The sequence below is a fragment of the Pseudidiomarina taiwanensis genome (assembly GCF_003987435.1).
In the GTDB taxonomy this organism is placed as follows: domain Bacteria; phylum Pseudomonadota; class Gammaproteobacteria; order Enterobacterales; family Alteromonadaceae; genus Pseudidiomarina; species Pseudidiomarina taiwanensis.
This window is the reverse complement of the sequence record NZ_PIQG01000002.1, coordinates 346029-461371: the sequence shown is the minus strand read 5'-3', so window position 1 is coordinate 461371 and position 115343 is coordinate 346029. Positions and strand designations below refer to the sequence as shown.

Here is a 115343-nt window from a genome sequence, read left to right as displayed (position 1 = left end):
TCAAAAATATGTATCCGCTTCATTCTATTTGCTTCCGACAAGAGCGTGGGAGTTGCTTATTGGAGGGTTAGTTTACCATTATGGACCCAAACTAAAATTAGCAGGGAAACATCGAGTATGGCTTGAATATATGGGAATTGCGCTAATTCTCGTAAGTATTGTGTTTTTTACTGGTGATATGGCTTGGCCCGGTTATTTGGCGGCGGTTCCAGTTATTGGCTGTTCGATGGTATTGATTGCAAACAAAGAACAATCGATTTTTACTGGTAGTTATGTTGCTCAATGGTTAGGGAAAACATCGTATTCGATATATTTGTGGCACTGGCCGCTCGCTGTGTTGTTGTATATTTCTGGTACTTCGAGGAATCCGATTCTTGTATCTATTGCTATCGGAATGTCGATTCTGCTGGGATGGTTATCATGGCGATTTATTGAGTCCCCGTCTCGAGTTGCGTTAACTAAGATTCACAGAATACCTCAACTAGGGGCAACGTCTGCGTTAGTCCTTGGTCTGATACTCGTTCCTAGTTATTGGATATACAATTCTGACGGCGTGGGTACTTCAGGGAGGTATCCGGCAAACATAGACCAAATGTTTGCAGAAGCAAACAACGTAAACCCCATGCGGTCTGAATGTTCGAATTTGGAACGGCTTTTAGGTGACCCATGTAAATACGGTGGTGAAAATCTCGGCGCTATAGTAATAGGTGATAGCCATGCTATGGCAGTTGTTCGTGCGATAGAGGCAGCCTTACCGTCACAAGAACAGCATGTTCTGGATTTAACCCTAAGCAGTTGCCCGACAATTGCAAATGTTAAAAGTCTAAAACGTGGTCCTGAGTGTGGCCAATTTGTTGAAAGTGTAATCAATGCCCTTAGTGAAGTTCCGAGGAATGTTCCTATTTTAATAGTCAACCGGATTAGCGGATATATTGAAGGGCCTAACGAACCTGATAGAGCTGCTGAAATCCCTACTCCTGATCGCTACCTCAATGACCCTTTTGATTCACGAGATGAAACCTTTTACGCTGAGATGAAAGACGGGATCGTTAAAACTGCATGTCGAATGAGTGCAACTCATTCTGTATATTTAATGAGACCAATTCCAGAGCTAAAAGAAAACGTGCCTTCAACCATGGGATGGTCATCGGTATTTGGTGCGACTAAAAGACTTGCACTGCCGATAGAGGAATATCGAGAGAGGCACCGCGTAGCCATTGAGGCACAGAACCAAGCTGCAAGTCAATGTGGCGTTCATATATTGGATCCACTACCATTGCTTTGTGATGAAGAGTTTTGCTACGGCGACTTTAATGGACGACCTGTATACTACGATGATGATCACCTCAGTTTGTTTGGAGCAGAGCGACTAGAGCCTTTATGGCAAAAAATGTTTGATAAACGCTAGTTATGGCCTTCGAGCAGCTGATGCTGAAAAATAACTTTTTGTTAAGATCAGAACAATATAAATTTTATTTGAGAAAGTGAAATTTTTGAGTTTAGATACCGCTCTATCAATCTATAACTTAACAAAACCCAAAGAAAGACCATGTAATATTTCGTTATATATAGATTTTTTTGAAATGTATGTGAACTACCGTTCTAGTCCTAGCCGATTTTCATTAGGGGCGTTTCCGAGTTTGGTTCCGCCCCTCTCGACATCTTAAAGAATATTGTGTCGTTCTACGATCCGATCAAAATACTCTAAAACCTGCTTGGCGTAGGCGCGCTTTTGGACATAATCGCCGGCGAAGAAGTTCTTCTTAAAGCCGTACGCGACCATATCTTTTAGGCGTTTTAGCGGCACGTCGACTGCGCTAAGTGCGAGCTCATATTCACGCGTGACCGTGGTGCGCGAAACCAAACGATTGTCGGTACAAATCACCGTTGCCAAGCGGTTGGCATACATATGCTTGAAGTTATGATTCGCGACCGAACCAATCGCTGGGTTAGTTTGTAAGTTGCTGGTAATACAAACTTCAATGGCAATTCGGCGGTCAGCGATAAATGACGCTAATTTTTGCGCATATTCCGCTTTGTTGTCGATTGCTGGGTCTTGAATCATCTCAGGCGAGAACAGCGAATAGCCATGCCCAAGACGATCGGCGTAGCATTTGGTCAGTGCCTCGAAAATGCTCTCGGCACCGTAGGCTTCCCCTGCATGCACAGTTTTTAGTAAAAAGTTTTGATGGGCATACTCATAGACTTCTTTAAAATCGTGCGCTGGATAGCCCATCTCTTGTCCGGCAATGTCGAGGCCAACAATCGGTAAACCCTCTTCATCGCGCAAGCGGATACTTGCTCGAATCATTTCCATCGCCGCGATTTTAATCACCTGCTTGGGTTCATGGTCGCGTAAGGTCTGGAATAGCTCGGTGTAGTAGGGCGAGAAGCCTTTCGCGCCAAACATCCGCATGGCGCAGTTGATGAGGCCATATTCAAACGGTGGTTTGTCTCCGGCAACGACTTCAGGGGTTTGGTTGTATTCGCGTTTGGCCCGCGCAAGACCATTATTAGCGGCATGCATCACGGTATCAAAATCAATCCCACGCGCCAGATCCATCATCAGTTGTGGGGCAAACCGAACCTCGATGTAGTTCACACCTTCGGCGAGATTATCGAGGGCCAACTCATAAGCGGCTTGCTCGAGGTTTTCCATATCGCGTAATACTGCGCAGGTGTATTGGAACCCATTTAGGTAGTCACCGAGATTAGCGTAAGACTCTTTAAAAACCAGCTCATATAAGCCTTCAACCGAGTAGGATGGCAGTTCAATCTGACTGCGTTTGGCCATATCGATAAGACCTGCAGGACGGAGACTGCCGTCTAAGTGAAGATGCAGGTCAGCTTTCGGCATCGCTTTAAGAAACTCGGCAGAATAACGGGTCTGGCTCATAAGGGCTCCATTGCATAGTGAATTTGGCGGATCATAGCAAAATTTAATCGAAAATGCCGCTTTGCAATCAGCCCGAAAACTCAGTATAAAAAAGTTCTGATGTATCACTTATGGAACCACAGCCAATCATGGCCTCGCTGTATTTTACCTACTCGGCAATGAATGCCGGCAAAAGCACTTCGCTGCTGCAAGTTGCCCACAATTATGAAGAACGTGGTCAGCACGTTTTATTACTCACGCCAGCTATTGATGACCGTGCGGGCAGTGGAAAAATCGCCTCGCGATTGGGGATAGACCGGGACGCATTGGCGTTTTCAAAAAGCACCGATCTGGCGGCGTTGATCGCGGCGCGACTGCAGCAAACTGAAATTGATTGCGTGTTAATCGATGAAGCGCAATTTTTGAGCCCTAAGCAAGTGTGGCAATTAACTGATGTGGTCGACAATCTTGGCGTGCCGGTGATGTGTTATGGCATCCGCTCTGATGCCTTTGGAGAGGCCTTCCCTGGTAGTGCGGTATTGCTCGCCGTAGCCGATAAAGTGCAAGAAATGAAAACCATTTGTTATTGTGGCCGCAAAGCGACCATGAACTTACGCATCGATGCCGAAGGGAATGCGGTAAAGGCCGGTGACCAAATCGCAATCGGGGGCAATGACCGCTACATTTCCTGTTGTCGGAAGCATTGGAAAGAAAAGCTCGGGCGTTAAGGGCGAAAATTCGCTATAATCAAGGCCATCCATTCTCTTCATGTAAGCTGTTTGCTGAGGTGTTATGACCCAATCTACTCTCACTCTTCCAATTCCTGACGACTGGCATTTGCACCTTCGTGATGGTGATTTGCTCAATGACACGGTTCCCGCGACGGCTGCGGTGTTCGAACGTGCCGTGATTATGCCGAACCTAGTGCCACCTGTCGTTGATGTTGAGCTGGCGCGAGCGTATCGAGAGCGGATCATGGCTGCACTGCCTGAGGGGATGACCTTTCAGCCTCTTATGGCACTCTATCTAACCCAGCAAACTTCAGTTGAAATGGTCCAGCAAGCCGCAGCTGCTGATTTTGTGATCGGCTTTAAGCTGTATCCATCCGGCGCAACCACTAACTCAGCTTCGGGTGTAACCGATATCGAAGCCTTGGATCCTATCTTTGCTGAAATGGCTCGTTTGCAAGTGCCGCTGCTGGTTCATGGTGAAGTCACCCATGCCGAGGTCGATATTTTCGACCGTGAGAAAGTGTTTATCGATACCAAATTACGGCCACTGTTGAACCGGCACCCGGACTTAAAACTGGTGCTCGAGCACATTACCACTAAAGATGCGGTGGAGTTTGTGCTATCGCAAGGCGCCAATGTTGGTGCGACCATCACCCCGCAACATTTGCTGATGAACCGCAACGATATGCTCGTAGGGGGGATTCGCCCGCATAACTACTGCTTGCCGGTGTTAAAACGGCGAGAACATCAAAATGCGCTGCGAGCTGCCGCTACTTCCGGGAATCCTAAGTTTTTCTTAGGGACTGACTCGGCGCCACATGCGCAGTCGGCTAAAGAAAGCGCCTGTGGCTGTGCTGGCTGTTATTCTGCGCCCGCTGCACTGCCGCTGTATGCAGAGGTCTTTGAGCAAGAAAATGCCCTTGATAAATTGGCCGACTTTGCTTCTGGCTTTGGTGCTGATTTCTACGGCTATCCACGCTCAGATAAAAACTTGACCTTGATCAAGGAGCCTTGGCAAGTAGCTGATACAGTGATGACAGCAGTGGGCTCAATGGTGCCGTACTATGCAGGGCAAACCCTTGCTTGGCGGGTGAAGTGATCGTTTTGCAATAAATAAGCTACAAATGATTGAGCATTTTAACAGTGAAAAAAGTCTTGTTAGAGCATAGCGTGACGGGGCTTTTCGGGGCATACTGACCACTTTAGTAGAACTGAAAATAATAACGATAAATTGCCGCTGAGGATTGTTTTTGTTTAATTTTTTTCGTGCGCAACAAAAGCAATAGCATCGACTCGCAATCGCTTTGACGACCACGAGTGTGACGCTTGTTGTAACCACTGGCTCTGATGCCTAACCAGAGTTGCGAATCTCCGACACTCAAGTGGTTGAAAATGAGCAGTTTGCGAGCGTCACTAAACAATTGTTTAACACTTATCAGCGCTTTGTCAAAAGCGCGAGTGAAGTCATCGTCGTCCTAGGCGCTGATCTGTATCAAAGCGTAGCGGTCGACCGATAGCGATGGCTTAACCGCAGCTCGCCTCGATGCGCAACCCCTAGCGGGCACCCCTGTAGTAGCCGGTTTGCACGACATCAATGCCCCCTTGCTGCTGGATCAAACGGGCGCAGGCAATCGCACGGGAACCTTTGATTGGATTGTGAATCTACAAGAGGTCGGCTTGCCGTGGTTAGGTTTTTCCTGGACTGAAGAATGTTCGCCAGTGCTGAACCCAGAATTGAACCCCTGTGCACCATTGCAATTTGGGGTGTATCGCGGCAACGATCGAATCATCTATCAACGCGAATTAGGTTGGTAATAAATAGGTAAAAGCGTGCTAGAATAGCGCCCTTGAGGCTTGCTCGAAGTCGCACGGATTGCTACAGTGAAGCAATCCATTCGAGATGACAACATATACAAATTAGCACGCTAATACAGCACGAAATATAAAGTAGGGATCGGCCAATCCATGTTTAAGAAGCTTCGGGGTATTTTCTCTAGCGATTTATCAATCGATCTAGGGACAGCAAACACACTTATCTACGTAAAAGATCGTGGTATTGTTTTGAACGAGCCATCGGTTGTCGCGATTCGTCAAGAACGTGCCGGTGGCCCTAAGAGCGTTGCCGCAGTTGGTCATGCAGCGAAGCAAATGCTTGGGCGGACACCTGGCAATATTCGGGCGATTCGACCTATGAAAGATGGCGTTATCGCCGACTTTGATGTCACCGAAAAGATGCTCCAACACTTCATCAAGCAAGTACACGATAGCCACTACTTCTTGCCAAGCCCGCGAGTTTTGGTCTGTGTGCCTTGTGGTTCAACTCAGGTTGAACGGCGTGCCATTAAAGAATCAGCGATGGGTGCTGGCGCCCGCGAAGCCTACTTGATTGACGAGCCAATGGCGGCTGCTATCGGGGCGGGTCTGCCGGTTTCAGAAGCAACCGGTTCAATGGTGGTTGATATCGGTGGTGGTACCACTGAAGTTGCCATCATCTCATTGAATGGAGTGGTTTACTCGTCTTCGGTGCGTATCGGTGGGGATAAGTTCGATGAAGCCATCGTCAATTATATCCGCCGCAACTTTGGCTCGCTGATTGGTGAAGCTACAGCTGAGCGAATCAAACACGAAATTGGTTCAGCCTTCCCAGGCGACGAAGTCCGTGAAATTGAAGTTCGCGGGCGTAACCTTGCGGAAGGGGTGCCACGCTCGTTCACCCTGAACAGCAACGAAATCCTCGAAGCATTACAAGAGCCACTGCAAGGCATCGTGAGTGCGGTAATGGTCGCACTCGAGCAGTCGCCACCAGAGCTGGCCTCGGATATCTCTGAGCGCGGCATGGTCTTGACAGGCGGTGGCGCCCTGTTGCGCGACTTAGATCGCTTACTAACCGAAGAAACCGGCATTCCTGTGATTATTGCGGATGACCCACTGACCTGTGTGGCCCGCGGCGGTGGTAAAGCGCTTGAAATGATCGACATGCATGGCGGTGACTTATTTAGTCACGATTAGGCCCCAGCATGCGGTCGTTATTTGAGCGAGGCTTATCCCTACGAACCCGCTTGTTGGTCGCCCTAGGAATCGCCTCCACCCTGATGTTTCTTGACCACCGGCTGAATACCATGCAGCCGGTGCGTTCGTTTTTGAACACAGTGGTTGCACCGGTGCAGTATCTAGCTGTATTGCCCGAGCAAATCATGGAACGACTGGTCTATCTCTCCCAGACGCGATCAGCATTGCGGGAAGAAAATGTTGCCCTGCAAGAGCAATTAACCGAGCTGCAAATGGCGGTGCAACGGTTAAACTTTTTAGAAAACGAAAATGCGCGGCTCCGAGAGTTACTCGGTTCTGAAGTACGCAAGACCAGTCGCCGCATGGTGGCTGAAGTGGTCGCTGTTGCCACCGATCCGTTTTCCCATCAAGTGGTCATTAACAAAGGCTCAAGTAACGGCGTGTACGTCGGTCAACCCGTTTTAGATAATCGCGGGATAGTTGGCCAGATACTCGATGTCGGTCGCACTACGGCGCGCATCTTACTGATATCAGATCAGAGTCATGCCTTGTCGTTACGCTCAGAGAGCAGCGATATTCGGGTGATCGCTCAGGGTATCGGTAATTTGAATCAACTCGAGTTGAAATTTATTCCGCACAGTACCGAATTGCAAGAAGGGGATGTGCTGCTGAGCTCAGGCTTAGGGGGTGTTTATCCCGAAGGTTATCCGGTCGCCGAAATCATTAGCATTGATCGGGATGAACGGCTGCACTATGCGCAGGTTAATGCGCGACCGTTCGCACAACTCGATCGCGTTCGCTCGCTGTTATTGCTGTGGCCAGAGAATGCCACCGAAAAGCCGATTTATGATCATGCTGCCGATGCTGCGCAAGGAGCTGAATCATGATGGTTAAAGCCGGCCTTATCCCCTTGCTCATCAGCTATGTGATTGCTCTGGTTTTCACTGTTATGCCGATGCCTGCCTTATTAGAACCATGGCGCCCGGATTGGGTCAGCTTAGTGCTTATCTATTGGCTGATGGCAATCCCGCATCGGGTTGGCGTGGGCACAGTATTAATCGTCGGTTTGTTAACCGATATTCTGTTGGGGTCAACCTTCGGTGTGTATGCCTCGGCTTTGCTGTTAATCAGTTATCCAGTGCTGCGCCATTATCAGCGTATTCGCCACTATGCTCTAGTACAACAGGCGCTCGTGGTGGCTATTTTAATCTTTTTCAAGCGCGTCATCGTGTATGAAATAGAGCATGTATTGAACGATGCTGTGTTTAGCGTGCCATACTTATATCCGGTCGTGTCCTCTGCTTTGATTTGGCCATGGGTATTTTTGGCGCTGCGACGTTACCGTCGCCATAATCATATTCACTAACGAGGAGCGCTTTGATGAAGTATGTGCTCGCCTCAGCGTCACCGCGTCGACAGCAGTTGCTGCAACAATTGTTAGCGGATTTTACGGTCGTCGCGCCGCAGGTGCCCGAGCAACAGCAGCCCGCTGAGACAGCCACAGCTTATGTCGAGCGCTTGGCCGTCGCAAAGGCGCGGGCAGGGCAACAGCTCGTTGGCGCTGATCACGAGACCTTAGTGATTGGCTCAGATACGGTGGTTGTCAGTGCCGGTCAGGTCTTGGAAAAGCCGCGGGATAAAGCCGATTATCAGGCCATGATGAGCGCTTTATCAGGGCAAGTACACCAGGTTTTAACGGCAGTTGCGGTAGCCCGAGGTGAACAGTGCGAGGCCACTGTGGTGCGTACCGATGTCCATTTTAAAACTCTTAGCGCAACTGCGATTGAAAGCTATTGGGCCACCGGTGAGCCGCACGATAAAGCGGGGGGCTATGGTATTCAGGGCGCCGCTGGGAAATTTGTGCGCTACCTTGCGGGCAGCTATTTTGCGGTGGTTGGATTGCCGTTATTTGAAACCCAAGAATTAATCGAGCGGATGCAAGGAGCATCAGCATGAGTGCAGAAATTTTAATGAACGTAACCCCCACTGAAATGCGGGTTGCGCTAATTGAAAATGGCATTTTGCAAGAAGTGCATATCGAACGGCAGGCTAAACGTGGCTTGGTCGGCAATATTTATGTGGGGAAAGTTTCGCGGGTATTGCCGGGGATGCAAGCTGCATTTGTCGATATCGGTCTTGATAAAGCCGCGTTTTTGCATGCCTCGGATATCGTCACTCACATTGAACAAGTGGAAGAGATCGACACCAAGCCGATTCGTAAAGAACCGGATATTGCGAAGTTGGTTCGTGCGGGACAACATATTTTAGTACAGGTCATTAAAGACCCGCTTGGCACCAAAGGCGCGCGGCTGACCACAGATATCACCATTCCTTCACGCTATATGGTGCTCATGCCGCAATCTCCGCATGTAGGGATTTCGCAGCGGATCGAAGATGAAGCTGAGCGCGAGCGCTTGAAGCGGGCTGCTCAGCCTTATTGTGATGAACAAGGCGGGTTTATTGTCCGTACCGCTGCCGAAGGCGCCAGTGATGAAGAGATCAGTCGTGATGCGGCTTTCCTGCGGCGGCTTTGGGATACCATTCAAAAGCGCCGCAAGGGCATGCGCAAAACTGGCTTAGTCTATGAAGACCTGAATCTTTCCTGTCGCATTTTGCGTGATTTTGTCGGTGAGCCAATTGAACGGATCCGGGTTGATTCACGCCTGACCTTCGAGGTGTTACAGGAATTCGTGCAAGAGTTCGTGCCCGAACTTGAAGAGGCACTGGAATACTACACCGGCGATCGGCCGATTTTTGATTTGTTTGATGTTGAAAACGAGATTCAGCGGGCGCTTGAGCGCAAGGTCGAGCTGAAATCAGGTGGTTCGATTATCATCGACCAAACCGAAGCCATGACCACCATCGATATCAATACCGGTGGGTTTGTCGGTCATCGCAATCTTGAAGAAACGATTTTCAATACCAACATCGAGGCGACGCAAGCGATTGCCCGGCAACTGAGGTTGCGTAACTTAGGCGGGATCATCATTATCGACTTTATCGATATGCAAAATCCCGACCATCGTAAGCGTGTGCTGCACAGCCTCGAGCAGGCCCTCGCGAAAGACCGCGCCAAGACCTCGATTAATGGTTTTACCACCCTTGGGCTGGTCGAAATGACCCGTAAGCGCACCCGCGAATCCCTCGAACATGTCCTCAGCTCCGAGTGTCCGGTGTGTAGTGGTCGCGGCAGTATGAAAACGGTTGAAACCGTATGCTACGAAATCATGCGCGAAATCGTTCGAGTCAATCGCGCTTATGCCGCTGACCACTTTTTAGTGTATGCCTCGGCGAGCGTTGCCGAGAGCCTCTTGAATGAAGAGTCTCATGCTCTTGCTGAGCTTGAGGTGTTTATTGGTAAGCAGGTGAAAGTACAAACGGAACCGCTGTACCATCAAGAGCAATTTGATGTGGTGATGATGTAGATGTTACGGCGCTCGGCACGTTGGCTTTATCACAGTTTAGTTTATGCTGTCGCCATAAGCTTGGTGCTGTTTGCCTTATTGGTAACTGTTTTGCGTTACCTGCTGCCGCAACTGCCTGATGTCACCAAGCAAGTCGAGCAAATGCTCGCTAATCGCTATCAAGTCACCGCGACCATTGGTCAACTTAGCGCTGATTGGAACAGCACCGGTCCGCAATTGATTTTGCATCAAGTGAGCTTGAACCCGCAGGCGGCGCAAAGCTCGGTGTTTAGTGTCCCTGAAGCACGCGTACATTTTAACTTTTGGCAATCAGTGCGCCAGTTATCCCTGCAATTTGAGCAAGTGATATTCGCCGGTGCTCGCTTTGAATACGATTTACGCGATAAAGCCCTGCAAACCGATGTCAGTTTAATCGACCTGATTCCGCGCTTCTTCTTAAACCAACTTGATCAAGTTGTGATATCGGACAGTGTTGTTGAAGTGACCAATTTGCTTGGACAACAACGGCAAATTCAAGTGGACCGCTTGAGTTGGATTAACGAAGGCACCAAGCACCAAGGTATTGGCCAGTTGCGGATTGCCGATGTCACCGATAGTGCCTTAGAAATCCGCATTGATATTCGTGGTAACGATCCACAACAGCTCAATGGCCAAGTCTATATCGATGCCGAAAGTCTCGTGGTGACGCCTTGGTTGCAACGCCAGTTTCAAGAAACGGAATTTGTTGCGGCTGAGTTTGATTTCACCCTTTGGTTAAATTTTACCGATTCGAGTTTCAATGATGGTGTATTGCAGTTAGGCCGCAACCGTTTATTGTGGCAATCTGCCGCGCAAACCCATCAACTTTCCCTTGATCAAGGGCAGTTTAAATTGCGCCCGATTGGAGAGGGTTGGCTTGTCAATAACGCACCATTGACGGTAGATATTGATGGCACGCCGGTGGTGTTACCCAGCTTTAGTCTTGCTCAACAGGCCGGAGACTACCACTTCAGTATCGCTGAGCTTGAACTTCAACCTTGGCTACCACTATTGAGCATTGCCGGGGAGCAAGGCGCGCAATGGGCCGAAAACTTGCGTGCGCAGCAGGTTCAAGGGCAGCTCCAGGCGCGCTTGCACAAGCCGCTCGGCGAGCCATTGCAATGGTGGCTGCAAGCACAGCGGTTGGCCTGGCGAGAAGCCGCGCGAGTCCCAGCGCTGAGGGCGATTGATGCGACCCTGGCGGGGCAAGGCGATGGCTTTGGTTGGCGTCTGCAAGGTCGTGACGTGGCACTCAGTGGCGAGTTCCTAAATGCCTCTCAGCCGTGGCAACTGAGCCAGCTCGATGTCAGCGGACAGGTTAAGCTAAACCCAACTTGGCAGGTGCAGATCGATCCGAGCAGCAAGCTACAACTCGGTGGGTTGCCGCTGGAATTAGCGGGTGCTATTCGCCCTACCGAGACAGATGTTGAGTTAGCCCTGCGGGTCACCTCGGGTCCCCTTGCCGAACCCGTTAGTGTGCTAAGGGCCCATCTGCCTGAGGTGATGGGCGCAAATCTTTATGATTATCTCAATACTTCGATCATTGCTGCCGAAGTTGCCGATGTCGCCATGATCTGGCGCGGTTCACTGAACGACTTCCCCTACCTGCAAAATAATGGGGTGTTTCATGCGCGCACCCGCCTGCGCGAACTCGAATTTAAATTCCAGCCAGATTGGTGGCCGCTGACTCAAGCCTCAACTCTGGTCGACTTTCATAATGAGCGGATGCATATCCGTGCGGAAAACGCGCAGCTTGGTGGGGTTAATTTGGTCCAAGTGGACACCTTAATTCCTAACTTAGTGGCCAGCGAACCCTTTTTGGATATTCGCGCTGATATTAGCGGTCCTGCCGAGCAGTTACAGCCCATTTTTGCGAATAGTCCGTTGCAGGCAAGCGTCGGCAAGAGTCTCACCGAACTGCAACTTAAAGGTCCAATCACCGGTGACCTCCATCTGGTGATTCCACTGAATCAAGGCGAAGTGGTCGCCAGCGGTGGGGTCGACTTGGACGGCAATACGCTTTATATCCAGAGTTTGCAGCAGAGCTTTTCGCATCTAAACGGCCGCCTCGCCTATCGTAATGACCAAATCAGTGCCGAACAGTTGCAACTGCGCTGGCAACAGCAACCGACTCGAGTCGACTTATTTGGTGAAGCGGAAGCGAATAGTTATCGGGTCAACGCTCAGTTCTTTGGTGATTGGTTTTTAAATGAACCGCAATTACTACAGGGTAACTTTAATTGGCAAGCGCAATTCGATCTGGTTCTCCCCGATGACGGCGGTTACTCATTTAATTGGCGCCAAGATTCAAATCTTGAGCAACTCGCGCTAGCGTTACCCAAGCCGCTAGCGAAGCCTGCTGGAGAAGCACGTCCATGGCAGTTACTGGTCTCCGGTGGTCCTGATAGTATCCTGATCAACAGCCAGTTAGGCACTGACAGCTTACTCGAGTTGCAGCTTGATGGTAGCGGGCAAACCCTGCAACAAGGGTATGCGCGCATCGGTGATAGCGGTATGGCGGTGCCCAGTCTGAGTGCGAATCGCGAAGCCAAGTTTCTGCTCGAATTCAATCAACAGGCTCTGCATCTGGATGCCTGGCTTAATGCCTTTGAGCAGGTCGACAGTGTCTGGCAAAGTCGTGCCCAAGCCGATACGGATTTAAGTTTTCTACAACCGGATTTAGTTTTGGTGAATAGTGCGGAGTTATGGCTCGGTGATTTCCGCTTCCGCGAAGCGACGCTGTACAGCTGGCCACAGCAGCAACAGCAAGCTGACTCTTGGCGATTGCGCTTAGCCGCTAAAGAGGCTCGACTTGAGGGTGAGTATCAGCTCGCAACCAGCGACACCCCTGCACAATTGAATCTCAATGCGGACTTTATTGAGCTCCGTAGCGTCGTCGCTGAGGTCGCTGAGGTTATCGAAGAAGACAGCACAATCGTGGCAGATCCGCCGACGCGTATCGACTTTAGCCGTTGGCCGCAGGTTAACTTAAATTGTGCGCGCTGCACCTACGAGGATTACAACCTCGGCGCCGTCGAGTTAAGTTGGCAACCGACTAGCTCTGGTTATTCCTTACCTAAGATTATAATGGCGCACAGCGGCCACCGCATGGCGGCTGAACTTGAATGGAATCGGCAGGGCAATCAACTGACCGAAGTGCGTGGTGAATTCAGCAGTACGGATGTGGGACGCTTTTTAGAAAGCTACGCCATTACCAGTATGGTGCAGGACTCATCTGCAGAACTGCAGTTTGATCTGAGCTGGCAAGGGCAACCGCAAGACTATAATCATCCGACGGTGAATGGTGAAGTTCAGTGGCGCCTCGCGCAAGGCTACCTGAATGAAATCAGCGATGGTGGTGCGCGCTTATTTAGCCTCCTTAGCCTGGATGGGATTTTCCGCAAGCTGCGCTTTGATTTTCGTGATGTGTTTGCCAACGGCTTATTCTTTGACGCCTTTAGCGGGACCTTCGTACTCGATAATGGCGTGGTGCGTACCGATAATACCTTTATGGATGGTGCCGCTGGCGACATGGAAGTGGTCGGGATGGCCAATTTAGTCAGCCAAGAAATTGATTACCGTCTTTATTTTGCCCCGAAAGTGACCTCTAGCTTACCGGTTATTCTGGCGTGGATGGTGAATCCGCCATCGGGGTTAGCCGCCTTACTGATTGATCAGGTGCTACAAGATGCGCAGGTGATCAGTCGTATTGAATATCGAATTACCGGCACGATGGATGAGCCGATTGTCGAAGAAATCGCACGTGATAGCCGCGAGGTTGAACTGCCCGCACTGGAGGTGAAAGATGGCGAACCAAACCGTGCAAGTGACGGCCCTGCAACTAACCAGCAGCCCTGATCCTGCTGCGAATTTAGCTGAGTTACGCGAACTTTTTGCGAGCTTGCCAGAGGCACGGCCGCAACTGGTGGTGTTACCCGAGGCCTGCCTATGTTTTGGCGCCGGTGATAAACAAACCCGAGCACTTGCTGAATTACCTGGCCAAGGCCCCATGCAAGAGGGCTTGGCGCAACTGGCGAGAGACTTTGGAATATGGCTGGTAGGTGGCACCATTCCATTGATTGAACAGCCGCAGCAGCCACGCTTTCGGGCGGCTTGTTTGGTATTTAATCCGCACGGGGAGCAAGTCGGTCGCTACGACAAAATTCATTTATTTGATGTCGATGTGGCGGATAACACCCGCACCTATCGAGAATCCGAATGGACTGAGCCGGGTACTGAGTTGACGGTTATTGACACTGAATTTGGCCGGCTTGGACTCGCGGTATGTTATGATATTCGCTTTCCCGAATTGTTCACCGCATTGCGCCAACGTGGGGCTGAATTAATTGCCTTGCCGGCGGCCTTTACCCAAGTGACGGGAGCCGCGCATTGGCATGTATTGACGCGTGCGCGCGCGATTGAACAACAAGCCATTATGGTCGCTGCCGCGCAGGCTGGGGTATACGCGAATGGTCGCGAAACCTATGGCCATGCCATGGTGATCGATGGTTGGGGACGGATCGTAACAGAAACCACAGACCATACACCGCAATGGATTAGCGCTCCAGTTAAGGTGGCCGAATTAAGCGAATATCGCCAACAAATTCCACTTGCCGCGCATCGCGCTCAAGCAAAGAAGGTTTATGAATGAAGCAACAGCAGCTCGAAGCTAAATTACTCCATGCCCATGAATTAGATCAGCAGAGCTTAACGAAAGCCCTCGCCCAGCTCTACACTGGACCAATTGACTTTGCCGATATTTATATCCAGCGCAGCGTCAACGAGTCATGGGTGCTCGAAGATGGGATTGTTAAAGATGGCAGCTTTCACATTGAGGCAGGGCTGGGTGTGCGTGCAGTGCACGAAGATAAAACCGGGTTCGCCTACGCCGATGAACTTTCACTGGCCGCTCTTGATCACGCTACTCAGGCAGCCCGTGGCATCGCCATGCATGGACAAAGTAAGCGGGTCGCAGCGCTTATCCCGACAAAGGCACAGCTGCGCTATGCCGATGTAAATCCACTGCATAGTCTCAATGAAGCCGCTAAAATCAGTCTTTTACAAGAAATTGATGCCTATGCACGCAGTCTTGACCCGCGCGTGGTTGAAGTGATTGCGAGTATTAGTGGCAGCTATGATGAGATGTTTGTGGCTGCCACCGATGGCACTTATGTGGGGGATATACGCCCGCTGGTACGGCTCAATTGCACCGTGTTGGTTGAGCAAAATGGTAAGCGTGAGCGCGGCAGCGCCGGGGGCGGGGCTCGCGTCGACTACCATTACTTCAGCGCCCTTGAAGGCGAGCACAAGCGTTGGCAAAACTATGCACAAGAAGCGGTGCGGCTGGCACTTTTGAATCTCGAGGCGAAACCTGCACCCGCAGGTACTTTGCCGGTCGTGCTCGGCTCAGGTTGGCCTGGGGTGTTGTTACACGAAGCGGTCGGGCATGGTCTTGAGGGTGATTTTAACCGCAAAGGCGCGTCTGCTTATGCTGGGAAAATGGGGCAGCAAGTCGCCTCTTCACTTTGTACCATAGTCGATGATGGCACCTTAACCGACCGTCGTGGTTCGCTGAGCATTGATGATGAGGGCACCACTGCGGGCTATAACGTCTTAATCGAACAAGGTCGCTTGGTTGGCTACATGCAAGATAAGCTCAATGCTCGCTTGATGGGGGTTGCGCCAACCGGGAATGGGCGGCGTGAATCTTATGCGCATTTACCTATGCCTCGCATGACCAATACCTATATGTTGGCGGGCGAGAGTAGTCCCGAAGAAATCATTAGCAGCGTCAAGCGCGGGGTGTACGCACCGCATTTTGCCGGTGGTCAGGTGGATATCACCTCAGGCAAATTCGTCTTTTCAGCGGCCGAAGCCTATTTGATTGAAGAGGGTAAATTAACCGCTCCCCTGAAGGGAGCGACGCTAATTGGCAATGGCCCTGAGGCGATGGCGCAAGTGTCGATGGTGGGCAATGACTTAGCCCTAGATAGCGGCGTTGGCGTGTGTGGTAAGGATGGTCAAAGCGTACCCGTTGGGGTTGGTCAGCCAACTCTCAAGGTTGATGCTCTAACCATCGGCGGCACCGCTTAATCTGACTGCGCCACCTCGCGCAGGTACTTGAACAGCTCACGGGCTGCTTGTGGTGGCTTGTTTTGTTGCTGCTGTTTCTGTGCTTGGCGATAGAGTTGGCGTAGTTTTTGCCGATCAGCTAAGGGGTAGTCAGCTAGAAAAGCTTGAATGGCTTCATCGCCATCACTCAAAATCGCATCGCGGGTTTTTTCGAGTTGATGGAAAAAAGCATTTTGCGTGTCATGTTGCTTCTCAAGCTCGGCAACGGCGGCTTCAATCTCAGCCGTATCGAGTTGGCGCATGATTTTGCCGATAAATTGCAGTTGGCGCCGGTAGCCTTCGCGCTTATTGCGAATTTTTTGGGCCAACAGAATGGCATCAGCCAAACTGTCATCAAGCGGAATTTTTGCGAGTTTGCCCGCACTGAGGTTGACCAGCTTTTCACCCAGTGCTTGTAAAGCAGCTGCTTCACGTTTGAGTTGTGACTTACTGACGAAGTCGTCATCGTCATAATGCTCAGTATCGTTGAATGGCTGATTCATAGGGGCAATCTCTAAAGTCATAAATAAGAGTGATAGTTTAACAGCATCGCGGCAAGAATTAATCAGGAAATGAAAATGGATCATGGTATGAATCAACAAGCGAACGCGCAGATCCCAACTCGGGCCGAACTCAACGCTGATATGGAGCAGGTCGAAGCGGCCGTGCGTGAGGCGTTAAGCTATGCCAAGCAGCTCGGTGCCAGTGCGGCAGAATGTGCGATCAGTCGCAGTCGTGGAATTAATGTGGGCACCCGCATGGGTGAAGTTGAAACGGTTGAATTCAACCAAGATGGCGCCTTGGGGATCACCCTCTATCGGGGCCAACAAAAAGGCTCGGCGTCGACGACAGATCTAAGCCCGAGTGCGATCCGCGCCAGCGTTGAGAAGGCCAATGATATTGCCCGCTACACTACCGCTGACCCGTTTGCAGGGTTAGCCGATGCCGCAGCGATGGCAACTGAGGTGCTCGATTTAGATTTGTGTCACCCCGCTGATCAGAGCGCTGAATTTGCCCTCAGCCAAGCGCTCGCCTGTGAGCGCCATGGCTTAGCCCAAGATCCGCGCATTGTGAATTCAGATGGCGCGGGCTATAGCAGCCACGTTGGCTTTCGCGTATACGGTAATAGCCATGGTTTTATCGGTGGCTATTTGCAGTCACGGCATAGTTTAAGTTGCTCATTGATCGGTCAGACTGAGCAAGGCATGGAGCGTGATTATAGTTACAGTTTGGCGCGCAATTTAGCCGACTTGTGGAGTCCAGAGCGGGTTGCTGAGGAAGCGGTCGCAGCAACTGTGGCGCGACTCGATAGTCGTAAAATTGGTACCGCAAGTGTGCCTGTCATCTTTCGCAGTGACATCGCTCACAGCCTGCTCGGCCATTTAGTCGGTGCCATCAGTGGCGCGAATCTCTATCGCCGTGCGAGTTTTTTACTGGATAAATTGGGTGAACAAATTCTGCCAAGTTGGCTAACGATTCACGAAGATCCGCTGGTAAAAGGCGCTCTTGCCAGTAGCCCATTTGATCAAGAAGGCGTTGCCACGCGGGCGCGTGACATTATCAAGGATGGAGTTTTGCAAACCTATCTACTCACCAGTTATGCTGCCCGCAAAATGCAAATGCAGGCAACCGGTCATGCCGGTGGCATCCACAATTGGTATGTGAGCGATCAAGGTCAAGATTTAGCTGCACTCTGCCGGCAAATGGGCACAGGGTTACTGGTCACTGAGTTAATGGGGCAGGGCGTGAATCTGGTCAACGGCGATTACTCGCGCGGCGTAGCAGGCTTTTGGGTAGAAAATGGTGAGATTCAGTATCCTGTCGCTGAAATTACCATAGCGGGTAACCTTGCCGATATGCTCGGAAATATTGTGGCGATAGGCGATGACCGTGACCCGCGTTATGGCATACAGTGCGGCTCGATATTAATCGAATCGATGAAAGTAGCCGGAAACTAAGCCGGCATTCAGCGCAAAGTAAGCGGCTTAGCCTAACAGCAAAGTCGCCGTGCCAAGGAAGGCAAAAATCCCGATTACATCAGTGACTGTAGTCAGGATCACGCCACCGGCAAGAGCCGGGTCGATATCGAATTTCTTCAAAATAAGCGGTACCGTAACCCCAGCAAGACCGGCAGCAAGTAGGTTGGCCATCATTGCAAAGGCGATAATCCCGCCAATCAGTAAGTCTTGTTTCCAAACCGCGACGACGGTGGCAATGAGCACCGCCCATATCACTCCGTTTAAGGCACCAATCGCAAGCTCTTTACCAATCAACCAGCGTTGGTTACTGCTCCCAATATGACCTAAGGCCATCCCGCGAATAACCAAGGTCAGAGTTTGCGAACCGGCAATACCCCCCATACTCGGTACAATGGTGTTGAGGATGGCAAGAATCGCCATTTGCGCAAGGATATCCTCGAATAGTGACGACACCGCTGCGGCTAATATTGCGGTGATTAAGTTCACGCCAAGCCAAATCGAGCGGCGTCGGGTACTTTTGAGCACCGGTGCAAAGGTATCTTCATCATCATCAAGACCGGCCATGCTGAGCATGCTGTGCTGTGCATCTTCACGGATGATATCGACCACGTCATCGATGGTGATTCGACCGAGCAAACGGTCGTTTTCGTCAACCACGGGTGCTGAAATCCAGTCTTGTCGTTCGAATAGTTTGGCGACTTCGGTCTCGTCCATGTCGACCGCGATGCCGTGTACATCAGCATCCATCACATCTTCAACCAAACGCGATGGATCAACGGTGAGGAGGCGGCTAATACCAATTTCCCCGATGAGTTTATCCTGACGGTCGACCACATAGAGTTTGTCAGTCGCTTCTGGCAGCTCACCTTTTAAGCGCAAATAACGCAATACCACATCAATACTGACGTCAGCGCGCAAGGTGATGGTATCGGTGTTCATAATACCGCCAGCAGTATCCTCCTCGTACGATAGCGCTTGCTCGGCCCGTTGCCTGTCCTGCTCATCCATCGATTTAAGCACTTCTTGATAGATGGGTTCAGGTAGACCACGGAGAACGTAAGCAAGGTCATCGGTATCCATGCCCTCGGTCGCAGCCGCCAGTTTTTCTGGGGCCATTTGCCGGACAATGGATTTTTGAACTTCTTCGGAGAGCTCTTCGAGGATATCCCCATGCTCGTCAGCATCAACGAGCTGCCAGATAATGGCCCGCGCCTTAGGTGGTGAGGATTCCAGCAGCAGGGCGATATCCCAAGCAGGGAGGTTATGCAATTGACGTCGGGCAAGCACATACATGCCACGCGAAAGGGCTTCGGTGACCTCTTGTAAGCGCTGTTCAGCGAGTTCTTTTTCGGCGACGTCAAGCATGCTAAAACTCCTAAAGATTAGAAGAGTTTATCTTATTTTACTGCGAACGTCAGCTACTGCTCTTCGGCAAACCGATCGGCGATAAGTGCAGTAATCGCCTGCACCGCCTGTTCGGCCTCTGGGCCCTCAGCGCTTACCGTGATAGTTCGGCCTTGGCCACTGGCTAACAGGAGCAGACACATGACACTGGCCGCATTAACGGTTTGTTCACCTTGAGTGATTTCGACTTTAGCATCAAATTCTTGAGTTAATTTTGCCAATTTAGTCGCAGCGCGAGCGTGTAACCCCAGCTTATTGCGGATCACGACGTCTGCGCTCACCTTCATTTGCGACTGACCTCACGGTGCTTCACCGTCACCTTAAATTGTTGTCCACTGAAACGCTGGCCGAGCTGCTCAGCGATATAGACGCTGCGGTGTTGACCACCGGTGCAACCAATGCCAATGGTGAGATAACTCCGATTAGCGCGTTGAAAGTGGGGCAACCAGGTTTCGAAGAAAGTTTCGATTTGGTGAATAAATTTAGTCACCATAGGTTGCTGCGCGAAGAAATGTTGCACCTCAGGGTCAGTGCCGCGCAGTGGTTTTAATTCGGGCACCCAATGTGGATTCGGCAGAATACGAGCATCAAAGGCATAATCTAAATCTGATGGTAAGCCATATTTGAAGCCAAAGGACTCAAATACCACAATCAATCGAGTGGCGGCTTTACCGAGGACGCGTTCGCTTACGCGTTCACTTAATTCATGCACGCTCAAGCCGTCAGTGTTAATACGCCAAGTGGCACGCTCAGCCAGCGGCTCCAGCAGCCGGGTTTCCATTTGCAGGGCTTCCGCCAGCGGCAACTCGGTTTTTGAGAGCGGGTGTAAGCGCCGCGTTTCCCCAAACCGCCGCAGTAAGATCTCATCGCTCGAATCTAAGTAGAGAATTTCTGGCTTGATCTTCTGAGGCAGAAAATCCAGAGCATCAGTGAGTTGACTGCCATCTTCTAGCAAGTTGCGGACGTCGACGCTCACAGCAACTCTATCGTAGTTCTCAACCACCGCATGGACCAGGGTGGGGAGTAGGGTGATCGGAAGATTATCGACACAATAGAAACCAAGATCTTCGAGCACTCGCGAAGCAATGGTTTTGCCTGATCCAGAACGCCCGGTAACGATAATTAGTTGCATGACGCCCTCAATCTGAACCTTCGATAAACATTTGATATAACTCTAGATCAGTTTCAGCATTTCGCATAGCACGCAAACACTTTTTATCGTGTAAGCGATGTGCAATGGCGGCTAAAGTTTGTAAATGTTGTTCGTGTTGGTCTTCTGGTACCAGCAGTGCAAAAATAATATCAACGGGCTGATTATCAATTGCGTCGAAGTCGATAGGGGTGTCGAGGGTGAGCAATACCGCGGCCGGTTTGCTCGAGGTTGCGAGCCGACCGTGGGGGATAGCAATACCCATCCCGATGCCGGTGCTGCCGAGCTGCTCACGCTGCAAGATGCTCTGGAAGACATCAAAATCAGAAACCCCGTGCAGGCGAGGCGCAGCGAGCTGACCGATGAGTTCTAATACTTTCTTTTTGCTTGAGCCCGCAACTGCATGGCGCGTGCAGTCGGGGCTCAACAGGAGCGTAAAGTCCATATCTTCCTATATCAAATAAGGGCAGCGTTTAGTGACGCTGGGTTTTTTCTTTATGCTTGATCACCTGTCGATCAAGCTTGTCAATTAAGCTATCGATTGCAGCATACATATCTTGATGTTCTGAATCTGCAAAAATCTCTCCACCGTGAACATGCACAGTCGCTTCCGCTTTTTGGGTCAGCTTCTCAACATTCAAAATCACATGCACATTGGTGATATGGTCAAAATGACGTTCAAGTTTGGCGAATTTTTCGTCGACATAGTTGCGCAATGCTTCGGTAATTTCTACGTGATGACCGGTTAGATTGATTTGCATAACAGCTTCCTTCTTGTGTTCCCTATGTTAACTCAGACGTTTACGTTGACTCGAAGGCGGAATATTGAGTGCCTCACGATATTTCGCAATCGTCCGTCTTGCTACTTGGATACCTTGGGCCGCCATGAGTTCAGTCAATTTGCTGTCACTGAGGGGCTTTTTCGGGTTTTCTGCCGCAACAAGTTGTTTCAACATTGCTTTAATGGCAATGGCTGATGCTTCTCCTCCATCATCGGTATTAAGCTGACTTGAGAAGAAGTACTTCAATTCAAACATACCCCGCGGTGAAAGCATATATTTTTGTGACGTCACTCGCGAAATAGTTGACTCATGCATATCGACCGCCGCGGCAATGTCAGCCAAGACCATGGGCTTCATCGCTTGCTCGCCGAATTCAAAGAAACCTTGCTGACGTTGGACAATGGCACTGGCGACTTTAAGTAGGGTGTCATGCCGCGCCTCAAGACTGCGGATAAACCATTTTGCCTCTTGCGTTTGTTGACGGATATAATTGAGGTCTTCGCCGCTGGCGCTCAGCGATGCATAGAGGGCATTCACTTGTAGTTTTGGCATGTTCTGGGTGTTCAACTCAACGCCCCAGCGCTGGCCCTTCTTGCGGACCAGCACGTCCGGTTCAATGTAATCCTCGGCGTTGGGGCTGAACTTTTGCCCTGGGTGCGGATGTTGTTGCTGAATCAGCTCAAGCACTGCGGCTAACTGTCCCTCGGACAATTTATATTTGCGCATTAAGCTGCGGTAATCGCGCTGTCCCAGTAATTGAATATCAGCTTGCACGATGGCCATTGCTAGGCTCTTAAAAGGCGTCTCATCCGGCACTTGGGTAAGCTGCAAATGTAAGCACTCACTAACGCTGCGGCATCCTACACCAATGGGGTCGAAGTGTTGAATGCGCTTTAACACAACCGCCACATCGGCCGCCTCAACTTGCTCTTGTAAACGCTCATCGAGGCTCGCATAAATATCTTCGAGTGAGGTTTGCAAGTAGCCATTATCATCAATGCTATCGATAATCGCGTGCGCAATATAGCGATCCACAGGACTAAAGTGGGAGAGTTCTAACTGCCACAACAAATAGTCTTGTAAACTCTCATGGGCGGCTCCTTCGGTTGGTTCAAAGTCATCGCTAACAGTCCGGCTCGAAGGCGTCGAACTCGCTGAATAATCGTCCTGTTCGAGCTCGCTTGGTTGCTGTTCTGTTTCGCCATCAGCATGGTCATCAACGATTTCGAGCAAAGGGTTTTGCTCGAGTGCCGTGTGGATTTCTTGGGTCAGTTCGGTGGTGGAGAGTTGCAGCAGCTTAATGGCTTGCTGCAACTGTGGGGTCATGGTCAGCTGCTGATTAAACTTGAGCTGCAGTCCTTGTTTCATAATTTGAACTGGTCACCGAGGTAAACATCTTTGACATGCTGGTTATTCAAAATGCTCTCGGCGTCTCCACTTGCGATCAGCTCGCCATGGCTAACAATATAGGCATGCTCGCATACGGACAGGGTTTCTCGCACGTTATGATCAGTAATAAGCACGCCGATGCCACGCTTAGCGAGGTGTTCAATAATTTTCTTGATATCAATCACTGATATCGGGTCAACCCCGGCAAAAGGCTCGTCAAGCAGAATGAATTTTGGCTCGGCTGCCAGTGCCCGAGCAATTTCTACCCGCCGCCGTTCGCCGCCTGAGAGGCTCATGCCTATGCTGTTGGCGATATGACTGATATGGAATTCTTCGAGTAGCGCATCGAGTGCTTCTTCACGCCCTGCTTCATCGAGATCTTTGCGGGTTTCGAGAATAGCGAGAATGTTGTCGCGGACCGATAGCTTACGGAAAATAGATGATTCTTGGGGTAAATAGCCAATCCCACGGCGCGCGCGCTCATGCATCGGCAAGAGTGAGATATCATTGTCGTCAATCAGAATTCGGCCTTTATCATTATTGACGAGACCAACGATCATATAAAAAGTAGTGGTTTTACCCGCGCCATTCGGGCCGAGTAGACCAATGATTTGGCCGGTTTTGACCGTCAAACTGACATCTTTGACAACTGTTCTCTTTTTATAAGCTTTCGCTAGGTGTTCAGCGCTCAGTTGGGTCATCTTGGTTCTTTTTCTTTGGCATGAAAATGGTGGTGACGCGGTCATCTTCAGAACCGTCACGGTTTGCGGTCAATTGCTGGGTTGCGAAATTATAAATAATCTCATTCCCGCGGATCACACTGTTATTTTGGTTGACTTCAACATCGCCCGACAGAGTCAACAATTGCGCTGCTTGATCATAGCGAATGATATTGGCCCGGGCCGTGATCGGTGAGCCGTCATCAAGCTGCTGAGAATAAGTCGCAGGCGATCCAGTAGCAACAAAGACATCTGTCTCTGTGGCGCTATCACGGCTCACTTCCATCCGCTCAGCAAGGATTTCTAAGGTGCCTTGGGTAATCCGCACATCGTTGACAAAAATCGCCATCTTATTGGCAATATCAAACGACTCATTTTGTGCCTGAATCGCGATCGGTTGAGCAAAATCAGCGCGCCCCTGAGCAATCGCCATGGGACTAAGCCAGCTCAGAGCCAGACTAGTCAGAACTAGGTTCAAAGGTGTAAACAGTTTCAACATGCTCAATTAATTCCACGATTTGCGTTTGTAAGTTAGCGGTCATGCCTTCACCGCGCATGGTAAATTGTTTTCCAAAAATAGTCACCGGCTGCTCGGTTTCCATTTGCTCGGTTAAGGTATCGATGATCAAATAGCTGGTCTCGACGCGGTCCAAAAAATCTTCTGAGTTAAGGCTGCGAATTTCGATATCACGCTCCAGCACCAAACTCTTGTCACTATAGAACGAGCCTTGTTCTGCCATCACCTGCCAGGTCGCATCGCCTGCTTTGGTGTGGACGATATACGTCGGTTGGCTTAACTCGGTCAGTCCAATCGGGCTGTAATGGGTCATTTTCTCGGCACTGATGCGATGCACCAGTTCACCCTCTGCATTATAGACCCGCATTAATAATCCTTCCGCACGAAAGTCAGGTTTCACCTCGCGAAATTGATTGTCTTCTGGAGCTTGCTCAGATTCAGCAAAGGGCCGCCAAAACAGCAAGATGCCGATCACCAAGAGTAAGCCGATAAAGCCCCAGACATTGCGGTTCATAGGCTAACCCCACCTTCTTGTTTGGCTTTACCCTGACTCAATAAAATCAAATCACTGAGCTCTCGCACCACCCCATAGCCGCCCCGCGTTTGCGTAACATATGCACTCTTGGCCCGCACCTGTGGGTGCGCATCAGCAGGGGCACACGCCAAACCTGCCGCTTTCAACATAGCAAGATCGGGGATATCGTCACCGACACAAGCAATAGCCGCATCTTCGAGTTGATATTTCTGCTGTAACTCAGCGTAGCCGATGTGCTTGTGCTCTTGCCCTTGAATAATATCGGTCACCCCAAGCGCCTGCATGCGGTCGTTGACAATCCGCGAGTTACGCCCGGTAATCACCGCCACTTGAACGCCTGCACCTAACAATGCTTTGACCCCAAAGCCATCGCGGGTGTGAAAGGTTTTCAATTCTTCGCCTTGGTTACCAAGATAGATACGACCATCCGAAAACACCCCGTCGACATCGCAAATAAGCAGCTTGATCTGCGTTGCCGCCTGCCAGACTGAATCGTCGACCGCTTGATACCAATTTTCGAATTGTTGCCGAGCCGGTGCGTGGTTCATCTTAAAGCACTCCTGCACGCAGCAAATCGTGCATGTTTAACGCACCAATCGGCTGTTGCGCTGCATCGACCACAATTAAACCGTTAATTTTTTTATCTTCCATAATTTTCAGAGCTTGAGCGGCTAATACATCTGCAGTAATGGTCACTGGGTTGGCTGTCATCACCGTTGCAATGGTGGTCGCATGGACATCAAGACGTTGGTCGAGAATTCGGCGCAGGTCGCCATCAGTAAAGACGCCAAGCAATTGCTGCTGGTTATTGACAACCGCGGTCATGCCGAGCCCTTTTTGCGACATTTCCAGCAGGGCTTCACTTAAACTGGCCTCAGCTTGGACCACTGGGACGCGGTCGTCACGATGCATGACATCATGAATATGAAGTAACAGACGTCGACCGAGACTACCGCCCGGGTGCGACATAGCGAAGTCATCGGCGGTAAAGCCACGCGCATGTAACAGCGCGACGGCTAAAGCATCCCCCATAACTAAGGTCGCAGTGGTCGAGGAAGTCGGCGCCAAACCGAGCGGGCAGGCTTCTTGTTCAACTGCGATGCACAGATGCACATCGGCTAATTGTGCCAGTTGTGACTCGGGTTTGCCGGTCATGCTGATTAATTTCACCCCACGGCGCTTAATTAATGGCGCAATACTGAGAACTTCATCGGTCTCGCCTGAGTTAGAAATGGCGATAACAATATCGGCGTCAGTGATCATCCCAAGGTCACCATGGCTGGCTTCGCCCGGGTGCACAAAAAATGCAGGAGTTCCGGTGGAGGCAAGGGTAGCGGCGATCTTACCGCCGATATGGCCCGATTTACCCATGCCGATCACGATAACCCGACCATGACAACCAAGTAATAGCTCACAAGCCGCACTGAATTGGGCGTCAATAAACCGCTCGAGTCGCCCAACCGCATTGGCCTCAATCGCAATGACTTCAAGCCCCCACTGCTTAAATTGGGCGGCTCGATTCGCTGTGGAATCACGCGTATCTGACATGTTCTGCCTCTATCACCATCATTCTTTGCTCATCATACCCGATCGTTTTTCGATTTGCAGACGTAAAATGCAGTCAAGGCAACGTTTTGTCACAATTTTTGCATGCAGCCACTAGGGTTCAAGGCGGCCCTGAGGTACAATAGCGCGCAAGCAAACGAAGGAGAAGAGTCGGCGATGATTGCAGAGCCGTTGGTTGAAATTGAAAATGTTCATTTTGCACATGGGTTCGGGGCGCACCAAGTCTACGAAGGCTTATCTCTGCAAATTCCAAAAGGCAAAATCACTGCGATCATGGGGCCGAGCGGGATCGGTAAAACCACGCTGTTGCGCCTGATCGGAGGGCAATTAAAGCCTCAGCAGGGAACCATCAAGTTTACTGGACAAAACATTCCGACCCTGTCCCGCAGTGAGCTGTATCGAGTTCGCAAGCAAATGAGCATGCTGTTTCAATCAGGTGCGCTATTCACCGATATGAGTGTTTACGATAACGTCGCTTTCCCGCTGCGTGAGCACAGTCAGTTAACTGAAGAACTGATCGAAACCATCGTGTTACTCAAGCTCGAAGCAGTTGGTCTGCGCGGTGCTCGGCATATGATGCCAGCTGAGTTGTCCGGTGGAATGATGCGGCGTGCTGCGCTGGCGCGTGCCATTGCGCTAGACCCCGAGCTGATTATGTATGACGAGCCGTTCGCCGGACAGGATCCTATCTCGATGGGCGTGATCGTTAAGTTGATCAAAGCACTAAATGAGTCACTGGGTTTAACCAGCATGATCGTGACCCATGATGTGGAAGAGGTTCTGTCGATTGCAGACTATGCTTATATCATCGCTGAGCGCAAGGTGGTGGCACAAGGCACACCTGCGGAATTACAGCACTCTGATGAACCGCTGGTGCAACAGTTCTTAAATGGTCAAGCGGATGGCCCGGTGCCGTTCCATTTTAAGGGCAAGAGCTTAGCGCAAGATTTATTTGGGGAAACCGATGCTTAATGCCATCGCTAAATTAGGAAAGGCGACCCTCGATACCATCGCTGGAGCAGGTGCGGCGTTACTGATGCTAGGTAAAGCCTTGATCGGGGTGCCGCAATTAAGAAAGTCTTGGCCGCTATTATTGCAGCAGATATACGCCGTGGGTGTACTCTCCTTGGTGATTATCGTGGTCAGCGGACTCTTTATTGGGATGGTTTTGGGACTACAGGGCTATACCATTTTGGTTGACTTCGGGGCAGAGCAAAGTCTGGGTCCGATGGTTGCATTATCGCTGCTGCGAGAGCTTGGACCTGTGGTCACCGCGCTGTTGTTTGCGGGGCGAGCAGGTTCTGCACTGACGGCAGAAATTGGTTTGATGAAAGCGACTGAGCAGCTTTCTAGTCTAGAAATGATGGCGGTTGATCCGCTCCGCCGCGTGGTTGCGCCACGCTTTTGGGCGGGCTTTTATAGCATGCCAATCTTGGCTGTAATTTTCTCAGCCGTGGGTATTTACGGCGGTTATATTGTCGGCGTGCAATGGCTGGGTGTCGATGACGGAGCATTCTGGTCAGTGATGCAGGCCAATGTTGACCTGTATGACGATATTTTAAACGGTATCATCAAGAGCGTGGTATTTGCTTTTGTGGTGACTTGGATTGCCCTTTATAAGGGCTATAGTTGCGTGCCAACCTCAGTAGGAATCAGCAGAGCGACCACCTCAACTGTGGTGACCGCCTCACTGGCTGTGTTGGGATTAGATTTTGTATTAACTGCATTGATGTTCGGTTAAGGGCGTAGGGGATAAGATGGAATCAAGAAATATACAATTAGCGGTCGGAGTATTTGTTATTTTGGGGATTCTCGCGCTGTCATTTTTAGGCTTGCGGGCAGCCAATAGTAATGCAGCAACACAAGGCGAGACCTATAAACTCTATGCCAAATTCGACAACATTGGCGGTTTAAAAGAACGCTCACCAGTAAAGGTTGGTGGGGTTGTGGTCGGTCGCGTCTCAGCGATTAGCCTGACTGGAGATTATTATGAGCCTTTGGTCGAAATGACGATTAGTGCGCAATATGCCGAATTTTCAGAGACGACCTCAGTATCGATTCTCACCTCAGGTTTGTTAGGCGAGCAATACATTGGCCTTAACCCAGGCTTTATCGATGATACCGTGGTGATGCTGGAAGATGGCGACTATATCTATGACACCAAGTCGGCCTTGGTCTTAGAAGATTTAATCGGTCAATTCCTGTTTAGCCAAGGTAGCGACTAAACGAGATTAAGGAGTACTCAAAGTGAAAGCATTACAGGTTAAGCTGACTGGGTTTATTACCCTCACCCTAGTTGCGTTACTTGGTTTAGCGAATGTCAGTCATGCGCAGACCATTCGCAATGACAACCCGTACCTGTTATTGGAGCAGGTTGCTGATCGTACCTTCTCAAGAGTTGCTGACGAGCGCGATCAAATTAACCAAGATTTAGATTATTTTCGCGTCATTATTCGCGAAGAAATGATGCCTTATGTGGACTCAACCTATGCTGCTAAACGCGTACTCGGACGTGCGTTAAAAGATACCACAGAAGAGCAGCGCCAAGAGTTTTATGCGGTGTTTCGTGAGTATTTAGTGGCAACTTATGGGCGCGCTTTTACCCAGTATGATGAAAGCATCCATAGAGTTGAATTTGATAACGCCAATCGCTTCGATCCTGAGAGTCGCGCGGTTACGGTGAACACTCGGGTGATTGAAGAAGGTCGGCCACCGATTCGGATGGATTTTAAAATGCGTTTCGATAAGACCGACGAGCTTTGGAAGGCCTATGATTTAGTGGTTGAGGGCGTCAGTTTGTTGAATAGCAAACAGAGTGAAATCGCATCGGTTATTCGCTCACGAGGTATCGACGGTACCATCGAATTGCTGCGCGAAAAAGCCCAAGAGCCGATTAAGCCATTGGCTGAGGGTGAAAAGGTAAGCTAATGCCAAGTAGCTGGAAGCGTGTTAATAGTTCGCAAATTGCCTTTACGGGTGAACTCAATCGCGATACCGTTCCCACTCTCTGGCAAGACTGCCAGCATTGGCTTGAGGGTGAGGGCGATTTAGCGATTGAACTTGCGCAAGTGCAGCTGGTCGATAGTGCTGGGGTGGCAATGTTGCTGCAACTGCAGCGGCGCCTGCAACAGCACCAACGACAATTGATTTTGCTTAACCCAAACGCCCAACTCCGCGCAATTGTGGAGCTCAGTGGGGTAAGCGATCTCGTTCAGTTTGAGCAAACTAAAACGGAGCAGAATAGCGAATCATGATTACTGCAGAGCAAATTCAAAGCCGACTTGAAGCGGAGCTTGAGCTTGATGAATTGAAAATAAAGTTAGACGGCAATCATGCCAGCATTCTCGCAGTTGGCGAAGTCTTTGCAGATTTAAGTCGAGTTAAAAAACAACAAGTCATTTATGCTCCGCTGCGCGATCTGATTAGCTCGGGCGAGCTGCATGCAGTGTCTATGCGCACCTACACGCCGACCGAATGGCAGCGTGAAAAGAAACTAGCGCTGTTAAGCTAAGCGAGTCCTCCCATGCAAAAACTGTTGATCCAAGGTGGCCAACCGCTGCACGGCGAAGTCACTATTTCTGGCGCAAAAAATGCCGCCTTACCTATTTTAATGGCCTCGTTACTTGCCAGTGACGCGGTCGAAGTAAGTAACGTGCCCGCCCTACAAGATGTCAAAACCACCTTTAAATTGTTGGGCGAACTTGGGGTCACCAGCGAACAATTAGGCCCAAATGAATATCGTATTTCACCACAAGGCCTGAATCAGCATATTGCCAGCTACGAGCTGGTGAAGACCATGCGTGCCTCAATTCTAGTGCTTGGCCCGCTGCTCGCGCGTTACGGCAAAGCGCAAGTCAGTCTCCCAGGTGGGTGCGCAATCGGTGCCCGCCCGGTCAATTTGCATATCGAAGGTTTACGCCAAATGGGCGCTGAAATTATGGTCGAACAAGGCTACATCAAGGCGCAGGTTGATGGGCGCTTGCATGGCGCCAATATTTTACTCGATACCGTTAGTGTGACAGGGACTGAAAACCTGATGATGGCGGCAACGCTCGCCAGCGGTGTGACGGTCATCGAGAATGCTGCCCGTGAACCGGAAGTTGTCGATTTAGCCCGCTTTTTAAATACCCTTGGCGCTGATATTCGCGGTGCGGGCAGTGACCGTATTGAGATTCATGGTGTTGAGGCGTTACATGGCGGTCGTTATAGCGTGCAGCCTGATCGTATCGAAACCGGCACCTTCCTTGTGGCAGCGGTTGCCACAGGCGGAGATGTCACCTGTCGTAACACCGATCCTGAAATGCTCGAGGCAGTATTGAAAAAACTTGCTGACGCTGGTGCACAAATTACCAAGGGTAAGGATTGGATCCGCATTCAAGCGCAAGGTCGGCCGCAACCTGTGACCATAGTCACTGCGCCGCATCCAGCTTTCCCCACTGATATGCAAGCGCAATTTTGTGCGCTCAATGCCATCGCTGATGGTGCCGGATGGGTGCGCGAGACGATTTTCGAAAACCGTTTTATGCACGTTCCTGAGTTGCAGCGCATGGGGGCTAAAATCGAATTAGAGGGTAATACGGCGATCTGTAAAGGCGTCGAAGAACTCACTGGAGCCCAAGTGATGTGTACTGATTTACGGGCCTCTGCTTCGTTGGTTATTGCCGGTTTGGTGGCGAATGGCACCACCACCATTGAGCGCATTTATCATATCGACCGTGGCTACGAGACCATCGAGAAGAAGTTAGCCGCACTTGGGGCCAATATTACCCGCGTCAGTTAACGGCTGTTCAGTTTAGCAATGGTCACAGGGCGGGTGAGCATTTCGTAATCACCTGCTCCAGTGGCACGGAAAAAGCTCACTTCGATCACAGTCCCTGGTTTACTGCGAGCGACCAGCTCTAAACCCGAAGCGACCGAAGTGACCGGCACCCCATCCATTTCAATAATGTAGTCGCCTTGGCGCAGTCCTGCTTGCTCTGCAGGGCTGTTTGGGTCGACTCCATTAACATAAATTCCGGCCTGCTGATAAGACTGTGACGCCTCGTTTGGTCCAACTTGAATCCCAAAGTAGCCGCGCACGACTTCGCCTTCTTGAATCAGGGTATCCATCACCCATTTGGCAATGCTGTAGGGGACAGCGAAGTAAATACCGCTGATACCTTGACCTGAGTTATCGCGATAGCGCGCATTGTTGATGCCAACCAGATAGCCATTGCTATTCACCAAGGCACCACCCGAAGCACCCTCGTTAATGACGGCATCCATTTGAATCAAATCGGCATGCGAGTTGTTTAGCACCCCCATGCGTCCGCCCGCAGCGCTGACGATCCCTTGGGTAATGGTCTGGCCCAGATTCAGAGGGTTACCAATCGCGAGCACGACATCACCCGCCCGAACTTTCATAGTTTGCTGTTGTGGAATCACCGGCAGGTTATCCGCTTCAATCCGAATCACCGCCAGATCGGTCACCGCATCGCCGCCAATCACATAGCCACTGTATTGGCGCCCATCTTGCAATGCGACTTGAATTTGATCGTTATTGGCGACCACGTGGTAGGCCGTAAGAATGTGGCCCTTATTATCCATGATCACGCCCGAGCCAAGTCGCGCTACCAGACTTGGACCCTCGTAATAACTACGCCCAGGCACTTGTTCGAGGCTGTAAATATTGACGACGGCTGGCGCAGCACGATTGACCGCTTTGGCGAACGACAGGGGAGCCTGCTCAAAACTCTGTTCTACTTGGTAATCTTGCCAGAGTGGTGTGGCCCATAGCACCAGCAGTGCTGCTCCTAAGCCGACAAGGCTAGAGCGAACAATAAGCCAAACCCATTTACTCATGGCAAACCTCTGGTGTATTTGAAAAATTGACTGTTAGCATAGCATTTTTTCAAAAAAAAGAGGGCAGCATTTTTGCTGCCCTCGAAAGCAGCTAAGGAATGAGGATTCGTTAGCGTGCACTGCGTAAAACCAGATACAGTGAAGAGTTGCCGCGGCGAATGTTAAGCGCAAGTACGCTCCCCGCGTTGTCGACCGCTGCTCGCAGGTCGCTGATGTTATTCACGCGCACTCGATTCACGGCCAAAATGATGTCATCTTGACGAAGACCGTAACGAGCGGCGATTGAACCCTCTTCGATTTCAGTGATTTGCACACCGCCTTGCTCTGCAACCGCCAGCGTCACGCTCTCGAGGGCGGGATGAATACTTTCAGCGGTCACTGAGGTTTCTTCGGCTGCAAGGGTGGCGGTAAAGGTTTTAGTTTTACCATCGCGAATCACGGTGATATCCACTTCACGCCCTGCACCAATGGTGGCCACTTTGGCGAACAAGTCAGCAAATACGCGAACCTTCTCGCCATTGACGGCGATGATTACGTCACCTGACTCCAGTCCAGCGCGCGCTGCTGCGCCATCTTCAATCACTTCTGAGACGAAGGCTCCGTAGTTGGCATCAATGCCTAAGGCCTCGGCAACTTCTGGGGTTAAATCGTTACCACGCACACCTAAGATACCGCGCCGTACTTCACCAAACTCAATAATTTGATCGACTAAGTCGCGCATCATGTCTGATGGAATGGCAAAGCCAATCCCAATGTTGCCGCCATTTGGGCCAAGAATTGCGGTGTTTATGCCGACTAGTTCGCCATCGAGGGTGACCAAGGCACCGCCTGAGTTACCGCTATTAATCGCAGCATCGGTTTGAATGAAGTTTTCAACTTCTTCAATACCTAAGCCACTGCGACCTAATGCACTGACAATCCCAGAGGTGACGGTTTGACCCAGGCCAAATGGGTTGCCGATGGCAACCACAAAGTCACCGACGCGCAAATCTGATGATTTACCGATTTCGATAGCAGTGAGGTCTTCACCGTTTTCGATTTTAATCAGCGCAATATCTGAGCGCTCATCGTTGCCGACCACAGTCGCATCGAAGCGCCGCCCATCTTTTAGGGTTACCACGATTTCAGTGGCATCATCAATCACATGATGGTTGGTCACCACGTAGCCTTTCTCAGCATCGATGATGACACCCGAGCCTAAGCCTTCGAACGGACGTTCTTGAACTTGCTCCCGCGGACCATTTGGACCAAAGAAAAAGCGGAACATATCGGGTACGCGCTGGCGAATTTCGCGCGAACCTTTGACCGAAATATTGACCACTGCTGGGGTGACTTCCTCCAGCATCGGGGCAAGGGTTGGGGTTTCGTCAGAGCTACTGAAAAAAGGAATATTGGCACTGACGGGCTGCATTACAAACGCGCCAACAAGCGCGCATACGGCAAGAAATTTAGCGTTCATTAAAACCTACTCCTTATCAGGACTTGTTACTTAGCAAGAGACTGATAAGAAGTAGATAAGTTCGCCAGCAAGTTGTTTCAAGATGTAACGTAAAAAAGTGGCAAAGAATTATGAATCTGAGGGGCTAAACAGGCCTGATTTTTTATCACTGTAATCACGTGGAGGGTTCTGTTCGGTCTTGCCTTCGTCACGCTTGCGGTCATCTTGCAGACGACTTGCCATCCGTAACTGGCGCATGGTGTCTTCGGCAAAGAAGGGCAAGCTCGGTTGACTTTGTTCTTGCTGCAACAGCTCAGAACTGTGTTTTAGGTAAGACTTCAATTTTTCTTGGGTCTCTTCCAGTTGCTCAACTAAGGCTTGAGCCGTCGCAAAATGCTCGGCGACTTCTTGCTGGTAAGCTTGCAGCTGCTGCTTGCTTTGATTGACCTCTTCGCTGAGCCGGGCTTCCTCAGAATGCTCATTACGCCAGTAAAGGGCGACAAAAAATCCAATCACTGCACCAACAATGACCAACAAAATTCCGACGATCCAACTCATAATTACTCCTTGCAACAGTATGCAACGTGATAAACTGTTGCCTATAAGCATAATCTAGAATCAAGGTGAAGTGGTAGTCACAATGCAAAAGTTCACTCCTTTGCAAAAATATCAGCATGACCTCGAACACAAAGGGTTCAGTGCCGATGCCGCCCAACAGCGTGCAGTTGAAGCCTTGCAGCGCTTGTATGATGAGCTCATTACCTACAATCAGCAGCAACAGCGCGGTGCGTTTTCTCAGCTCATCCACAAAGCCCTTGGCAAGCGTGCTCAGCCGCCTCAAGGGATTTACTTTTGGGGTGGGGTCGGTCGCGGTAAAACTTATTTAGTCGACACCTTTTATGAAGCCTTACCATTTGAGCGCAAATTACGGGTTCACTTTCATCGCTTTATGCACCGCATTCATGCCGAATTGAAACTGCTCAAAGGCCGCAGCGATCCGTTGCCATTGATTGCTGAGAAACTTGCCACGGAAACTCAAATCCTCTGTTTTGACGAGTTTTTTGTGCAGGATATTACCGATGCCATGTTACTCGGGACCCTGCTGCAAGAGTTGTTTAAGCGTGGGGTGGTGTTGGTTGCAACCTCAAATATTATCCCCGATGAGCTCTATCGGAATGGCTTGCAGCGACAGCGTTTTCTGCCCGCGATTGCATTGCTGAATAAACATTGTGAGGTGATCAATGTCGACAGCGGTGTCGATTATCGCTTGCGCACCCTAACCCGGGCGGAAATTTATCATGCTCCGGCTGACGCCGAGGCAGATGCTAACCTCGAGCGCTACTTCGCCGAGCTGGCGCCGGACCATAAAAGTCGCAATAAAAAAGGCCAGATCAAAATTAATGGTCGCCATATCCCCGTCCGACTCGAAGCCGATGACGTGGTGCTGTTTGATTTTGCGGCCATTTGTGGTGGTCCGCGTTCGCAAACCGACTATATTGAAATTGCGCGACTGTATCACGCTGTCCTGATCAGCGCGGTACCGCAAATGGGGCTCCACAATGATGATGCCGCACGTCGATTTATTGCCTTGGTCGATGAGTTTTATGAGCGCCGGGTTAAGCTGATCATGTCGGCCGAGGTCCCGCTGGAGCAGTTATATAGTGAGGGTAAATTGAATTTTGAATTTAAGCGCTGCATCAGTCGCTTACAAGAAATGCAGAGCCACGATTACTTAGCTAAGGCGCATAAAGCCTAATGAATTACTCCGAGATCGCAACCGCACTTGGTGGCCTCGGCCTGTTGCTATTGGGCATGAGTTTGCTCACTGATGGCTTAAAAGCAGCTGCGGGGAATCATTTGCGCGGTTTTCTTGAGCGCTCAACCCAAACGCGTGCGAAAGCTGCGGCCTCGGGGTTTCTGATGACCGCGCTGGTACAATCTTCTGGTGCGGTGGTGGTGGCCTTACTTGGCTTTACCAATGCCGGCATGTTGCGACTTAAGCAAGCCGCCTGGGTTGTCTTTGGGAGTAACGTTGGAACGACCGTCACGGCTTGGATTGTGGCGCTTGTCGGGCTGCAATTCAAAGTCACCGCGCTGGCCTTGCCGATGATCGGGGTCGGTATGCTACTGCGCCTGACCAATGGCGATCGCAAATGGTCGAATATTGGTCTTGCGATGGCCGGTTTTGGGGTTTTATTTGTTGGTCTCGACTTGTTGCAAAGCGGTTTTGCTGATGCGGTAGCCTGGTTACCGCTGGATCAATTTCAGGCGCAAAGCTTTGCCGCAATTGGCTATGCGCTACTGAGCGGGTTCTTGCTGACCGCTTTATTGCAATCTTCATCCGCATCCTTGGCGATTATTTTATCGGCTGCTGTGAGCGGAATTTTCTCGCCCTATGTGGGTGCAGCGCTCGTCATCGGTGCCAACTTGGGGAGCACCATGATGGCAGTGCTTGCCAGTATTGGCGCCACCCCAAATGCGAAACGTTTGGCTGCAATTCATGTGATGATGAATGTGGTCACTGCGCTGGTGGCATTGGCGTTACTGCAACCACTGTGGTGGTTTACCACTTGGTTGGTCAGCGACCCCAGTAGTGTCAACCTAGCCACTGATCTCGCGGTTTTTCACAGCTTATTTAATATTCTCGGGCTTGCTTTAATGCGGGTTGGCGACCAGCGTCTGCTCACTCTAATCGAGCGCTGGATCAGCTTGCCACCATTTCGCAGCGGTAAGGCACGCTATCTTGATAGCACGGTACTCGAAGTTCCAGCCATGGGGGTAGCGGCGCTGGTAAACGAACAGCAGCGAGTATTTCGTCAGCATATCTTGCGCTTGCGAACCTTGCTGCACGATGAAATCGATGCCGAAAGTCGCCGTGATCAAGTTGCCACCGGCGAATTATTACAGGTGATTACCGACTTTTCGGAAAAGTTAAGTCAAACCAAATTACAAGGCGAGCAAGCCGAAGACTTTGTTGAGTTGAGTAGCTCGCGCCACTTTTTGTTCGACTTACGCCGTGTGCTTGAGCAATTAGAGCAGTCCCAGCACGCGCGCTTACAACAGTCACTGAGCGACCCCTTAAAACAGCTTTTAATTAAAGCCTTACATGATATCGACGCTCCGTTAGGTGCTGAGCTTGAGGCCGTCGTCATGCAGATCCAACAGCAACGTCACGCCGACCATCAGGCGCTATTAGTGCGTATTAACCGTGGTGAGATTCCAGCAATCGAAGGCACCGAAGCACTGCAATTGCTGACTTTATGGGGGCAAGTACTCGAGTTAATGCTGGGCATCCAAAAAGTACTCTTCCCAACGCTACCGCAGGCGGATAAATAACCAGCAATACAGTTGATCAATGACAACCTTTCCCCTATAATCCGCGCAGCCCACGTTACAGGTACAACTAATCAAACTTATTTGATTGTTGTGGTTCGCGGGGAAGCCCGGAACTACTGTCGTGAACCTTTAAGAAAGAGAAAGTCTCAATGAGTACATTTGTTGCAAAACCAGAAACGGTCCAACGTGACTGGTATGTTATTGACGCTGAAGGGAAAACTTTAGGTCGTTTGGCAACGGAAGTTGCCCGTCGTTTGCGTGGCAAACATAAGCCAGAGTACACCCCACACGTCGACACTGGTGACTTCATTGTCATCATCAACGCTGAGAAAGTCGCTGTGACTGGCCGTAAGGCAAGTGACAAGATGTACTATTCTCACTCTGGGTACCCAGGTGGTATCAAGGAAATCAACTTCGAGAAGTTGATCGCCAAGAAACCAGAAATGGTCATTCAGAAAGCGGTGAAAGGTATGTTGCCTCGTGGTCCACTTGGTCGTGCCATGTTCCGTAAACTGAAAGTGTACGCGGGTGCCGAGCACAAACACACTGCTCAGCAACCTAAACAACTTGAAATTTAAGACGGAGCATTAAAACAATGGCAGAAAATCAATACTACGGTACTGGTCGTCGCAAAAGCTCAACTGCACGCGTTTTCTTGCGTCCAGGTAGCGGCAACATCAGCATCAATAACCGCAGCTTAGATGAGTATTTCGGTCGCGAAACTGCACGTATGGTTGTGCGTCAGCCACTCGAACTTGTCGAAATGCTAGAGAAATTTGACCTGTACATCACTGTTAAAGGTGGTGGTTCAAGCGGTCAAGCTGGCGCAGTTCGTCACGGTATCACTCGTGCGTTAATGCAGTATGACGAAACCCTTCGTGGTGACCTTCGTCGCGCTGGTTACGTTACTCGTGATGCCCGTCAAGTCGAGCGTAAGAAAGTCGGCTTGCACAAAGCACGTAAGCGTCCACAATTCTCGAAGCGTTAAGCTTACCGACAGTCATCGACTGTTTACGAAAAAAACCCGGCCTTGTGCCGGGTTTTTTGTCTTTATCCTTGTAAAAATCGGGCCATTTCTTTATCATCTGAGAGCATTTTTTTGCCGTTCGTGGGGCATTCTCTCCACGAACCTTGCAGCAGCTAATTACTGACTTCACAGCAATGTTCTGTGAAGCGTCCAAACTGGAGAGTAAGTGGATGAGCAATGCGCCTGTAGATAAAGGCCGTCGTCGTTTTCTGACTGTCGCAACTTCGGTTGTGGGAGCAGCGGGCGCGGTCGGAGTTGCCGTTCCTTTCATTACGTCGTGGAACCCGAGTGAAAAAGCCAAAAACGCAGGGGCCCCGGTGGAAGTGAACATTGGGAAAATGGAACCAGGTCAACTGGTTCGCCAAGAGTGGCGGGGCCAACCGGTATGGGTTGTGCGACGCACGCCAGAAATGCTAGCGACCCTTGAGGGACTGGCAGATCAGTTGCGTGACCCGCATTCAGAAGAGCCGCAACAGCCGGCCTATGCGACCAACTTAGGTCGAGCGATCAAAGACGAATACTTTGTCGCGGTTGGAATTTGTACCCACCTTGGCTGTTCACCACAGTATTTAGAAACTGATTTCGGTGAGCAAGTCGAAGGCATTGCAGCGGGCTTCTTCTGTCCGTGCCACGGCTCCAAGTTTGATATCGCTGGGCGTGTATTCTCAGGGGTACCGGCGCCATATAACCTAGTCGTGCCTCCGCACTACTATGTGAACGACACGACCATTTTGATTGGTGAAGACGGGGAGCAAGCATAATGAATAAACTCATTGCTTGGTTTGACGAGCGCATCCCATTAACCAAAACGTGGAACATTCACTTAGCGCAATACCCAGCGCCAAAGAATCTTAACTTTTGGTACTTGTTCGGTGTGCTTGCGACCTTAGTACTGGTGAACCAAATTGTTACCGGTATCTGGTTGACCATGAACTACGTTCCTTCAGCTGAAGGCGCTTTTGCCTCAGTTGAATACATCATGCGTGATATCGAGGGCGGTTGGATTCTGCGTTATATGCACTCAACCGGTGCCTCAGCGTTTTTCGTGGTGGTCTACTTACACATGTTCCGCGGTATGCTTTATGGCTCATATCAGAAGCCACGGGAGCTACTGTGGGTATTCGGTATGCTGATCTTCCTGGTATTGATGGCCGAAGCGTTCATGGGCTATTTGCTGCCTTGGGGGCAAATGTCGTACTGGGGTGCGCAGGTTATTATTTCCTTGTTCGGCGCAATTCCGTATATCGGTGATGACCTTACCCTATGGATCCGCGGTGACTATGTTATTTCAGGGGCAACCTTGAACCGTTTCTTTGCCTTGCACGTGATTGCCTTACCATTAGTCTTGGTGATCTTGGTGTTCCTCCACATCATTGCTTTGCATGAAGTGGGCTCGAATAACCCAGAAGGTATTCCAACCAAGAAACCAAAAGGTTCAGTGCCTGAAGAAGAGAAGCCGAAGTTCAAATTCCACGAGCGCTTCACTAAGAAGTACGACATCGTCGACTCAGTGCCGTTCTTCCCGTACTTTATCGTTAAAGATTTAGTCGGTATCGGTATCTTCTTGTTCTTGTTCTGCTATGTGATTTTCTTCGCTCCAGCAATGGGCGGCTTGTTCCTTGAGCCACCAAACTTTGAGCCGGCAAACGCCTTGAAAACACCTGAACACATTGCTCCAGTTTGGTACTTCACGCCGTTCTACGCGATTTTGCGTGCGGTACCTGATAAGTTGATGGGGGTTATCCTGATGTTCGGTGCAATCGCTTTCTTGTTCGCATTGCCATGGATTGACCGCGGTAAAGTTCGTTCGATTCGTTATCGTTCGACCTTCCACAAAATCAACTTAACCGTGTTTGCAATCAGCTTTATTGTGCTGGGCTATTTGGGCTTAAAACCGGCAACTGAGGTCTACACCTTCTTTGCTCGAGTGTTTACGTTCTTGTACTTCGCATTCTTCGTGTTCCTCTGGTTCTACAGTAAGAATGAGAATACAAAACCTGTGCCAGAGAGGATTACCAAGTGATGAAAACTATTCTAAAAACCTGCCTTATCGCAGCGACATCACTTTGGTCGGCCGCTATTTTAGCGGCTGGCCCAACCGTTCCGCTGGACAAGGCCAATATTGATTTACACGACAAAGCGTCGCTGCAACGTGGTGCGCAATTGTTCATGAACTACTGCTTGGGTTGTCACTCAATGCAGTATCAGCGCTACAACCGCACGTTCCGTGATCTTGAGATTCCAGAAGATCTGGGCATGGAAAACTTGCAGTTTACCGGCGAAAAAGTAGGTGATTTGATCACCAACGCGATGCCGGCGAAGCAATCAGGCGAATGGTTTGGTGTGAATCCACCGGATCTTACCTTGGTATCGCGGGTGCGCGGTGCGGATTGGATTTACACCTATATGCGCAGCTTCTATGCTGACCCAGCTCGTCCATTCGGCGTTAACAACACGGTTTTCCCGAACGTTGGTATGCCGCACGTTTTGGAAGAGTTGCAAGGGGTTCCGCGCAAAACTTACGAGCAGCGTATGATTGATGGTGAGATGAAGGATGTTTATGTTGGTCTTAAAGCTGACGGCTCCGGCATGCTTACCGCTGAGGAATATGACCAAGCCATCTTGGACTTGACCAACTTCTTGGTTTACACCGGTGAACCTATGATGTTGGAACAGCGTCGTCTTGGCTGGTATGTATTCGGTTTCTTGTTAGTCTTCACAATTTTAGCTTACTTGCTCAAACGTGAATTCTTCCGAGACCTTAAATAAGTAAATGGAGAAGTGAATGTCGGTTGCGGCCAATAAACGTTCAGTAATGACGCTCTATGCAGGTAAAAATGACTTGCAGAGCCATCAGGTGCGTATCGTCCTCGCAGAAAAAGGGGTTGGCGTGGAAATCAACTTTGTTGAGCCCGGTCAGTTCCCAGAGGATTTGTTACAGTTAAACCCTTATCCTGATGCCTTGCCTACCTTGGTTGACCGTGAGTTGGTGTTATATAGCGCCCACATCATCATGGAATACCTTGATGAGCGTTTCCCGCATCCGCCATTGATGCCGGTTTATCCGGTATCGCGTGGTACCAGCCGCCTAATGATGTATCGCATCGAGCGGGATTGGTATTCACTCGCTGAAACTATTATCAATGGTGGCAAAAAGGCGGATGCAGCGCGGCAAGAATTGCGTGAGAGCATTTTGTCATTAGCGCCACTATTCGATGATACGCCGTTCTTCATGAGTGAAGAATTTAGTCTTATCGATTGCTACCTTGCGCCATTGTTGTGGCGTTTACCGCTCTACGGCATCGAGCTTGATGGCAGCGGTGCGAAAGCAGTTAAGAACTATATGGTGCGCGTATTCGAGCGAGAATCGTTCCAACAGTCGCTCACCGAAGTTGAGCGCGAGATCGGTAAATGAGCGAGCTAAAGCTGACCCCAAAGCGCCCGTACTTGTTACGGGCGCTTTACCAATGGATGCTAGATAATCAGTTGACACCGCACTTGGTCGTGAATACTGAAGTAGCGGGCTGTGAAGTTCCGGAGCAGTTCATTCAAGATGGTCAGATCATCCTCAATATTGCTCCAGCTGCTGCGGCGAGTTTACAACTAAATGATGATGCGATTCATTTTAGTGCTCGGTTTGCCGGCCAGTCGCAGCGGGTTTGGGTACCTATGGCTGCTGCAGTTGCCCTCTATGCGCGTGAAAATGGCGCTGGCACTATCTTTGAAGACGAAGACTTTAGTGCGTGGACCTCAACACCTAGCCCTGAACCGAGGGACGAGCCGCAAGCCAAGCCTAAAGCGAGTCACCTGAAACGGATCAAGTGATCGAGGTGCGCTTAACGCACCTCAAAGGCGTCAATAACGCGCGTGACACCATTTACATTACGCGCAATTTCGACCGCAGTCTCAGCATCATCTGCACTGATAAGACCGAGCAGAAATACTTCGCCATTCTCAGTGACGACCTTGATCCGACTGCCTTCAACATTTTCGCTGGCCAATAACTGAGTTTTCACTTTACTGGTAATCCAACTGTCTTTGCTGATTTGGCCAAGCCCAATGACTTCGCCGACGCGGATTTCATTGTGCACCCGAACGACGCCGTCGACTTGCCGAATTTGCTCAGCCGCATAACTGCGCAAGCGCTCATGCTCAACTTGTCCCATTAACAGCACAGTGCGATTAAAGCTAACGACTTGGATCCGTGCTGCTTTTAGGCGCGTATCATCGTTCAAGGTAGCGACCGCTTTGATTTCGATGGCTTGGTCATCGACTTGAGCACCCACTGTACGCGAGTCATTAGCAGAGGCGATGCCTGCCGCGGTTGCACCAACCAGCACCGTTGCACAGCCTGATAAACTAAGTGTGAGGGTTGCTACGAGTGGCACTAAAAATCGCTTTTTCATTCATCTCCCTCCTGCGGAAAAATAGCTGTCTCAACTAAGCTGCAGAGCATATTCACGCTTTGCAGTAGATGCTCACTTACGCGCGCTAGATTAGTTGATGGGATGCGAATTTCGACATCATCCGGACCAAGAAAACCGGCTACGTCCTGATCATGGTCGCCTGTTACGGCAATAATCAACATATCACGCGCCAGCGCCGCCTCCATCGCACGGGTTAGCCGCGGTGATTGTTCACTGGCACTCAACACTAACAGCACATCGCCACTTTGCCCAATGGCACTGATTTGCTGAGCAAATATCGAGTGATGGTCGGTTGCACCAAAATCTGCATGCAACGCCGAAACAGGAAACGGCGGTCGTTCGAAATTCAAACCAGTCAGCATCATGTGGGTAAATTGGCGCGCTGTGGCATGGGCCGTGGCTTCACCGCAACAATAAACGCGCTGATTTTGTAGCAACGACTGGACCAATAACTCGGCTGCGCGCACTAAAGGCTCCTGCAACAGATCCGCTGCCGCGATCTGGGTTTGAATGCCTTCGGTAAATAAACGTTTTATTGCATCATGCATGACTATCCTCAAAACGCATCAATAAGCCATTGCGGCCGAATTCGGTTAGCGACTAATGCAATCACATCAAAGCGCATTGCGGTAGTCGCCTCATCGAGTTGTTGCTGTAACAAGAAAAACTGTGCGGCGCGACGAATACGTTGACATTGCTGTGGCCTGATTTGTTCCAGGACATCAGCAAAATCATCGTCACTTCGGTATTTCACCTCAACGAAGATCAAGCCTTCGTCATCGCGCATGATTAAATCAATTTCGCCCACATCACATTTAAAATTGCGAGCAACTAAATCCAATCCCTGTTCAAGTAAAAAGTCTAGCGCAGTTTGTTCAGCCGCGGAACCCGTCGCTACTCGTGACATTAGCGCAGTGGAACCACGCGCTGCCCAGCATAGCGTGCCCAACTTAAGGTGCGTTGAATGCGGCCGTTGCGTATCTGTAAAGCGCCAGTTAGACCGTTTAATCGGAGTCCCGGAGTACGATCGAGCCAATATTGCTGTAGCGCAATATAAATACTGTCATGACCAAAGGCTGCCAAACGCGTCAGGTCATAATCCCACTGGGGTCGCAGCTGCAGCAATTGCTGCAGTGCTTTGCTTTGCGGATGATTGGGGAGTAACCAAGGGGCATCGCTAAAGTGCACTTGGTCGAGATCATTCTCGCTCAGTTCACTGCGTAAGATATGACTGGTTGAATTTGCGTAGACCGGAATGGGCTGACGAAAGGGTGAAATCGTCACGTCGATAAAGGGCTTTAATAACCTCGTTTGTTCAATCCCCCCAACTAAGTAAATCGCCTCAATATCATCACGGCTTCGTGCTTCCGCTTCGACGATGATTTTCCCGGCCGCAATTTTTATCTGCCAAATTCGGGCGTCACTTGCGCTCACTGCCAGTTGGTCTTGTACCGCAGTTTTCATCTCGTCGGCATCTTGATAACGGCCGAAGAAAACTCGTCCCGCACCGTCAGTGGCAGCCATCAGGCTTTGCTCAAAGACCTGTTCTAGTTGTTGCCCGCGAGCCGTATTTGGAGCCAGCACTAAGACCGAGCGATAACCACGTTGAGCAAATAGTTGCGCGGCTTGGCGTATTTCTGTCTCGCTATCCAGTGCATAGCTGACCGTTGCACCGGCATGGGTCGCGCCGAGGCCGTTGTTAGGCGTGTTCAACATCACCCAATTGACCTGCTCCGGCAACAGCGCCATCGGCACCTTGTCGATATGAGCTTTAAGGAGCGGTCCTACGAGCGTATCCGCCTGAGTTTGCTGGAGCCGTTCCGGTAACGCGTTAAAATCAAAGGTGGCGGTATCGACAAACTCAACATCGATATCAGGACGTTTTGCGAGCGCCAGCACCATACCATCGCGGACTGCTTGTCCTTGTGCCGCAAATGCACCCGTTAAGGGTAACAAGGCCAGGACTCGTTGCACCGGTGCGGGTGCTGCAAGAACGTCGGCAGCGATTTCTGTGGCGGGATGCTCGGGATAGTTTTTCTGCCACTGAGCTAATCCTTGAGCCGCGGTTAATTTCGCACTCACCACATCATCAAGGATACGCCGAAGTGCTAGCCAGCCAGTCCCGACCAAGTCATCACTGCGCAGTGACGGCGACACAGTATCAGCTGTTAATAAGGTCCAGGTATCGAAGCGCAGCGGTTGCTCTTGGGCTATAAATTCAAGTTGCAATTGCAGGGCGAGGGGCCAATCTTCTTGTGCCACTGCGAGCACTTGTTGCAACTGCCGATAGGTCAGAGAGAGACTTGTTTGGTTCGCTACCCGTGGGTAAATTGGCGCCAACTCGTCGAGCTGGGCTTGTGCCGCCTGCCAATTTTTTTGCTCAACGGCAAATGCCGCATGTAATAGACCACGCTTAAAGCTTTGTTGTTGGTCTAACTGAGTCGTTGGAAAATAACGATCAAGCTGCGCCAACACCGCAGCAGCCTGTTGCCATGCGCCGTCAAATTGCAGTTGCTGGGCTGCGTTTAACAGTGCTGAGACTTGTGCGGTGCCGCTTTGTTGTTCAGCAAGCGCGAGCCAACTGGCCGCATTGCGTTGGGTTTGTTCCGTTGGGGTGGTGACTTGGCGCTCCACCTCGGGACTCATGCTCTTATTTGCGGCGCCGTCGCGGTTAGCGGAAGTTTGTGCACAACCGTTGAGCAGGCTCATGCAAAAAGCCATCGCCAACAAGCGCACAAACAAGTATTTTGCGCCAAAATTTGGCACACTATGCCGAACGGCCTGCCGAGTATGCTGCCGAGTGAGCCGATGCGAGCTTGGGCTGAGTCGCTGAAGCAGAGTATGTTGCAAGAGACACGTCACCAACGATTGCAATGAATACGCCATACTATAAACGCAGCATCGCTGAGACACAATGTAACAAGGTGACTTTACGAGGCTTTAACATGCATGAAAATCCTTCCGCAGTAGGATGTCTATACATTGTGCCAACCCCCATTGGGAACTTGGCCGATATGAGCGAGCGTGCTCTGCAAGTGCTCGCAGAGGTTGATCTGATCGCGGCCGAAGATACCCGTCATAGCGGACAATTACTGCAGCATTTTGCGCTCCATAAACCCATGTTTGCCTTACATGAGCATAATGAGCGACAGCGCGCTGCGACCTTAATTAGCAAGCTACAAGAAGGGCAGTCGATTGCCCTAGTAAGTGATGCGGGCACGCCACTGATTAGCGATCCGGGTTATGTGATTGTGCAAGCGTGTCGCGAAGCTGGGATTCGAGTGGTGCCGCTACCGGGCGCCTGCGCCTTGATTACGGCGTTATCTGCTGCGGGCTTACCAACGGATCGCTTTTGCTTTGAAGGCTTTTTGCCTGCTAAACCGCAGCAACGGCGCAATGCTTTGAACGCGCTTAAAGTCGAGCCACGGACTCTAGTCTTTTATGAATCGCCGCACCGAATCGTGGCGACGCTGGCCGACCTTGGTCAATGTTTCGGGGCTGAGCGACACGTGGTGTTGGCACGTGAATTAACCAAACAATACGAAACTTTTTTGGTGGGCAGTGTTGCTGAGGTTGCGGCAAAACTTGCTGCGGACCCGAATCAGCAGCGTGGTGAAATGGTGATCGTGGTGGCGGGTGCGCAAGCGCAAACGAATGCGGAGCAAGAGTTAAACCAAGCGCTACAAACGGTCCAGCTGTTGCGGGCAGAACTGCCATTGAAAAAAGCTTGCGCCTTAGCTGCTGAAATTCATGGTTTACGGAAAAACCAACTATATCAGCTAGCACTTGAGCAATAACCAGCGTAGAATGCCCGCCGGAAGCTAGCCAGACAATCGCTGCTTATCGCAAGATAAGGGGAGGAAAGTCCGGGCTCCAAAGGGCAGGGTGCCAGGTAACACCTGGGCGACGAAAGTCGACGACTAGTGCAACAGAGAGCATACCGCCGATGGCCTGTTTAGACAGGATCAGGTAAGGGTGAAAGGGTGCGGTAAGAGCGCACCGCGCAACTGGTAACAGTTTGTGGCACGGTAAACTCCACTCGGAGCAAGGTCAAATAGGGGTTCATTGGCGCGGCCCGCGTTGAACCCGGGTAGACTGCTTGACCGTTAGGGTGACTTAACGGCTAGACGAATGATTGTCCACGACAGAACCCGGCTTATCGGCTAGCTTCCCTTTTCTTCACCGCGCAAAAACTCAAGCAGGTCACTCAGTGGCATCGGCCGAGCGTACAAAAATCCTTGCTGATAATGACAGCCTTTGGCAGCCAGATAATCAGCTTGAGCGGCGGTTTCGAGCCCTTCGGCGATAACCGTTAAACCAAGCGAACGAGCGATATCTAAAAAGCCATTGACCAAAGCCGTCTGAGTATCATCAATAGAAACATTGGTAAGGAAGCTGCGGTCGATTTTAATGATATCAACTGGATACTTACGCAGATAGGGTAAGCTTGAGTAGCCGGTACCAAAATCATCTATCGCAATTTTTATCCCGTTTTTACGGAGCATTTCGAGATGTTGTACTTGCCGCTTATTACGATCCATTAGCATGGATTCAGTGATTTCAATAATGCGGGCGTGATGTGGCATATGCGCATTATCAAGCTTAGCGAGCCAGTTTGCCGCAACATCCCGATCAACAAATTCACGGACAGAGCGGTTTATCGCAATATTCAATTCGAACCCAGCTTGCTGCAAAATTGCCCAGTCACGGAGGACTTGTTCGAACACAAACTGACCGATTTCGACGATTGCGCCAGTTTGTTCCGCAATACTGATAAATTCGCGCGCGGTAACCCATTTCCGCTCAGGATGGTACCAACGAATTAACGCCTCACAATGGCTAAATTGCTGGCTCTCAGTATCTAACACCGGTTGGTAATGCACAGAGAACTGGCCATTCTTCAATCCTTCTAGCATTTCATGATGCAGAATAATGTGTTGTTCAGAGTATTTGCGCATTATTTCATCGAACACACTTACGGTGAGTGAGCCACGTCGTTTGGCCTGATAAAGAGCAATTTCGGCCTCCCGCAACAACACTTGCTCATCTTTTTATTGCCGGTAAAGGGTGATCCCAACTGTTGCAGTAATATTAACTTGGCTCTTACCTCGCAGAACAATGGTATTGAGGAGGCTACTGATAATTACGATTCCTACCAACCATTGATAAAGGAAAGGTTGGGGACTGCTGAGCCAAGCATGATCACGCGGATACGAGGCCAGTTGCCAGGACTCTGTTGGCGCGCCAATTGAAGTCACTAATGCGTCGGCTTGAAAAACCTCGGCAGCGCCTCTAATCAAGAATTCATCTGAACTGCGGCGGAACGCGAAATGATAATTCGGATCTTGATTAAAGTCGATGCCGGCAAACAGCGAGTCTGGGTCGATAACGAGCGACACCACGCCCCAGTCGCTGCCATCCTCGTTGAAAATTGGCATCCGCGCAATAATGCCTTGTCCACCTTGGACTAAGTCAACCGGACCTGTCACGACAATAGTGCCACTGTTAAGTGCGGCTTGCACTGAACTGAATTGGCTCGGGACCGTTCGATAGTCAAGCCCAAGCGCATCGATATTGCCATGCTCGGGATAGACATAAGCGATTTTTAAATCCGGTGCGATAGCAATGTGGGTAATGTCGAGATCAGAAACCAGAAACTCGCCATCATCCGCGTCAAGCGTTGCGGGTCGAGCTGGTTTTTGAATCCTATTTCGGCGCGCAATGCTTTGAGGACCAGAATATTGGCTTGGATACGTCGCTCGAGTCGCGCCCGTACCAGTGATAGTTGCTCAGAGGCGAGTTGTTTGGCTTCAGCCAACGTTTGCTGGCGTTGATAGTCAATACTGGTCGCTAATCCAAATAAGCATATCCCAGCGATACTCAAGATGATCAGGAACTGCTTGACGAAACGCCGAGGCGATTGAACCTGTTACGGCTGCTGACGCAGATTGAGTAGAGGTGTTGGCACACAAAGCTCCAAGCTAATGGTTTACGTATGACTATGCAAATAGTCCTATCAATATCGGTATTAAAGGCAAGGTCAAGAGCCGTTAACTGCCGCAAACACTGCTTTTTTACTTGACAGTGGGAAAGATCGCCACCTAGACTGTCACATTGTGGGGATTTGTGGGTAATAGTGGATCAATAACTATGTTTCGTGGTGCAGCAGCATTAAATCTAGATGACAAAGGTCGTCTTGCGATACCAACTAAGTATCGTAAGAGCCTGCTGTTGGACTGTGAAGGCCAAATGGTTTGTACCATTGACATCAAGCAACCGTGTTTATTGCTGTATCCGTTGCCTGAGTGGCAAATCATCGAACAAAAGCTAACCACTCTTTCCAGTATGAACCCCGTAGAGCGTCGCCTACAACGCTTACTTCTTGGTCACGCCGAAGACTGCCAGATGGATAAGGCAGGACGCATTTTAATTGCGTCTACGCTCCGTCAACACGCCGATCTTGATAAAAAAATCATGTTAGTCGGGCAGTTGAACAAGTTTGAGCTATGGTCTGAGGCCACTTGGCAGCACCAAGTGACTGCGGATATGGAAGCAGAACAACAGGGCGACATTGCACTTAGTGAACGATTACAAGACTTCTCATTATAATGACAAAAGCGCCACAACATGTCTCGGTGCTACTGCATGAGTCAATCGATGCGTTAGCGATAAAGCCGGACGGAATTTATCTCGATGCTACCTTTGGTAGAGGGGGGCATTCGCGCGCAATTTTATCCCAATTAAATAACAACGGCCGCCTCATCGCCCTCGATCGTGACCCCACCGCGATCGCTGCAGCCACTGAGTTTGCCGACGATTCACGCTTTCAAATCATCCACACCCCTTTCTCAGCACTTGCTCAAGTGTTGACTGATCTCCACTTACACCAGCAATTGGACGGTATTCTATTTGATCTCGGCGTCTCATCCCCACAACTTGATGATGCTGAACGCGGCTTTAGCTTTATGCGCGAAGGCCCGCTTGATATGCGTATGGACACGACACAAGGTGAGACCGCCGCTGATTTTGTCAATCACGCCGATGCGGAACACATCGCGCAAGTGCTGCGCGATTACGGTGAGGAGCGCTTCGCTTGGCGGATTGCTCAAGCGATTGTTGCGCAACGTCAGCAGCAGCCTTATCAAACCACCCGCGAGCTTGCTGAGACCATTGCCGCAGCGGTGCCGTTTAAAGATAAACATAAGCATCCTGCCACGCGTAGTTTTCAGGCGATTCGGATGTATGTGAACCGCGAATTAGATGAGATCACGCAAGCACTCAAAGCGGCCTTAACCGGTTTGAAAGTCGGTGGACGCTTAGTGGTGATCAGTTTTCACAGTCTCGAAGATCGGCTGGTGAAACGCTTTATCCGTGCCGCGAGCACGCCAGCAAAACTGCCGGCTGGTATACCGCTGCGTGATGATCAGATTCAATCGAATTTGAGCTTGCGTAAGATCGGCAAAGCACAAAAGCCCAGTAGCACCGAAATTAAGGCCAACCCCCGCGCCCGGAGTTCGGTGTTGCGGGTGGCAGAGAGGTTAGCTTATGAAAGCTAGTCGCGTGCCAAGCCTAGTGACCGTCATCTGGACCGACATGCGTCGGCATTTGTTGTTGGTGGTCTTATTTACCACACTGATTTTATCGGCGCTCAGCATCATTTATGTCTCTCATAGCCATCGTTTATTGATTGCAGAGCGCGATCGCTTATTGTCGGAGCGTGACCAACTCGATATTGAGTGGCGCCACCTGCAAATTGAACAAACCGCCCTCACGGAACATAGTCGGGTTGAACGAATCGCCGAGCAACGCCTTGATATGGTGCGGCCGGAAGGTGAACAGGAGGTCTTGGTGCCATGGCATTAAAACGTCCTGCAAGTTCAGTGAAACGCGTGAAAAAGTCTGCGCCGCATTTAGGCCAAGGGCGTTTTTACTTTGCCTTGAGTGTGCTGCTGTTAGTGTTGGGGTCGCTGACAGTGCGGGTAGCCTATATTCAGGTGATTGAACCAGAACGACTGATTTATGAGGGCGATCGGCGCTCATTGCGTGCCGCAGCAACAGATGTTCAACGTGGCACTATTACCGACCGTTACGGTCGTGAGCTGGCTGTGAGTGTGCCGGTACAAACGGTGTGGGCGGATCCCAAACGCGTCCACGAGGGTAATGGCCTCGCTGATGCAGAGCGTTGGTTGGCACTGGCAGAAGTGTTCCGCACCGACGTCGATGCTCTCATTAACAAGGTCAAAGACCCTGAGCGCCGCTTTGTTTACATAGAACGCAAAGTGACGCCTGCGGTCGCCGAGTTTGTCCGTCAGCTTGATATTCCCGGCGTCTATTTAAAACAAGAGTCGCGGCGGTTTTATCCCGTCGGCGAAATTGCCGCGCATGTGGTCGGTTTTACCGATATTGATGGGCGCGGTATCGAAGGGCTTGAAGCTCTTTATGATCAGGTTCTCACCGGAGTCCCCGGTGAACGAGTTTATCGCAAGGATGCGCAAGGACGGGTTGTTGAAGTTTTGCATGAAGAAGAAGCACAACAACCACAGCAACTGACCCTGAGTATCGACCAGCGGTTACAATCCCTTGCTTATGCCGAAGTCAAAAAAGCCGTGCGCTATCATCAGGCGACTTCTGGCTCAGCAGTGATTGTTGACATTGAAACTGGCGAAATTTTGGCGATGGTCAACAGCCCGTCCTACAACCCTAATAATCGTGCCGACTTACAGCCGCACAAATTACGTAACCGCGCCATCACCGATGCTTATGAACCAGGTTCAACCATGAAGCCGCTGGCAGTACTTGCTGGGTTAGAGGCGGGCCTCATCAAACCGGATGATGCGATTGATACCAGTCCGGGCTGGATGCGGCTCGGTGGACGGCGGGTTAGCGACCCGAAAAATCGCGGTGAATTAAGCATCAGCGAAATCCTTGAGCACTCGAGCAATATGGGCTCGGCCAAAATTGCGTTGGCGGTGGGTATCGACAAATTGATGGATGTTTATTCCGCGGTTGGTTTCGGTAACGACACCGAGGCGAATATTTTAGGTGAAAGTTTTGGCATGTTGTCAAATCGCCGCCGTTGGTCGGACTTTGAAATCGCCACCATGAGTTTTGGTTATGGCTTATCAGTAACCACGCTGCAATTGGCGCAAGCTTACGCCATTATCGGTGCTGGTGGGGTGAAGCGGCCGTTAACCATTCAGCGGCGCGAGGGTATTCCAGCGGGTGAGCGCGTGTTCAAACAGGAAAATGCGGAAGCCTTGCTGGCCATGTTAGAGAACGTGGTGCGCGTCGGTAGCGCCGATAAGGCTCGGGTCAAAGGTTATCGCGTGGCGGGTAAAACCGGTACTTCACGCAAAGCGGTCGCCGGTGGATACGGCGATGAATATGTCACCTTGTTTGCCGGTGTTGCGCCGGTCAGTAACCCGAAAATTGCGGTGGTGGTGACGATCAACGAGCCGAGCGGCGATGAATATTATGGTGGCGATGTATCAGCCCCCGTGTTTGCAGAAATTGTTGGAGATGCACTGCGCATTATGAATGTTGCGCCAGATAACTTTGAGGATACCCAGCTTCGCGTTGCGGGCTTTGGAGGTCCAAGTGATTAGTTTGCAACAGTTACTCGGTTACTACCCATTGCCGCTGCCACCGCTTGATGTCAGTGGCTTAAAACTTGATAGCCGCCAAGTGGCTGGTGGCGATTGCTTCGTTGCGGTGCCCGGTTATCAGGTCGATGGGCGCGACTTTATTGAGCAAGCTCTAGTGCAAGGTGCCAGTGTGGTATTGGCTGAGTCCGATTGCGTTGGGATTGAAGCACGTGGGAACGGCTATGTGATTGAAGTCCCGGACTTGAAGAACCAGCTCTCTGCAATCGCTGGTCGCTTCTATCAACACCCATCGCAGCAACTTAAAGTGATTGGAGTAACGGGGACCAATGGTAAAACCTCGGTAACCTACATTCTTGCTCAGCTGTTGAATCAGCTGGGTGAGCAAGCGGCTGTGATCGGAACCACCGGCAGTGGCTTTCCAGGTCGCTTGAGTGCTGAGACCCACACCACTCCTGATCCACTTGCGGTCCAACAACGTCTAGCCAGCTTAAAAGCCGAGGGCGCAACCGTAGTGGCGATGGAAGTCTCGTCCCATGCCCTCGTACAACGGCGTGTTGAGGCGGTGACCTTCGCTGCTGCAGTGGCCACCAATATCAGCCGTGATCACCTTGACTATCACGGTACTATGGTCAATTACACCGGCGCAAAACGGCGCTTGTTTACCGAATTAGATAGTGCTCAAAGCGTGGTCAACTGCGATGATTCAGCGTTAGCCGCGTGGTTGCCAGATCGCTCGGATAGCTGGCGCTATAGCCTGCGGGCGCAAACTGCGCAGCACAGTGTGTGGGCCGAAGAGGTGCAGTACAGCGCCCAGCAAACTCAATTTACCTTGTGTATTCGTATTGCTGCAGATCAAGTTGAACGGCATTCGGTGTGCTCGCCTTTGCTTGGCAGCTTTAACGTGTATAACGTGTTGGCAGCGGTGACCGCACTCTTAAGCCTAGCTTATCCAAGTGCAGATATTGTTGCTGCTATTCGCCAGCTTGAGCCGATCCCAGGACGAATGGAAGCCTTTAGCGCCGCAGGAAAACCAGTAGTGATTGTGGATTATGCGCACACCCCAGATGCCCTCCAACAAGTGTTGACGGCGACGCGGAAACACTGCAAAGGCCAGCTATGGGTCGTATTTGGTTGCGGCGGCGACCGTGATCGCGGGAAACGTCCACAAATGGGACGTGTCGCAGCCGAATTAGCGGATCGCGTGATCGTAACTGACGATAACCCACGCACCGAAGAACCCGCACATATTGTCAATGACATCCTCACTGGGATGCCAAATCGACGCCATGTTGACGTTCAATTTGGCCGGCGCGAAGCGCTGCAAAAGGCCCTGCAACAAGCTGCCAGTGACGATGTGATTATCTTGGCGGGTAAAGGCCACGAGAATTATCAAGTCATCGGTCAACAGCGCTTGCCTTATGATGAGCGCGCCGAAGTGCAAGCCTTGCTCAACAATCAGACTCTGGAGGTCGACTTATGATTAAAGTCAGCCTCAGTTGGATTGCAGCACAAGTCGAAGGGCAACTTCTTGGCGCCGACCAAAGTATCGAGGTGGTCTCCACCGATACCCGAAACTTACCGCCTGCGAGTCTATTTGTCGCGCTAAAAGGTGACCGCTACGATGCCCATGCATTTCTTGCTGATGCAATTGCCTCAGGTGCCGCTGCATTGATGGTGCAACAGTCGCTTAGCGCAGAGCAAGCCGGTGCGATCTCGCAAATTGTAGTGGCAGATACCCGCTATGCGCTCGGCCAGCTCGCCCATGCGGTGCGTAAAGAAGTGAACCCAACCGTGATTGCGATTACCGGCAGTAGCGGCAAAACCACGGTCAAAGAGATGCTGGCCAAGATTCTCAATAGCCAAGGGCAAGTCCTCGCTACCGCTGGTAATTTCAATAATGATATCGGCGTACCGTTAACGCTATTACGACTTACTCAAGCCGATCGCTATGCTGTGGTTGAGCTGGGCGCGAACCACTTGGGCGAAATTGCTTATACCACCCGCTTAACCGAGCCTGATGTGGCCATTATTAATAACGTCGCACCGGCTCATGTAGAAGGATTTGGCTCGATTCATGGCGTGTTTCGTGCCAAAAGCGAAATTTTTAGAGCGCTCGCTGCCGATGGCCTCGCGCTCACTCCACAAAACTCTGAATTTGCCGAGTGCTGGCAGCAACAGCTCAACAGCCGCAACCATCTCAGCTTTGGGCAACTGCAAAATGGCTATGCACAGGCAGATTGTTATGCTGATGACATCACCATTGATAGCCGCGGCTGTGCCGAGTTTACCCTACATTTGGCCGCTCGGTTTGCAGCTGAGCCGACCCGCGTGAAGTTGAATTTGCCGGGTTTACATAACGTTGACAATGCCGTGGTGGCACTGACCGCGGCGGTTGCGGTAGGCTGTCCGCTGCAACAGGCAGTCACGGCCTTGGCGCAACTCGAACCGGTTGCTGGACGCCTAAATGTGGTCCAAGTAAGTGAGCACTTACAACTCATCGATGACACCTATAACGCGAATGTTGGCTCGGTCAAAGCTGCACTCGATATGCTTGGCGCATATCCCGGTTATACCATCATGGCCCTAGGTGATATGGGTGAGCTTGGCGCGCAAGCGCGTCAGTACCATGAAGAAATTGGTGCGTACGCGATCAAAGTTGGCATTAATAATTTATTTACCCTTGGCGTGTTGAGCCAGAGCGCAAGTGAAGTTTTTAATGGTCGTGGAGGCCGCCACTTCTCTGATTTTGAGGGCCTAATCGGAGCCATTATCGCAACGGTTCAGCAAGCCCCAGCTCCGGTTACAATTTTAGCGAAAGGATCGCGTAGCGCCCACATGGAACGAGTGATTCAAGCACTCGAGGTGCGCCAAGCAGAACTGCAACCCCGAATTGATTCAGAAGGACAACACGCATGTTAGTGTGGTTAGCAGAATACCTGACGCAATACGCGAGCATTTTTAACGTTTTCTCGTACTTAACCATGCGCGCTATTTTGAGCGTGCTGACCGCTTTATTAATCTCGCTCTGGCTCGGACCTTGGCTGATCCGGTATTTACAGCGCCTGCAAATTGGTCAAGCGGTGCGCGATGATGGCCCACAATCACACCTAAGCAAAGCCGGTACCCCAACCATGGGAGGCTTACTGATTATCGCCTCAATTGTGGTCGCGACTTTACTCTGGGCTGACCTCGCCAACCGCTATGTGCAAGTGTTGTTGGTAATCGTCTTGGGCTTTGGCTTAGTTGGCTTTGTTGATGACTATCGCAAAGTGGTGCAGAAAAACTCGCGCGGCTTACCCGCTAAGTGGAAGTATTTTTGGCAATCCGCGATTGCAGCAACCGCCGCCACGTACCTTTATTTTAGCGCCACAGTAGGTGCTGAAACCCAACTGCTGGTGCCGTTTTTCAAAGAGGTGATGCCGCAGCTTGGGCTGCTTTATATTGTGCTGGCCTATTTTGTCGTGGTCGGTACCAGCAATGCGGTGAATTTAACCGATGGCCTTGATGGGCTAGCGATTGTGCCAACCATTATGGTGGCGGGAGCGCTCGGGGTATTTGCGTACGCTGCGGGGAACGTCAATTTCGCCGAATACCTGAATATTCCACATCTGCCTTTAGCCGGTGAGTTGATCATTGTCTGTACCGCGATTTGCGGTGCGGGGTTAGGTTTCCTTTGGTTCAATACCTACCCAGCCTTGGTATTTATGGGCGACGTCGGTTCGCTCGCCCTTGGAGCTGCGTTGGGCATGATTGCGGTGCTGGTGCGCCAGGAATTTGTGCTGTTCATTATGGGCGGCGTGTTTGTGATGGAGACCGTCTCGGTGATGTTGCAAGTCGGTTCTTACAAGCTGCGCGGTAAACGCGTGTTCCGAATGGCTCCGATTCATCATCATTACGAATTAAAAGGTTGGCCAGAGCCACGCGTTATCGTGCGCTTTTGGATTTTATCATTAGTGTTTGTGCTGATTGGTTTGGCGACCTTGAAGCTGCGTTAAACAAGACACCATAAATAAGCCTCGATAGAAGGTAAAAAGAGAGTATGACAACGCGGGTCAATTTAACAGACTACACAGATATAGGGGTGATCGGGCTCGGTCAAACCGGTCTGTCTGTTGCGCGCTATCTACTCCGTGAAGGTTTTGCCCCGTTTCTATTCGATAGTCGCAGTGAAGCTGCGGTCGGAGAACGAGTGCAGCAGCTTGAGGCTGAGTTCGGTCAATCACTCAGCGCTTATTTTGGCGATTTCCAAGTTGAACAGGTGCTCGGCCTTGATGCCTTGATTGTTAGCCCCGGCATTGATTTGCGTCATCCGGTTCTGCAAATGGCAATCGATGCCGACATTCCACTATTGGGTGATATCGACTTATTTGCTGCACAAGTGCAGCAACCCATTGTGGGGATAACCGGGTCGAACGGGAAATCCACCGTAACCGAATTAACCGCTGCAATTGTGCAAGCGGCCGGGCAGCGCGTCGCTGTTGGAGGCAATATTGGTACCCCAGTATTGGATTTGCTGACGACTACAGCTGCTGTTGATGTTTATGTGTTAGAGCTTTCGAGTTTTCAGCTCGAGTTGATGGCGCACACTGAGCTTAAAGCCGCAACCATTTTGAACTTTAGCGATGATCACTTAGACCGCTACGCCAGTCGGCAAGATTACGAAAAGGCGAAGCAGCGCATCTACACCCATGCCCACACTGCGATTTGGAATCGCGATCAATATAGCACCAAGCCAGTTCAAGCCGTTGCCGCGGAGCGTACCTTTTCGGCGCACCCAAGTGAGCCAGAGGCGCCCCATATTTATGGTTTAACGGCAACCCAGCCGGTTCACATCGAACGCGCGCAGCAGCCTTTGTTGGCGAGCACCGAATTACAGCTTTCCGGGGTTCATAACCTATTGAATATTCAAGCCGCTTGTGGCTTAGCAGAAGCGCTTTGCATCGACATCACTGCGGCACCTGTGCTGCAGGTTATTCGTGAGTTCAGCGGACTGCCACATCGTTGTCAGCTGGTCGGAGAATTTGACGGGGTACGTTGGATCAATGATTCAAAAGCGACCAATATTGGCGCCGCTGAGGCCGCAATTACGGGCTTACGCCCGGTCGTTAGTGGCAAGCTCATCTTAATTGCGGGCGGTGAGGGTAAAGAAGCGAATTTCAGCGTGTTTAAAGAAGCACTGAAGGCGGTAGATGAGCTCATTACCATAGGTCGAGACGGTCAACGCATCGCCAGTGTGTATCCGCACTCGGAGACTCATCAAAGCGCCAAAGACCTTCAGCAAGCGGTCGCGTTAGCGGCGCAAGTGGCCACGCCAGGTAGCCTCGTTTTACTCGCGCCAGCGTGTGCGAGCTTTGATATGTTTGCCAATTACCAAGAGCGCGGTGAGCGTTTTATTCAAGCTGTGGAGGCGTATTATGGCGCGGCCTGAACAGCAACTTGAACTGGGTATCCAAGGTTCACTCGAACCGACTCTGTGGCAACGTCTGCATAATTGGTGGCAAGCCGGTGAAGCACAGCTTTATGACCGGGTGATTTTGTGGTTGATGCTGGCATTGGTGGCGCTCGGTTTTGTCATGGTAACCAGTTCATCTTTCCCCGTCGCTGAGCGCTTAACGGATAACCCGTTTCACTTTGCTCTCCGCCACGGCATGTATTTATTACTTGGCTTCGCCTGCCTCGCAGTGATTCTGCAAATCCCGGTACAGTGGTGGTTTAAAACCTCAGCCCTGTTGTTGCTCGGTGGGATGCTGATGCTCACCGTGGTGCTAGTCATCGGTCATGAGGTCAATGGCGCCAAACGTTGGATTCGAGTCGGCCCATTAACCCTGCAAACCGCAGAGCTGGCGAAATTATTTTTCGTCACCTACATGGCTAGCTATCTGACTCGGCGGATGGACCAAGTGCAAGAAAACTTACGCGGCTTTATCAAGCCCTTGTTGGTGTTGATGGTGTTTGCGGGTCTGCTGTTATTACAACCTGATTTTGGCTCCTTGATGGTGATGGCATCGATCGCAGTGGGCATGTTATTCCTGGCGGGAGCGCGCTTATGGCAGTTTTTCGCGATTGTGATTGGGATGGCGTTATTGATTACCCTGCTGATCATTGTCGAGCCGTATCGGATGCGCCGGGTCACCTCGTTCCTTGATCCATGGGAAGACCCCTTTGGTAGCGGCTATCAGCTGACCCAATCACTGATGGCCTTTGGCCGCGGGGATTGGTTTGGCCAGGGGCTTGGCAACAGTATTCAAAAACTCCAATACCTGCCTGAAGCGCATACCGACTTTATTATGGCCGTGGTGGGTGAAGAACTCGGGTTTATCGGCATTAGTTTGGTGCTGTTGCTGGTCTTTGGCTTGGTGTTCCGCGCCATGCAATTGGGCCGCAAAGCGCTCCGGCAAGGATTCCAGTTTGGTGGCTTTATGGCCTATGGCATTGGTATTTGGTTTGCTTTTCAAGCCATGGTCAATATTGGCGGTGCGGCCGGTATGCTGCCGACTAAAGGCCTTACCTTGCCACTTATCTCGTACGGCGGGACCAGCTTATTGGTGAGTTTTGTAGCAGTCGGAGTGTTATTGCGCCTCGATTATGAAGTGCGCTTAAGCCAACTCAAGGTCACTCCTCGGATGGGAGGGCGCGGATGAGAACGGTTCTAATCGCTGCCGCCGGCACCGGTGGCCATGTCTTTCCCGCGCTTGCTGTGGCCGAGCAATTGCGTGACTTTGGCTGGCGCGTTATTTGGCTCGGTACCGATGAAGGGCGTCTGGAAAGTCGTGTGGTTCCAGCCGCTGGCTTTGAGCTCCAGACCATTACCATGCAAGGCTTACGCGGCAAAGGTTTGGCCCGTAAGGTGAGCTTACCTTGGACCTTATGGCAAGCGACTCGGGCAGCGAAAAAGATTCTGCAAGCCCAGCAAGTCCAATTGGTGTTGAGTTTCGGGGGGTATGTCTGTGCTCCTGCAGGATTAGCTGCACGCTGGCTCGGGGTGCCTTTGCTCGTGCATGAACAAAATGCGATTGCTGGGCTGACCAATCGTTTGTTAGCGCGTCTTGCCACTCACACTATGGTGGGCTTTGCCGCGGCACGCCAACAGCTGCCTCAGGCTGAAGTCACCGGTAACCCGTTGCGCCGCGAATGGCAGCAAGCTGCAACAAACACAAATTCAGGGACAAGCAAAAGTCTACGTATTTTAGTGGTGGGCGGTAGCCTCGGTGCACAAGCGCTAAACCAGCACGTGCCAGCGGTACTCGCACAATTGGCTGAGCGGCTTAAACAGCCTTTGGCGGTCACTCATCAATGTGGCCGCGAGCGCGCAGCCGAAGTACGCGACCGCTACCAAGCACTTGCGCTAGAGCAGGTGCAGGTCACCGAATTTATTGATGATATGCATAGCGCCTATAGCGCTGCCGATATCGTGATTTGTCGCGCTGGCGCATTGACCGTTGCGGAACTTGCCATGCTTGGTAAAGTCGCAGTCTTTGTCCCGTTACCGCATGCGGTCGATGACCACCAAACCGCTAATGCCCGGGAGTTGGTCCGCGCCGGTGCTGCGATGTTATTGCCGCAAACTGAATTGCAGCAACAGGCTCCCTTATTACAGCAGTTGTTGCAGCTAAGTGAACCAAGTGTGCGGCATGAAATGCAACAACGGGCGCAAGCGGCGGCGTTTCCGCAGGCAACCCAGCGCGTCGTTGAGAATTGTGAACGCTATGCAAACCCAGAACAAATGAAGGCAGGGCACTATGACGCAAACTAAAGCACCTTCTTTTACCGTAGTGAGCGTGCCCGAAATGCGGCGCGTACGGCGTATTCATTTCGTCGGGATCGGTGGTGCGGGTATGGGTGGAATTGCCGAAGTGCTGCTGAACCAAGGGTATCAAGTAAGTGGCTCGGATCTGGCTGAAAATGCAACGGTACAACGGCTACGTAAATTTGGTGCCATCATTACCATCGGCCACCATAGCGATAACGTCGCTGCCGTTGATGTGGTCGTGGTGTCGTCGGCCATTAAAGCGGATAACCCTGAACTGGTGGCAGCCCAACAACAGTTGGTGCCGATTGTGCGGCGCGCTGAGATGTTGGCTGAGCTCATGCGCTTTCGGCATGGTATCGCGGTCGCTGGAACCCACGGTAAAACCACCACCACAAGTTTACTCGCGAGTGTCTTTGGCGAGGCCGAGTTAGACCCGACGTTTGTCATTGGGGGCTTGCTCAATAGTGCCGGCACCAACGCCAAGTTAGGCAGTAGTAAGTACTTGATCGCCGAGGCAGATGAATCCGATGCGTCGTTTTTACATCTGCAGCCGATGGTCTCGATTGTCACCAATATCGAAGCTGACCATATGGATACCTATGGCGGTGACTTCAATAAATTGCTCGATACCTACGTCGACTTTTTACATAACTTGCCATTTTACGGGCTGGCCGTGGTCTGTATCGATTGCCCTCATGTGCGCGAATTGTTGCCGCGTATCGGCCGCCAAATTATGACTTATGGCTTTAGTGATGATGCCGATGTGCGTGGCGCCAACTATCGGCAACAGGGCGAACAAAGTTTCTTCACCGTTTATCGCCAAGGCCATGAACCGCTCGAGGTGTGCTTGAACTTGCCAGGTCAGCATAACGCCCAAAATGCGCTTGCGGCGATTGCTGCAGCGACTGACGAAGGCATTAGTGATGAAGCGATTTTGGCCGCCTTCAATAAATTCGCTGGCATTGGTCGTCGCTTCCAACAGCTCGGTCATTTTGCCGCGCCCACAGGCTCGGGAGATATTCTGTTAGTGGATGATTATGGCCATCATCCATCTGAGGTCGCGGTCACCATTAAAGCGGCTCGCACGGGTTGGCCAGAGCGGCGCTTAGTAATGATTTTCCAGCCCCATCGGTATTCGCGGACGCGTGATTTATATGATGAGTTCGTGCAGGTGCTAGGTGGTGCCGACATCGTGTTGTTACTCGATGTCTATAGTGCCGGCGAAAGTCCGATTACTGGAGCGGATAGTCGGGCGCTTGCCAAGTCGCTGCGGTTACGCGGTCAGGTCGAGCCGATTTATGTCGGGAGCCAGACGGAACTTGCCCAAGTGCTACCGAATGTCTTGCAAGGAAATGATTTGGTGTTGACCCAAGGGGCCGGCAATATCGGTGCGCTTGCGCAGCAGTTGGCAGCCACAGAACTTGGTCAGCTCGAATCAGCGCAACAAGGAGAGCAATAATGCATCGCTTTGGCAAAGTCGCAGTATTGATGGGCGGTGATTCCGCCGAGCGCGAAATCTCGCTGCGCTCAGGGGCTGCGGTGTTAGCGGCACTACAACAAGCAGGAGTGGATGCGCATCCATTTGATCCGCAGCAGCGTTCGCTGAATGAATTGCAAGAAGCCGATTTTGACCGGGTCTTTATCGCCTTACACGGCCGTGGTGGTGAAGATGGCACCGTACAAGGCGCACTGGAATATATGGGCATGCCGTATACCGGCAGTGGTGTTTTAGCCTGTGCCCTAGCAATGGATAAAGGTCGCACCAAGCATATTTGGGAAGCCCTCGATTTACCGGTCGCGAAAAGTACCGTGATCAAGCGAGGGCAGTTAGTTGACGCTCAGCAATTATTGCAACGTTTAGGCGGTAAGGTAATGGTAAAACCGGTGCGTGAGGGATCAAGTATTGGCATGGGTTCAGCGTCTAGCGCAACGGAACTAACAGAAGCTCTCGCAACCGCACATCAATATGACCATGAAGTGCTAGTCGAAGCCTGGTTGGCGGGGCCGGAGTATACGGTAGGTATTTTAGGCGATGAAACCTTACCGGCAATTCGTCTCGAAACCAGCCATGAATTTTATGATTATGAGGCGAAATATCAGTCGGGTGATACGCAGTATCATTGCCCAGCAGGGCTCTCAGATACCGAAGAGCGCGCCTTGCAGCATCTGGCCAAGCGTGCTTTTGAGGCCCTTGGTGGGTCTGGCTGGGGCCGTATTGATGTGATGTGTGATCATGCGGGGCATTACAAATTGCTTGAGGCGAACTTAGTGCCGGGGATGACAGAAAAAAGTCTGGTCCCGCAGGCGGCAGCAGTGTATGGCTTGAATTTTACTGATTTAGTTGTGCGTATTTTGGAATTAAGTATGCAAGGGGCAAGGGATTAATTGTGGCCGCTCGACGCTGGCAATTTTGGCTGGGTTTCAGCTTTTTTATCAGTGTCGTCATGGGCAGTATTGCGACTGCGGTGTGGCTGTATTATGTGGCGATGGATGCCAATCAGGTGCCACTGAAGCGTTTGGTGGTGCAGGGCGAGTTGCAATACGTAAGTGCTGCCGAAGTGCGGGAGCAATTACAGCAACGGCCATTGGGCAGTTTCTTTTCGGCGGAGGTTGATGAGATTCGTGCCCAACTTGAGGCGATGCCATGGGTGTATAGCGTTTCGGTCCGCAAAGAGTGGCCGGATTTATTAAAAGTATACTTGCGCGAGCAACGGCCACTGGCGCATTGGAACGCCCAACAACGACCGCAAGCCATGGTCAACGAACAGGGCTTGGTGTTTGAAGCGGATAAGTCGAGACTACAGCAGCCGCTACCTTATTTAGCGGGTCCGGAACATGCGGTTGCAGAAACTGTTAAGAGTTATCGGCAGGTATTGGAATTATTAGAGTTAAATGGGTTTGCTTTGAGTAGTTTGCAGTTATCCGACCGTTTTGCGGTGACTGTGGTGCTCGAATCAGGCATCGAATTGAAGTTAGGCCGCGAAGGGCTGCTAGAGCGGGTACAACGCTTTATCGATTTGTACCCAGAGATTAGAGACTATAAAGATACCGCAGTGGAATATATCGATTTGCGATACGACACAGGGGTTGCGGTAAGTTGGCGTCAGCCACAGACATAACACAAGAGAGTTGCACAGCAATGTCGAAAACAACAGAACGCAATATGGTCGTCGGTCTTGATATTGGCACCAGCAAAATTGTTACCTTAATCGGCGAAATGATTCCCGATGGCGGCATCAGCATTATTGGTGTTGGGGCAGCAACGGCGCGTGGTATGGATAAGGCGGGTGTAAACGATCTTAACCTGGTGGTGCAATCGATCCAAAAATCGGTAGAAGAGGCTGAATTGATGGCCGACTGCCGGATTGCCTCGGCCTATATCAATATTTCGGGTCGTCACATTGCCTGCCAAAACGAAAGTGGCATGGTGCCGATTAATGAAGCGGAAGTAACCCAAGATGACGTCGATAATGTGATTCATGCCGCCAAGTCGGTACCGATTGCACAAGAACGGCGTATTTTGCATGTGTTACCGCAGGAATTTGTCATCGATTCGCAAGAAAGCATCAAAAGCCCAATTGGTATGTCTGGAGTGCGGATGGAAGCCAAGGTGCACATTATTACCTGCGCCAACGACATGGCGAAAAATATTCAAAAAGCTGTTGAGCGCTGCGGTTTAGCCGTGGATCGGATGATTTTCTCTGCACTCGCTTCAAGTTATTCGGTATTGACCGAAGATGAGAAAGATCTTGGCGTGGCTTTGGTTGATATGGGCGCGGGTACCGTTGATATCTGCATCTACACCGAGGGTGTGCTGCGCCACACCGCAGTGATTCCGGCGGCAGGAAACCAAGTGACCAGTGATATTGCCAAGATCTTCCGCACACCACTGGCTTATGCGGAAGAAATTAAAACCAAATATGCCTGTGCCCTGCGTGATTTAGTCAGTAAGGATGACAACATCGAAGTGCCTTCGGTCGGTGGCCGGCCATCGCGGGTGATGCAGCGCCATATTTTGGCCGAGGTGGTTGAACCGCGCTATCAAGAATTATTTGAATTAATTCGTGAAGAAATCGAGAAAAGTGGTTTAGAAGATCAAATCGCCGCAGGGATTGTCATGACCGGAGGCTGCGGCCGCATGGAAGGTGCGATTGAATTCGCTGAAGAGATTTTCCGGATGCCAGTGCGCTTAGGCGAACCACTGGGCATGAAAGGTCTCAGTGATTATGTCGAAGATCCAACCTATGCCACGGCAGTCGGGCTGTTGCGCTTTGGTGAAGAAGATTTAGCGATGCGCGCGAAAGAAGCGCGCGAAGGTAATGTCATGGGTGTTTGGAAACGCCTTCATGGTTGGTTCAAAGGTGAGTTTTAAGATATTAATTTTTTTATAGAAAAATAAGAATCTGGGGTAGTACAATAAGCAGGTAAAGGAGAAGCAACATGTCAGAAGTATTCGAAGTTATCGACAACTTTGACAGCGATGCAGTCATTAAAGTCATCGGTGTCGGTGGCGGTGGGGGTAACGCCGTCAAACATATGATCAGCGAATCGATTGAAGGTGTGCAATTTATTGCCGCTAACACCGATGCGCAGTCGCTCCGCGATCACGGTGCACACATCACTATTCAGCTTGGTGATGACATCACCAAAGGTCTCGGTGCTGGCGCCAATCCAGAAGTGGGTCGGCAAGCGGCAGAAGAGACCCGCGAAGAGATCCGCAAGCATTTAGAAGGTGCAGACATGATCTTTATCGCAGCGGGCATGGGCGGTGGTACCGGGACCGGTGCTGCACCTGTGGTAGCTGAGGTTGCGCGCGAATTGGGTATTTTGACCGTCGCCGTGGTGACTAAGCCGTTCCCATTCGAGGGCAATAAGCGGATGGCGGTTGCGGATGAAGGGATCGCTCAGCTGGCGCGCTATGTTGACTCATTAATCACCATTCCTAACGAGAAATTATTGAAAGTTCTCGGGCGCGGAACCAGTCTGCTAGATGCCTTCGGTGCGGCCAATGATGTCTTACTTGGTGCCGTGCAGGGGATCGCCGACTTAATCACTCGCACTGGTTTGATTAACGTCGACTTTGCCGACGTCCGAGCAGTCATGCGCGAAATGGGCACTGCAATGATGGGGACCGGCGTCGCTCGTGGTGAAGACCGTGCGCAAGAAGCAGCGGAAATGGCGATTAACAGCCCACTGTTGGAAGACATCGATCTTTCTGGTGCCCGCGGCGTATTGGTCAATATTACCGCAGGTATGGATTTGAGTATCGATGAATTCGATGTGGTTGGTAGCACAGTCAAAGGCTTTGCCTCAGAAAATGCGACTGTGATTGTCGGTACCGTCATCGATCCAGAAATGTCTGAAGAGCTACGTGTGACTGTGGTGGCAACCGGTATCGGAGCTGAGCGTAAGCCAGATATTTCGCTGGTTAACACCAAAGCCCAGCCGCGTCGCGAGCCACAACCGCGCACCAGCGGTGGTTATGATAATACCGCCACAGCGCGGCAACTGGCCGAGCAAGATGAGCCTGAAGTAGAAGCTGAGCAACATGATCAAGCGCCACAGCAAAAGGCTCAAGCCAAGCCGGCAAGCGATTTGGATTACCTGGATATTCCGGCATTTTTACGCCGACAAGTGGATTAATGCGGCGAATGTGCCGCTAACTTGCGTAAAAATAAGGTAAACCCGGTAAAAAAATTGCCTAAAACGTGCAATTTCGTTAAACTATCGCGCCTTTTACTGGTCAGATGACAGGTGAAGAGACCGAAAAGATGATTAGACAGCGTACGATAAAACAAGCCATTGCCAGCACCGGAGTCGGTTTGCATAAAGGCAATAAGGTTCAGCTCACACTGCGCCCGGCACCTGTAAATACGGGTCTGGTGTTTCGTCGTGTCGATTTGAATCCGGCTGTTGATATCCCCGCGCAAGCCGAGTTGGTGGGCGACACCCAGATGTGTACCTGTCTCATCACCGACGACAATGTCCGTGTGTCAACCGTCGAGCATTTGCTTGCCGCCGTTGCGGCGATGGGCATTGATAACCTGATCGTCGAAGTAGACAGCCATGAAATTCCAATCATGGATGGTAGCTCGCACCCCTTTATTTACCTGCTCCAAAGTGCGGGTATCCAAGAGCAGTCTGCGGCCAAAAAGTTTATCAAGCTGAAGCAACCGGTTCGCGTTGAAGAAGGCGACAAATGGGCTGAGCTTCTCCCTCATGATGGCTTCAAAATTGATTTTGCGATTGATTTTGACCATCCAGCCATCGCCGACACCAACCAAGTGGTGAGCATGGACTTCAGCAGCAATAGTTTTATCAAAGAAATTAGCCGAGCGCGGACCTTTGGCTTTATGCGTGATATTGAATATTTGCGCGCCAATAATCTTGCTCTAGGCGGTAGTTTTGATAATGCCGTGGTACTGGATGAGTTCCGCATCCTGAATACCGAAGGTTTGCGCTATGACGACGAGTTTGTAAAGCACAAGATCCTAGATGCGGTGGGTGACCTCTATATGTGCGGTCATAGCATTTTAGGTCACTTGCGTGCGTACAAGTCAGGGCATGCGCTCAACAACCAGTTGTTGCGTGCCGTATTGCAGCAGCAAGAAGCGTGGGAATTTGTCACCTTCGAGGATGACCAAGCGCAAGCACCGATCGCGTTCCAGCAACCGGCGTTGGTTTAAATTCAGAATAACTTCAAAAAAGGCGGTTTAACCGCCTTTTTTATTGCTCAAATTTAGCCGCGAGTGCGAGCAATTGTGAACGCAGTGGCTCGTCAACCAAAGCGGCTTGTGCGCGCAGTTGTGCCGCGGCATGGTGTTCATCAGGCGGCGCCGTTTTAGCGCTTGTCTGAGCCGCGGTGGGTGCGGCTTCGGACTGGCTTGTTGCCACAGCTGGAGTTTTCGGCGCAGTGCGCACTGAGAGCTGCTGGACCGGAAGCATAGCTTCACGGGCAAAATAGGTTATAATGCCGCTTTGTAGTTGTTTAAGACGTGTCGCGACAGCCGCTGAAGTGGTGTGCAGATGCAGGGTTTGGTCCCGTATAGCAAGGACTTCAGCGTGTTGCTGTAAATGCTCGCTACCAAGACTTTGCAAACAAGCACGCAATTGCTGTTGCCAGACCCGATGCTGCTCGGTAAAGTCAGCAAATTGGCGTAGGCGTGCAGTGCGGATCACTTGTTCGGTTGTACGGATTTTACGGCGCGTCATTCGATTCACAAGCAACGAGAGATTGCATGAGTTTAACAGTCTTCTACCGAGGCTCCAAAGTAAAATTCAAGCTCCAATTCAGTCGCCGGCGGATGCTGTCACTGCTGGGTTTAGCTTGTCTGCTGGGCTTGGCCGTCAGTGAGCCTTGGCAAGCAGAGCTGCTTGACCCTGCCACCTTGCAAAGCAAAATCCAAGCGGAGCAAGTGCGCTTAGCTGCGCAGCAACAGGCGGTAGCCGAACTCAAAGACCAAACCGAGAAGAAGCTGACTGGGATGACTTTGTATATCGGTGAGATGCAGGCGCAACTGCGACGCTTAGATGCGCTGGGCCAGCGCCTAGCCGCCGAAGCCGAACTCGATAATGGTGAATTTAATTTCGCCGACCGAGCTAGCCCACTGCTGATGGGTGGCCCTGAAGCGGCCATTACCGAAGCACCGCGCCTATCCGGTAGCGATGTCATCGAGCAAATTGATCAAGTGTTACTGCAACTCTCTGATAAGCAGCAGCAACTTACCTTACTTGAATCTGTGTTGTTGAATCACCATATCTCAGCAGAGAGCTTTATTGCTGGGCGTCCAATTGACTCAGGCTGGTTGTCATCACCCTATGGCGTGCGCAAAGACCCTTTTAATGGGGCGCCTGCAATGCATAAGGGGATCGATTTTGCCAGCCTCGAAGAAGGTGCGGGTATTTATGCGACCGGTGCCGGCGTGGTGACTTGGTCCGGTGAGCGCTACGGCTATGGCAAATTGATTGAAATTGACCATGGCGGCGGTTTAAAGACCCGCTATGGCCATTGTAAAGAACTCCTCGTTGCAGAGGGCGATGTCGTCACGCGCGGCCAACAAATTGCGCTATTAGGAAGCACCGGCAGGTCAACTGGCCCGCATGTGCATTACGAAGTGTTGCGGAACAATCGCCAGATTGATCCCCACAAATATGTTTATCGCGACGCCGAATAGGGTGTCGAGTTGTCGACTACAAGGTTTTAATATCACATGTTAGGAAGTCTATTTCGTAAACTGTTCGGAAGCCGCAACGATCGAATCCTCAAAGGTCTGGAAAAAAACGTCCAACGCATCAACGAACTCGAGCCTGAGTTTGAAACGCTAAGCGACACAGAACTCAAACAAAAGACCACTGAATTTAAGACGCGTCTCGAGCAAGGTGAAAAACTCGAGGCCTTGCTTCCTGAAGCCTTTGCAACCGTGCGTGAGGCCTCAAAGCGGGTCTTTAATATGCGCCACTTCGATGTTCAGTTGATTGGCGGCATGATTTTGAATGATAACCGGATTGCCGAGATGCGCACCGGTGAAGGGAAAACCTTAACGGCAACGCTTCCGGCATACCTAAACGCGTTAACCGGCAACGGTGTGCATATTGTTACGGTGAATGATTACCTCGCTCGTCGTGATGCCGAAACCAACCGTCCGCTATTTGAATTCTTAGGCATGACCGTTGCCTTTAATATTCCCGGCATGAGCCCGCAGGACAAGCGTGCTGCCTATGCCGCTGATATTACCTACGGCACCAATAACGAGTTTGGCTTTGACTATTTGCGTGACAATATGGCGTTTAGCCCACAAGATCGGGTACAGCGTAAACTTAGTTTCGCGATTGTCGATGAGGTTGACTCGATCCTGATTGATGAAGCGCGGACGCCATTGATTATCTCAGGGGCAGCTGAAGATAGCTCTGAGATGTACATTAAAATGAATGAAATCGTGCCGCTACTCGAGCGCCAGGCGGAAGAAGATACCGAAGAACAGCGCGGTGAAGGCGATTTCACCATTGATGAAAAAGCCAAGCAACTGCACCTGACGGAACATGGTCAAGAACATATCGAGAGCATTTTAAAAGAGCGCGGCATGCTCGCCGAAGACGACTCACTCTATTCAGCAGCGAATATTTCCCTGCTGCACCATGTGAATGCTGCTTTGCGCGCCAATCACATGTTCCATAAAGACGTTGACTATATTGTCAAAGACGACCAAATCGTGATTGTTGATGAGCATACGGGGCGGACGATGGAAGGTCGGCGCTGGTCTGAAGGCCTGCACCAAGCGATTGAAGCGAAAGAAGGGGTACCGATTCAAAACGAAAACCAAACCTTGGCCTCGATCACCTTCCAGAATTATTTCCGCTTGTACAACAAATTAGCGGGGATGACAGGTACCGCAGATACCGAAGCCTTTGAATTCCAGAGTATTTACGGTCTTGAGACTGTGGTGATCCCAACCAACCGCCCAATGATTCGCGATGACCGTGCTGACCTGATCTACCTGACTGCACAAGAGAAGTACGATGCAATCGTGGCCGATATCGAAGCCTGTCGAGAAAAAGGCCAACCGGTCTTGGTGGGTACCATTTCGATTGAAAGTTCAGAGCTATTGTCGAAGTTACTGAAGAAAAAGAAAATCCCACATAACGTTCTCAACGCCAAGTTCCACGCCAAAGAAGCTGATATTGTCGCGCAAGCCGGTTTACCGGGTACGGTGACAATCGCTACCAACATGGCCGGCCGAGGCACGGATATTGTGCTTGGTGGGAACTTGCAAACTGAGCTTGAGCAATTAAAAGATCCAAGCCCAGAGCAAATCGAAAAAGTAAAACAAGCATGGCAGCAACGCCATGACCAAGTCCTCGAGGCCGGTGGTTTACATATTATTGGTACCGAGCGCCACGAGTCACGTCGTATCGATAACCAGCTCCGCGGCCGTTCAGGACGTCAGGGTGACCCAGGTTCATCGCGCTTTTATCTGTCGCTTGATGATAGCCTGATGCGGATCTTCGCATCAGATCGCATGGCGAGCATGATGAAGCGCCTTGGGATGAAACCAGGTGAAGCCATTGAGCACCCATGGGTGACGCGTGCGATTGAAAATGCGCAACGTAAAGTTGAAGGGCGTAACTTCGATATTCGTAAGCAATTGCTTGAGTACGATGATGTCGCCAACGACCAACGTAAAGTTGTGTACGAGCAGCGCAATGAACTGCTCGATGAAGGCGACGTGTCCGAAACGATTAAAGCGATTCGTGGCGATGTTATCGATGGCGTCATTAGCGAATATATTCCTCCGCAGTCGCTAGAAGAAATGTGGAATGTCGAAGGCCTTGAAGAGCGCCTGCGTGCCGACTTCGACTTGCCGCTGCCGATTCAGCAATGGCTAGATGAAGACGATAAACTGCACGAGGAAAACCTGCGCGAGAAGATTTCACAGGCCCTCGAGCAAGCCTACGCCGACAAAGAGCAACAAGTTGGTCCAGAAGTGCTGCGTCACTTTGAAAAGGCGATCATGTTGCAAAGCCTCGATTCACATTGGAAAGAGCACTTAGCCGCAATGGATCATTTGCGCCAAGGGATCCACTTGCGCAGCTATGCACAAAAGAATCCGAAGCAAGAATATAAGCGCGAAGCGTTTGAACTGTTCGCCGATATGCTTGAAGCCTTGAAACTCGAAGTGGTCACCATTTTGAGCAAGGTCCGCGTGCGTGCCGAGGAAGATGTTGAAGCGGTTGAGGCGAAGCGTCGTGAGCAAGCGGCTATGCAAGCCCAACGCCAACAACTGCAGCATGAAGGCGCCAGCACCAGTGGTTCGGACAGCCCCGCCGCGAGTGGTCAAGCAGCGATGCCCAAAGTAGGTCGGAATGACCCATGCCCGTGCGGTTCAGGTAAGAAATTCAAACAGTGCCATGGCAAAATCTAAACCCATTCACGTCGCTGTTGGGGTGATCCTCAATAGCGACGGTGCGGTCTTTATTAGTCGCCGCCATGCGCATCTGCATCAAGGTGGTAAGTGGGAATTCCCCGGCGGTAAGGTCGAAGCGGGTGAAACCGTCCTCGCGGCGCTACAGCGCGAACTCCAAGAAGAATGCAACATTGCCGTTGAGCAAGCGTTACCGTTAACCGTGATTGAGCACGATTATGGTGATAAACGCGTGCGTTTGGATGTATGGCAAGTGACATCGTTTAGCGGCGAGGTAAAGCAGCGCGAAGGACAAGAGTGGTGCTGGGTGGCTAAACATGAACTAGATGCCTATCCGTTTCCAGCCGCCAACCAAGCCATTATCGATTGCTTAACGCAAGGTCAGATTTAACTGCAACGCGCCAGTTGAAACGTGACATCCTCTTCATAACTCGCTCGTCCGGCCTGTGGACACTCGTGTAAAAAGCGAATATTAAAGCGCTGCTTATGGCCGCTGACCACTGGATACGCCGGTAAGGTGTGCGGCACTTTTAAGCGCAGGAGACTGAGCGGCTCGGTGCTCTCTTGCAGCAAACCATGTGCAGCGACGACTTCTTGGAACCGCGCTCGACCTCGAATCATTGCGAGTTCCAGCTCTAGCCCTTTAATCAAAATTTTGAACTCATTCCACCATGCTTGGGTGTTTTGGTCGCGCATACTTTGCGGCAAATGCAGCCAATAGTGTAGTTGCGGTAGGTCAAAATTACAGGTGCCACCAGGCATCGCAAAGCGCTGGCGAATTGAGCTTAATAAGCGGTCCTGTTTAAGGTTAGAACCAACACGGCTCATCGGCTGCAGTGTAGTTAAAGCTCGCTCGACTTGCGCCGCCATCACCTCGATTTGCTCTTGATTGGCTTCCGGATGACGTTGCCACGCCACCAGTTGTTGGCGCCGACGATCGAGATCCTTTTGCAAATCGGTACGCACGTCACTGCGCTCACACAGTTCGATAATTGCAAACAGGGCACTGAAATATTGCGGATAATTGCGTTCGGAAACCGGTTCGTGTGGCCGTAATTGATGGCATAAATGTTCCAGCCGCAAGTATGTGCGCACCCGCTCATTGAGGGGATACTCGTAGATAACGTACTGGTCAAACAGTTGCGACTGATTCATGAATTCATCTTAACCAGTTAATGTGCTGATGCCAACTCTAGATAGCGCGCATGCAACGCTTGAATCTGGGCATCTAACGCATTCACAGGGCCACTATTGTCGATCACATCGTCTGCTTTATCCAGACGTTGCTGACGCGACCATTGCGCCGCCATAATGGCTTTGATTTGTGCTGCGCTGGTTTGATCGCGTTGACTCGCCCGCTGCAGTTGCTCGGTTTCAGGCAGATCAACCACTAGGGTGCGTTGACACAGTTGGTCCAAACCATTTTCGAAGAGCAAAGGTGCTGAGAGGATGACATAAGCTGAATCAGCCTGCTTAAGTTGACGCAACAACTCAGTGCGAACCAGCGGATGGGTCAGTTGATTCAGCCAAGCTTTATCTGCGGGCGAGCTGAACACCCGTTGGCGCAGCCACGGGCGATTGAGCAAACCATCAGCAGTAAGTGCTTGCTCACCAAAGCGCTCAATTACTGCAGTTAAAGCCGCGCTTGGTGGAGTGAAGATCCCGCGCGCAATCACATCGGCGTCGACGACGACAATGCCATATTCAGCAAAGCGATCAGTGACGGTTGTTTTGCCGCTGCCAATCCCGCCAGTGACGCCTACCACATAGGTCATGCGGCGAGCGCCCATTGCCAATATTGCGCCACCAGCCAATCGCCCCAGATAAGGCTAATGATGCCGCCTAGGATGAGAAACGGACCAAATGGGATGGCTTGGCCGCGCGCACCGCGAAGGAATTGCCAAATAATTCCAATTACTGCGCCACTGCCGGCACTGGCGAGGATCACCACACCGAGCTGGCTATAACCCACCCAAGCGCCGATTGCAGCCAATAACTTGAAGTCACCATAGCCCATGCCCTCTTTGCCAGTTAACAGCTTAAACAGCCAGTAAATCGACCATAAGATGAGATAGCCCAGCATGGCGCCAATCACCGCATCTTGCAGTGGAATGGTGAAATTCAGCATAGCCGCAGCCAGCCCCAGCCAGAGCAAGACATAGTTAAAAGGGTCGGGGAGTAGCTGAGTGTCGTAATCTATAAAGAACAAAGAAATCGTCAGACTCGCCGCAACCCAGTACAGTGCGACCTCAAAACTAACCCCAAATAAATAGGTTAAGTAGGCAAATACCGCGCCAGTAAGCAGTTCTATACTTGGATATCTAATCGAAATCGGTGCCTGGCAGTTACGACACTTGCCTCTAAGCCACAGCGTCCAACTCAGCACCGGAATATTGTCATACCAGCGAATTGGGCTTTGGCACTTGGGGCAGTGGGAGTTGGGTGTGGCTAAATTGAATTTAGCGTCTGAGGTGTGTGGCTCTTGCTCAAGTAACAACTGACATTCTTGCCGCCACTGACGCTGTAACATTTGCGGATAGCGGCCGATAACCACATTCAAAAAACTGCCCACCATTAACCCTAAGACTAGTCCAAAACCTAGTGCCCATGGTGTTTCTGCTGCATAAAGTTCAAACACAGTGTCTATCCAATGATTAAGAGTATGCTCTAGCCTACAACTTGACCAAGGCTAAAGATAGGTAAATACATCGCAACAATCAGGCCGCCGACTAGTACCCCAATGACCACCATGATCATAGGCTCGAGCAGGGCGGTCAGGTTATCGACCAGATCATCCACTTCGGCTTCATAAATACTGGCCACTTTGGCGAGCATATCATCAAGTGAGCCAGATTCCTCCCCGATAAACACCATCTGGGTGGCCATGGTGGGGAATAAATCAGCGCTTTGCATGGCAGTATTCATTTGCATACCTGAGGTTACCTCATCGCGCATCCGAAACACAGCATCACGATAAACTGCATTACCCGAAGCTCCCGCAGCGGAGTCCAGAGCCTTGATCAGCGGCACCCCTGCGGCAAAGGTGGTCGAAAGCGTGCGTGCAAACCTTGCCACCGCGGCTTTATGGAGAATAGTGCCCACAATCGGCATTTTTAGCGAGTAGATATCGACTTGGTCGCGCAACTTGGGGCTGCGCTTGTAGGCACGTCCAAACAAATAGCCCGCCACAACCAAACCTGCGGCCACATAGAGAAAATATTGTTGCACCACCTCTGAGAGGGTCACCACAAACTGCGTCATAGCGGGCAGCTCAGCGCCAAAATCAGCGAACACAGCTTCGAATTGCGGGACCACGAAAATTAGCAAGATAATGGTCACCACGAGCGCAACCACAATAACCGAGGCGGGATACACCAAAGCTTTTTTGATTTTAGCTTTTAATGCTTCCGATTTTTCCCGGTAGGTGGCGATACGGTAAAAGATCGTTTCTAGCGCACCGGACTCCTCGCCCGAGGCAACCAAATCACAATACAGGCTATCAAATACGTCGGGGTGTTTCCGCAGCGCCGCGGCCATCGGTGAACCGGCCCCGACATCGGCGCTAAGATTGAGCATTAACTGACGTACTTTAAGGTTTTCCACGCCCTTGGCAACCATTTCGAGTGACTGCAGTAAAGGTACCCCTGCTTGCAGCATGGTGGCGATTTGGCGGGTGAATAGCGCAATATCAGCACCGATAATTTTCTTTTTACGGAAGCTAGACTGTGAGCGCCTTTTAATTGATTTAGGGACAATTTGTTGGTCACGCAGCTTGGCTTTGACTTGCTTTTGGTTATCAGTGGCCATCACCCCCTTCACTGCTTTGCCTTGTTTATTCAGACCAGTCCAGGTGAATTCGAGAATCTCTTTTTCGGCTGTTTTCTTGTTCTTTTTTGTCGCCATGATTCAACCTTAAACGATTCAGATCTTAGAAGGTGGTCACTCGATTCGCTTCGACTAAACTGATAATTCCCTTCGCTACTTTGAGCAAGGCCGAATGCCGCAGCGATGAAATCCCATCTTTATGGGCCTGCTTAGCAATCGTGAGCGAGCTTGCTCCAGTCATAATAAGATCTTGAATATTATCTGTAATGGGCATGACTTCGTATATCCCTGTACGCCCTTTATAGCCATTGGTGCATTGGTCACAGCCAACGGCTTTAAAAATGGTCATGCCCGTATCAATTTCGGCTTGGCTGTAGCCCTGTCTTAGCAACTCATCGGCAGGAATCTCTTGAGGTTCTTTGCAGACATTGCAAAGTCGCCGCGCCAAGCGCTGGGCAATAATCAAACTGACCGAACCGGCGATGTTATAGGCCGGCACGCCCATATTCATCAAACGAGTCAGCGTTTCAGCGGCAGAGTTGGTGTGCAAAGTTGATAGCACGAGGTGACCGGTTTGTGCCGCTTTAATCGCAATTTCGGCGGTTTCAAGGTCACGAATCTCCCCTACCATCACCACATCCGGGTCTTGCCGTAAGAAGGATCGCAAAGCATCGGCAAAAGTTAAACCGGCTTTAACGTTAATTTGTACTTGGTTGATACCAGGCAGGTTAATTTCGACCGGGTCCTCTGCGGTGGAGATATTCCGCTCGGGAGTATTCAAAATATTTAAGCCGGTATATAGCGAGACGGTTTTCCCTGAGCCCGTTGGCCCGGTCACCAAGATCATCCCTTGTGGCCGGTCGAGCACATCTTCATACAGTTTTTGCTGATCCGGCTCATATCCTAACGACTCGATCCCGATCATCGCGGCCTGTGCATCTAAGATCCGCATCACTATTTTTTCACCGTAGAGAGTCGGTAAAGTACTTACCCGAAAATCAATGGCTTTGTGTTTGGAAAGTTTGAGCTTGATTCGGCCATCTTGCGGTAAGCGGCGCTCAGCGATATCAAGCTGTGACATCACTTTTAAGCGCGCCGCAATTCGCGCCGCTAGCTGGACCGGTGGGCGGGCAATTTCGACTAACACACCATCGATTCGAAAGCGGATCCGGTACTCCTGCTCGTAAGGCTCAAAGTGTAAGTCCGAAGCACCGCGTTTAATGGCATCGAGCAAGAGTTTATTAATATAGATAACCACAGGTGCGTCGTTTTTTGCATCAACATCCACCGAGCCGGTATCTTTTTGAATCTCATCAATGGCATCAATGCCACGTAGTTGCTGTTCGTCTTCTTCGGTGACGCCCAGCATTGAATTCTCGTTTGCCAAAACCTTATCGATTAAGCGTTGGAGTTTAAGCTCATCGACCAGCACAGCTTCGGTTTGTAGCCGAGTGCGAAACTGGAATTCGTCTAACGTTTCAATCCGAGTCGGATCTGACACCGCCACATACAACATATGGCCACGCTTATATAAAGGCACGGCATGATTCTTCCGAATCAGTCGCTCATTGATAAATTCTTCTGGAATCAGGTCGGTATTAAAGGCATCGAGATCGAGCCAAGGGCAGTTGGTGTGCTCGAAGCAGTACTTAGCGAGCTCTGCTGAAGTAAGAAGTTTTCGATCAACGGCACAGTAGGTAAAGGGTAGCTTAGATTCCCAAGCATAATCACTACAGGTTTGCAGCTTATCCTCGGGGATAACCTGGTCTCGTAATAATAGCGCAGCAAGGGAGTGGTGCAGCATAGTTGTTGTTCTCAAATAAACAGGCCCTACTGTGATGCAGGGCCTGTGAATTATTTGCTAATCACTCAGCATTTACTCAGTGATACTGTATCAAGATGATTATATTAACCACCTGTTGCTTCAGTGCACCCATCTACTCGCGTGCCTGCAGCAAAATCAGAACAAGCAATGGTCCATTTAAGATTACCGCCACCGGCTGTTTCTGGTGTCATAGTGATGCTGATTGCGGCATCGTCGGCACCGATAGCGTCAAGTGTTGCTGAAATTATGCCGTTTTCAACATCAGCTTCGCTAATACCATTTGGTTTAGTATCAGCTGCATCAGCAGCTAAGATGGCCTTAGGTATTGGAGTAATATTTGGTTCAACATAACCAGCTTCGTCTTCGGTGCCTACTGCATCAGTTGAAGCGTTACAACCCGTCAAAGTGCCATAAGTCTGATAACACATAGCAACGGTCGTTTTGTAATTTGCCAAGGCAGCCAACCCGGTTGAAGCCTTCGCGCGTTGGGTGTAATCGCTGTACATAGGAATCGCGACCGCAGCCAAGATACCAATGATAGCAACGACGATCATCAATTCGATTAACGTGAAACCACGTTGTAGTTGCGCTTTCATGAAACTTTTCCCGAAAATACTCATATAACAGTTATTTTATTTAAGGTGGATGCGATCCACTGCTGTCCATCTTGGTTTTCAGACTATGCCTGGCTTACATCGACCGTGTGTCCCGGCACGAACTCACAGCAAATGCAGCGCAATGCCTGTTGAACATAGCAGATTGCATCATTTCGTCAACAACTAAAGTGATTTAAAACGTAAAGAAAGATCAATAGCTTGTAGGTTTTTTGTTAAGGCGCCAGAGGAGATAAAATCAACCCCAATCGGTGCGAGCTCCTTGAGCCGTATGGCAGTGATGTTTCCAGACACCTCAAGGGCGACATCTGTCGTCCGTTCTAGTACCGCAGTTTTTAAGTCTTCGATGCTAAAATTATCCAACATTATGATGTCTGCTTTGGCGTGAATCGCCTCTCGATATTCGCTTAAATTTTCGACTTCCACCTCAACCGGCTTGCCCGGTTCGAGCTGACGGGCACTGGCAATCGCTGCGGCAATACCGCCACAGGCCATAATATGGTTTTCTTTAATTAAGAACGCATCATACAAACCAACCCGGTGGTTATAGCCGCCGCCACACACCACCGCGTATTTCTGCGCTGTGCGTAGGCCCGGAATGGTTTTGCGGGTATCCAGTAATTTGGTGTTTGAACCGGCTAAGTAGCTCACGTAATGCGCCGTCGTGGTCGCTACCCCTGATAAAGTTTGGAGAAAGTTCAACGCGGTACGCTCCGCAGTTAAAATAGTGCGGGCGTTGCCTTTGATGCGCAGCAACTCTTGGTTTGCTTGGACCCGCTCACCATCTTTTACCTGCCAGTCCAACTCGACCTTAGCTCGCAATTGCTCGAAGACTTCATTGACCCAATCCACCCCACAAATGACCGCATCATCACGACTAATGAGAATCGCTTCGGCTTGCGTCTCGGCGCCAATTAACTGCGCGGTAATATCATGGCTTAAGTCAATCCCATCGAGATCTTCTGCTAAGGCGCGCGCCACCATATCCACTCGGTCGGCAGCGAGTGCATCAAGATCAACGCGGGTACTAAAACCATTGAGCAGGTGAGTATTGGACTGTGTCATCTAATCGGTTCTCTTCTACGCTAACGAGGCGCTATAGTTTACGCCAGCGTACCAACTTAAGCCAGCCGCAGTCAGGGCAAAGCGTTGGCGTGCAGGTGATTTCAGCGTAAGATAATTTTGCGTGAGCGAATCACAAGTCGAGGAATACCAGGTGAAGTTAGAGTCGGGATGGCTGGCAGAGGTACAACAAAGATTAAGCCCGCATGCGGATGAACGTCCGCCGGACAGTGCGGTGAGCTTATTGGTGGTGCACGGCATTAGTCTACCCGCGGGTGAATTTGGTGGGCCCTATATCGATGAACTTTTTATGGGCACCCTCGACCACCGCCAAGATTCCCGTTTTGCAGCGATCCGTGGACTACGGGTGTCGGCCCATGCATTGATTCGGCGCGATGGCGAGCTGATTCAGTACGTCAGTTTCGACCGTCGTGCGTGGCATGCAGGGCGCTCAGCCTATGCCGGGCGACGCCGCTGTAACGATTTCGCCATCGGGGTTGAACTTGAGGGAACCGATCACACCCCCTACACTAAAGAGCAGTATCAGGTGCTTGCCGAGCTTGCTCAAACCTTAATCGCACATTACCCTGAACTCACGGCTCAACGTATTGTTGGCCATCAGCATATTGCTCCGGTGCGCAAAACTGATCCAGGCCCAGCGTTTGACTGGTCCTATTTTCGACAACTGTTAACAAGGTAAGCCCGTTATGCAACTGTTCGCGATTATTCTCGCCGTGTCATTAGAGCGTTCATTAGCGGTCGGCAAGCATTGGACTTGGCGACGGATGCTGTTGCGCTGGCAACAAATTCAGTTGCATAAAACCGAATTACAAGACTGGAAACAAAATGGTCTGGGGCAATTGGTGTGGGCGCTCATTCCAGCTTTTTTGATTGGTTTAGTGTTGGCTCTTTTTGACAATATGCTGCTGAGCTTTTTGGCCAGCACCGGCTTGTTACTGGTGGCCATGGTCTGTACTCCGGCGCGTAAACGCTATAAAGAATATGTCGAGCTTTGTCGGCAACTTGATGAGACCGAGCTGAGTAAAAAAGAGCGCACTGCCTTACTGCATGAACGCGAGCTTGCCGCTGAGCGTTTGATTCGCAGTGCCGGTCATCGCGATATCGATAGTGTGCAGCAAGCCTTATTGTGGATTCATCTACGTGCCTACTTTGCGGTGCTGCTGTATTTTATTTTATTTGGCATCGTTGGCGCACTCGTTTATGCGACCTTGCGTGATATGCGTCGGCCGAAGCACATCCCGCGCTCTACTTGGACCCGTGCTTATTACTTGCTGAACTGGCTGCCGACGCGGGTGATGTCGCTCGGGTTTTTGTTCGTTGGCAACTTCTCTAAAGCGTCGGGGCTGTGGCTCAGTACCCTTGGCAATATACCCCCGAGTAATCGTGATGCGCTCTTCCGAGTCGCTGCAGCCGCGGATGAAATTACTGTTGAGGATCCTGAACAACACGGGGCAACTGCTCTGACCACTGTTGGACTGGTAAAGCGTAACTTCTTGTTATTTATTGTTTTTGTATCCATTCTCACCATCGCAGGCTGGCTCTAATTCGAAAAAAATTTGGGCTTTGAGCCAACATGGTCTACAATCCGTTACACTTTTGGTAAGACCAATGAACCAATATGGCATTTGAACGTATTCAACAGACTAAGTTGTCCGACGTGATTATGGCCCGCATCGAGGCCATGATCGTCGATGGCACCCTTGAAGCAGGCATGCGCTTGCCGTCGGAACGCGATCTGGCGGCACAGTTTTCGGTGTCGCGGCCTTCTTTGCGTGAAGCCATTCAGAAACTTGAAGCGCGAGGCTTACTCGAGCGGCGTCAGGGCGGTGGCACCTATGTTTGTGATAATTTGCAGCACCGGGTGGCCGAGCCATTGCTCGATTTGCTCAGCAAACATCCTGAATCACAATTCGATTTGCTCGAATTCCGTCATGCCCTTGAGGGGATAAGCTCGTATTATGCCGCGCTGCGCGGGACCCAAACTGATCTTGAGCAAATCAGTAAAGCTTTTACCGCAATCGCCGCAGAGCCAGGTGAGGATTTAGCCACCCAAGCGCAGGCTTTAAGCGATTTTAACCTGCGTATTGCCGAAGCCTCACACAATGTGATCTTGTTGCATCTGGTTCGCAGTATGCAACCATTGTTAACTAAGAATATTTTGCAGAATCTGCAGGATCTCGCGCACAAGCCCGGGGTCATGCAGCAACTTCATCAACACCGCCAACAAATTGTGGCAGAAATTAGCAAAGGCGAGCCTGAGCAAGCGCGCGAAGCGTGTCACCAGTTGCTGGCCTTTATCGAACATGCGTTGTTAACATCGAACCGTGAGCAATCACGGATGTTGCGTTCACTGCGCCGAACTCAAACAGGGTAAAAGTTATGACTGACCATTTGAAAGATGATATCGACCCACAAGAAACGCGTGAGTGGCTTGACGCACTCGAAGTTGTCCTCGAAGAGGATGGCGCTGAGCGGGGTCACTTTTTATTAGAATCATTGATCGAAAAAGCCCGTCGTAGTGGTGCTTATTTACCGTTTAATGCGACCACGGCTTATTTAAATACGATTCCGGCAAGTCAGGAACCAACGGTCCCTGGCGATCAAACCATTGAGGCGCGGATCCGCGCAGCCATTCGTTGGAATGCTTTGGCGATGGTCTTACGTGCGTCGAAAAAAGAGCTTGAACTCGGTGGCCATATTTCTAGCTTTGCTTCATCGGCAATGCTTTATGATGTCGGTTTTAACCACTTCTTCCGCGCCCCAACAGACCAAGACGGCGGCGACTATTTATTTATCCAAGGCCACGCTTCGCCAGGTATTTACGCGCGTGCTTTCCTTGAAGGCCGGTTAACGGAAGAGCAACTCAATAACTTCCGTCAAGAAGTGGATGGCAACGGCATCAGCTCTTACCCACATCCGAAATTAATGCCAGACTTTTGGCAGTTCCCAACCGTGTCGATGGGGCTTGGACCTATGCAAGCCATCTATCAAGCACGGTATTTGAAGTACCTCACCGATCGCGGCATTAAAGATTGCTCAAATCAACGTGTTTACTGCTTCTTGGGCGATGGCGAGGTCGACGAGCCAGAAAGTTTGGGTGCGATCGGCCTTGCCACGCGTGAAGGTCTGGATAACTTGACCTTCGTGATCAACTGTAACTTACAGCGCTTGGACGGCCCAGTGCGCGGTAACGGCAAGATTATTCAAGAGCTCGAGGGTACCTTCCGCGGCGCGGGCTGGGAAGTGATTAAAGTGATTTGGGGCCGCTATTGGGATCCACTCCTGTATCGCGATACCGAAGGTAAGCTTGCCCAAATCATGCAAGACAGCGTCGATGGCGAGTATCAAAACTATAAGGCGAAAGGTGGTGCGTATACCCGCGAGCATTTTTTTGGCAAAACCGAAGAAACTAAAGCCATGGTGGCCAACTTATCAGATGAAGATATCTGGCGCTTGAACCGTGGTGGTCACGACCCAGTTAAGGTTTACGCGGCTTATCATAAAGCAGTGAATACCAAGGGCCGGCCGCAAGTGATTCTTGCTAAAACCGTAAAAGGTTATGGCATGGGTGCAGCAGGCGAAGGTAAAAACATCGCGCACCAAGTGAAGAAAATGGATATGGAAGCGATTAAACACTTCCGTGATCGTTTCAATATTCCAATTAAAGATAGCGAGCTTGAGGATATCCCGTTCTACAAGTTCCCAGATGACAGCCCAGAGATGCAGTACCTGCGCTCACGGCGTGAGTCGTTAGGTGGCTACTTGCCAGTGCGTCGACCGAACACCGATGTCGAACTTGAAATTCCGTCGTTGAAAGCCTTTGAAGCGGTCACCAACGGCTCAGGTGAGCGAGAAATTTCATCGACTATGGCGTTTGTACGAGTGCTGACTGCGCTTCTAAAAGACAAGAAAATTGGTCAGCGTATTGTGCCCATTATTCCAGATGAAGCGCGCACTTTCGGTATGGAAGGCTTGTTCCGCCAAGTTGGGATTTACTCAAGCCAAGGGCAAAAATACGAGCCACAAGATGCGGACCAGGTGGCCTATTATCGTGAAGATAAAAAAGGCCAAGTGTTGCAAGAAGGCATCAACGAACTCGGTGCGATGGCTTCGTGGGTTGCGGCAGCGACCAGTTACTCGACCAACAATGAGCCGATGATTCCGTTCTACATCTATTACTCGATGTTCGGCTTCCAGCGCGTGGGCGATTTGGTTTGGGCCGCTGGCGACAGCCAAGCACGGGGCTTCTTAGTGGGCGGAACGGCTGGACGCACCACCCTCAATGGCGAAGGCCTGCAGCACCAAGACGGCAGTAGCCATATTCTGTTCAACACAGTTCCTAACTGTGTCACCTATGACCCAACCTTCGGGTACGAAGTCGCTGTGGTGGTACAAGATGGCCTGCGCCGGATGTATGGTGAGCAAGAAAATGTCTTTTATTACCTCACGGTAATGAACGAAAACTATGTCCAACCGGCCATGCCTGAAGGTTGTGAAGAAGGCATTATTAAGGGTATGTACCAGCTTGAGCAACATGCTGCCAAGGGTGCGAAAGGCGAAGTGCAACTGTTGGGGTCAGGAACCATTTTGCAGCAGGTACGCAAAGCAGCTCAGATGCTTGCGGAAGATTTCAAAGTCAGCGCCAGTGTCTACAGTGCCACCTCGTTTAACGAACTGGCCCGCGATGGCTACGACGTTGAGCGCCACAATATGCTCAACCCTGGCAAGAAAGCCAAGCAGGCCTATGTGACGCAATTGCTGAGTAAGGCCAAGGGGCCAACGATTGCGGCGACGGATTACATGAAAGCCTACGCTGATCAAATCCGCGCTTGGGTGCCAACACCTTATAAAGTACTAGGTACCGATGGTTTTGGTCGCTCTGATAGCCGTGAAAACCTGCGTCGTCACTTTGAAGTCAGTGCTGAATACATAGTTATTGCTGCACTGAGTGAATTGGCGAAAGCCGGTACCATCGAAGCGAAAGTGGTCACTGATGCGATCAAGCGCTTCGGTATTGATACCAACAAAATCAACCCGCTGTACGCATAATTGAGGGAGTCGGAAGATGGCAAATTTACAAGACGTACTCGCCCCAGATGTCGGCGGAGATGAAGTTGAAGTCATTGAGATCTTAGTCAGCACCGGTGATGAGGTCGCAGCTGAAGATTCGTTGATTACAGTTGAAAGTGACAAAGCCTCGATGGATATCCCAGCGCCATTCGCTGGGGTTGTGGCTGAACTTGCGGTGAAAGTTGGCGACAAAATTAAAGAAGGTGATTTGCTGGCGCGTTTTGAAGCCGCAGCAGCGGAAGCTGAGCAAGAGGCGGAAGCTGAGGCTGAGCCAGCAGCAGAGTCAGCCGCTGAAGCAGCAGCGCCAGCAGATAAGCAAGGCGAATCTGCACCAGAGCCTGCAGCGTCAAGCGCTGCGGGTAGCAGTGAGATTATCGATGTGGTGGTACCCGATATCGGTGATGCCGGTGAAGTGGACGTGATCGAAATTCTTGTCAGCGCCGGTGATGAAATCGCTGCTGAAGATGGCTTGATTACCCTCGAGACCGATAAGGCCACCATGGATGTGCCAAGCCCGCAAGCTGGAGTCATTGAAGAAGTTCTGGTGAACACCGGCGACAAGGTGAAGCAAGGTTCATTGGTTGCGCGCTTAAAAGTTGTGAGTGCAGAGCCGAAGCAAGAATCAGCTCCAGCAGAAGCTGCAGCACCAGCATCAGCTGCCGATCCGGCTCCTGCCGCGACTGAGCAGAGCAGCGAGCCGCGCAAGCCGCCGGTGCCGGATCATCCGCTCGATAAAAAGCAGCAAACGGAAGGCTTAGCCTATGCCTCGCCAGCCGTGCGTCGCCTTGCCAATGAGTTTGGTGTGGATCTCACCCAAGTTAAAGGCAGTGGACGTAAGAGCCGTATCTTAAAAGAAGATGTGCAAGATTACGTGAAGTACGAACTATCGCGACCGAAAGCGACCGCTGGCGCTGCAACTGCGGGTTCAGGTGGCTTGCAAGTGATTGCGCCGCCGCAAGTCGACTTCAGTAAATTTGGTGAAATTGAAGAAGTGCCGCTAACGCGGATCCAGAAGATTTCAGGACCAAACTTGCATCGTAATTGGGTCACCATTCCGCATGTAACTCAGTTTGATGAGGCGGATATTACTGAGCTTGAAGCCTTCCGCAAGCAAGAAAATGCGGCGCAAGCGAAGCAAAAAGACGGCGTTAAGATCACCCCATTGGTGTTTATCATGAAAGCCGTGGCGAAAGCTTTGCAAGCTTATCCTGTGTTCAATTCGTCGCTACACAGTGATGGTGAGCACTTGATTATGAAGAAATATATTCATATCGGGATTGCGGTGGATACTCCCGGTGGGTTAGTGGTGCCGGTGATTCGTGACGTGGATAAAAAAGGTATTTACCAGCTCTCGGAAGAACTACTTGAAGTCAGTGCGCGCGCCCGTGATGGTAAGCTTAAAGCACAAGATATGCAGGGCGGTTGTTTCTCGATTTCGAGCCTGGGCGGTATTGGCGGAACCGCGTTCACACCGATCGTTAATGCGCCAGATGTCGCCATTTTAGGGGTCTCGAAAAGCGAGATGAAACCTAAGTGGGATGGCCAGAGCTTCCAGCCACGGCTGATGCTGCCATTGAGTCTGTCCTATGACCATCGCGTGATTGATGGTGCGGTTGCAGCACGCTTTAGTGTGTATCTGAGCAGTGTCTTGTCAGATATTCGCAAACTGGTGCTGTAAAGGTAAACAATCGGGAACGGGGCTGTTATAATGCGCCCCGTTTACATCCCAACGCGGCGAGCAACGCCACAGAGTTACAGATAAAAGAGGTCGTCATGAGCAAAGAAATCACAACCCAAGTCGTGGTATTAGGCGGCGGACCAGGTGGGTATTCAGCAGCTTTTCGCGCTGCCGATCTAGGTCTTGATGCAGTTATCGTTGAGCGCTACAACACCTTAGGTGGGGTCTGCTTGAATGTGGGCTGTATCCCATCAAAAGCCTTATTACACTTGGCCAAACACATGGAAGATGCCAAGCATATGGCGGCGGAAGGGATCACCTTTGCTGAGCCAAAAATCGACCTCGATAAAATCCGTGCTCACAAAGAGAAAGTTATCGGTCAATTAACCGGCGGCTTGAGCCAGATGGCGAAAATGCGTAAAGCCCAAGTGGTCAACGGCACCGGTGAGTTTGTCAGCGACAAGCAACTGAAAGTAACCGACGCTGAGGGTAACGAAACCTTGATCAACTTCGAGCACGCGATCATCGCAGCGGGCTCGCAATCAATCAAACTACCTTTTGTACCGCATGACGATGAGCGTATTTGGGATTCAACCGCTGCCCTTGAGCTGCGCTTTATTCCGAAGCGGATGCTGATCTTAGGCGGTGGTATCATCGGCCTAGAAATGGGAACCGTATACAGTGCCCTCGGTGCGCAAGTTGATGTGGTCGAAATGACGGATCAGTTGATCCCACCTGCTGATAAAGACGTCATGAAAGCCTACATGAAGATGATTAAGTCGAAGTTCGACAACATCATGTTGAATACCAAGGCGGCTAAAGTTGAAGCGAAGAAAGACGCCATTCACGTCACCTTCGAAGGCGACAACGCTCCTGATAAGCCAGTGAAATATGACGCTGTGTTGGTCGCAGTAGGTCGTGCTCCAAATGGCGCTAAATTGGGTGCCGAAAATGCTGGCGTGAAAGTCACTGAGCGTGGCTTTATTGAAGTCGACAAGCAACTTCGCACCAATGTGAACAATATTTTTGCTATCGGTGACATTATCGGTCAGCCAATGCTGGCTCACAAAGCAGTGCATGAAGGCCATGTAGCTGCTGAAGTAATTGCCGGTAAGAAGCACTTCTTCGATCCAAAAGTGATTCCATCGATTGCCTACACAGACCCTGAGTTGGCATGGGCAGGCTTAACCGAGAAAGAAGCTAAAGCACAAGGTATCGACTATGAAGTCGCGGTGTTCCCATGGTCTGCTTCAGGCCGTGCGATTGCGCAAGGTGCAACCGACGGTATGACCAAGTTGCTGTTCGACAAGCACAACCGTATTATCGGTGGCGCTACAGTTGGTCCAAACGCGGGTGAACTCCTCGGCGAAATCGGCTTAGCCATCGAAATGGGTTGTGATGCTGAAGACATCGCTTTGACCGTGCATGCACACCCAACCTTGCATGAGTCAATCGGTTTGGCTGCAGAAGTGTTTGAAGGCTCAATCACCGACTTACCGAACAAGAAAGCAGTTAAAAAAGCCAAAAAATAAGCTTATTTTTCGGTGAATGAACCGGACCCTGCGCTGCATGGTCCGGTTTTTTATTGTCTCCGTATAAAGCATGACTTAAGGTAGTAAGGTTAAGTAAAAAACTAAGGGAACTCTCATGAACAAGCTCAATACGCTAGCACTGAGCGTCGCCATCGCCCTCGGCGTGGCTGCCTGCTCACCGCAGCAATCAACTGAAACGCAAACGCCAGCGGCAGCCGAACAACAACAGCTGACCTCAGGTCTGGTGCTCGAAAACTTCAATCGTGATGTGCGTCCACAAGACGATCTATTTACCTTCGTAAACGGCGCTTGGGTCGAACGGACTGAGATCCCGGGCGATCGCGCTCGCATCGGGTCGTTCTTCAATTTGCGTGAAGAAAACCAAGCCCGCTTGCGCGGCTTGATCGAGAACGCAGCAGCGAGTAACCCAGAGCCGGGCTCGAACGAAGCCAAAATCGGTGATTTTTTCAATAGCTTTATGGACGTTGAGCGTTTGAACCAATTAGGTTACAGCCCAATTGCTGCTGATATGGAAGCGATTGCGCAGCTGCAAGACCACACTCAAGTGGCAGCACACATGGCCGAGATGGCGAAAATGGGTATCAGTGGACCACTTGGATTTTATGTCTATCCAGATGCGAAAAACCCAGAAGTAAACGCTATTTATATGAGCCAGTCAGGCCTGGGCTTGCCGGATCGTGAGTACTACTTGAAAGACGATGAAAAGTCACAAGAAATTCGTGATGCGTATCAAGCTTACATGGCTGACATCCTCGCCATGGCTGACTACCCAAATGCTGAAGCAGCCGCCGCGGCAGTGATGGATCTCGAAACTAAAATTGCGACTGCGCACTGGACCCGAGTCGATAGCCGTAATGCGGATCTGACCTACAACAAAAATAGCGCAGACGAGCTGAAGAGCTTGCTGGGCGATTTCAACATTGGTGCTTACCTTGAGGCATCAGGAATTGCCACTTTAGAAGAAGCAATTGTTCGCCAACCTTCATTTTTTGAAGACTTCGGTGGCATGTTCAGCGATGTCGATGTTGAAACCTGGCAGCACTACCTGACGTTCCGCTTAGTCGACCGTTTTGCCGGCGCCTTGTCTGAAAACTTCGGTGAGCGTCGCTTCGAGTTCTACGGCAAAGTCTTGAATGGAACGACTGAGCAAGAGCCACGTTGGAAGCGCGGCGTTTCAGCGGTAGATGGTGCCATGGGCGAAATTCTTGGCCAGTTATACGTGGCTGAGTACTTCCCACCAGAAGCGAAAGCACGGATGGAAGAGCTCGTGGATAACCTGATTGTGGCCTATGGTGAGTCGATTCGTAACCTTGAGTGGATGACCGCTGAGACCAAAGAAAAAGCCCTTGAGAAACTCAGCAAATTTACGCCATTCATCGGCTATCCAAGCGAGTGGACCGACTATACTGATTTGCAAGTGACGGCAGATGACTTAGTGGGCAACTACAAAGCTGCTGCTTTGTTCTCATATAACGAGAACGTTAGCAAAATCGGTCAGCCAGTTGATAAAGAAGACTGGGGGATGACGCCACAAACCGTCAACGCATACTACAGCCCAGTGCGGAATGAGATCGTCTTCCCAGCAGGTATCCTACAACCGCCATTCTTCGACATGAATGCCGATGATGCGGTCAACTACGGCGGTATCGGCGCGGTCATCGGTCATGAATTGGGCCATGGTTTCGACGACCAAGGTTCAAAATATGATGGTGACGGTAACCTCAATAGCTGGTGGACTGAGCAAGACCGTGCGGCGTTTGAAGAACGTGCCGGTATTTTGGCTGACCAGTACAGCACTTATGAGCCACTGCCAGGTTTAAATATCGATGGGCGCCTAAGCTTAGGTGAGAACATCGGTGACTTGGCCGGCTTAACCATCGCCTTTAAAGCCTATCAAGCGTCACTCAATGGTGAACCGTCTCCGGTAATGGACGGCTTTACCGGCGAGCAACGGGTGTTCTTAGGGTGGGCGCAAGTTTGGTTAAACAAAGCGCGTGATGAGCAAGTGCGTAACCAAGTTATGCGTGGACCACACTCACCACCTGAGTTCCGTGTTAACGGTACCGTAGTGAACATCCCAGCCTTCTATGAAGCGTTCGACGTACAAGAAGGAGATGCGCTATACTTGCCACCAGAAGAGCGGGTCACCATTTGGTAAACCCGTTTTAATGAGTTGAGTGAAGGGTCGCTATGAAAGTTTTGGCGTATATCATGATGGTGTTGATGTTGGTGCCTTTGTTGGCACCAGCACAGGCCCATATGAGTGCGCCAATGCATGCGACTCAACACTCTGCTCACGATACAAAGATGCATGCTGAGCATGATTGTTGTAGTCAAAGCGAAATGGCGGAAGCTGCAACCCATGCAAGTGATCACTCGAGCACGAGCAGCTGTGATGGCAATTGCCTTGATTGTTCGCAAGTTTGTCACATTCCGCTCAGCCTCATGACCATGTTCACAGCACTGTTATGGCCAGTAGCCCATAACGGACAATTTGCTGCGCTGCAGCAAGGCCCTCACTCGCTTCCGCAAGCTTTTTACAAGCCACCACTCCGTTTGCTTTAACCCGATCGTTCGCATCCTTTGAGATGCTTGATGTGTTAACTCAAAATTGGAGTACCACCATGTTTAAACGTATTTTTATTTGCGTGTTCAGCGCTATCTTGTTGATCACCATGCCGCTGTCGTCTGTACAGGCGCAGTCTCATGCCGACCATATTATGGCAGCGGATCAGCACGACCATAGCGAGCACAGCGACAAGCACACGCTGTACGTCTGCCCAATGCATGCCGAGGTGCAGTCTCATGAGCCGGGCAGCTGTCCGATTTGTAAGATGGATTTGGTCGCAGTTGAACAGCCCAAGCAACTTTATGTCTGTCCGATGCACCCTGAGGTGACATCACACGAGCCGGGCAGCTGTCCGATTTGTAAGATGGACTTAGTGCCGGTCGAGCCAGCAAAAGAAGACCGTCAAGCCCACCAACAGCCGTCGTCGCCGACGGCTGTTCGGGTCAGTCCTGAGATAATTGAGCAATTCGCGGTGCAGACGGCGACAGTGCAGCGCACCCGACTTGAGCCGGTCATCGACACCTTCGGTCGACTAGAATTTAATACGGATCAACGCGTCCATGTGCATGCCCGCGCCGCTGGTTGGATTGAACGCTTAGCCGTTCGCTCTGAAGGAGTGCAAGTCAATAAAGGTGATCTGCTGTACGAAATCTACAGCAAAGAGATTGTGGTGGCACAACAGGATTACCTGCAACTACTCAATAGCCCCAATCGAACGGAACAGTTGTTGCGTGATGGTCGCATTCGGCTTGAATTGCTAGGTTTTACCCAAGCGCAAATCCGGCAGTTAGAGCAGCGCCAAGAAATATTTTATCGGTTGCCAGTGTATGCGCCGCAAACCGGCGTGGTGACCAACCTGGCCGTTGCTGATGGCAAATATGTCAGCCCAGCTGATGAATTGCTGACGTTGATTTCTACTGCGAGTTGGTGGGTTTTGGCTGATGTGCCTGAGCGCTACAGTCAAATGCTTGCTGATCATGCTGCAATTGAGCTCTCAGCACCGCAGCTTGGACTCGAGCAATGGCGTGGTCAGGTCGACTATATCTATCCACAACTCGCGCAAGCCACCGCCACTCAACAAGTGCGGATTGCAGTACCACAAACTGCGTTTCAAGGACGTCCGCAGCAAGGATTACAAATTGGGGTGAAGCTGTTAGGTGAAACGATTGAAAATGCCCTTACGGTGCCCTTATCGAGTTTGATTTTGGCTGCCAATGAAAGTCGTGTCGCAGTTGAAGTAGGTCCTGGTGAATATCAGCTCAAAGCGGTTCAGGTTGGCAGCATAGTTGCGGACCAAGCGCAAATTACTGCAGGGCTAGAGGAGGGGGAGAAAGTCGTTGTTGCGGGGCAATTTATGTTAGATGCCGAAGCTCAGCTGCGTGCCAGCTACTCATCGCCTCAACCACAAGTAGCGGAGACCGGGCATGATCACAGCCAGCATTAAAGCCGCACTCAAATATCGCAGTTTAGTCCTACTTGGAGCGGTGATTATTGCCCTGTTAGGTTGGCGCGCGGTACAGCAAACTCCGGTCGATGCGATTCCTGATTTGTCCGATGTGCAAGTCATTATCAAAACTGAATTTCCAGGCCAAGCTCCGAATATCGTTGAGCAACAGGTCACCTGGCCTTTATCGAACATTATGTTAGCGGTACCCGGCGCTGAAACTGTGCGCGGCTACTCGTTTTATGGTGACTCTTATGTTTATGTGATTTTTGCTGATGACACTGATTTGTATTGGGCGCGCAGTCGCGTACTGGAATATTTGAATCAAGCGCAAGGCCGCTTACCCGCAGGCGTGACTCCTGAACTTGGACCTGATGCCAGTGGCGTGGGTTGGATATATCAATACGTACTTCGTGATGACAGCAATCAGTATCATCTCGGTGAACTCACCGCCTTGCAAGATTGGTTTTTAAAACAACAACTACAAAGCATCAAAGGTGTGGCTGAAGTCGCGACCGTTGGCGGCATGGTGAACACCTTTCAAGTGGTGGTTGAGCCGAAACGCCTGCAACAGTACGGCTTGACTCTGGCCGAGGTGGAGCAAGCGATTACTGACCACAATAATGAAGTTGGCGGTGGCATTATTGAAATGGCCGAGGCGGAGTATATGGTGCGGGGCACGGGTTATATTCAAAGCCTAGATGATCTGCGCCAAATTCCACTGCCGCAGCGCAACGAGCGCGGTGCCACGCTCACTTTAGCGGATGTGGCGCAAGTTCGCCGTGGCCCGGAGAGTCGCCGCGGTATTGCTGATTTAAACGGTGAAGGCGAAGTCGTCGGTGGCATTGTAGTGATGCGCGACGGTGGCAACGCCCGCGAGGTGATCAGTGCGGTTGAGCAGAAGCTCGCCGAACTTGAGCCTGGCCTGCCGGCTGGCGTGACGATAGAAACGACCTATAACCGGGCTGATTTAATTAGCCGGACCATTGCCAACCTGACCACCAAGTTATGGCAGGAATTAGCCTTTGTTGCGATTGTGGTGATCGTATTCCTCTTGCATTTGCGCGCGTCTTTAGTGGCGCTAATTAGTATCCCACTGGCGGTATTGGCGAGCTTTATTTTGATGCGGCAACTGGGTATTAGCGCCAATATGATGAGTTTGGGGGGAATTGCGATTGCCATCGGGACCTTAGTCGATGCCGCGATTGTGATGGTCGAAAATACGCATAAGCATCTCCATCAGTATCAAGTGGAGCATGGCCAACCTGCTCGCGCCGCTCAGCATTGGCAGATTGTACAGCGTGCTAGTATCGAAGTTGGGCCGGCGTTATTTTTGTCGCTGCTGATCATAACGGTCAGCTTTTTACCTGTGTTTACTCTCGAAGCCCAAGAGGGACGCTTATTTGAACCGCTAGCGTATACGAAAACCTTTGCCATGGCTGCCGCTGCATTGATTGCGGTCACCGTGATTCCGGTGCTCTTGGGTTATTTAGTGCGTGGGCGTATGCGCAGCGAGAGACAAAACCCATTAAACCGAATAGCGCTGGCGGCATACCGTCCATTACTACGTTTTACTTTGGTTTGGCCGAAAACCGTGATCGCGGTCATTGCCTTGTTAACCGCAAGTGCTATCTATCCGTGGCAGCAGCTTGAACAGGAGTTTTTACCACGCATCGATGAGGGTGACTTACTTTATATGCCGACCACGCTACCCGGGTTAAGCCCTGCTCAAGCGGGAAAGTTACTGCAACAAACCGATGCTTTGATCGCGGCACAACCCGAGGTTGAGCGGGTCTTTGGTAAAGCTGGGCGGGCCCAGACTGCAACGGACCCGGCACCACTGACTATGTTTGAGACGACGATTCAGTTAAAACCGAAATCGCAGTGGCGAGAAGGCATTACCCTCGATGACGTGATTGCAGAATTAGACCAACGAGTGCAAGTTCCGGGGCTCACCAATGCCTGGGTACAACCGATTAAAACTCGCATCGATATGCTCGCGACTGGCTTGCGGACACCGCTTGGGATTCGCGTCACAGGGCCTAATTTGACCAGTATCCAAGCGTTAGCAACTGAAATTGAGGGTACTCTGCGAGGGCTGCCCGGACTGCGCTCAGTATTTGCCGAGCGACCACTACAGGGGCGTTATATTGAAATCGTTCCAAACCTTGCCAAAGCTGCGCGCTACGGAGTTGAGCAAGCCCAATTGCAGCAGATTATTCGTTATGCGATTGGCGGTGCTAAGGTCAGTGAGGCGGTAATTGGTACCGAGCGTTATCCGATTAATTTACGTTATCCGCGCCAATATCGTGATCACATCAGCCGGTTGCAGAGCTTACCAGTGGTTAACCGCGCGGGGACCTGGGTGACTCTTGCTGATGTTGCAGATATTCGCATCAGTTCAGGACCGGCCCAAATTCGTAGCGAAAATGCTCAATTGAGTAGTTGGTTGTACCTTGATTTAGCCGATGGTGTGACCGCCGCTGCGGTGATTGAGGCAGCACAGCAACGCTTAGCGCAACTGGACATCCCAGCGCAACATGCGCTCGAATGGCAAGGCCAATACGAGCAAATGGAGCGAGTTAAAAATAAACTGCAAAGCGTGATTCCGTTAACCTTGGCAGTTATTTTGGCGCTGTTATATTTGGTTTTCCAGTCTTATCGTCAGGCTTTGTGGGTTATTGCAACCCTACCTGTCGCCTTGGCAGGAGGACTGTGGCTGCTGTGGTGGTTGGAGTTTAATTTATCGGTTGCCACTGCGGTGGGTTTTATCGCCCTCGCTGGGGTCGCGGTTGAATTTGGCGTAGTCATGCTGCTGTACCTTAATAACGCCTGGCAAGCCCAGTCGGAGCCGTCTCTGGCAAGCCTTGAGGCCGCTATTGAAGAGGGTGCCTTGCAGCGTTTACGGCCCAAACTCATGACGGTCTTAACGATTGTCTTTGGCCTGTTGCCAATTATGCTGACCAGCGGCACTGGCAGTGAAGTCATGCAACGGATCGCCGCACCAATGTTGGGCGGCATGATCCTTGCGCCACTGTTAAGCCTTTTGGTGCTCCCAGCAATTTTTAAGCTGTTCTGGCAGCGGCGCCTGAAAGACTCATGATGAGGAGGGTGCGTCTAGCGGCGCACCCTCATAACCATCGCATACATCACCGGCACCACAATCAGTGTTAACAGGGTTGCAAACCCAAGCCCGAACATAATCACCACGGCCATACTTACAAAGAAATCATCGAATAACAGCGGAATCATCCCGACTATGGTGGTGACCGCGGTCATACTCACTGGCCGTACCCGACTTACCGCAGCATCAACGAGACCTTGATAAGGCGACTTACCGGCGGCCCGTTCAGCTTCGATTTGCTCAAGCAGGACCACACCGTTTTTAATCAGCATTCCCGATAGACTTAAAAAGCCAAGCAAGGCCATAAAGCCGAATGGCTGTCCGGTTAGACTTAAGCCTAAGGTGACGCCAATCACACTCAGTGGCACTGTGGTCCAGAGCACTCCGGCCTGGCGAATCGAGCTAAACAGCAACACGGTAATGATAAACATCACCAAAAACGCCAATGGCAACGCCGTGAAAATTGCACCCCGAGCTTTGTTTGAGGCTTCAAACTCACCGCCCCATTGCAGTTGGTAACCAAGCGGCAAAGGAATGGCTTCGATCGGTTCGCGTACTTTTGCAAACACTTGTGCGGCCGTCTCATCGCCGAACAGATCAGGGTCCGCCATCACAGTGAGGGTGCGTTTACGGTCGCGCCGTAGAATCAAATCATCTTCACTGGCAAGTTCAAAGTCGCTCACCACTTGTGCGAGCGGCACATATTGTTGCAGGGCATTGCTATACACCTGCATTTGCCGCCAATCGCCAATGGCGAGGCGCTCAGCGACTGGCGCGCGCACAATAATCGGTAACAGTTCGGTGCCATCACGGAATACCCCGACGGTTTGGCCACTAAAGTTACGTTGCAATACCGCATCGACGTCGGCTTTGGTAATCCCAAGTCGGCGTGCACTGGCCTCATTAAACTGTGGCTGCAGCACCTTGGTGCGCTGACGCCAATCGTCGCGGACAAACTGCGCACTGGGCTCATTGACCAAAATGGTGCGTGCTTGTTCAGCTAACTGGCGCAACACCAGAGGGTCCGGGCCACTAAAGCGTGCTTCAATTTTCGCTTTTTGGGTTGGCCCCATCTCGACCGGTTTGAATTTATACTCAAGATCCGGTTGCTGCAGGTCGATGTAACCCGCTAAATCATTTAGAACAATTTTAAGTGCCTCTTTATCACGTCCACGAATAATCAATTGGGCATAACTTTCAAAGGCTTTTTCTACCATATAAGTTAGGGTAAAGCGCGGCGCCCCTTGGCCTATAGTACTTGCGACGAAGCTGAGTTCACCGGTCTCGCCATGGCGTTCTAATAGATAATGTTCAAGCTGGCGTACTTGCCGTTCGGTCGCACGAATGTCACTGCCTTGTGGGTACCACAAATCAACATAGGCAATCGGCGTGGTTGAAGGCGGGAAAAAGCTTTGCTTAATGGTGGTAAAGCCCAGCAAGGCGATCGCTAATAACCCGAGCATGGCCAGCATAGTGAGCTTGCGCCAAGTTAAGAACCCCTCCAAGCTGCGCTTGTAGAGGTGAAACGCCCAATGGTCATAGACGTGGTCACTATCTGCAGGTTGCTCTTGCGCCGACCGCGCGCGCGAGTCTTTACGGAACAGGATATTGCCTAAAAACGGTACTAAGCTGAGCGCGGTAAACCAACTGAGTAACAGCGAGATAAACAAGACCCAGAAGAGACTATTGGCGTATTCACCGCTGGCATCTTTCGATAATCCGATCGGGGCGAAAGCAATCACGCCGATAATCGTTGCCCCCAACAAGGGCCAGATATTTTGCTGGACGACTTGCGTGGCGGCCTGAATGCGGGTGAGTCCGCGTCGGATCCCGACCAACATCCCTTCGGCTATCACAATGGCATTATCCACTAACATTCCGAGTGCAATAATCAGCGCGCCAAGAGAAACGCGCTGTAGTTGAATATCCATCAAGTACATGAAGATAAAACTACCGAGCACGGTGAGCAGCAACACACTGCCAATCAAGACCCCGCTGCGTAGCCCCATGGATAACAACAAGGCCACCACCACAATCGCAACTGCTTCGGCTAAATTAATAAGGAAGTTATTGACGCTGCGGTCAACCTCAGCGGGTTGGTCATAAATGGCAGCAACTTCCATTCCCACCGGCTGGGCATAGGTGAGCTCAGCTAAGCGGGTTTGGATTTTGGCACCGATGTCGACCACATTCACATCTTTGGCAAACGAGATGCCAAGCCATAGCGCTTGCTCACCGTTATAACGCACCAGATGATTAGGTATTTCTTGATATTCACGACGCACTTCGGCGACATCACGCAGTAAGATACGCTCGGCTGCACCGGGGTTACTGATCATCAAATCAGCAAGCGCTGCGACATCGGCAAATTGGCCACTAGTGTGCAAACGGATCCGCTCGCCATCAAGGTAAACGCGACCGGCATCACTGACGGCATTTTGAGTTTGTAGCAAGTTCACCACTTGTTGGGGCGAGATGCCGTTATTGGCCAGTTTATCGCGAGAAATTTCAACCACCACGCGCTCGTTTTGCTCGCCTACCACCGTAACTTTGCCAACGCCTGGAACCAGCACCAGCTCGCGGCGCAAGAAATCCGTGTAATCGGCGATATCTTTATAGCTATAGCCGGCTCCTGTAATTGCTAGAGTAATGCCATAGACATCAGCAAAGTCATCGCGGACGATGGGTTCGCCACTACCTGGCGGTAAGCTGCCCTTGATATCATTCACTTTGCGCCGCAGCTCATCCCAAATTTGCGGCATATCATATTCCCGGTAGGTGGTTTTGACATCCACTTGGATTTGACTCAAACCCGGTCGTGAGATCGAGGTCACATGATCGACGTAGGGCAAGGCTTGAATCGCATTCTCGAGGCGATAGGTGACTTCTTCCTCAACTTGGGTCGCGGTAGCCCCCGGATAACTGGTAATCACCAAGGCTTGCTTGAGGGTGAACTCCGGATCTTCAAGTCGGCCAATTTGCTGCAGGGCAACAATACCGCCAAGCAGCAACAGCAATACCACCAGCCAACTGGTGGTGCTCCGTTTGATGCTAAAACGGGCGATATTCATCATAGCCCTGGCTCCTTCTGCCATGGCCGTACTTGCTGACCGTCAGTCAGCGCGTGAACGCCGGCCACGACAATTTGCTCCCCCGGATTGAGCCCTGTTGCCACTTCAATACCACGCTCGGTAACTGCAGCTACCGTAATTGAGCGCATGCTTACTTGCTGACTTTGCGGGTCATAAACCCACACTTTTGGGGCGCTATCAGTTGCTACAGTGCGTGGAGTAAAGACTGCGCTGGCAGGAATAATCTGGGCACTTGAGGCTTGCTCGGACACGGCGTTGATATCGACCCGAACCCGCGCGGTCATCCCCGGCAGGACGTTTAAATCGGTTGGGCTAGGTAGCGTAAAGACCACTTTATAGGTGTTGGTTGCCGGGTCTGCGACCGCATCCCACTCTTTTAAAGTCGCTGAGTAACGCGTATCTGGAGCACTTGCGAAAATCACGTCGGGACGATAGTCACTATTGCGGCGAACTCGCGCAAATAAGTTTTCAGGCACATTAATGCTGACATCAATCGCGTCGTTCATTTGCAGTGTCACAATCGGCTGTTGCGGTTGCACGGTTTCGAATCGTTCAACAAACAAATGAGCGATGGTTCCGGCAAATGGTGCGCGTAACTCGGTATAGCTTAAATTCGATTTGGCGGTGTCTAAATTGGCTCGCGCGATATCGAGGTTAGCCTTCACTTCGTCGAACTGTTGCGGCGAAATCACGCCTCGGTCGACCAAGTTCTCGGTCCGGGCAAATTGCGCTTGAGCTAAATCGAAACGGGCTTGGGCTTGATCGACCACTAACTGGTAATCACGCGGATCAAGCTTGGCGACGAGTGCGCCGCGCACCACATCATCCCCGGCTTTAACAGGGAACTCGGCCAGTTCTCCAGCCACGCGAAAGGACAATTGCGCCACTTGTGCGGCTTCGACGGTAGCGGGGAAGTCACGGTATTGCGCGCTCTGTTGCGCAGGAACCTGAAACAACTTCACCGGCTGTACCACTGGCGCTGGGGCTGCATCGGCTGGCGCCTGAGGTTGGCACCCTGCGAGTAACACGCTGGTGAAAATGAGTAAAACTATAAGTGTGCGTTGTGTCATAGGTTACCTCCGTGAACTTACGAGATTATTTTAGCGCGAAAAATATAAAGAAATACTGAATTAATATGTATAAGATATTAAGAAATTCTGAATAAAGAGCGAGCCGATGAAACTCCAACAACTCGAGATGCTCCATGCGCTTGCTGAAACCGGCACCTTGCAAGCGGCAGCTGAACGTCTGCATCGAAGCCAAGCCGCGGTAAGTATGGGGTTAAAAACACTCGAGCAAGATGTCGGGTTTAGCTTATTTGACCGCACTGGCTATCGCCTAACTCTGACTGAGCGTGGGCAACAATTCTTGCGCCAAGCGCGCGAATTACTGGTGCAGAAAAATCGACTGGCGTCGCTCACTCAGCAATTACGTGAGGGCGCGGAGCCGAGCCTGCGGGTGGCCTATGACCACACTTGTTCACCTCGCGATTTGTTTGCTGCTATCGCGCAGGTACAAAAGACTTACCCCGCCACTGAACTGATTATGACCGGCGAGAGTCAATTGCGCTCGCTCCGCCGCATTAGTGCAGCTGAAGCAGATATTGCACTGTGCCCATGGATGCCGCTATTTCACCAACATGGTGATTTTGAAACCAAGTTTATTCGTGATTTTGAACTTATTATAGCAATGGCCCCAACCCTTGGTGAGCGCTTTGGTCGGATCCCGCAGCGGCGCACTGAATTACTCGATTTGCCCATGCTCATGCCGCAAGACCAAGAGCTTGGGATTAATCTTGATGCCTTGATCAAAGTTCCTGGGCAGCAGCGGATTCGAGTCAACGACTCGATTACCCAGCGCGCACTCCTGCTAGCGGGGATGGGCTGGGGAATTATTCCGGTCGAATTAGTACGTGGCGCGTTACAGAGTGAGCAATTGGTGAAAGTGGATATTCCAGGATTTTTGAATAATGTCTCGCTAGAGGTGCATTTAGTTCGCGCTTCCGATCGGGTAACTGGACCCGCTGCGCAATTAATTTGGGACGCCTTTTAATCTGCGAGTGAGCGGGTTATGGTAAAGCATTGATTCAAATCACGAGCATCCTATGAGCTTTCAAGCCGCTTTTGAGCAATTTACTGATCTACTGGCCAGCATCGTTTTCTATGCTGTAACCATTCAGGGGAATGAATTGCCGCTGGTCGTGGTTTGGCTCATTGCCGGAGCCCTGGTATTCACTTTGGGGCTTGGCTTTATCAACATTCGTGGTTTCAAGCATGCCTTGAAAGTTCTCCGCGGAGATTTCCAAAAGCCTGCAACGCACGGTGAAATTTCTCCTTTTCAAGCACTCTCGACCGCGCTCTCCGGTACCGTAGGGACCGGCAATATTGCGGGTGTCGCGGTCGCGATAGCTCTGGGTGGGCCCGGCGCAACGTTCTGGATGATCATGGCCGGTTTGCTGGGGATGTCGACTAAATTTATGGAAGTCACCCTGGCGGTAAAATATCGGCGCGAAAACCCTGATGGGAGCATCGATGGTGGCCCCATGTTTTATATTAAACATGCCTTAAGCCAACGGGGTTTGCCCAAACTCGGAACCGGCTTTGCGATATTTTTTGCGCTCGCCTGCGTCCTCAGCTCGGCTGCGTTTGTGCATGTCAATCAAGCATTTGTGCAAGTCAAAACCGTGACCGGCTATAGCGATCCGTGGTTATTTGGAATCGTCTATGCGCTGCTGGTGGCTGTGGTCATCATTGGCGGCATTAAGAGTATTGCGAGGGTGACCAGTAAGTTAGTGCCCACTATGGTTGCAATATACTTGGCTGCCGCTTTGTATATTCTTGCGAGCCATTTTAGTGCGATCCCTGCCGCGCTCTGGTTGATTGTCGAGCAGGCCTTTTATCCAGAAGCCGCCTATGGCGGTTTTATTGGCGTTTTAATCCAAGGCTTTCGGCGCGCCGCCTACTCCAATGAAGCAGGGGTCGGTTCAGCGCCAATTGCTCATGCCGCGGCGAAAGTCGACGAGCCAGTGCAACAAGGCTTTGTTGCTTTGCTCGAGCCGTTTATCGATACCGTGGTGATTTGTACCATCACCGCCTTGGTGATTATTGTCACGGGTGCCTATCAAACCGGTGGTCTTGATGGCGTGCAACTGACTTCAAGTGCCTTTGCAGGCGAACTTGATTGGTTCCCAGCGGTATTGATGGTGGCACTGCTGCTGTTTGGTTTTTCCACCGTGATTAGTTGGTCTTACTATGGTTTGAAAGCATGGCGGTACCTGTTTGGTAAGCGCAAGTGGGTCGGCAACAGCTTCAAGCTGCTGTTTTGCGTGGTGGTCGCGATTTCTGCCGTGCCAAATATTCTGGCGATTTTTAACTTCCTCGATTCAGTTCTCTTCTTAATGGCGGTGCCGAATATCCTCGCCTTATATTTATTACTGCCCGAAGTGCGCAAAGACTTGCGCCGCTATTGGCAAAAACATCATCACGATAAGTTGTAGCCTGCTATTCACGCTATTTATCGACAACATTCGACTTTATAGCGTCAGATGAATTTAAATTTGTCGCTAAAACCCCTATAATTACGCCACTTTTTTCACTGCAACAGCAAAAGGGGTACCCAGTGCTGCAAGAATATCGTAAGCATGTTGAAGAGCGGGCCGCAGAAGGCATTCCGCCAAAACCACTGACAGCAGAACAAGTTGCTGGCTTAGTTGAACTATTGAAGAATCCTCCAGCAGGCGAAGAAGCGACCCTGCTTGAGCTGATTGCTGATCGTGTGCCACCGGGCGTGGATGAAGCTGCTTATGTCAAGGCTGGCTTTTTAACCGCTTTGGTTAAAGGTGAAGCGCAGAGCCCCATCATTAGCAAGCAAGACGCAGTGAAGCTACTGGGCAATATGCATGGTGGTTACAACATCGAAACTTTGGTCGCCTTGCTTGATGATGCAGAACTCGGTGAGTTAGCTGCGCATGAGTTAAAGCACACCCTATTGATGTTCGATGCCTTCCACGACGTCGAAGAGAAAATGAAAGCCGGTAATGCTCTAGCCAAAGAAGTGGTTGAGTCTTGGGCTGCGGGTGAGTGGTTCACTAGCCGTAATGAAATGCCAGAGCAAATCAAAGCGACGGTCTTTAAAGTGACCGGCGAAACCAACACCGATGACTTGTCACCCGCACCAGATGCGTGGTCGCGTCCAGATATCCCTCTGCACGCCAAAGCGATGTATAAAATGCCGCGCGAAGGCATTACCGACGCCGCCGCACAAATCGCTGAGCTGAAAGAGAAAGGTCATCCGATTGCATTTGTTGGCGACGTCGTGGGCACAGGCTCATCACGTAAATCAGCGACTAACTCAGTGTTATGGTTCATTGGTGAAGACATGCCAGGCACGCCGAACAAGCGCGCAGGTGGTATTTGTATTGGTGGCAAAGTTGCGCCAATTTTCTTCAACACCATGAAAGATGCCGGTGCGTTGGTATTTGAAGCCGACGTCGACAACATGGATATGGGTGATGTCATCACTATCTATCCATATGCGGGCAAAATTGAAAATGAAGCCGGCGAAGTGATTGCCGAGTATGACTATGCGTCGCGCGTGATCCTTGACGAAGTACGTGCAGGTGGTCGGATTAACCTGATCATCGGTCGTGGTTTGACTGAAAAAGCACGTGAAGCACTCGGTCTTGGCCCATCTGATTTGTTCTTGAAGCCAGAGCAACCGGCTGATACCGGAAAAGGTTACACGCTGGCGCAGAAGATGGTCGGTAAAGCTTGCGGTATGGAGGGGGTTCGCCCAGGAACTTACTGTGAGCCGAAAATGACCACAGTTGGATCGCAAGATACCACCGGTCCAATGACCCGTGACGAACTGAAAGACCTTGCTTGTCTTGGCTTTACTGCCGATTTGACCATGCAGTCATTCTGTCACACTGCGGCTTATCCAAAACCAGTCGATATCGAAACTCAGCACACACTGCCAGACTTCATCATGAATCGTGGTGGGGTGAGCTTGCGTCCGGGTGACGGCATCATCCACAGTTGGTTGAACCGGATGTTATTGCCTGACACGGTCGGTACTGGCGGTGACTCACACACGCGTTTCCCACTCGGTATTTCATTCCCTGCGGGCTCTGGTTTGGTTGCTTTTGCAGCCGCAACCGGAGTGATGCCACTGGATATGCCAGAGTCGGTATTGGTGCGTTTCAAAGGCGAAATGCAGCCAGGTATTACCCTGCGTGACCTGGTTCATGCGATTCCATTATTTGCGATTAAAGAAGGCCTTTTAACCGTTGAAAAACGTGGGAAGAAAAATGTCTTCTCAGGTCGGATCTTGGAAATCGAAGGTCTTGATCACTTAACTGTAGAGCAAGCGTTTGAATTATCTGACGCCTCAGCAGAGCGTTCAGCAGCAGGTTGTACGATCAACTTGTCGGAAGAATCAGTGGCCGAGTATCTGCGCTCGAACATCACCATGTTGCGCTGGATGATCAACGAAGGTTACGGTGACGTTCGTACCCTTGAGCGCCGTGCGCGGAAAATGGAAGAGTGGTTACAGAACCCATCATTGATGCGTGCTGACGCCGATGCTGAGTACTCAGCGGTGATCGAAATTGACCTCGCCGAGATTAAAGAGCCAATCGTTTGTTGTCCGAACGACCCAGACGATGCCAAGTTCTTGAGCGAGGTGGCGGGCGACAAAGTCGACGAAGTCTTCATCGGCTCATGTATGACCAATATCGGTCATTTCCGTGCTGCGGGTAAACTACTTGAGAAGAACCAAGACCCACTCAACACCCGTTTGTGGATTGCGCCACCAACGAAGATGGACGAAGCGCAGTTGCGTGAAGAAGGGTACTACAACATCTACGCCAACAACAATGTTCGCACTGAAATGCCAGGCTGTTCACTCTGTATGGGGAACCAAGCGCGAGTTGAGCCGGGTGCCACTGTGCTCTCAACCTCTACCCGTAACTTCCCGAACCGTTTAGGTGATGGTGCTAACGTCTACCTGACTTCTGCAGAACTTGCTGCAGTGGGCGCGATTGTCGGTAAATTGCCAACGCCGGAAGAATATATGGCGTATGCGCAAGACATCAATTCGATGGCAGGCGAAGTGTATAAGTATCTAAACTTTGATCAAATGGATGCGTTCCGCGAAGCTGAGAAAGCTGCGCAAGCGAACATTATTCCAACGATTAATGTTGCGTAATTCAGCTGTCACAACAGTGTCTAAAAGGGAGCCAATTGGCTCCCTTTTTTATGCTCAACTTGGAATTTTCTTACTTGTCTAAAATTAATACTAAAATCATATGATATCGTTAATATACTGGTAACGCTTTGTTTGCTATCGGTTTTTGACGAATTCTATAGGCGTTTCAGGGCTTTGGTAGCACTTTTGTCACAAAATTGGGGTTGATAAATTGACCAATATCGTCAATCTTTAGTTATAAGCAGTCTGCGACAATCCGCCGCACCCTGTTTAGAACATTAAAAATATAACAACAAGAGGTCGAACATCGACCGACTGCTCACCGGAGAGCTCTACCATGAATAAAATCAAACTTCTTTTCGTTGCCGCTGCTGCGCTGATGTTGTCAGCTTGTGGTGGTGTCATGGCACCGCAAATTGCTGCGCCAAATCAACTGATGTCACCCACCCCAATTGAAGGCAATACTGGCGAATACATGAGTCCATATACCTCAGACGGCGTTCTTGCTGAATGGGTGAATAACGCTGTAAATGCTGAGATGGGTGCTACCGTCGGCGGTATGGCAGGTGCTTATGCTGGTCAAAAACTTGCTGAAAACATTCCATTTATTGGCGGCTTCTTAGGTCAAGAACTCGGTAATGCGGTTGGCCGCGAAGTAGCACTTGAAATGGCGGGTGGTGAAGAAGCCTTGCGCGACACTTCAGATATTTCATTCAACTCACTCGAAGAAATGTCTGTTTGGATGTACGTGAATCATTCAAGTCACGAGCATTATGCCGATGCACTTGAGTCTGCAATGAGCGTTTATCCTGAGTTACGCCAAATCTATTATGTGGCGTTGCAGAACGCGTCAGCTGGGTACGGCTACTAATAACGCCGGTATAAATTTTTGCAAGAACCAAGGACTGAGTCATGACTTTTAATAAGATGACCCTAATGACCGCCGCACTAACTGTCGTTCTATTGGCAGGCTGTGCGTCCGGTAACCGGATTAACAACACCGCTGGTCGTGCGACCGTTTATGAAGACGCGCGCTCACCAGGCAAAGTTCAAGGTGTTGGGGTTGAGTCACAAGACATTATGGCGGTGACCGACCAAATGATGCGTGACATGATGAGTAACCCGCAATTGGTGGGCCGCGAGGTTGCCCCGCGGATCATTATCGATAGCGAATACTTTACCAATGAGAGTAGCTCGCGCATTAACAAAAATATGCTGACGGACCGTTTGCGTATCAACTTAAACCGTGCTGCAAACGGACGCTTGGTTTTTGTTGGTCGGGAATATGCCAACATGGTGGAAAAAGAGCGTGAACTGAAGCGTCGTGGCGTCGTCGATGGCGGCACCATTCGTGCGACCGCAGCTACAGCGGGTGCTGATTTCCGTTTGGTTGGGCGGATCACTTCTCTAGATGCTATGGATATGAGCAGCCAAGAAAAGTCGCGCTATCACCAAATCACGTTCGAGCTGATTGACCTCGAACTTGGCACCTATGTATGGAGCGGAATGTATGAGTTCAAGAAATCTGCACAAGACGATATTATCTACCGCTAGTGCAGTACTTGCTTTGGGGTTAGTGGCTTGTGGTAGCACTGGCCCCACGCAATATCAAGCACTTCAACTGACCGATCAAGAAACGGCAAGCATCTCCAGCAAGCCGCTTTATTTGCAGCCAATGTACCGTAAATTGTTCGAAGAGGGCTTGCGTAATGAAGTCCTGAATCGAATGGAAATTGGTACTGCGGCGTTTTATCGGGGCGACCTTGATGAAGCTCGGCAGAGTTTCGATGTCGCGCTATCACGCATTGAAACCGTTTATGCGGATAATGATAACGCCACTAAAGCCCGCAGTTTGTGGTACGAAGAAGGTCGAAAAGATTTTAAAGGCGAGCCCTATGAGCGGGCGATGGCCTATTATTATCGCGGCTTAATCTATTTGATTGACGGCGAATATGACAACGCTCGCGCGAGTTTTGTCGGCGGCCTAATGCAAGATGCGTTTGCTGAAGAAGAGCAGAACCGCTCTGATCTAGCCATCATGCTGTATCTCGCCGGTTACTCAGCCCAGAAGATGGGGAGTAACGTACTGGCGGAAGAAGCGTTCGATGAGTTGCGCGCATTGCGCCCTGAATTCCCTTTCCCTGACCCAGACAGCAATGTGCTGGTGATCGCTGAAACGGGTAAAGCACCACGCAAGTTAGCCGATGGCATGGGGCACTACCAACTGGTCTTCCGTCCAGGCAAGCAGTTTAAAGAAAAGCAACTGGTGATCAACGCCGAAGGTCAGGCGCTGCAGCCATTGCCACTGGAAAGCGTTTACTTCCAAGCAACTTCTCGCGGTGGCCGTCCCGTCGATGCCATTGTTGAAGGCAAAGCGTCATTTGCGAATAACAGCGCTGAGGTGGGTAAAACACTCGGTCAACTCGGGGTTGCTGCCAACGTCTATGCACCACTAGCTGGCGGCAGTACCGGACAAGTTGGGAACACCTTGGCACTGATTGGTGTTGCGAGTATGGCGTTATCACAAAACGTGAAACCACGCGCAGATACCCGTTATTGGTCGAATCTACCTGACATGCTTCATGTTGATGCGCTACAAATGCCACGTGGAGTGGGCTCAGTAGAGAATTGGCAAGCCAAGTATTTTGACTTTGATGGTAATCCGGTCGAGCTGGCTTCGGGTGTTTTTCATCACTATGAAGACCCCAACGGCAATCACATTATTTGGCACAGTTCCCAGCCACGCGACTAAAACGTGGCTGGTTTAATAAGAGGAATAACAACCATGCGTGCACGAATTTTAACTCTTTTAACCGCGGCGCTGGTGCTGGCCGGTTGTCAAACCACCACTCAGGATGGTTATCGTGGCTCACATCCAGTGCAGCGCACGCAAACCAACGAGTTAAACACCATAGTGTTTATCGATCACAACTTAAATCGCACCGATATCAGTAAATCGATCTTTGGCGATGAGTTAATCGATACGGTTAAAATCACCATTGACCGCAGCGGCATCAATAATACCGCCACCGGTCAACTTGAAGTCTGGACCATCTTGCGCAATCGCACGGATTACGATTTGCAAATTGAAGGTAAGGCTATTTTCTTCGACCAGAATCAGTCGCCGCTAATGGATGAGTCAATGTGGCGCCGCGTTTATGTTCCGGCCAACGGTACCGCTGTGTATCGTGAAACCTCGATCAATAACCGCGCTGAATACTTTCTGGTGGAGCTACGCGAGGGCCGTTAATCATGGTTAAACGCAAATACAATCGGGTGACGACTGCGCTTGTCGCTGGGCTGGTATGCTCTGCTGCAGCGCTGGCACAAGACCCGCCCGCTGGGCAGATGATGAACAGCAGTTATTTTGATCAGCAGCGCGCTGAAGAAATAACCGACATCCAGATGCTCAAAGTAGATGAAGCGACATTTCGCGAGGCCTATAAAGAAGCAGGGCGACCCAAGTTAGTGGTGCTCGTCGGTCAGCCGTTTAGTGGTATGGTCTCTGATTGGCACATGCAGCGCCGGGTAAGCGTCAACGCGCAAGCTACGGGCAACGAAGGTACCTTTATCCCAGATTCGCAAAGCGTCCAAGTTGGGGTAGAAAACCGTCGTTATCAATACAGCAATCGCTCGCCGATGTTAACCCCACAACAGTGGGCTGAATATGAGCGCGGCTTTCAAAGTACTTTGTTAAAGTATGGTATTCGTATCGTCAACCGTGACGTAGCGATGCGCCTACTGGATTCAGAAATCCGAGAAACCACAGATCGCAATCCGCAAGACGATAATCAACGCCTCGAAATGGATATGCTACGCAAGCATACTAAGTTGATCCTTGAGGTGATGCCGTATCGCGAAAACAAATACAAGTATGAGCCCATTGGCTATCAGGTCACCATGACGTCCTTAGAAGATGCGACGCTGCTTGCTGATGACCGCATCGCGATTCCTGAAGCGTACAAAGAGTATCGTGCAGGGAGTAGTGGTTACAGCAAACAACGGCCGCAAAATTTTGCCGGCGTAGAGGCTCGCTCAGGTGGTTATGACATCATTGAAAACCCAATTGAAGTATGGGCTGAGCAAGGTCAGCTGGCGGCTGAAGCAACGCTGCAAATACTTTACGATCGTTACCTGTAGTTTGTGGTTAGTGGCGTGCAGTTCCAGCACGCCACTGCTACAACTCACCGATGGTGTCTATTGGTCGGATCGCTACCAGAGTTATTTGGTGGTTGCCGATGGATTAATCAGCCGCTATCAATGGACTCCGCCGAGCTGTCAAATGGCCGCTGCGGGGTTACTTCCGAAAGTTTTTAGTCAAGATCAATTGCGCAGTCAACACCGTTGGCTTGCTGCGGACACGCAATTTTTAGTCCTGCAACGTGAATCAGATGGTCTGCCCGTGGTGTTTCGGCGAGAATCCTTTTTGCCAAGCAACTGCGGGGTACAAACTGTCGCCAGTGCCGAAATTAATGTCGAAACGCTAGCCGCCACTTTCAGTCAGTTTAATCAACCCCTATCGCCGAGTGACCTGTTGCAATGGCGCTACCTAGCCGAGCGACTCGATACTGAATTCGCCCAAGCAGACCTTGCCACCAATCTTGCCTTGTTTGAACTCCTAACCGAGATGCTCAAAGGTAGCGGGGATCGGCATGCGTTTATTTTTGCACCGGAACTTGAGAGCTATCAGCAGGTAGGTGATTTCAGCCAAGATGAAGCTGAGCGCGCGCAAGCGCAAGCAGTGTTTGCCCAAGTTTTGGAAGAGAGTGAGTTGCAGAGCCGCTGTGAAAAAAATCTGTGGTTTGGTGCGCTTAATCGCGAGCAGTATTATTTGGGCCTGACCAGTCTGCAAGGGTTTACTGCAGATGCGCCGTATGGCGAAGCTGGCCAGCGTTGTTTGCAGCGTGCCTTGAGCGCCGTCGCGCGAGATCTCGAAAACCATCAACAGACCCAACAGGTGCGGCCCGAGCTGATTGTTGATCTGCGTTTTAATGCCGGCGGCAGTTTGCTCCTAGCGAGCCAATTCGCCAATAGCCTAGCGCCCTCGCCACGGCCATTGAGTATTATCAACCGCCATGCAGTGCAAGAGCAGCGCAGTCCTGATTTAAGTGGTTTATATCAAGGGGGCAGGGTGTTAGTGAGTGAGATCACAGCCAGCGCTGCCGAGCACTTAGCCCATGGTATGCGGATTCGCGGGTTTCGGTTAGAAGGGCAGCGTACCCGTGGGGCATTTTCGCCGACCACTGTGCGCACTTTACCCAATGGCTGGATTGTCGGTTTATCCATGTATCCAACCAGCGATGTCCGTGACGGTTGGAATCAGGCCTACCCAGAAGGCCGCGGCTTGATTCCAGACCGTCAGATCCCGCTACAATTGTTACTCCCTACTGAGCTTGCAGGCGTGCTTGCTCAGTGGCAATCCAATCCCGCACCTCTTGCTCAAGCACATCCAATGGGATACTTCCATTGCGCAGCACCACGTGATGGAATTCGCGCAAATCAAATCCGGTTCCTAGCGTTTGCTCAGCTTCCGCCCGCAAATCACGGATAAGAATCTCACCCAACTTGTACGATAGTGCTTGGCCAGGCCAGGTAATATAACGGTCAATTTCGGTTTTCACATTGTGTAGACTCAAAGCCGTATTGGTCGCCATATAATCCATCGCCTCAGCGCGGGTCCAGCCCAGCGCATGAATACCAGTATCGACGACCAGTCGTGCCGCCCGCCACATCTCATAACTGAGTCGACCGAAATTGCTGTATGGGTCGGTGTAAAATCCAGCTTCAAGACCGAGCCACTCGGAGTACAAGCCCCATCCTTCACCAAAGGCTGAGATATAAGTTTGTTGGCGATAGCCCGGCACGCCTTCCATTTCTCGAGCTAGAGCACCCTGTAAATGATGCCCGGGCACGGCTTCATGCAAGCTCAATGCTTCGAGTTGATAAAGCGGACGGCGATCAAGTCGATAGGTATTCACCCAATAGAAGCTGGCGCGGTCGTCGCGGCTGGTACCGGCATAACGGCCGGTGGTGTACTTTGGCGCAATCTCCGCAGGCACCGGTGCAATACCATAAGGTTGGCGCGGTAGGTGCTTGAAGAATTTAGGCAGCTCACCATCCATTTTCTTGGCAATATATGAGGCTTCTTTGAGCAGTTCTTCGGCGGTCTCGGCGTAGAACTGTGGGTCAGTTCGCAGAAACTCTAAAAACTCAGCGAAACTCCCGTCAAACCCTGTGGTTTCGATCACTTCATCCATTTCAGCACGAATTCGAGCAACTTGCGCAAGTCCAATTTGATGAATCTCTTCCGGGCTCATATCTAAAGTGGTGAAATGTTTAATGCGATTCTGATAATACTCCAGCCCATTCGGTAACGCGCTGGCGCCGAAGCTGCCACGGCAATTTGGTAAGTATTCCATCACCATAAAATCAAAATAGGCCTGATAAGCAGGCACGACTTGCTGGTCTATGACCCTCTGCGCTTCAGCTTGGAGCTGCTGCCACTGCGCTTCAGTGACAAACTGTGGACGTTGTAGGAATGGCTGATAAAACACGCTTTCTTGTGGCTGCTGCACAATAAAGGCGGTAATGCTGTCTTCAAACCCTTCCATCGACTCTTTGGGTTGGGTATAGCCCTCAACTAGTCCGCGCTTGAGCCACTCGGTTTGTTGCGTCATATAACGTTCGACGCTGGCCAAACGGGTTAAATAGTTTTGATAATCTTCGACGCTGCGCAGCGCGGTATTGCGAACCATAAACGCTAGGTTGCTATGAAAGCCACCTTCAGCATTTAACGGCATGTAATGCTCTTTATAGTCATAACCATCGACGTCATTTTGCAGCCGATAACTGAGCATCCGTAAGTTAATTTGGTTTTGTTTATTCAACTGGCTCGCATCAACCCCTTGCAGCTGTCCAAGCCAACTCCGTTGTTGCTCAGCGCGTTCAGCAACCGCTGCAGCCGACATATCGGGTAGCTCAGCACTTTGCCGCTGCGCTTGCATGCCCTGCCAAATACTATCTGCTAGCTGGTTAAAAGCTTGGTCAGCAGATTGCTGTTGTTGGCTAGTCGCCGCGCTTGTTTGTGGCTCGGATTGCGTGGCTGCACAACCATGCAAACCAAGGCTAAGAAGTACCGCAAGGGTCACAAATTTGGGTTTAAACACAGACAGCTGAGTCATGGTATGCTTCCTTTAATTCGAATCAAGTAATTTCAGATACACAGCAGCCATTGTATGTGACAAACTATGCGCTGCAAGTTTAATCGGACCAAGCTAACAGAGGACGCGATGGCAAGAGCTCAATCAGGTATTTATGCAGAACCCAATCTGCACGGGCTGACCTTGCTCTTTAACGTGATGACGGATGACGTTGAGAGCATTCGGCGTAAACTTGCGCGGATCCCGACCTTATTGAACGAGCTTGATGACCGTTTCTCTGAGGCTATGTTGAATGGTTATGTAGCCATTGGCAATGATTACTGGGATGTTCTCTATCCACAGCAACGCCCGTTGCAACTGAATGCCTTTCCGGACCTTCGCGACGGCGATCGGCAAGCACCACGCAGCTCAGTTGATTTACTCGTTACTGTACGTTCCGACCGCTTTGATGTCACCTTTCATGCCAGCCGCACCATTTTGAATTGGCTGGGTTACGATGTCGAACTGGTCGAGCAAATTAAGACCTTCCGCTTTCTTGATGGCCGTGATTTAACCGGCTTTATTGAGGCACCGCAGAATCCACGTGGGTTGCGTCGTAAACAAGTGGCGCTGCTCAGTAGTGAGGAAGATCCCCAGTTCAGCGCCGGCAGCTATTTGTTTCTGCAAAAGTTTCGCCACGACTTGCGCCGCTGGGAGCAGCTTGAAGTAGAGATGCAAGAACATGTCATGGGGCGCAATAAACGCACCGGCGAAAAGATTAGTGAAGCGGTCTTGAGCATGGTCACCCACGCTCAAAAAGCACGCCTGCTCAATGATGATGAGCAGCCGCTGCGGATTTTACAGCAAAATATGCCATGGGGAGATTTGCGCGAACAAGGTTTGTTGGGGCTCTACTTTAGCGCGCAACCCGCCGACCTCATCAGCTGGCTCAAACGCCGTTATCAAGAAGACCACCACGGCGATTACGACCCGCTCCTGGACTACATCGAGGCCGTCAGCAACGCCAGTTTCTTCGTGCCCTCAGTCGACTTTCTTGAAGCGCACGCCTAGCCAGCGTTTTCAAACAGCTCCTTGACCTTTTCGAGAGTGAAATCGATTTGGGAGACTTTGACTGGGGCGATAAAAATCGTGTCATCACCGGCGATGGTTCCAAGCACTCCTTCTTTTTTGCCAACCGAGTCGAGTAGCCGCGCGATTAATTGGGCCGCCCCCGGAGTGGTGCGAATAATCACCATCACATCATTATGCTGAATATCTAAAACTAATTGCGTCAATGGCGCGCGAGTTGAAGGGATGCCGAGCTCTGCGGGCAAACAATAGACCATTTCTTGACGCGCATTACGGGTCCGTACCGCACCATATTTACTTAGCATCCGCGACACCTTAGATTGGCTAATATTGTCGAAGCCTTGCGCTTTGAGGGCGTCTACAATAGCGGTTTGCGAGCCATAGAGCTCTTCGCGTAATAACGCTTTAAAGGCCTCAATAAGGGCATCAGTCCGCTGATTGCTCATGCAAATACTCCTGTGTCGTGCACTAATTCATTGCGTGTTGAAGAAAGTGTTGAGGTGAGTGTACCGCAATTGTGGAAGGACACCTAATGCTTGTCATTACGGCGCTTAGATCATCCTGAAAAGTTGTAATTTCGGTCAATTTGCAGTACGATTTCGCGCCTAAATTTCCCCCTCTTGAATGGATGGAGTCTACGATGAAAGTTGCCGTATTAGGTGCAGCCGGTGGTATCGGACAAGCACTATCACTGTTATTGAAAACGCAATTACCTGTTGGTTCAGAACTCGCGTTATATGATGTTGCGCCAGTCGTTCCTGGTGTCGCAGTTGACTTAAGCCACATCCCTACTGCAGTTGCGGTAAAAGGCTACGGTAAAGATGACCTTGCTTCAGCTTTAGTCGGCGCTGACATCGTACTTATCCCAGCTGGCGTGCCACGCAAGCCAGGTATGGATCGCTCTGACCTATTCAACATTAACGCTGGCATCGTCGCCAACTTGGTCGAAGCGATTGCCGATAATTGCCCGAACGCATGTATCGGTATCATTACCAACCCGGTTAACACCACAGTTGCGATCGCTAAACAGGTATTAACCAAGAAAGGCGTTTACAACAAAAACAAATTATTCGGTGTCACCACTCTTGATGTGATTCGTGCCGAAACCTTTGTTGCTGAAGTGCATGGTAAGAACCCTGCTGAAGTAACCGTGCCGGTTATCGGCGGTCACAGTGGCACCACTATTTTGCCATTGTTGTCACAAACTGGCCTGAGCTTCACTGATGAGCAAATTGACGCCTTGACCAAGCGTATTCAAAACGCTGGTACCGAAGTCGTTGAAGCGAAAGCGGGTGGCGGCTCAGCAACCCTGTCAATGGGTCAAGCAGCAGCGCGCTTCTGCTTGTCATTGGTTAAGGCTCTGCAAGGCGACAACAGTGTTGTCGAGTGCACCTATGTTGAAACCGATAGCACTGATGCCTTGTTCTTCGCCCATCCGGTTCGTTTAGGCGCAAATGGGATTGAAGAAATTCTGCCATATGGTGAGCTAAGCGCTTATGAGCAAGCTGCGAAAGAAGCCATGCTTGACGGCCTGCGCAACGATATCCAAATCGGTTTGGATTTCGTCAAGTAAGACCCGCCGAAGCAATAATTGATTTTGTCAGCGCCGAGCGAGATGATATCTCCCTCGGCGTTTTTTATTTGAGAAGGAACAACTATGGCGTGGTGGCGGAAACTGGCAATGGAATGGCCGCAAGTCTCAATGATTCCCCCAGTGCTATTAATGTTGCTACTGCTCGCAGTGCAATGGGCGATGACCCCCGCTCTTTATGACAGCTTAATTTTTAATCATATCGCGATTCGTGCGGGTGAATATTGGCGTTTGTTTAGCGGCCAGCTCATTCACTACGACTGGCCTCACACCTTGATGAATGTATTCGGAGTGGGTCTTTGGTGGTTGCTGTTCGCCGAATACTTTGCTCATTTTCGTGCGTATTGGCGCATTCTAGTGTTTATGCTCGGGACCGCCATTGGCCAGTTTTTTGCCGACCCGAACACCCTTTACTATGTCGGTTTTTCCGGTGCCGTCTATGCTCTATTTGCCTATGGTGGGGTGCGCGATATCTTAATTCAGCGCTGGAGCGGTCTCGCCATCGTCGCCGCGCAGTTGGGCAAGGTGGTCTACGACACCTTGACCTTACCCCCCGATACCGAAATCGCAGTGGCAGCCCATTGGGGTGGAATTCTCGCCGGTTACACTTGTGCTATATACGATCATTTTAGGCAGCGACGAGTGGATCAAATATTGCGATAAAATGACAGTATTGCTTGTCTCCCTAATCTTTTTATCGTAAAACATAAGTGCAGCTGGACACATTTTGTTACAGAGGCACTTAATTTACGCCAAGATCATAATAATTCCAGGGAGACGATTATGGCTTTTTCGAAAACTGTATTAGCGCGCACGATAAGTGCGGTGCTAGTAGCATACGGCGCTGGAGCATTTGTTGCCCCTGCGGTTTATGCTCAAGAGGTATCCGAGCAAGAACCGGATACTGAAGTCAAGGCGGATGAACGCATTGCGGTGGTGGGGACGCGTTCTGCACCTCGCTCGGTAGGAGATTCTGCCGTTCCACTCGACATCATTGGTAGTGATGAATTCACCCGCCAAGGGTCGACTGATATGCTCAATATGATGAGTACTGTGGTGCCCTCATTTAACGTCAACGACCAACCGATCAACGACGCCTCAACCTTGGTACGTCCAGCCAACTTACGTGGGCTTGCTTCAGACCATACCCTAGTGTTGGTGAATGGCAAACGTCGCCATCGCAGTGCTGTGATTACCTTTTTAGGCGGCGGTCTATCAGACGGTGCCCAAGGTCCGGATATCTCAACTATTCCAGCCTCTGCGCTGAAACAAATTGAAGTGCTGCGTGACGGTGCTGCGGCACAGTACGGTTCCGATGCGATTGCTGGGGTTATCAACTTTGTCCTTAACGATAGTGACGAAGGGGGTAATTTTGAAGCGCGTTGGGGAACTACCGCTGAAGGCGATGGTGACATGTTGCAAGTGTCAGGTAATGTTGGCTTGCCATTATCAGACCGCGGCTATGCGAATTTCAGCATGGAATATAAAACGGTCGACCCAACCAGTCGTAGTGTTCAGCGCGATGACGCCCAAGCCCTTATTGACGCCGGTAACACCTTTGTTCCGGTGCCTGCCCAAATTTGGGGAACCCCAGAAATTAAATATGACTACAAAGTCATGGGCAACTTCGGCCTCGACTTAGGCGACAATTCCGAAGCTTATATGTTCGCAAATTATGCCGAGCGAGAAATTGAAGGCGGCTTTTATTATCGTCATCCGCATACTCGTGGTGGGGTATACGATGGCGGCACCAACGGTGCAGGTGATGCATTGTTGTTGGTCGGCGACCTAGATGGCGTGGGCCAGGGGATTGCTTGTCCTGAAGTTCCAATTGGCAGCAACGTTCTCGATTCACCGGAGTATCAGTTAATTGCAGATAATAGCACCGCAGTGGGTGCCAACTGTTTTGCCTTTAACGAAATGTTCCCCGGTGGCTTCACACCGCGCTTCGGTGGGATTGTGACCGACGCATCAATTGTCATGGGCACCAGCGGTTACCTCGATAATGACTGGGGTTATGATGTGAGTGCAGGTATCGGCTATTCACGAGTCGAGTATCTGATCAGCAACACGGTGAACCCATCATTGGGGCCAGATACGCCAACTTCTTTCAAGCCAGGCGCAGCCTCACAGCTTGAGAAGAACTTTAATATCGACTTCCATAAAGGCTTCAATATTGACGGCTTCTATGACCTAGTGAACTTTGCTACGGGTATCGAGTATCGTCGTGAAACCTTCAAGCAAGAAGCAGGCGATCCCGCCTCTTTTGCTGTGGGTCCACTTGGTTTTGACCCAGTGACGGGTACCTCGCAAGGGTTCGGTATCGGCTCAAATGGTTTCCCAGGGATCAAACCAGAAGCTGCAGGTGAATGGAGCCGCGGCAACTGGGCCGTCTATGCTGATGTTGAAACCTATCTCTCAGCTGACTTTATGGTTGGCTTTGCAGTTCGTGCTGAAGACTTCTCAGACTTCGGTTCAACCTTCAATGGTAAAGTTTCAGCGCGTTATCAACTCGATGACAGCTGGGCCATTCGCGGTGCGATCAGCTCAGGCTTTAAAGCACCGACCGTGGGTCAGAGCAACGTGATCAACGTCACCACGGCGTTCGTTGGATCTGAGCTACAAGACCAGGCCTTGTTACCACCAACGAACCCGATTGCGGCGTTAAAAGGCGGTAAACCACTTGATCCAGAAGAGTCAGTTTCTTACAGCTTTGGTTTAGTGGGTGAGCTTGATAACGGCTTATATCTAACCGTTGATTACTTCAATGTTGAAGTAACTGACCGTTTGAGCCGAACCTCAGCGATTCCATTAACACCAGCTGATATCCAAGCCTTACTCGGCCAGGGTATTTTGGATGCGACCAGCTATAGCTCAGTGGTGTATT

105 protein-coding genes, 1 other RNA gene and 2 pseudogenes (2 of these 108 cut by a window edge) are annotated in these 115343 nt (G+C 50.8%); 73 read left to right on the top strand and 35 right to left on the bottom strand.

Annotation, left to right across the window (positions count from 1 at the left end):
* Nucleotides 1–1408, top strand: partial view of an acyltransferase family protein gene (locus CWI83_RS06075; protein ID WP_126827152.1) — the 3' portion only. Its footprint begins 554 nt before the window's first position; the window shows 1408 of its 1962 coding nt (coding positions 555–1962); the start codon falls outside the window, past its left edge; it ends in the stop codon at nucleotides 1406–1408.
* A 255-nt stretch (nucleotides 1409–1663) separates the two neighbouring features.
* On the opposite strand, the gene CWI83_RS06070 is transcribed toward CWI83_RS06075, so the two are convergent.
* Nucleotides 1664–2896, bottom strand: coding sequence for an adenosine deaminase family protein (locus CWI83_RS06070; protein ID WP_126827151.1), 1233 nt, complete (start codon nucleotides 2894–2896; stop codon nucleotides 1664–1666).
* A 128-nt stretch (nucleotides 2897–3024) separates the two neighbouring features.
* Between CWI83_RS06070 and CWI83_RS06065 the strand changes: the two genes are divergently transcribed.
* From CWI83_RS06065 to tldD, 11 genes and pseudogenes are all read left to right on the top strand, one after another.
* Nucleotides 3025–3603: a thymidine kinase gene (locus CWI83_RS06065; RefSeq protein ID WP_126827432.1), complete on the top strand. Its 579-nt coding sequence runs from the start codon at nucleotides 3025–3027 to the stop codon at nucleotides 3601–3603.
* Between the two features lie 64 nt (nucleotides 3604–3667).
* Nucleotides 3668–4705, top strand: coding sequence for a dihydroorotase (pyrC, locus tag CWI83_RS06060; protein WP_126827149.1), 1038 nt, complete (start codon nucleotides 3668–3670; stop codon nucleotides 4703–4705).
* Nucleotides 4706–5154: 449 nt separating this feature from the next.
* Nucleotides 5155–5421, top strand: a pseudogene (locus CWI83_RS06055) (DUF6701 domain-containing protein); the annotation flags it as partial.
* A gap of 150 nt (nucleotides 5422–5571) precedes the next feature.
* A complete protein-coding gene (locus CWI83_RS06050) occupies nucleotides 5572–6615 on the top strand; it encodes a rod shape-determining protein (protein WP_126827145.1) in 1044 nt (347 codons plus the stop codon).
* A gap of 8 nt (nucleotides 6616–6623) precedes the next feature.
* Entirely contained in the window at nucleotides 6624–7502 is an 879-nt protein-coding gene (mreC, locus tag CWI83_RS06045; RefSeq protein WP_126827143.1) for a rod shape-determining protein MreC, read from the top strand.
* Entirely contained in the window at nucleotides 7499–7981 is a 483-nt protein-coding gene (gene mreD / locus CWI83_RS06040; protein WP_241969883.1) for a rod shape-determining protein MreD, read from the top strand. Before mreC ends, mreD begins: the two co-directional genes overlap by 4 nt.
* Nucleotides 7982–7995: 14 nt before the next feature.
* Complete coding sequence (locus CWI83_RS06035) at nucleotides 7996–8571, top strand: Maf family protein (RefSeq protein ID WP_126827138.1); 576 nt, start codon at nucleotides 7996–7998, stop codon at nucleotides 8569–8571.
* Nucleotides 8568–10040, top strand: coding sequence for a ribonuclease G (gene rng / locus CWI83_RS06030; RefSeq protein WP_126827136.1), 1473 nt, complete (start codon nucleotides 8568–8570; stop codon nucleotides 10038–10040). The genes CWI83_RS06035 and rng overlap by 4 nt, the downstream gene beginning before the upstream one ends.
* Nucleotides 10041–13916: a YhdP family protein gene (locus CWI83_RS06025; RefSeq protein ID WP_126827133.1), complete on the top strand. Its 3876-nt coding sequence runs from the start codon at nucleotides 10041–10043 to the stop codon at nucleotides 13914–13916.
* Nucleotides 13864–14709 carry a carbon-nitrogen hydrolase family protein gene (locus CWI83_RS06020; protein ID WP_126827130.1) on the top strand — a complete coding sequence of 282 codons (846 nt, stop codon included), beginning with the start codon at nucleotides 13864–13866 and terminating at the stop codon, nucleotides 14707–14709. The genes CWI83_RS06025 and CWI83_RS06020 overlap by 53 nt, the downstream gene beginning before the upstream one ends.
* Nucleotides 14706–16151, top strand: a complete 1446-nt coding sequence (gene tldD / locus CWI83_RS06015; protein WP_126827127.1) for a metalloprotease TldD — start codon at nucleotides 14706–14708, stop codon at nucleotides 16149–16151. Before CWI83_RS06020 ends, tldD begins: the two co-directional genes overlap by 4 nt.
* Here tldD and yjgA read toward each other — a convergent pair.
* Nucleotides 16148–16672 carry a ribosome biogenesis factor YjgA gene (gene yjgA / locus CWI83_RS06010; protein WP_126827125.1) on the bottom strand — a complete coding sequence of 175 codons (525 nt, stop codon included), beginning with the start codon at nucleotides 16670–16672 and terminating at the stop codon, nucleotides 16148–16150. The genes tldD and yjgA overlap by 4 nt on opposite strands.
* A 75-nt stretch (nucleotides 16673–16747) precedes the next feature.
* Here yjgA and pmbA point away from each other — a divergent pair, with 75 nt between their 5' ends.
* Entirely contained in the window at nucleotides 16748–18127 is a 1380-nt protein-coding gene (gene pmbA, locus CWI83_RS06005; RefSeq protein ID WP_420849391.1) for a metalloprotease PmbA, read from the top strand.
* Between the two features lie 27 nt (nucleotides 18128–18154).
* On the opposite strand, the gene mgtE is transcribed toward pmbA, so the two are convergent.
* From mgtE to CWI83_RS05950, 11 genes are read right to left on the bottom strand one after another with little or no spacing between them, the layout of a single operon-like run.
* A complete protein-coding gene (gene mgtE / locus CWI83_RS06000) occupies nucleotides 18155–19513 on the bottom strand; it encodes a magnesium transporter (RefSeq protein ID WP_126827122.1) in 1359 nt (452 codons plus the stop codon).
* Nucleotides 19514–19566: 53 nt separating this feature from the next.
* The gene (locus CWI83_RS05995) at nucleotides 19567–19839 is read right to left on the bottom strand and encodes an HPr family phosphocarrier protein (protein ID WP_126827119.1); all 273 of its coding nucleotides are present in this window, start codon (nucleotides 19837–19839) and stop codon (nucleotides 19567–19569) included.
* A complete protein-coding gene (gene rapZ / locus CWI83_RS05990) occupies nucleotides 19836–20684 on the bottom strand; it encodes an RNase adapter RapZ (protein WP_126827116.1) in 849 nt (282 codons plus the stop codon). The genes CWI83_RS05995 and rapZ overlap by 4 nt, the downstream gene beginning before the upstream one ends.
* Nucleotides 20685–20691: 7 nt before the next feature.
* Entirely contained in the window at nucleotides 20692–21147 is a 456-nt protein-coding gene (gene ptsN, locus CWI83_RS05985) for a PTS IIA-like nitrogen regulatory protein PtsN (RefSeq protein ID WP_126827113.1), read from the bottom strand.
* Nucleotides 21148–21175: 28 nt separating this feature from the next.
* On the bottom strand, nucleotides 21176–21463 hold the full coding sequence (gene hpf / locus CWI83_RS05980) for a ribosome hibernation promoting factor (protein WP_126827110.1): 288 nt from the start codon (nucleotides 21461–21463) through the stop codon (nucleotides 21176–21178).
* A 27-nt stretch (nucleotides 21464–21490) separates the two neighbouring features.
* On the bottom strand, nucleotides 21491–22852 hold the full coding sequence (locus CWI83_RS05975; RefSeq protein WP_126827107.1) for an RNA polymerase factor sigma-54: 1362 nt from the start codon (nucleotides 22850–22852) through the stop codon (nucleotides 21491–21493).
* A complete protein-coding gene (gene lptB / locus CWI83_RS05970) occupies nucleotides 22849–23574 on the bottom strand; it encodes an LPS export ABC transporter ATP-binding protein (protein ID WP_126827104.1) in 726 nt (241 codons plus the stop codon). The genes CWI83_RS05975 and lptB overlap by 4 nt, the downstream gene beginning before the upstream one ends.
* A complete protein-coding gene (gene lptA, locus CWI83_RS05965) occupies nucleotides 23555–24091 on the bottom strand; it encodes a lipopolysaccharide transport periplasmic protein LptA (RefSeq protein WP_126827101.1) in 537 nt (178 codons plus the stop codon). The genes lptB and lptA overlap by 20 nt, the downstream gene beginning before the upstream one ends.
* Nucleotides 24051–24623 (bottom strand): LPS export ABC transporter periplasmic protein LptC, encoded by a 573-nt coding sequence (gene lptC / locus CWI83_RS05960; RefSeq protein ID WP_126827098.1) that lies wholly within the window; start codon nucleotides 24621–24623, stop codon nucleotides 24051–24053. The genes lptA and lptC overlap by 41 nt, the downstream gene beginning before the upstream one ends.
* A complete protein-coding gene (gene kdsC / locus CWI83_RS05955) occupies nucleotides 24620–25192 on the bottom strand; it encodes a 3-deoxy-manno-octulosonate-8-phosphatase KdsC (protein WP_126827095.1) in 573 nt (190 codons plus the stop codon). Before kdsC ends, lptC begins: the two co-directional genes overlap by 4 nt.
* Before the next feature lies 1 nt (nucleotide 25193).
* Entirely contained in the window at nucleotides 25194–26192 is a 999-nt protein-coding gene (locus CWI83_RS05950) for a KpsF/GutQ family sugar-phosphate isomerase (RefSeq protein WP_126827092.1), read from the bottom strand.
* A 174-nt stretch (nucleotides 26193–26366) separates the two neighbouring features.
* Between CWI83_RS05950 and CWI83_RS05945 the strand changes: the two genes are divergently transcribed.
* The 7 genes from CWI83_RS05945 to murA are packed head-to-tail and all read left to right on the top strand — an operon-like array spanning nucleotide 26367 to nucleotide 30990.
* Nucleotides 26367–27182, top strand: a complete 816-nt coding sequence (locus CWI83_RS05945) for an ATP-binding cassette domain-containing protein (RefSeq protein ID WP_126827089.1) — start codon at nucleotides 26367–26369, stop codon at nucleotides 27180–27182.
* Nucleotides 27175–27951 carry a lipid asymmetry maintenance ABC transporter permease subunit MlaE gene (mlaE, locus tag CWI83_RS05940; protein ID WP_126827086.1) on the top strand — a complete coding sequence of 259 codons (777 nt, stop codon included), beginning with the start codon at nucleotides 27175–27177 and terminating at the stop codon, nucleotides 27949–27951. Before CWI83_RS05945 ends, mlaE begins: the two co-directional genes overlap by 8 nt.
* Nucleotides 27952–27967: 16 nt before the next feature.
* Entirely contained in the window at nucleotides 27968–28435 is a 468-nt protein-coding gene (gene mlaD / locus CWI83_RS05935) for an outer membrane lipid asymmetry maintenance protein MlaD (RefSeq protein WP_126827083.1), read from the top strand.
* 22 nt (nucleotides 28436–28457) lie between these two features.
* Complete coding sequence (locus CWI83_RS05930) at nucleotides 28458–29138, top strand: MlaC/ttg2D family ABC transporter substrate-binding protein (protein ID WP_241969882.1); 681 nt, start codon at nucleotides 28458–28460, stop codon at nucleotides 29136–29138.
* A complete protein-coding gene (locus CWI83_RS05925) occupies nucleotides 29138–29464 on the top strand; it encodes an STAS domain-containing protein (RefSeq protein ID WP_126827080.1) in 327 nt (108 codons plus the stop codon). The genes CWI83_RS05930 and CWI83_RS05925 overlap by 1 nt, the downstream gene beginning before the upstream one ends.
* A complete protein-coding gene (locus CWI83_RS05920) occupies nucleotides 29461–29721 on the top strand; it encodes a BolA family protein (RefSeq protein WP_338053321.1) in 261 nt (86 codons plus the stop codon). Before CWI83_RS05925 ends, CWI83_RS05920 begins: the two co-directional genes overlap by 4 nt.
* Before the next feature lie 12 nt (nucleotides 29722–29733).
* Nucleotides 29734–30990: a UDP-N-acetylglucosamine 1-carboxyvinyltransferase gene (murA, locus tag CWI83_RS05915; RefSeq protein WP_126827078.1), complete on the top strand. Its 1257-nt coding sequence runs from the start codon at nucleotides 29734–29736 to the stop codon at nucleotides 30988–30990.
* On the opposite strand, the gene CWI83_RS05910 is transcribed toward murA, so the two are convergent.
* The 3 genes from CWI83_RS05910 to CWI83_RS05900 all read right to left on the bottom strand — a co-directional run bounded on the left by CWI83_RS05910 (nucleotide 30987) and on the right by CWI83_RS05900 (nucleotide 34047).
* Nucleotides 30987–32051, bottom strand: a complete 1065-nt coding sequence (locus CWI83_RS05910) for a trypsin-like peptidase domain-containing protein (protein WP_126827075.1) — start codon at nucleotides 32049–32051, stop codon at nucleotides 30987–30989. The two genes, murA and CWI83_RS05910, sit on opposite strands and share 4 nt — an antisense overlap.
* A gap of 109 nt (nucleotides 32052–32160) precedes the next feature.
* Nucleotides 32161–33510 carry a DegQ family serine endoprotease gene (locus CWI83_RS05905; protein WP_126827072.1) on the bottom strand — a complete coding sequence of 450 codons (1350 nt, stop codon included), beginning with the start codon at nucleotides 33508–33510 and terminating at the stop codon, nucleotides 32161–32163.
* Between the two features lie 108 nt (nucleotides 33511–33618).
* Nucleotides 33619–34047 carry a Z-ring associated ZapG family protein gene (locus CWI83_RS05900; protein ID WP_126827069.1) on the bottom strand — a complete coding sequence of 143 codons (429 nt, stop codon included), beginning with the start codon at nucleotides 34045–34047 and terminating at the stop codon, nucleotides 33619–33621.
* A gap of 82 nt (nucleotides 34048–34129) precedes the next feature.
* On the opposite strand from CWI83_RS05900, the gene zapE reads away from it, so the two are divergent.
* The 9 genes from zapE to CWI83_RS05855 all read left to right on the top strand — a co-directional run bounded on the left by zapE (nucleotide 34130) and on the right by CWI83_RS05855 (nucleotide 41677).
* Entirely contained in the window at nucleotides 34130–35245 is a 1116-nt protein-coding gene (zapE, locus tag CWI83_RS05895) for a cell division protein ZapE (RefSeq protein WP_126827066.1), read from the top strand.
* Entirely contained in the window at nucleotides 35245–36825 is a 1581-nt protein-coding gene (locus tag CWI83_RS05890) for a Na/Pi cotransporter family protein (RefSeq protein ID WP_126827064.1), read from the top strand. Before zapE ends, CWI83_RS05890 begins: the two co-directional genes overlap by 1 nt.
* 149 nt (nucleotides 36826–36974) lie before the next feature.
* Nucleotides 36975–37403, top strand: coding sequence for a 50S ribosomal protein L13 (gene rplM, locus CWI83_RS05885; protein WP_126827062.1), 429 nt, complete (start codon nucleotides 36975–36977; stop codon nucleotides 37401–37403).
* Between the two features lie 17 nt (nucleotides 37404–37420).
* Nucleotides 37421–37813, top strand: a complete 393-nt coding sequence (rpsI, locus tag CWI83_RS05880; RefSeq protein WP_126827059.1) for a 30S ribosomal protein S9 — start codon at nucleotides 37421–37423, stop codon at nucleotides 37811–37813.
* Between the two features lie 209 nt (nucleotides 37814–38022).
* On the top strand, nucleotides 38023–38613 hold the full coding sequence (petA, locus tag CWI83_RS05875) for a ubiquinol-cytochrome c reductase iron-sulfur subunit (RefSeq protein ID WP_126827056.1): 591 nt from the start codon (nucleotides 38023–38025) through the stop codon (nucleotides 38611–38613).
* A complete protein-coding gene (locus CWI83_RS05870; protein ID WP_126827054.1) occupies nucleotides 38613–39875 on the top strand; it encodes a cytochrome b in 1263 nt (420 codons plus the stop codon). The genes petA and CWI83_RS05870 overlap by 1 nt, the downstream gene beginning before the upstream one ends.
* On the top strand, nucleotides 39875–40621 hold the full coding sequence (locus CWI83_RS05865; RefSeq protein WP_126827051.1) for a cytochrome c1: 747 nt from the start codon (nucleotides 39875–39877) through the stop codon (nucleotides 40619–40621). The genes CWI83_RS05870 and CWI83_RS05865 overlap by 1 nt, the downstream gene beginning before the upstream one ends.
* Before the next feature lie 16 nt (nucleotides 40622–40637).
* Nucleotides 40638–41267: a stringent starvation protein SspA gene (gene sspA, locus CWI83_RS05860; RefSeq protein ID WP_126827048.1), complete on the top strand. Its 630-nt coding sequence runs from the start codon at nucleotides 40638–40640 to the stop codon at nucleotides 41265–41267.
* On the top strand, nucleotides 41264–41677 hold the full coding sequence (locus CWI83_RS05855) for a ClpXP protease specificity-enhancing factor (protein WP_126827047.1): 414 nt from the start codon (nucleotides 41264–41266) through the stop codon (nucleotides 41675–41677). The genes sspA and CWI83_RS05855 overlap by 4 nt, the downstream gene beginning before the upstream one ends.
* A gap of 11 nt (nucleotides 41678–41688) precedes the next feature.
* On the opposite strand, the gene dolP is transcribed toward CWI83_RS05855, so the two are convergent.
* From dolP to CWI83_RS05835, 4 genes are read right to left on the bottom strand one after another with little or no spacing between them, the layout of a single operon-like run.
* Nucleotides 41689–42258, bottom strand: a complete 570-nt coding sequence (dolP, locus tag CWI83_RS05850; RefSeq protein ID WP_126827044.1) for a division/outer membrane stress-associated lipid-binding lipoprotein — start codon at nucleotides 42256–42258, stop codon at nucleotides 41689–41691.
* On the bottom strand, nucleotides 42255–42827 hold the full coding sequence (locus CWI83_RS05845; protein ID WP_126827042.1) for an SIS domain-containing protein: 573 nt from the start codon (nucleotides 42825–42827) through the stop codon (nucleotides 42255–42257). Before CWI83_RS05845 ends, dolP begins: the two co-directional genes overlap by 4 nt.
* Nucleotides 42828–42835: 8 nt before the next feature.
* The gene (locus CWI83_RS05840; RefSeq protein WP_126827039.1) at nucleotides 42836–43186 is read right to left on the bottom strand and encodes a YraN family protein; all 351 of its coding nucleotides are present in this window, start codon (nucleotides 43184–43186) and stop codon (nucleotides 42836–42838) included.
* Nucleotides 43186–45165, bottom strand: coding sequence for a penicillin-binding protein activator (locus tag CWI83_RS05835; RefSeq protein ID WP_126827037.1), 1980 nt, complete (start codon nucleotides 45163–45165; stop codon nucleotides 43186–43188). The genes CWI83_RS05840 and CWI83_RS05835 overlap by 1 nt, the downstream gene beginning before the upstream one ends.
* Nucleotides 45166–45224: 59 nt before the next feature.
* Between CWI83_RS05835 and rsmI the strand changes: the two genes are divergently transcribed.
* Together rsmI and rnpB are read left to right on the top strand one after the other, a co-directional pair.
* Nucleotides 45225–46076, top strand: coding sequence for a 16S rRNA (cytidine(1402)-2'-O)-methyltransferase (gene rsmI, locus CWI83_RS05830; protein WP_126827034.1), 852 nt, complete (start codon nucleotides 45225–45227; stop codon nucleotides 46074–46076).
* 20 nt (nucleotides 46077–46096) lie between these two features.
* Nucleotides 46097–46454: RNase P RNA component class A (gene rnpB, locus CWI83_RS05825), an RNA gene on the top strand.
* Here the strand turns inward: rnpB and CWI83_RS05820 are convergent.
* The 3 genes from CWI83_RS05820 to CWI83_RS10655 are packed head-to-tail and all read right to left on the bottom strand — an operon-like array spanning nucleotide 46443 to nucleotide 48163.
* The gene (locus CWI83_RS05820) at nucleotides 46443–47318 is read right to left on the bottom strand and encodes a putative bifunctional diguanylate cyclase/phosphodiesterase (RefSeq protein WP_126827031.1); all 876 of its coding nucleotides are present in this window, start codon (nucleotides 47316–47318) and stop codon (nucleotides 46443–46445) included. The two genes, rnpB and CWI83_RS05820, sit on opposite strands and share 12 nt — an antisense overlap.
* Before the next feature lie 12 nt (nucleotides 47319–47330).
* Nucleotides 47331–47984 (bottom strand): CHASE domain-containing protein, encoded by a 654-nt coding sequence (locus CWI83_RS05815; RefSeq protein WP_338053322.1) that lies wholly within the window; start codon nucleotides 47982–47984, stop codon nucleotides 47331–47333.
* A complete protein-coding gene (locus CWI83_RS10655) occupies nucleotides 47885–48163 on the bottom strand; it encodes a hypothetical protein (protein ID WP_241969881.1) in 279 nt (92 codons plus the stop codon). Before CWI83_RS10655 ends, CWI83_RS05815 begins: the two co-directional genes overlap by 100 nt.
* 266 nt (nucleotides 48164–48429) lie before the next feature.
* Between CWI83_RS10655 and mraZ the strand changes: the two genes are divergently transcribed.
* From mraZ to lpxC, 16 genes are all read left to right on the top strand, one after another.
* The gene (mraZ, locus tag CWI83_RS05810; RefSeq protein ID WP_126827027.1) at nucleotides 48430–48888 is read left to right on the top strand and encodes a division/cell wall cluster transcriptional repressor MraZ; all 459 of its coding nucleotides are present in this window, start codon (nucleotides 48430–48432) and stop codon (nucleotides 48886–48888) included.
* Entirely contained in the window at nucleotides 48885–49835 is a 951-nt protein-coding gene (gene rsmH, locus CWI83_RS05805) for a 16S rRNA (cytosine(1402)-N(4))-methyltransferase RsmH (RefSeq protein WP_198677258.1), read from the top strand. The genes mraZ and rsmH overlap by 4 nt, the downstream gene beginning before the upstream one ends.
* Complete coding sequence (ftsL, locus tag CWI83_RS05800; RefSeq protein WP_126827022.1) at nucleotides 49825–50142, top strand: cell division protein FtsL; 318 nt, start codon at nucleotides 49825–49827, stop codon at nucleotides 50140–50142. The genes rsmH and ftsL overlap by 11 nt, the downstream gene beginning before the upstream one ends.
* Complete coding sequence (locus CWI83_RS05795) at nucleotides 50133–51884, top strand: penicillin-binding transpeptidase domain-containing protein (RefSeq protein ID WP_126827020.1); 1752 nt, start codon at nucleotides 50133–50135, stop codon at nucleotides 51882–51884. Before ftsL ends, CWI83_RS05795 begins: the two co-directional genes overlap by 10 nt.
* Nucleotides 51877–53364, top strand: coding sequence for a UDP-N-acetylmuramoyl-L-alanyl-D-glutamate--2,6-diaminopimelate ligase (gene murE / locus CWI83_RS05790; protein ID WP_241969880.1), 1488 nt, complete (start codon nucleotides 51877–51879; stop codon nucleotides 53362–53364). Before CWI83_RS05795 ends, murE begins: the two co-directional genes overlap by 8 nt.
* The gene (locus tag CWI83_RS05785) at nucleotides 53361–54803 is read left to right on the top strand and encodes a UDP-N-acetylmuramoyl-tripeptide--D-alanyl-D-alanine ligase (RefSeq protein WP_126827015.1); all 1443 of its coding nucleotides are present in this window, start codon (nucleotides 53361–53363) and stop codon (nucleotides 54801–54803) included. The genes murE and CWI83_RS05785 overlap by 4 nt, the downstream gene beginning before the upstream one ends.
* A complete protein-coding gene (gene mraY / locus CWI83_RS05780; protein ID WP_126827012.1) occupies nucleotides 54797–55879 on the top strand; it encodes a phospho-N-acetylmuramoyl-pentapeptide-transferase in 1083 nt (360 codons plus the stop codon). The genes CWI83_RS05785 and mraY overlap by 7 nt, the downstream gene beginning before the upstream one ends.
* Nucleotides 55880–55923: 44 nt before the next feature.
* A complete protein-coding gene (murD, locus tag CWI83_RS05775; RefSeq protein WP_126827009.1) occupies nucleotides 55924–57312 on the top strand; it encodes a UDP-N-acetylmuramoyl-L-alanine--D-glutamate ligase in 1389 nt (462 codons plus the stop codon).
* Nucleotides 57299–58525: a cell division protein FtsW gene (gene ftsW / locus CWI83_RS05770; protein WP_126827006.1), complete on the top strand. Its 1227-nt coding sequence runs from the start codon at nucleotides 57299–57301 to the stop codon at nucleotides 58523–58525. The genes murD and ftsW overlap by 14 nt, the downstream gene beginning before the upstream one ends.
* Entirely contained in the window at nucleotides 58522–59637 is a 1116-nt protein-coding gene (gene murG / locus CWI83_RS05765) for an undecaprenyldiphospho-muramoylpentapeptide beta-N-acetylglucosaminyltransferase (RefSeq protein WP_126827004.1), read from the top strand. The genes ftsW and murG overlap by 4 nt, the downstream gene beginning before the upstream one ends.
* Nucleotides 59624–61093 (top strand): UDP-N-acetylmuramate--L-alanine ligase, encoded by a 1470-nt coding sequence (gene murC, locus CWI83_RS05760; RefSeq protein ID WP_126827001.1) that lies wholly within the window; start codon nucleotides 59624–59626, stop codon nucleotides 61091–61093. The genes murG and murC overlap by 14 nt, the downstream gene beginning before the upstream one ends.
* On the top strand, nucleotides 61093–62019 hold the full coding sequence (locus tag CWI83_RS05755) for a D-alanine--D-alanine ligase (protein WP_126826999.1): 927 nt from the start codon (nucleotides 61093–61095) through the stop codon (nucleotides 62017–62019). The genes murC and CWI83_RS05755 overlap by 1 nt, the downstream gene beginning before the upstream one ends.
* A 2-nt stretch (nucleotides 62020–62021) precedes the next feature.
* Nucleotides 62022–62753 (top strand): cell division protein FtsQ/DivIB, encoded by a 732-nt coding sequence (locus CWI83_RS05750; RefSeq protein WP_241969879.1) that lies wholly within the window; start codon nucleotides 62022–62024, stop codon nucleotides 62751–62753.
* 20 nt (nucleotides 62754–62773) lie between these two features.
* Nucleotides 62774–64006 carry a cell division protein FtsA gene (gene ftsA, locus CWI83_RS05745; RefSeq protein WP_126826996.1) on the top strand — a complete coding sequence of 411 codons (1233 nt, stop codon included), beginning with the start codon at nucleotides 62774–62776 and terminating at the stop codon, nucleotides 64004–64006.
* A gap of 68 nt (nucleotides 64007–64074) precedes the next feature.
* Complete coding sequence (gene ftsZ / locus CWI83_RS05740; protein ID WP_126826994.1) at nucleotides 64075–65277, top strand: cell division protein FtsZ; 1203 nt, start codon at nucleotides 64075–64077, stop codon at nucleotides 65275–65277.
* A 128-nt stretch (nucleotides 65278–65405) separates the two neighbouring features.
* Nucleotides 65406–66320, top strand: a complete 915-nt coding sequence (gene lpxC, locus CWI83_RS05735) for a UDP-3-O-acyl-N-acetylglucosamine deacetylase (RefSeq protein WP_126826991.1) — start codon at nucleotides 65406–65408, stop codon at nucleotides 66318–66320.
* A gap of 40 nt (nucleotides 66321–66360) precedes the next feature.
* Here lpxC and CWI83_RS05730 read toward each other — a convergent pair whose 3' ends face one another.
* Entirely contained in the window at nucleotides 66361–66846 is a 486-nt protein-coding gene (locus CWI83_RS05730) for a DciA family protein (protein WP_126826988.1), read from the bottom strand.
* A gap of 26 nt (nucleotides 66847–66872) precedes the next feature.
* Between CWI83_RS05730 and CWI83_RS05725 the strand changes: the two genes are divergently transcribed.
* The 3 genes from CWI83_RS05725 to mutT are packed head-to-tail and all read left to right on the top strand — an operon-like array spanning nucleotide 66873 to nucleotide 70944.
* Nucleotides 66873–67808 (top strand): M23 family metallopeptidase, encoded by a 936-nt coding sequence (locus CWI83_RS05725; protein ID WP_126826985.1) that lies wholly within the window; start codon nucleotides 66873–66875, stop codon nucleotides 67806–67808.
* Between the two features lie 36 nt (nucleotides 67809–67844).
* Nucleotides 67845–70553, top strand: coding sequence for a preprotein translocase subunit SecA (gene secA, locus CWI83_RS05720; RefSeq protein ID WP_126826982.1), 2709 nt, complete (start codon nucleotides 67845–67847; stop codon nucleotides 70551–70553).
* Entirely contained in the window at nucleotides 70540–70944 is a 405-nt protein-coding gene (gene mutT, locus CWI83_RS05715; RefSeq protein ID WP_126826979.1) for an 8-oxo-dGTP diphosphatase MutT, read from the top strand. Before secA ends, mutT begins: the two co-directional genes overlap by 14 nt.
* Here mutT and zapD read toward each other — a convergent pair.
* From zapD to nadC, 7 genes are all read right to left on the bottom strand, one after another.
* Nucleotides 70941–71708, bottom strand: a complete 768-nt coding sequence (gene zapD / locus CWI83_RS05710) for a cell division protein ZapD (protein WP_126826977.1) — start codon at nucleotides 71706–71708, stop codon at nucleotides 70941–70943. The two genes, mutT and zapD, sit on opposite strands and share 4 nt — an antisense overlap.
* A 17-nt stretch (nucleotides 71709–71725) precedes the next feature.
* Nucleotides 71726–72328 carry a dephospho-CoA kinase gene (gene coaE / locus CWI83_RS05705; RefSeq protein WP_126826974.1) on the bottom strand — a complete coding sequence of 201 codons (603 nt, stop codon included), beginning with the start codon at nucleotides 72326–72328 and terminating at the stop codon, nucleotides 71726–71728.
* Complete coding sequence (locus CWI83_RS05700) at nucleotides 72325–73191, bottom strand: prepilin peptidase (protein WP_338053320.1); 867 nt, start codon at nucleotides 73189–73191, stop codon at nucleotides 72325–72327. Before CWI83_RS05700 ends, coaE begins: the two co-directional genes overlap by 4 nt.
* A 29-nt stretch (nucleotides 73192–73220) precedes the next feature.
* Nucleotides 73221–74456 carry a type II secretion system F family protein gene (locus tag CWI83_RS05695; RefSeq protein WP_126826969.1) on the bottom strand — a complete coding sequence of 412 codons (1236 nt, stop codon included), beginning with the start codon at nucleotides 74454–74456 and terminating at the stop codon, nucleotides 73221–73223.
* A 25-nt stretch (nucleotides 74457–74481) separates the two neighbouring features.
* Nucleotides 74482–76182: a type IV-A pilus assembly ATPase PilB gene (pilB, locus tag CWI83_RS05690; RefSeq protein ID WP_126826966.1), complete on the bottom strand. Its 1701-nt coding sequence runs from the start codon at nucleotides 76180–76182 to the stop codon at nucleotides 74482–74484.
* A 104-nt stretch (nucleotides 76183–76286) separates the two neighbouring features.
* On the bottom strand, nucleotides 76287–76799 hold the full coding sequence (locus CWI83_RS10690) for a pilin (RefSeq protein ID WP_126826963.1): 513 nt from the start codon (nucleotides 76797–76799) through the stop codon (nucleotides 76287–76289).
* 183 nt (nucleotides 76800–76982) lie between these two features.
* Complete coding sequence (gene nadC, locus CWI83_RS05680) at nucleotides 76983–77801, bottom strand: carboxylating nicotinate-nucleotide diphosphorylase (protein WP_241969897.1); 819 nt, start codon at nucleotides 77799–77801, stop codon at nucleotides 76983–76985.
* Nucleotides 77802–78033: 232 nt separating this feature from the next.
* Between nadC and ampD the strand changes: the two genes are divergently transcribed.
* The 10 genes from ampD (at nucleotide 78034) to CWI83_RS05630 (ending at nucleotide 93317) form a co-directional block, all read left to right on the top strand.
* Nucleotides 78034–78579 (top strand): 1,6-anhydro-N-acetylmuramyl-L-alanine amidase AmpD, encoded by a 546-nt coding sequence (ampD, locus tag CWI83_RS05675; RefSeq protein WP_126827423.1) that lies wholly within the window; start codon nucleotides 78034–78036, stop codon nucleotides 78577–78579.
* Nucleotides 78580–78586: 7 nt separating this feature from the next.
* Nucleotides 78587–79444 carry a regulatory signaling modulator protein AmpE gene (gene ampE / locus CWI83_RS05670; protein WP_126826958.1) on the top strand — a complete coding sequence of 286 codons (858 nt, stop codon included), beginning with the start codon at nucleotides 78587–78589 and terminating at the stop codon, nucleotides 79442–79444.
* Between the two features lie 74 nt (nucleotides 79445–79518).
* Nucleotides 79519–80274, top strand: a complete 756-nt coding sequence (pdhR, locus tag CWI83_RS05665; protein ID WP_126826955.1) for a pyruvate dehydrogenase complex transcriptional repressor PdhR — start codon at nucleotides 79519–79521, stop codon at nucleotides 80272–80274.
* A gap of 5 nt (nucleotides 80275–80279) precedes the next feature.
* The gene (aceE, locus tag CWI83_RS05660; RefSeq protein WP_126826952.1) at nucleotides 80280–82949 is read left to right on the top strand and encodes a pyruvate dehydrogenase (acetyl-transferring), homodimeric type; all 2670 of its coding nucleotides are present in this window, start codon (nucleotides 80280–80282) and stop codon (nucleotides 82947–82949) included.
* Nucleotides 82950–82965: 16 nt separating this feature from the next.
* Nucleotides 82966–84648 (top strand): dihydrolipoyllysine-residue acetyltransferase, encoded by a 1683-nt coding sequence (gene aceF / locus CWI83_RS05655; RefSeq protein ID WP_126826949.1) that lies wholly within the window; start codon nucleotides 82966–82968, stop codon nucleotides 84646–84648.
* Nucleotides 84649–84743: 95 nt separating this feature from the next.
* Nucleotides 84744–86180 (top strand): dihydrolipoyl dehydrogenase, encoded by a 1437-nt coding sequence (gene lpdA, locus CWI83_RS05650; protein WP_126826946.1) that lies wholly within the window; start codon nucleotides 84744–84746, stop codon nucleotides 86178–86180.
* A 115-nt stretch (nucleotides 86181–86295) separates the two neighbouring features.
* Entirely contained in the window at nucleotides 86296–88359 is a 2064-nt protein-coding gene (locus CWI83_RS05645; RefSeq protein WP_126826943.1) for a M13 family metallopeptidase, read from the top strand.
* A 32-nt stretch (nucleotides 88360–88391) separates the two neighbouring features.
* Nucleotides 88392–88766 (top strand): hypothetical protein, encoded by a 375-nt coding sequence (locus CWI83_RS05640; RefSeq protein ID WP_126826940.1) that lies wholly within the window; start codon nucleotides 88392–88394, stop codon nucleotides 88764–88766.
* Between the two features lie 59 nt (nucleotides 88767–88825).
* Nucleotides 88826–90214, top strand: coding sequence for an efflux RND transporter periplasmic adaptor subunit (locus tag CWI83_RS05635; RefSeq protein ID WP_157980371.1), 1389 nt, complete (start codon nucleotides 88826–88828; stop codon nucleotides 90212–90214).
* Nucleotides 90195–93317 carry an efflux RND transporter permease subunit gene (locus CWI83_RS05630; RefSeq protein WP_126826935.1) on the top strand — a complete coding sequence of 1041 codons (3123 nt, stop codon included), beginning with the start codon at nucleotides 90195–90197 and terminating at the stop codon, nucleotides 93315–93317. The genes CWI83_RS05635 and CWI83_RS05630 overlap by 20 nt, the downstream gene beginning before the upstream one ends.
* A gap of 14 nt (nucleotides 93318–93331) precedes the next feature.
* Here CWI83_RS05630 and CWI83_RS05625 read toward each other — a convergent pair whose 3' ends face one another.
* Both CWI83_RS05625 and CWI83_RS05620 read right to left on the bottom strand, forming a co-directional pair.
* Complete coding sequence (locus CWI83_RS05625) at nucleotides 93332–96409, bottom strand: efflux RND transporter permease subunit (protein WP_126827421.1); 3078 nt, start codon at nucleotides 96407–96409, stop codon at nucleotides 93332–93334.
* Nucleotides 96409–97500, bottom strand: coding sequence for an efflux RND transporter periplasmic adaptor subunit (locus CWI83_RS05620; protein WP_126826932.1), 1092 nt, complete (start codon nucleotides 97498–97500; stop codon nucleotides 96409–96411). The genes CWI83_RS05625 and CWI83_RS05620 overlap by 1 nt, the downstream gene beginning before the upstream one ends.
* Before the next feature lie 106 nt (nucleotides 97501–97606).
* Between CWI83_RS05620 and CWI83_RS05615 the strand changes: the two genes are divergently transcribed.
* From CWI83_RS05615 to CWI83_RS10695, 9 genes and pseudogenes are all read left to right on the top strand, one after another.
* The gene (locus CWI83_RS05615) at nucleotides 97607–98482 is read left to right on the top strand and encodes a LysR family transcriptional regulator (RefSeq protein WP_126826929.1); all 876 of its coding nucleotides are present in this window, start codon (nucleotides 97607–97609) and stop codon (nucleotides 98480–98482) included.
* Between the two features lie 52 nt (nucleotides 98483–98534).
* On the top strand, nucleotides 98535–99926 hold the full coding sequence (locus CWI83_RS05610) for an alanine/glycine:cation symporter family protein (protein ID WP_126826927.1): 1392 nt from the start codon (nucleotides 98535–98537) through the stop codon (nucleotides 99924–99926).
* Between the two features lie 122 nt (nucleotides 99927–100048).
* On the top strand, nucleotides 100049–102637 hold the full coding sequence (gene acnB / locus CWI83_RS05605) for a bifunctional aconitate hydratase 2/2-methylisocitrate dehydratase (RefSeq protein ID WP_126826924.1): 2589 nt from the start codon (nucleotides 100049–100051) through the stop codon (nucleotides 102635–102637).
* A 337-nt stretch (nucleotides 102638–102974) separates the two neighbouring features.
* On the top strand, nucleotides 102975–103508 hold the full coding sequence (locus tag CWI83_RS05600; RefSeq protein ID WP_126826921.1) for a hypothetical protein: 534 nt from the start codon (nucleotides 102975–102977) through the stop codon (nucleotides 103506–103508).
* 41 nt (nucleotides 103509–103549) lie between these two features.
* Nucleotides 103550–104191 carry a penicillin-binding protein activator LpoB gene (locus CWI83_RS05595; protein WP_126826918.1) on the top strand — a complete coding sequence of 214 codons (642 nt, stop codon included), beginning with the start codon at nucleotides 103550–103552 and terminating at the stop codon, nucleotides 104189–104191.
* On the top strand, nucleotides 104148–105389 hold the full coding sequence (locus tag CWI83_RS05590; protein WP_126826915.1) for a COG3014 family protein: 1242 nt from the start codon (nucleotides 104148–104150) through the stop codon (nucleotides 105387–105389). Before CWI83_RS05595 ends, CWI83_RS05590 begins: the two co-directional genes overlap by 44 nt.
* 33 nt (nucleotides 105390–105422) lie before the next feature.
* On the top strand, nucleotides 105423–105887 hold the full coding sequence (locus CWI83_RS05585) for a putative periplasmic lipoprotein (RefSeq protein ID WP_126826912.1): 465 nt from the start codon (nucleotides 105423–105425) through the stop codon (nucleotides 105885–105887).
* 2 nt (nucleotides 105888–105889) lie between these two features.
* Entirely contained in the window at nucleotides 105890–106777 is an 888-nt protein-coding gene (locus tag CWI83_RS05580; protein ID WP_126826909.1) for a hypothetical protein, read from the top strand.
* Nucleotides 106683–107981, top strand: a pseudogene (locus CWI83_RS10695) (S41 family peptidase); the annotation flags it as partial. The gene CWI83_RS05580 and the pseudogene CWI83_RS10695, both read left to right, overlap by 95 nt.
* A gap of 40 nt (nucleotides 107982–108021) precedes the next feature.
* Here the strand turns inward: CWI83_RS10695 and CWI83_RS05570 are convergent.
* Nucleotides 108022–109818, bottom strand: a complete 1797-nt coding sequence (locus tag CWI83_RS05570; RefSeq protein ID WP_126826903.1) for a DUF885 domain-containing protein — start codon at nucleotides 109816–109818, stop codon at nucleotides 108022–108024.
* 108 nt (nucleotides 109819–109926) lie between these two features.
* Here CWI83_RS05570 and CWI83_RS05565 point away from each other — a divergent pair, with 108 nt between their 5' ends.
* Nucleotides 109927–110847 (top strand): Dyp-type peroxidase, encoded by a 921-nt coding sequence (locus CWI83_RS05565; RefSeq protein ID WP_126826900.1) that lies wholly within the window; start codon nucleotides 109927–109929, stop codon nucleotides 110845–110847.
* Here the strand turns inward: CWI83_RS05565 and argR are convergent.
* On the bottom strand, nucleotides 110844–111311 hold the full coding sequence (gene argR, locus CWI83_RS05560) for a transcriptional regulator ArgR (RefSeq protein WP_126826898.1): 468 nt from the start codon (nucleotides 111309–111311) through the stop codon (nucleotides 110844–110846). The genes CWI83_RS05565 and argR overlap by 4 nt on opposite strands.
* A 194-nt stretch (nucleotides 111312–111505) precedes the next feature.
* On the opposite strand from argR, the gene mdh reads away from it, so the two are divergent.
* The 3 genes from mdh to CWI83_RS05545 form a co-directional block, all read left to right on the top strand.
* On the top strand, nucleotides 111506–112438 hold the full coding sequence (mdh, locus tag CWI83_RS05555) for a malate dehydrogenase (RefSeq protein ID WP_126826895.1): 933 nt from the start codon (nucleotides 111506–111508) through the stop codon (nucleotides 112436–112438).
* 84 nt (nucleotides 112439–112522) lie between these two features.
* A complete protein-coding gene (gene rrtA, locus CWI83_RS05550; RefSeq protein WP_126826892.1) occupies nucleotides 112523–113119 on the top strand; it encodes a rhombosortase in 597 nt (198 codons plus the stop codon).
* Between the two features lie 120 nt (nucleotides 113120–113239).
* Nucleotides 113240–115343, top strand: the 5' portion of a protein-coding gene (locus tag CWI83_RS05545; RefSeq protein ID WP_126826890.1) for a TonB-dependent receptor plug domain-containing protein. Its footprint extends 512 nt past the window's final position; 2104 of the gene's 2616 nt are visible here — the first part of the coding sequence; its start codon is at nucleotides 113240–113242; its stop codon lies off the right edge, out of view.

Excerpts from the sequence above, each read along its gene's own strand:
- CWI83_RS06070 (WP_126827151.1), bottom strand. The coding sequence starts at position 2,896 with ATGAGCCAGACCCGTTATTCTGCCGAGTTTCTTAAAGCGATGCCGAAA.
- CWI83_RS06065 (WP_126827432.1), top strand. The coding sequence starts at position 3,025 with ATGGCCTCGCTGTATTTTACCTACTCGGCAATGAATGCCGGCAAAAGC.
- pyrC (WP_126827149.1), top strand. The coding sequence starts at position 3,668 with ATGACCCAATCTACTCTCACTCTTCCAATTCCTGACGACTGGCATTTG.
- CWI83_RS06050 (WP_126827145.1), top strand. The coding sequence starts at position 5,572 with ATGTTTAAGAAGCTTCGGGGTATTTTCTCTAGCGATTTATCAATCGAT.
- mreC (WP_126827143.1), top strand. The coding sequence starts at position 6,624 with ATGCGGTCGTTATTTGAGCGAGGCTTATCCCTACGAACCCGCTTGTTG.
- mreD (WP_241969883.1), top strand. The coding sequence starts at position 7,499 with ATGATGGTTAAAGCCGGCCTTATCCCCTTGCTCATCAGCTATGTGATT.
- CWI83_RS06035 (WP_126827138.1), top strand. The coding sequence starts at position 7,996 with ATGAAGTATGTGCTCGCCTCAGCGTCACCGCGTCGACAGCAGTTGCTG.
- rng (WP_126827136.1), top strand. The coding sequence starts at position 8,568 with ATGAGTGCAGAAATTTTAATGAACGTAACCCCCACTGAAATGCGGGTT.
- CWI83_RS06025 (WP_126827133.1), top strand. The coding sequence starts at position 10,041 with ATGTTACGGCGCTCGGCACGTTGGCTTTATCACAGTTTAGTTTATGCT.
- CWI83_RS06020 (WP_126827130.1), top strand. The coding sequence starts at position 13,864 with ATGGCGAACCAAACCGTGCAAGTGACGGCCCTGCAACTAACCAGCAGC.
- tldD (WP_126827127.1), top strand. The coding sequence starts at position 14,706 with ATGAAGCAACAGCAGCTCGAAGCTAAATTACTCCATGCCCATGAATTA.
- yjgA (WP_126827125.1), bottom strand. The coding sequence starts at position 16,672 with ATGAATCAGCCATTCAACGATACTGAGCATTATGACGATGACGACTTC.
- pmbA (WP_420849391.1), top strand. The coding sequence starts at position 16,748 with ATGGATCATGGTATGAATCAACAAGCGAACGCGCAGATCCCAACTCGG.
- mgtE (WP_126827122.1), bottom strand. The coding sequence starts at position 19,513 with ATGCTTGACGTCGCCGAAAAAGAACTCGCTGAACAGCGCTTACAAGAG.
- CWI83_RS05995 (WP_126827119.1), bottom strand. The coding sequence starts at position 19,839 with ATGAAGGTGAGCGCAGACGTCGTGATCCGCAATAAGCTGGGGTTACAC.
- rapZ (WP_126827116.1), bottom strand. The coding sequence starts at position 20,684 with ATGCAACTAATTATCGTTACCGGGCGTTCTGGATCAGGCAAAACCATT.
- ptsN (WP_126827113.1), bottom strand. The coding sequence starts at position 21,147 with ATGGACTTTACGCTCCTGTTGAGCCCCGACTGCACGCGCCATGCAGTT.
- hpf (WP_126827110.1), bottom strand. The coding sequence starts at position 21,463 with ATGCAAATCAATCTAACCGGTCATCACGTAGAAATTACCGAAGCATTG.
- CWI83_RS05975 (WP_126827107.1), bottom strand. The coding sequence starts at position 22,852 with ATGAAACAAGGACTGCAGCTCAAGTTTAATCAGCAGCTGACCATGACC.
- lptB (WP_126827104.1), bottom strand. The coding sequence starts at position 23,574 with ATGACCCAACTGAGCGCTGAACACCTAGCGAAAGCTTATAAAAAGAGA.
- lptA (WP_126827101.1), bottom strand. The coding sequence starts at position 24,091 with ATGTTGAAACTGTTTACACCTTTGAACCTAGTTCTGACTAGTCTGGCT.
- lptC (WP_126827098.1), bottom strand. The coding sequence starts at position 24,623 with ATGAACCGCAATGTCTGGGGCTTTATCGGCTTACTCTTGGTGATCGGC.
- kdsC (WP_126827095.1), bottom strand. The coding sequence starts at position 25,192 with ATGAACCACGCACCGGCTCGGCAACAATTCGAAAATTGGTATCAAGCG.
- CWI83_RS05950 (WP_126827092.1), bottom strand. The coding sequence starts at position 26,192 with ATGTCAGATACGCGTGATTCCACAGCGAATCGAGCCGCCCAATTTAAG.
- CWI83_RS05945 (WP_126827089.1), top strand. The coding sequence starts at position 26,367 with ATGATTGCAGAGCCGTTGGTTGAAATTGAAAATGTTCATTTTGCACAT.
- mlaE (WP_126827086.1), top strand. The coding sequence starts at position 27,175 with ATGCTTAATGCCATCGCTAAATTAGGAAAGGCGACCCTCGATACCATC.
- mlaD (WP_126827083.1), top strand. The coding sequence starts at position 27,968 with ATGGAATCAAGAAATATACAATTAGCGGTCGGAGTATTTGTTATTTTG.
- CWI83_RS05925 (WP_126827080.1), top strand. The coding sequence starts at position 29,138 with ATGCCAAGTAGCTGGAAGCGTGTTAATAGTTCGCAAATTGCCTTTACG.
- CWI83_RS05920 (WP_338053321.1), top strand. The coding sequence starts at position 29,461 with ATGATTACTGCAGAGCAAATTCAAAGCCGACTTGAAGCGGAGCTTGAG.
- murA (WP_126827078.1), top strand. The coding sequence starts at position 29,734 with ATGCAAAAACTGTTGATCCAAGGTGGCCAACCGCTGCACGGCGAAGTC.
- CWI83_RS05910 (WP_126827075.1), bottom strand. The coding sequence starts at position 32,051 with ATGAGTAAATGGGTTTGGCTTATTGTTCGCTCTAGCCTTGTCGGCTTA.
- CWI83_RS05905 (WP_126827072.1), bottom strand. The coding sequence starts at position 33,510 with ATGAACGCTAAATTTCTTGCCGTATGCGCGCTTGTTGGCGCGTTTGTA.
- CWI83_RS05900 (WP_126827069.1), bottom strand. The coding sequence starts at position 34,047 with ATGAGTTGGATCGTCGGAATTTTGTTGGTCATTGTTGGTGCAGTGATT.
- zapE (WP_126827066.1), top strand. The coding sequence starts at position 34,130 with ATGCAAAAGTTCACTCCTTTGCAAAAATATCAGCATGACCTCGAACAC.
- CWI83_RS05890 (WP_126827064.1), top strand. The coding sequence starts at position 35,245 with ATGAATTACTCCGAGATCGCAACCGCACTTGGTGGCCTCGGCCTGTTG.
- rplM (WP_126827062.1), top strand. The coding sequence starts at position 36,975 with ATGAGTACATTTGTTGCAAAACCAGAAACGGTCCAACGTGACTGGTAT.
- rpsI (WP_126827059.1), top strand. The coding sequence starts at position 37,421 with ATGGCAGAAAATCAATACTACGGTACTGGTCGTCGCAAAAGCTCAACT.
- petA (WP_126827056.1), top strand. The coding sequence starts at position 38,023 with ATGAGCAATGCGCCTGTAGATAAAGGCCGTCGTCGTTTTCTGACTGTC.
- CWI83_RS05870 (WP_126827054.1), top strand. The coding sequence starts at position 38,613 with ATGAATAAACTCATTGCTTGGTTTGACGAGCGCATCCCATTAACCAAA.
- CWI83_RS05865 (WP_126827051.1), top strand. The coding sequence starts at position 39,875 with ATGAAAACTATTCTAAAAACCTGCCTTATCGCAGCGACATCACTTTGG.
- sspA (WP_126827048.1), top strand. The coding sequence starts at position 40,638 with ATGTCGGTTGCGGCCAATAAACGTTCAGTAATGACGCTCTATGCAGGT.
- CWI83_RS05855 (WP_126827047.1), top strand. The coding sequence starts at position 41,264 with ATGAGCGAGCTAAAGCTGACCCCAAAGCGCCCGTACTTGTTACGGGCG.
- dolP (WP_126827044.1), bottom strand. The coding sequence starts at position 42,258 with ATGAAAAAGCGATTTTTAGTGCCACTCGTAGCAACCCTCACACTTAGT.
- CWI83_RS05845 (WP_126827042.1), bottom strand. The coding sequence starts at position 42,827 with ATGCATGATGCAATAAAACGTTTATTTACCGAAGGCATTCAAACCCAG.
- CWI83_RS05840 (WP_126827039.1), bottom strand. The coding sequence starts at position 43,186 with ATGTCACGAGTAGCGACGGGTTCCGCGGCTGAACAAACTGCGCTAGAC.
- CWI83_RS05835 (WP_126827037.1), bottom strand. The coding sequence starts at position 45,165 with ATGGCGTATTCATTGCAATCGTTGGTGACGTGTCTCTTGCAACATACT.
- rsmI (WP_126827034.1), top strand. The coding sequence starts at position 45,225 with ATGCATGAAAATCCTTCCGCAGTAGGATGTCTATACATTGTGCCAACC.
- mraZ (WP_126827027.1), top strand. The coding sequence starts at position 48,430 with ATGTTTCGTGGTGCAGCAGCATTAAATCTAGATGACAAAGGTCGTCTT.
- ftsL (WP_126827022.1), top strand. The coding sequence starts at position 49,825 with ATGAAAGCTAGTCGCGTGCCAAGCCTAGTGACCGTCATCTGGACCGAC.
- CWI83_RS05795 (WP_126827020.1), top strand. The coding sequence starts at position 50,133 with ATGGCATTAAAACGTCCTGCAAGTTCAGTGAAACGCGTGAAAAAGTCT.
- CWI83_RS05785 (WP_126827015.1), top strand. The coding sequence starts at position 53,361 with ATGATTAAAGTCAGCCTCAGTTGGATTGCAGCACAAGTCGAAGGGCAA.
- mraY (WP_126827012.1), top strand. The coding sequence starts at position 54,797 with ATGTTAGTGTGGTTAGCAGAATACCTGACGCAATACGCGAGCATTTTT.
- murD (WP_126827009.1), top strand. The coding sequence starts at position 55,924 with ATGACAACGCGGGTCAATTTAACAGACTACACAGATATAGGGGTGATC.
- ftsW (WP_126827006.1), top strand. The coding sequence starts at position 57,299 with ATGGCGCGGCCTGAACAGCAACTTGAACTGGGTATCCAAGGTTCACTC.
- murG (WP_126827004.1), top strand. The coding sequence starts at position 58,522 with ATGAGAACGGTTCTAATCGCTGCCGCCGGCACCGGTGGCCATGTCTTT.
- murC (WP_126827001.1), top strand. The coding sequence starts at position 59,624 with ATGACGCAAACTAAAGCACCTTCTTTTACCGTAGTGAGCGTGCCCGAA.
- CWI83_RS05755 (WP_126826999.1), top strand. The coding sequence starts at position 61,093 with ATGCATCGCTTTGGCAAAGTCGCAGTATTGATGGGCGGTGATTCCGCC.
- ftsA (WP_126826996.1), top strand. The coding sequence starts at position 62,774 with ATGTCGAAAACAACAGAACGCAATATGGTCGTCGGTCTTGATATTGGC.
- ftsZ (WP_126826994.1), top strand. The coding sequence starts at position 64,075 with ATGTCAGAAGTATTCGAAGTTATCGACAACTTTGACAGCGATGCAGTC.
- lpxC (WP_126826991.1), top strand. The coding sequence starts at position 65,406 with ATGATTAGACAGCGTACGATAAAACAAGCCATTGCCAGCACCGGAGTC.
- CWI83_RS05730 (WP_126826988.1), bottom strand. The coding sequence starts at position 66,846 with ATGACGCGCCGTAAAATCCGTACAACCGAACAAGTGATCCGCACTGCA.
- CWI83_RS05725 (WP_126826985.1), top strand. The coding sequence starts at position 66,873 with ATGAGTTTAACAGTCTTCTACCGAGGCTCCAAAGTAAAATTCAAGCTC.
- secA (WP_126826982.1), top strand. The coding sequence starts at position 67,845 with ATGTTAGGAAGTCTATTTCGTAAACTGTTCGGAAGCCGCAACGATCGA.
- mutT (WP_126826979.1), top strand. The coding sequence starts at position 70,540 with ATGGCAAAATCTAAACCCATTCACGTCGCTGTTGGGGTGATCCTCAAT.
- zapD (WP_126826977.1), bottom strand. The coding sequence starts at position 71,708 with ATGAATCAGTCGCAACTGTTTGACCAGTACGTTATCTACGAGTATCCC.
- coaE (WP_126826974.1), bottom strand. The coding sequence starts at position 72,328 with ATGACCTATGTGGTAGGCGTCACTGGCGGGATTGGCAGCGGCAAAACA.
- CWI83_RS05695 (WP_126826969.1), bottom strand. The coding sequence starts at position 74,456 with ATGGCGACAAAAAAGAACAAGAAAACAGCCGAAAAAGAGATTCTCGAA.
- pilB (WP_126826966.1), bottom strand. The coding sequence starts at position 76,182 with ATGCTGCACCACTCCCTTGCTGCGCTATTATTACGAGACCAGGTTATC.
- CWI83_RS10690 (WP_126826963.1), bottom strand. The coding sequence starts at position 76,799 with ATGAAAGCGCAACTACAACGTGGTTTCACGTTAATCGAATTGATGATC.
- nadC (WP_241969897.1), bottom strand. The coding sequence starts at position 77,801 with ATGGTGGCGCGCGCCTTAGCAGAAGATCTCGATGGGATTGACTTAAGC.
- ampE (WP_126826958.1), top strand. The coding sequence starts at position 78,587 with ATGCAACTGTTCGCGATTATTCTCGCCGTGTCATTAGAGCGTTCATTA.
- pdhR (WP_126826955.1), top strand. The coding sequence starts at position 79,519 with ATGGCATTTGAACGTATTCAACAGACTAAGTTGTCCGACGTGATTATG.
- aceE (WP_126826952.1), top strand. The coding sequence starts at position 80,280 with ATGACTGACCATTTGAAAGATGATATCGACCCACAAGAAACGCGTGAG.
- aceF (WP_126826949.1), top strand. The coding sequence starts at position 82,966 with ATGGCAAATTTACAAGACGTACTCGCCCCAGATGTCGGCGGAGATGAA.
- lpdA (WP_126826946.1), top strand. The coding sequence starts at position 84,744 with ATGAGCAAAGAAATCACAACCCAAGTCGTGGTATTAGGCGGCGGACCA.
- CWI83_RS05645 (WP_126826943.1), top strand. The coding sequence starts at position 86,296 with ATGAACAAGCTCAATACGCTAGCACTGAGCGTCGCCATCGCCCTCGGC.
- CWI83_RS05640 (WP_126826940.1), top strand. The coding sequence starts at position 88,392 with ATGAAAGTTTTGGCGTATATCATGATGGTGTTGATGTTGGTGCCTTTG.
- CWI83_RS05635 (WP_157980371.1), top strand. The coding sequence starts at position 88,826 with ATGTTTAAACGTATTTTTATTTGCGTGTTCAGCGCTATCTTGTTGATC.
- CWI83_RS05630 (WP_126826935.1), top strand. The coding sequence starts at position 90,195 with ATGATCACAGCCAGCATTAAAGCCGCACTCAAATATCGCAGTTTAGTC.
- CWI83_RS05625 (WP_126827421.1), bottom strand. The coding sequence starts at position 96,409 with ATGAATATCGCCCGTTTTAGCATCAAACGGAGCACCACCAGTTGGCTG.
- CWI83_RS05620 (WP_126826932.1), bottom strand. The coding sequence starts at position 97,500 with ATGACACAACGCACACTTATAGTTTTACTCATTTTCACCAGCGTGTTA.
- CWI83_RS05615 (WP_126826929.1), top strand. The coding sequence starts at position 97,607 with ATGAAACTCCAACAACTCGAGATGCTCCATGCGCTTGCTGAAACCGGC.
- CWI83_RS05610 (WP_126826927.1), top strand. The coding sequence starts at position 98,535 with ATGAGCTTTCAAGCCGCTTTTGAGCAATTTACTGATCTACTGGCCAGC.
- CWI83_RS05600 (WP_126826921.1), top strand. The coding sequence starts at position 102,975 with ATGAATAAAATCAAACTTCTTTTCGTTGCCGCTGCTGCGCTGATGTTG.
- CWI83_RS05595 (WP_126826918.1), top strand. The coding sequence starts at position 103,550 with ATGACTTTTAATAAGATGACCCTAATGACCGCCGCACTAACTGTCGTT.
- CWI83_RS05590 (WP_126826915.1), top strand. The coding sequence starts at position 104,148 with ATGAGTTCAAGAAATCTGCACAAGACGATATTATCTACCGCTAGTGCA.
- CWI83_RS05585 (WP_126826912.1), top strand. The coding sequence starts at position 105,423 with ATGCGTGCACGAATTTTAACTCTTTTAACCGCGGCGCTGGTGCTGGCC.
- CWI83_RS05580 (WP_126826909.1), top strand. The coding sequence starts at position 105,890 with ATGGTTAAACGCAAATACAATCGGGTGACGACTGCGCTTGTCGCTGGG.
- CWI83_RS05570 (WP_126826903.1), bottom strand. The coding sequence starts at position 109,818 with ATGACTCAGCTGTCTGTGTTTAAACCCAAATTTGTGACCCTTGCGGTA.
- CWI83_RS05565 (WP_126826900.1), top strand. The coding sequence starts at position 109,927 with ATGGCAAGAGCTCAATCAGGTATTTATGCAGAACCCAATCTGCACGGG.
- argR (WP_126826898.1), bottom strand. The coding sequence starts at position 111,311 with ATGAGCAATCAGCGGACTGATGCCCTTATTGAGGCCTTTAAAGCGTTA.
- mdh (WP_126826895.1), top strand. The coding sequence starts at position 111,506 with ATGAAAGTTGCCGTATTAGGTGCAGCCGGTGGTATCGGACAAGCACTA.
- rrtA (WP_126826892.1), top strand. The coding sequence starts at position 112,523 with ATGGCGTGGTGGCGGAAACTGGCAATGGAATGGCCGCAAGTCTCAATG.